This window comes from Pedococcus sp. P3_C7, from assembly GCF_056402615.1.
Genome location: NZ_JBFUHC010000010.1, coordinates 1 through 115,343, shown reverse-complemented (window position 1 = coordinate 115,343; position 115,343 = coordinate 1). Strand labels below are relative to the sequence as shown.

Genomic DNA, 115,343 nt, shown 5'->3' with positions numbered 1-115,343 from the left:
GACCAAGGAGTCGCTCCTGGACAACGTGTGGGGCTCCGCCGAGACGGTAGACCCCAACGTGGTCGAGGTCTACATCGGCTACCTGCGGCGCAAGCTGGGTCGCGACCGCATCGAGACGGTGCGTGGCGTCGGATACCGGTTGCGGGCATGACCGGGTGGTTCGGTCGGCGCAGCCTCCGATCGCGGCTCATGGTCGTCGGACTGGCTGGCGTCGCGGGAGCGCTGCTCGTGGGCGGCATCGTCCTGTATGCCGCGATGGGCGCGGCACTGGACCGGGCCACCACCGCGGAGGCCAGGGCCAGTGCGCACGACGTCGCGATCCTCGTGGACGAGGGGCGCCTGCCCGCGCCGGTGCCAGCGAGCGGTGCCCAGCTGGTCCAGGTGCTCGACCCGCAGAACCGGGTCGTCGGCGCCTCCGTGACTGCCGACCGGTTGACCCCGCTCGTCGACCCGGCCGAGCGTCGGCTCGTCGCTCGCGGCTCCGGGCKCCGGGTGCCCGGCGCKCGCGCCGGGCTGTCGGGCGAGCTCCAGGTGGCGGGACTCGAGGCCGGCCCGGCCACGGCCCGGGTGCTCGTCGTCGCAGCGGTGCCGACGGCAGACCTCGACAACAGCCGTCGGGTGCTGCGGACGCTCATGCTGGTGCTCCTCCCCCTCTTCCTCGCGCTGCTCGGTGTCGTCGCCTGGCGCGTCATCGGATCGGCCCTTCGTCCGGTGGAGTCGCTGCGACAAGGTGCCCAGCGGATCGGTGCGGCCGCCGACCCGACGGAACGGCTCCCGGTGCCCGACACCCGGGACGAGGTCAGCGCCCTGGCGACCACGCTCAACGACATGCTCGCCCGCCTCGCGTCCGCTGGTGCGCAGCAGCGCAGCTTCGTCGCCGACGCGGCGCACGAGCTCCGAAGTCCGCTGGCGAGCATGCGCACCCAGCTGGAAGTCGCCGCCCGCGTCGGCGAGGGGGGCGCCCTGCCGGGCGAGCTGCTGCCGGAGGTGGATCGCCTGTCCGCCCTCGTCGAAGACCTCTTGGTGCTGGCGCGCTCGGGCGCCGAGGGCTCGCTCTCCGAGGCGACGGAGTTGTCGGTCGCCCAGGTGGTGGCTGACACCGAGCGGCGCTACACCTCGGCTCGCGTGCCGGTGAGGGCCCAGACCTCCGGTGGTCTCGGGGAGGCGACCGTCGTGGCGCGACCTGACGACCTGACCCGGGCCGTCGGCAACCTGGTCGACAACGCCGTGCGCCACGCGGCCACCCGCGTGACCCTGTCCTGGGAGCGTCACGGCAATGCCGTGTGGCTCGTCGTGGCCGATGACGGGCACGGCATACCCGAAGCCGACCGCGAGCGGGTCTTCGACCGGTTCGCCCGGCTCGACGAGGCTCGCGACCGCGACAGCGGCGGCAGTGGCCTCGGCCTGCCCATCACGCGAGAGCTGTTGCGGCGCAACGGCGCTCGGGTGTGGCTCGAGGACGCCGCACCCGGCGTGCGGGCTGTCGTGGCGTTCGATCGGGCCAAACCGAGCGATTCCACCCGCGGTTGAGGGGAGGCATCAGCGTCTGACCGGAGTCGAGTGGCCGCAGCGGTGGCTCAACCCCGAAAGGGAGCGCTTCACCCCGGAACCGTTTCGGGGTGAAGGCCACCTTTGTCCCTACACCCGATAAAGGTGTGACCTAGGGCGCGGTGTCGTTGAGCAGTCGCAGGAGGCGGGCGAGATCGGCGACGTCCTGCGCCTCCCAGCTCGCCAAGCGCGCACGCAGCCGCTCGCGCCGACCCGACACCGAGCGCTCCAGGGCCTCGGCACCGGCCGAGGTGAGCCGCACCTGACGGGCGCGGGCGTCATCCGGGTCGGGGATCCGCTCGATCAGGCCGAGGTCCTCGAGCGTGGTGAGGTTCCGGCTGGTCGTCGACTTGTGCAGCCCGAGCAGGTCGGAGATGTCGCCGCCCCGGGCGCCGCCGCCGGTGGCGGCCAGGTCACGGATGGCGACCAGCACGGCATACCCCGCGGAGTCGAGGTCGGGGTGCACGTCCAGGGCGGTGCGCTGCTGCGCACTGCGGGCACGGCGCAGCAGCCTGCTGAGCTCGATCTCGAGTGCCCCGAGGTCCGACGTGGGAGCCATGCAGGGGAGCCTAGGGCAGCGCGCGCAGTGCACGGGGAGTTGACCATCTCGCGAGGCCACGTCTATATTCCGCGTGGAATATTTCGCACGGAACGATCGGACGCCTGGACACCGATGCCCCTCTCCCCGCTGGCCATCTCGGCGCTGGCACTGCTCAACGAGCGCGCCATGCACCCCTACGAGATGTACCAGTTGCTCCTCGAACGTCACGAGGACCGCATCGTCCGCGTCACCCCGGGCTCGCTGTACCGCACGGTCGAACGCCTCACCCACGACGGCCTGGCCGAGGCGACCGGCACCGCCCGCGCGGGCAACCGGCCGGAGCGCACCACCTATGCCATCACCGAGCTCGGCCGCACGTCGCTGGTGGAGCGGATCCGGCAGATCCTGCGCGAGCCCGTCAACGAGTTCCCCAGCTTTGCCCTGGCCCTCGCCGAGGCACACCACGCCCCGGCCAGTGCCGTCTGCGCCGACCTGCGCGACCACCTCAAGGTCATCGAGGGCGAGCTGTCCGACATCGACTGCCTCGTCGACAAGGCCAGGGCGCGTGAGATCGCCGAGGCCTACTGGATCACCGCCGACTACATCCGCCACATGACCGTGGCCCAGCAGGACTGGATCAACGGTTTCATCACCCGACTCGAGAAAGGCGACCTCTCATGGCCGCACCCGCAACCCTGAGCACCGACCTGCCCGCCGACTACCGCCCGTGGCCGGCCCTGTGGGCCATGGTGATCGGGTTCTTCATGATCCTGGTCGACTCGACCATCGTGTCCGTCGCGACGCCGGCGATCATGAAGGGCCTGGGCGCCGACGTGAACTCGGTCATCTGGGTCACCTCCGCCTACCTGCTCGCGTATGCCGTGCCGCTGCTCATCACCGGCCGCCTCGGCGACCGCATCGGGCCGAAGTACGTCTACCTGATCGGGCTGGCGCTATTCACCCTCGCCTCTCTCTGGTGCGGGCTCACCGGTTCCATCGAGATGCTGATCATCGCGCGCATCGTCCAGGGCGTCGGGGCATCGCTCATGACACCCCAGACGATGGCGGTCATCACGCGCACCTTCCCCGCCGCCTCCCGTGGCCAGGCGATGTCCCTGTGGGGCGCCACCGCGGGAGTCGCCATTCTCGTCGGACCGCTGGTCGGCGGCCTGCTCGTCGACGGCCCCGGCTGGGAGTGGATCTTCTTCATCAACGTCCCCGTCGGCGTCGCCGCCTTCGTGCTCGCGGCCCGCCTGGTGCCCACGCTGCAGACGCACAGCCACTCGTTCGACTGGATCGGTGTGGCGCTCTCCGCGGTCGGCATGTTCCTCATCGTCTTCGGCATCCAGGAGGGCGAGACCTACAACTGGGGCACCATCACCGGGATCATCTCCGTGCCGCTGCTCATCGCCGCGGGCATCGTGGTTTTCGGCCTGTTCGTCTACTGGCAGAGCCGGATCCGGACCGAACCCCTCGTGCCGCTCGGGCTGTTCCGCGACCGCAACTTCTCGCTGTCCAACATCGCCATCGCCGCAGTCGGGTTCGCCATCACGGCGATGGCCTTCCCGTTCATGCTCTATGCCCAGGTCGTCCGCGGCCTGACGCCGACCCAGTCGGCCCTGCTGCTCGTGCCCATGGCGGTGCTGGCCGGCGCGCTGTCCCCGGTCGCGGGCCGGCTCATCGACCGCATGCACCCGCGGGCCATCACGGCGTTCGGGTTGGCCCTGTGCTCGGTCGCGCTGTTCTTGCTCAGTCTGGTGACGACCACGGACAGCCCGACGTGGCTGCTGCTCGTGCCCATGGCGCTGATGGGTGTCGCGAACGCCTTCATGTGGGCCCCGCTAGCCGCCACCGCCACGCGCAACCTGCCGATGTCCTCGGCAGGCGCCGGATCCGGCATCTACAACACGACCCGGCAGATCGGCGCAGTCCTCGGCAGCGCGGCCATCGCGGCCCTCATCGAGGCGCGGCTGACGGCCAACCTGCCCGGGGTGCCCCAGGACATGTCGCAGCGCACCTCAGGCGTGAAGCTGCCTCCGCAGATCGCCGACGGCTTCGCCAGCGCGATGTCGCAGGCGCTGCTGCTGCCGGCAGCTGTGCTGCTCCTCGGGGTGGTTGCCGCCCTCGCCTTCACCAAGCCGACCCACTCCTGACCGTGGTGGCGTCCGTCCAGCGGCTGCGCTTCACGGGCGCCATCGCCGGGGTCGGCTCCACGACCGGCGTGCGGTTCGTCGTGGGACGGTGGGTCGAGTCTCCCCTCGGGCCGTTCGCCGACGTGATGGTCGAGGACGCCGCGGGCCACCGGACCCTTCTGGCCCCCAGCGAGGGGGTGGCCGAGTTCGTCCAGCAGACCTACGAGTTCGACGAGGTCTGCCTGGCGCCGGTGTCCGTGGCCGTGACCACCACCGGCTGGGACGTTCGCGCGGGCGACCACCTCACGGCATACCTGTCCGTGGGGAGGCGTATGCCGCTGGGCTGGCTGCTGCGCGCGGTGCCGCCGCGGATCGGGACCAGTCCCGCGTGGGCCACCGTCGTCGACCCCGTGGCCCGGGTCGCGCTGCATGGGGTACGGACCCGGGGAGTCGCGATGGAGGGTCGACGTGAGTGGTACGGCGCCACCGACCTGCACGCGGTGACCCGTCTCGACGGCTCCTGGCGCGGCACGGCCCTGGGCGACCTGGCCGACGTCGACCCGCCCTGCCGGTTCGGGTTCAGCTCCACGCCGACGCGCCCGGGGGTGACCACCGTCGTGTCCACGGTCGAAGTGCTGGGACACTGAGCGCGTGCGCCGAATCACGCAGTCCCGCAAGCTCCACCAGGTCCGCTACGACGTGCGTGGGCCGATCCTCGAGGAGGCCCAGAAGCTCGAGGCCGAGGGGCACAAGATCCTCAAGCTCAACATCGGCAACCCCGCGCCGTTCGGCTTCGAGGCGCCCGAGGCGATCCTGCAGGACATGGTCCACCACCTGCCGAACTCCCAGGGCTACAGCGACTCGCGCGGCATCTACTCCGCCCGCACGGCCGTCGCGCACTACTACCAGTCCCGTGGCCTGACGGACACGCACGTCGACGACGTCTACATCGGCAACGGCGTCTCGGAGCTCATCTCGATGGTGCTCACGGCCTTCGTCGACGAGGGCAACGAGATCCTCGTGCCGGCGCCGGACTACCCGCTCTGGACCGGCGCCGTGACGCTGGCCGGCGGCACCCCGGTCCACTACCGGTGCGACGAGTCCAACGGCTGGAACCCCGACCTTGCCGACATCGAGTCCAAGATCACCGAGAACACCCACGCCCTGGTCGTCATCAACCCCAACAACCCGACCGGCGCCGTCTACAGCGACGAGATCGTGCGCGGCATGGCCGACATCGCCCGCCGCCACAACCTGGTCCTGATGTCCGACGAGATCTACGAGAAGATCCTCTTCGCCGACGAGGTCAACCAGCCGGTCCACCACCACACGGCGACCTTCGCCGGCGACGACGTGCTGTGCCTGACGTTCAGCGGGCTGTCCAAGGCCTACCGCGTCTGCGGCTACCGCGCGGGCTGGGTGATGGTGTCGGGGCCCAAGGAGCTCGCGGCCGACTTCCTCGAGGGCCTGACCCTGTTGGCCAACATGCGCATGTGCGCCAACGTCCCTGGCCAGCACGCGATCCAGACGGCACTCGGCGGCTACCAGTCGATCGAGGAGTACATCCACCCCGGCGGCCGGTTCTACGAGCAGAGCAAGACGGCCTGGCGGCTGCTCAACGAGATCCCGGGCGTCAGCTGTGTCGAACCGCACGGAGCGCTCTACTGCTTCCCGCGGCTGGATCCCGACGTCTACCCCATCGAGGACGACCAGGCGTTCGTCATCGACCTGTTGCGCAGCAAGAAGATCCTGGTCACGCACGGCACCGGCTTCAACTGGTTCGAGCCCGACCACTTCCGCCTGGTGACGCTGCCCGACGTCGAGGTCCTGACCGAGGCGATCGGGCGGATCGCGGACTTCCTGGAGACCCAGCGCGCCTGATGCGCATGGTCCGGGCGGGTGACGCTGGGCTGCTCGGGGCTGTCGCCGCGGGCGGTGTGTTGGGTTCCCTCAGCCGGTATGCCGTCGGGCTGGCGCTGCCGCACGTGTCCGGCGCCTTCGCGTGGTCGACGTTCCTGGTCAACGTCACGGGGTCGCTCGCGATGGGTGTGCTGGTCGTCTGGGTGCTCTCGATGACCCAGCCGCACCCGTGGCTGCGGCCCTTCCTCGGGGTGGGCGTGCTCGGGGGCTGGACCACCTTCTCGTCCTACGCCCTGGACATCCACGCGATGGTGCAGGCGGGGCACGGACTGGTCGCCGCGGCATACCTCGTGGGGTCGTTGGTCGCGGGCCTGGTGGCGGTGGGCTTCGGGGTCACGCTCGGCGAGCGGGTTTTCGGGCGGCGACCGTGACCGGGTGGGGCGCGCTGCTGGTGCTGGCGGGCGCCGCCATCGGGGCACCGCTGCGGTTCGTCGTGGACCGGTGGGCGCGGGAGCACACCAGGGCCGGGACCATCCTCGGGACGCTCGTCGTGAACGTGGTGGGGTCTTTCGTCCTCGGGCTCGTGGCAGGGGTGCCGCATCCAGCCGAGTGGCTGATGCCGTTGGTGGGCATTGGTTTCTGCGGGGCGCTGACGACGTTCTCCACGTTGGCGTTCGAGACGTGGGTGTTCTTCGAGGAGCGCGCTTGGCGGCCGTTCGTCGCCAACCTCGCCCTCGCCAACCCACTCTCGAACCTGGTCGATGAGTGGGTTGGCGCTCACTGAGAGGTCGCCGCCGGGCGTTCAGTCCTGCGCGGGCAGGCTCGGCATCGCGGGCAGCTGCCGCGCGACCACTGCCGCCACGAGCATGAGCCCGACGAGCACCGCGAGCGCCACCTCCATCGCGGGTCGGAACGTCTCCACCGGAGACGCAGACCCGTGGGCGTCGACGACGGAGAAGAAGAGCGAGCCCAGCACTGCCACCCCGGCCGCGCCCGAGAGCTGACCCGTCGTGCTGAACAGCCCCGATGCCGACCCGGCCTTGTCGACCGGCACGTCCGCGAGCGTGAAGACGCCGATCGGCGAGACCATCAACCCGAACCCGGCACCGGCCACCACGAACCCCGGGAGGAACGTCCAGACCGAGGTCGAGGCGTCGGCGCCGTGGACCGTGGCGGCGAGGACCACGGCACCGGCCGCCCAGGTCAGTGCACCGATCTGCAGCACCCGTCGACCGATCTTGGGTGCGAGCACGGCCACCCCGACGCCGGCGAACACGGTCGTCGTCAGCGCGAACGGCACCCCCGCGAGCCCTGCCTTGAGCACCGACCAGCCGAGACCCGCCTGGAGGTAGATCGTCTGGCACAGGAAGTAGGAGGCCATCGCCATGAACAGCAACGAGTTCATCGCCGAACCGGCGGCGAAGCCCCGGCCCCGGTAGAGGCTGAGCGCCACCAGCGGCTCGCGAGCGGCGCGCTCGGCCCGGACCTGTGACCTCGCGAAGAACCCGAGCACGACCGCACCGGCGGCCATCGCGGCATACACCCAGGCGGGCCAGCCCAGCTCGCGACCCATGGTGAGGGGGTAGAGCACGGCGAGCAGACCGACGGCGAGAACACTGACACCACGCACGTCGATGCGCGGGCGTTGCGTGGCAACGGATTCCGGCACCCAGCGCAGCGCGGCCACCATCGCCAGCGCCCCGAACGGGACGTTGACGAGGAAGATCGAGCGCCATCCGAGACCGCCGAGGTCGGCCTCCGTAAGAACGGCACCGATGACCGGCCCGAGCACTGCCGACAGTCCGGCCAGCCCGGTGAAGAGCCCCATCGCCTTGGCCCGCTCGTGCGGCGCGTACATCACCTGGAGGCTCGACAGGACCTGCGGGATCATCGCCGCGGCCGCGAGTCCCTGCAGCGCGCGGAAGCCGACCAGCGCCTCGGCGTTCGGGGCGAAGCCGCACGCCGCCGACATGAGGGTGAAGCCGACGAGCCCGCCGAGGAAGACCCGCTTGCGCCCCCAGAGGTCACCCAGGCGCGATCCGGTGATCAGGCCGACGGCGAACGCCAGCGGGTACGCCGCCACCATCCACTGCAGCTGGGCGGCGCTGGCCTGGAGCCCCGCCTCGATGGTCGGCAGGGCGACGTTGACGATCGTGGTGTCGAGGAGCTCCATCGTCGAGGCGAGGAACAGGCTGAGCAGCGCGATGGTCCGTGCCCGTCCCAACGGCAGCGCGCCCCGCGCCACCACCGGGGTCCCGGGCTGCGTGGCGTCGCCACTCGTGGCCTCGTGGCTGTCGACCGGCGGGTATGCCGTGTGCTCACCCTCGCGAGGCATCTCCAGCGTGGTGGTCATGTCCTTCTCCTGACTGGTGGTCTGCGGATTCCTGTCATCACCGACGCTAGGGAGAGATCCGGCCACTTTCTGACCGCTATCTCAGGCATCCTGAAGTCATGGCCAACACCAGCTCCCGCACCCTGCGACTGCTCTCCCTGCTCCAGACCCACCGGTTCTGGGCCGGGCCCGAGCTGGCCGAACGGCTGGAGGTGTCCGAGCGCACCCTGCGTCGCGACGTCGAGCGGCTGCGCGAGCTCGGCTATCCCGTCGACTCGGTGCGCGGCGTCGAGGGCGGCTACCAGCTCGGAGCCGGCGCCACGATGCCGCCCCTGACCGTCGACGAGGACGAGGCGATCGCCATGGTGGTGGCGCTCAACGGAGCAGCGCAGCTGACGTCGGGTGCGCTGTCGGAGGCGTCGGTCAGCGCCCTGTCCAAGGTCGTGCAGGTGCTGCCGCCCAAGCTTCGTCGGCGAGCAGAGGCGCTGCGGGCGGTGACCGACGACGCGCCCTTCTCCGAGGCACCGGCAGTGCAGGCCGAGGTCCTCGCAGCCGTCGCCCAGGCCACGCGTGACACCGAGCGCATCCGGTTCACCTACCGCGCGCGGGGCGGCCAGGTGGCGGGTGAGGACGTCCGGCGCCACGTCGAGCCGCACCGCCTGGTCACGGTGGGTCGGCGCTGGTACCTGCTCGGCTACGACCTCGACCGGCAGGACTGGCGTTCGTTCCGGCTCGATCGCCTGACCGAACCATTCGGGACCCGCTCACGATTCCGGGCCCGCGAGATCCCGGGAGGCGACGCCGCGGCCTACGTGCGAAAGGGACTGTCCCGCAACGAAACCCGTGTTGTCGTGCGCGCCACGGTGAGGGCATCGGCAGAGCAGGTGGAGAGGCGCACCGGGCGCTGGGCGCGCGTCACCCCCATCGACGACACCTCCTGCCGACTGGAGATGGACGCCGTGCACCCGGGGTGGGCGGCGTTCGGGCTGGGTGTGGTCGACGCACCGTTCACCCTCGAGGAAGCCACTCCGGAGGTGCTCGAGCTGCTGCGCCTGTGGTCGTCGCGCTTCACCGAGGCAGCCGGCACAGTCCAGAGCGGCTGACGGACCTCGGTGCGAAACTGCCGACATGACCGCGAACTGGCACCTCACCGTCGACTGCGCCGACACCTCCCGACTCGTGACCTTCTGGTGCGCGGCGCTCGGCTACGTCCCCGAGCCGGCCCCTGCCGGCTGGGACTCGTGGCTCGACTACTGGCGAGCGGGCGGCATACCCGAGGAGGAGCTCGTCGGTGCCGAGAACGGCAGCGGGGCGATCGTCGACCCCGAGGGGGTGCGACCGCGCATCTGGTTCCAGGAGGTGCCCGAGCCCAAGTCGGTCAAGAACCGGCTGCACATCGACGTCCGGCACACCCCGGGACGCGAGGCGATGCCGTACGCCGCGCGGCGGGCGAGCGTGGACGCCGAAGTCGAGCGGCTGGTCGCCCTGGGCGGGAGCATCGCCTACGTCAATGCCCCCGACGGCGCCGACTACTACGCCGTGACGCTGCGCGACCCCGAGGGCAACGAGTTCTGCGTGGTGTGACAACTGTGTGGCGTGACGGCTGCGTGGTTTGACGGCAGCGTGGTGCGACCGAACCGGTCCGGCCACCTGAGAGGCTGGCCCGGTGCTGACGACCAACGACATCGCCAAGTGCGAGAACTGGTTCGAGGACCACGGCCTGCCCTACTTCGTAGAGTCCGGCCACGAGGCGATCCAGAGGGCGCTGGCCCCCCGCATCGTGGGCCTCTGGGCCCTGGCCGCCGTCGTCCCGGCCGTGGTCGTCACCGTCGTCGCGCTCAACCTCGACCTCTCGGGCGGCGCGGCTGTGGCTGCGGGCCTGCTCGTCGCGGCGGCTGTCGCGCTGGGTCGGGCCATCCGCGTCTTCCGCGTCGGGCGGATCGGCCGGTGGGCGCTGGCCCACGCCTGGGAGAACCGTTCGCTCATCGGACCCCTCGCGACGCGGGCGCTGCCGTTCCTGTTGCTGTTCATCACCTTTCTGTTCATCAACACGGAGGTGTGGCAGGTCTCCTCGGCTCTGCCGCGACCGCTGCTGTGGGTCTGCGTCGGCATCTTCGCGCTGCTCGCCGTGGCGTTCCTCGCACCGTCGTTCGCGAGTGAGATCGAGCGGGTCGGCGTCGAGGTCGAGGGTGAGCGGCTGGCGTCGACCTGCCAGGGGACACCGGTGGCCTCGGCTGCGCGGGAGATCTTGTCCGAGCCGCACCTCGCCACCGAGGTCGCCGGCATCCGGCTGCCGAAGCTCCAGCGTCGCAACCTGATGCTGATGCTCTTCATCGCCCAGGCGATCCAGATGCTGTCGCTCGTCGTGATCGTGTTCGGGTTCTTCGTGGTCTTCGGCTCGATCGCGATCCGACCGAGCGTCATCCAGGCCTGGGTGGGCGAGAAGCCGCACTACACGGGCCCGTTCCACCTCATCAGTGACGAGCTGTTCTCGGTGGCGGTGTTCCTGTCGGCGTTCGCGGGTCTCTACTTCACGGTCCAGGCCGTCATCGACCAGAACTACCGTCGCGAGTTCTTCACCCGGATCCAGGACGACCTGCAACGCGCAATCGGCGTCCGCAAGGTCTACGTGGCCTTGCGTGCACACCTCACCACACCGCGGACCGACTGACCGGGCGCACGCCACGACGTAGGCTCCAGGCTGTGAACCGTCGCGTCTCGCTCGTCATCGGTGTCGTGCTCGTCCTCATCGGAATCGTCTGGACCCTGCAGGGCCTCGACATCCTCGGCGGGAGCGGCATGAGCGGGGTGGGCATCTGGGCGGTCATCGGGCCCTTCGTCGCCCTGATCGGGGTCGTCGTCGCCCTCGGCGCCCGCCGCCAAGACTGACGCATCCGGTATGCCGGCCCGGCACCGACCTCGCGCCGGTTCAGCAGCCGGTCCCCCCGTCAGCATGGTGCCCGGGCATGCAGCGCAGGCCCGCCGGGGTTCGGCGGGCCTGCCCTGAGCGGTCGCCTCAACGGCGCAGGAGACGTATCCCGGTCCCGAGCAACCAGAGCGCCAGTCCGGCCTGGAATGGGAAGAGCACCGTGTAGGCCACGTTGCCCGTCGTGACGAGAAGGGGCGCGGACGCGGCATACCCGAGGCCGCCGATGACGCCGACGACGGCGAGGACCCAGGCCGGCCGCGTGTGCGCGGCACGAGCCACGAGCACGGCGACCACGGCGCCCGAGATCCCGACCAACGGTGCCGAGGCGACCTGCAGCAGGACGTGGAGTTCGAGCACGGGTGTGGCCTCGTGGTGCTCCAGCGCGTGCGCTTCGCCTGCGGCCAGGAGGTGTGGGAGGACCTCGAGCGCTCCGAAGACCCAGGCGACCGACGCCGCAGGAAGCCACCGTTGGACCGAGGGACCGAAGGTGTGGCGTCGCCAGGCCACGACGAGGCCTGCTGCGGCGAGGACGCTTCCGACCAGGAGAACCCAGTGCGCCGGCGCCCACGCGGGGCTCTCGAACATCGACAGCAGGTGTGCGTCGACGGTGTCGCCGTGGCCATGCGGGTGGAGCTGACCGCCCAGCGCGATCCCCAGACCGCCCGTGGCGAACAGGATTGCGACGAGGCGACGACTGGCGCGCGGGGCCTGGGGGGCGGCGCCGGTCGCTGCCGAGTGGCTCAACCGTGCTTCGTTCGCGGACGGGGCCTCGACCGGGGTTGCCATCTCAGGCCACCACGAGGGTGTTGTGGGTGGAGACGATGCGCCACGCCCCGTCGGCCTGCCGGACGATGACGCTGGTCGACATGGCCTGGTGGACGCCTGCGAGCGGGCCAGCGGGGCTGTCGAGCGTGTTGGCCGAGAGGGCGAGGACGACGTCGGCAGCGAGGGCCTCTGCCCGGACCAGCTCCATCCGGTTGACGCTGCCGGCATAGATGGTCGCGAAGATCCCGGCGTGGCCGGCACCGATGGCCTCAGCCCCGAGGAGGCGGTCGCCGCGGATCGTGACGAACGAGGCGTCAGCGGTGTAGACGGCGCCGAAGGCCGCTCCGTCCGCGGCGTTCCAGGCGGACTCGAGGCGGGCGAGCGCCTCGGTCGCCACGGTCTGAGCCTCGGTGGTCAGGGTGGATGCGTTCATGGTCGTGCTTCCTTTCGCTGAGTTGGTATTCATTCATTAGTGATGCACTCAGTGAATATAGAGCAACTCAGCGAACCTGTACAGTGGTTGTCGTGACGACTTCTCGCACCTACCGATCCGAGCTCCGGGAGCAGCAGGCAGAGCGCACCCGCGAGCTCATCGCCGCGGCGGCCCGCACGCGGTTCCTCGAGGGTGGCTGGGCCGGGACGAGCGTCCGCTCGGTGGCGCAGCTGGCAGGAGTGTCGGAGGCGACGGTCTACAACGCCTACGGGAGCAAGGCCGGGCTGGCGAGCTCGCTGATCGACGCCGCCGAGCAGAGCGCGGACGTCCGCCGAGTCGTCGCCGAGCTGGAGCAGCACGAGGGCAACCCGGTCGAGCAGCTGCGGGCGTTCGTGGCCTTCGACCGACGGCTCTTCGAGCTGGGTGGCGACGTGCTGCGGCTCCTGGCCGAAGCCCGACGCCAGCACCCCGAGCTCGGTGCGGCCTACGAAGAGGGCAGGCGCCGGGGCGAAACCGAGCGCGCCAAGCTGTTCGGCTCATGGCCCAAGTCCTTGTGGCACAAGGGGATCAGCCTCAGCGTCGCCCTCGACATCTACGCCTTGGTGGTGTCGGTCGAGAGCTTCGTCATCGCGACGGAGGAACGCGGGTGGACCGGCGACCAGGTCGAACGGTGGTGGCAGACCACCCTGGTCCAGCTCCTGTTCAAGCCCGACCGGGGCCTCCGCGCGCGGGCCGGCGCCTGACGTCGCGCGAGTGAGCGCCAACTCACTCTCGAAGGCGTGCGAAGAGTGAGTTGGCGCTCACTCAGCGCTGCGAAACATCCGCGGCGACGAGTAAGGCCCCCGCCAGCGTTTCCGCGAGCGGGGGCCCCATCGTCTGTCTCAACTCAGAACAGTCGGTCGCCATGGCAACCGCGTGCGCCCGAAGGGATTCGAACCCCTAACCTTCTGATCCGTAGTCAGATGCTCTATCCGTTGAGCTACGGGCGCGAATGTCGCCCTGAGATTCCTTGTGGGACCGCCCAGAGCAACGACGGGAAAGACTACCGGCTCGACCCCGCGCCGACGAAATCGGTATGCCGCCCGCCTGGGGCGAGCACGCGGCATACCTCGCGTCGGTGGCCGGACCGGTGGGCCGCGACGGCGCTCGGTCGCCCTGAACGCGGCCCGGCGGCCACGGGCGGCCAGGGGCGGCCGCGTCCCGAAAGGCAAGAAACGCAACGGTTTTCGCCGCCTTCTTGCAGCGGTTGCAAGAAGGCTGCAAACTCACCCGACGTACTCGCCGGTTGTGAGGCTTTTCACGAGCGATCTACGACCCTCGCGGTATCTACTGGCGCGTAGGGGGGCGTACCTTGGCCAGATCAGGAGCGTTCACCATGTGGACACGCGGTCGGATGACCCGTGTCGGCGTGGACGCATCACCTCATGATCCGGGCGGCACACACCCGGGCGAAAGGGACGGCCGATCACATGACGACCGAGGCGACGCAGACTGACCAGCGCGCAGGCGGCACCACGCACGCCGGCCTGCAGGCATGGGTCGACGAGGTGGCAGCGATGACCACCCCCGACCACATCGAGTGGGTCACCGGCTCCGCCGCCGAGTGGACCCGACTGACCGACAAGCTCGTCGAGGCCGGCACCTTCGTGCGCCTCAACGAGGAGAAGAAGCCCAACAGCTTCTATGCAGCCTCCGACCCGACCGACGTCGCCCGGGTCGAGGACCGCACCTACATCTGCTCCGTGGACGAGAAGGACTCCGGGCCCACCAACAACTGGATGGACCCGAACGAGATGAAGGACCTGATGCGCGGGCTCTATGCCGGCTGCATGAAGGGCCGCACCATGTACGTCATCCCGTTCGTGATGGGTCACGTCGAGGCCGAGAACCCGATGTTCGGCGTCGAGATCACCGACTCCGAGTACGTCGTGGTCTCCATGCGGGTGATGGCCCGCACCGGCGTCAACGTGCTGCGGCGCATCGAGGAGCTCGGCGAGCACGCCAAGTACGTCCCCGCCCTGCACTCGGTCGGCGCCCCGCTCGAGCCGGGCCAGCAGGACGTGAAGTGGCCCTGCAACCCCGAGAAGTACATCGTCCAGTTCCCCGAGGAGCGGACGATCTGGTCGTTCGGCTCCGGCTACGGCGGCAACGCGCTCCTGGGCAAGAAGTGCTACTCGCTGCGCATCGCCTCGGCGATGGCCCGCGACGAGGGCTGGCTGGCCGAGCACATGCTCATCCTCAAGCTCATCTCCCCCGAGCAGCAGGTCTACTACATCGCCGCCGCGTTCCCGAGTGCCTGTGGCAAGACCAACCTCGCCATGCTGGCCCCGACCATCCCCGGCTGGAAGGTCGAGACCCTCGGCGACGACATCGCCTGGATGCGGTTCGGTGAGGACGGTCGCCTGTATGCCGTGAACCCCGAGTTCGGGTTCTTCGGCGTCGCGCCCGGCACCAACGAGCACACCAACCCCAACGCGATGAAGACCATCAACAAGGGCAACTCGGTCTTCACGAACGTGGCGCTCACCGACGACAACGACATCTGGTGGGAGGGGCTGGAGAACACCCCCGCCCACGCCACCAGCTGGAAGGGCCAGGACTGGACGCCCGACATCGGGGAGGCAGGCGAGCTGTCCAGCCACGCCAACAGCCGCTACTGCACCCCCATCGAGCAGTGCGACATCCTCGCGGACGAGTACTACGACCCCAAGGGTGTGCCGATCTCGGCGATCTTCTTCGGTGGCCGCCGCAAGACGACCGTGCCGCTGGTGACCGAGTCCCGCGACTGGATCCACGGCACCTTCATGGGCGCCACGCTCTCCTCGGAGACGACCGCCGCCGCGACCGGTGCCGTGGGCGTCGTCCGTCGCGACCCGATGGCGATGCTGCCGTTCATCGGCTACAACGCCGGCGACTACTTCCAGCACTGGGTCAACCTCGGCAAGGACGCCGACGCCTCCAAGCTGCCGAAGATCTTCTACGTCAACTGGTTCCGTCGTGACGAGGACGGTGGCTTCCTGTGGCCGGGCTTCGGCGAGAACAGCCGCGTCCTGAAGTGGGCCATCGAGCGCATCGAGGGCAAGGCTGCCGCCGTCGAGACCCCGATCGGCCACGTGCCGACCCCGGAGTCCCTCGACACCTCCGGCCTCGACATGAGCGACGCCGACATCGCGGCCGCCCTCAAGGTCGACCCCGAGGAGTGGAAGGCCGAGATCCCGCAGATCGAGGAGTGGTTCGCCAAGTTCGGCGACACCCTCCCCACCGCGCTCCAGGTCGAGCTCGACGGCCTCAAGGCCCGCCTCGGCGTCGAGTGACCACGCACTAGCAGGTATGCCGCCCACGCGGCATAGCGACGAAAGGCCCGGAACCCCTGTGGTTCCGGGCCTTTCGCGCGCTGGCTCGCAGACGAGCGTGCACGACACGCTGGGCGTCAGGGGGCCGCGTCAGCGTGTCGTGCACTCTCGAGGGTGGTGAGGTCGCGGGTCGCGTACTGGTGGTGGTACCACTCCTCGTTGACGATGCAGCCCACCACGTCGGCGACCAGGAAGTCCGACGGCTCGGGGTAGCCCGGCTCGGTGACCGGGGTCGTCCGCCCCACGAGCTTCTCCTCCGTCAGCCCGTCCACGACGGCGCGCATGCTGGCCATCCGGTCGCGCCGCAGCTCGAGCACCTCGTCGAGCGAGGGTCGCGCCGACCGGTCGCGAGGCACCTCGGGGATGTCGCCCATGTCGTCGTGCGGCAGGTCGAGCGGACTCCAGGGGGCCGGGTCGCCCAGCAGCGCGCGACGGATCCAGGCATCCGTGGCGAAGACGAGGTGGCGCAGCGTCTCGATGAAGGACCATTCGTCGTCGACCCGATCGTGCAACAGCTCGGGGTCGAGCTGCTGGGCCCGCTCGACCGTCTCGGCCCACCGGCGCTCGAGGATGTCCCACGCCTCGCGGAACTCCGCCGGCGTGTGGGGCCGCATCTTCGCGCGGTCGGGCTCACGGCGGTCCAGCTCGGCCTCGACGAACTCGGTCACGTCGACACCGTTGACCGTGAGCCGCTCCACCTCACCGGAGATCTCGACGTCGACCAGTTGTGACCCGCTGATCTTCGCCCCCTTGAGGGCGACGTTCCTGAACCGCGCGTTGACCAGGTAGGTGTCGTCGAAGACCGCGTCGGTGAAGTCGAACCGCCGGAACGTCGTCCCGCGGTGGGCACTGTCGAAACCTGGGTGCTCGTCGTGGTCGGTCATCGCGTCTCCCAGGTCCACTCGCCCGACACCGGCTGCCAGCCGGGCGGGGGGTCCTCGCCGACGCGGCCGTCGACGGCTTCGCGCAGCAGGTCGGCGTGACCGGTGTGGCGGCCGTACTCCTCGACCAGGTCGAGCAGCAGGCGACGCAGGTTGGCGTGGTTCCCCTCGTCGTCGTGTGCCTCGACCGCCCGGTCCAGCCCGCCGTCGGCCAGCGCCTCGCCCACCCTCGCCCTTGCCCGCGACACCGCACCGTCGTAGAGCGCGTAGAGGACCTCGGGTGGGTCGGTGGCCGCCGACTCGAACTCCCAGTCGTCGTTGCCGTCCCAGCCGTTGTCGTCCCAGGCCGGGTCCATCGGCGCACCGGTCAGCTGCACCGTGAACTTGTAGTCCTCGTTGGAGGCGAGGTGTTTGAGCAGCCCGCCGAGGGTGAGGCTGGAGGCGCCGACGCGGGCGTTCAGCCCGGCGGAGTCGAGCCCGTCGGCCTTGTAGCGGAAGGTGGCCCGCAGCCGCTCGAGGGCGCCCAGCAGGGCCCCCTCCTCGGTGCCGGCCAGCGGTGGCTCCCACGGGGTCTCGGTCACGGTGTCTGTCGTAGCCATGACTGCACGGTAGAACCGGTTCCGGACGTTCGGCTACCGCATCAACCCCTACCCTGTTGTCATGTCGTCCTCCGACACCAGCCCGACCGCGCGGGCCCTGCTCGCCCTCGAGCTGGTCCAGGGCAACCCAGGCATCACCGCCGGGCGCCTCGCCGACCGTCTGGGAGTGACCGAACGCGCGGCCCGCCGCTATGTCGCGATCCTGCGGGAGGCCGGCATACCCCTGGAGTCCGAACGTGGCCCCTATGGGGGCTACCGCGTCGGCCGCGGCCTGCGGCTGCCCCCGCTGATGTTCGAGGCCAGCGAGGCCCTGGCACTGGTCATGGCGGTGCTGGACGGACACCACCAGGCGGCGGACCCCTCCGACCCCGCAGGAAGTGCGCTCGGCAAGATCGTCCGGGCCCTCCCTGAGCCCGTCGCCGCCCAGGCGGAGGCGGTCCGCCGGGCCACCGCGCCCGCGCCGGACCGGTCCGCCGCGAGGCCGAACCCCCAGACGACGACCGCCCTCGTGCAGGCCAGCATCGACCGGGTCCGGGTACGGATCGGCTACCGGACCGAAGCGGGACGCGAGTGGTCGCAGGAGGTCGACCCGTGGGCCGTCGTGGTCCGCCACGGGCGCTGGTACCTCCTGTGCTGGAGCCACGCGGCGACGGCCGTGCGCGCGTTCCGGATCGACCGGGTCACCGCAGTCGCCACGCTGGTCGAGGCGTTCGTGCCGCCCGCGGACCTCGACCCGGTCGCTGAGCTCGAGGCCCACATGGCGGCCGGGTGGGAGTACGCCACCGACGTCCTCGTGGATGCCCCACTCGAGACCGTGAGCGGCATCCTCCCCCGCGGGCTCGGCCGGCTCGAGGAGGTCCCCGAGGGCGGCACGCGGCTGGTGGGGAGCACGAGCAACCCCACCTGGTATGCCGAGCAGCTGGCCGTCCTGCCCGTCCCCTTTCGCATCGTGGGCGGCCCCGAGCTGCGCGCTGCCGCGCAGCAGCTCGCCCAGCGGATGGCAGCCGCCGCCCACGACTGACTGGGTGGGTCTGAGCCGTCCGCCCGTCGCCCGCAACACGGCATACTCGCCGCATGGCGCAGAGTGGTTCACCACGCAGTGACTCCCACCAACCGCACGGGGTCGTCTTTCCCGAGGTGGACGGCAAGCGAAGCACGTCAGCGCTCGGGCGGGCCGTCGTCGCGGACGCCTTGCGAGGGGTGGACCCGGTCGGGGCACAGGCCGCGGAGCGAGAGACCAACTGGCGCCAGGGCTACCTGACCCACTTCAAGCGCTTGGTCGAGGCCGGCCTGCTGCGCGACGGCGAGGCGGCGGTCGACGTCGCGCGCGCCGGGCTGGACTCCCTCCACTCGCGCATGCGGGCCACGACGCCCAACGGGGAGGTGCCCCTCGATCAGGCCTTCGCGACGGGACGGGATGCGGCCCTCGGCACGGCGACGGTGCGGGGCACCGGCGAGCGCGCGACCGAGCTCAGCCTCCCGATGCACGGCGAGCGGCTGCGCGGTGATGCCCTGCACAGGCAGCTCGACGACTGGACCACTCGCGGCATCATCGAGCCCTCCGCGGCCGAGGCAGTCCGCACCGTGATGGCCAACCCGGAGTGGCTCGACCTGAGCGACCAACGCGTCGTCGTGCTCGGAGCCGGTGCCGAGATGGGACCCCTGCGCTCGATCCTGTCGTGGGGAGGGGAGGTGGTCGGCGTCGACCTGCCCCGTCCCGAGATCTGGAAGCGCGTCCTGAACGTCGCGGCGTCGTCGGCCGGGACCCTGCACCTGCCGGTGCCCGCCGAGGCGCGCTGGTCGGTCGGCGACCTCGCCACCCACGCCGGAGCGGACCTGCTCCACGGCCTCCCGGCCATCGCCGACTGGCTCACCGACGTGGAAGGGCCCATGGTGCTCGGCAACTACGTCTATGCCGACGGCGCCACGAACGTCCGGGTCTCCACCGCCGTCGACGCGCTCAGCACCGAGCTGATGACCCGACGGGCCGATGTCGCCCTCGCCTTCCTGGCCACGCCGACCGATGTCTTCGCCGTGCCGGGCGAGGCCGTCGAGCACTCCACCCGGAGCTACCGCGGACCGTCCACCCCGATGCGGCTGGTCCGGCCGGCGCTCCGGACGCTGAGCGGCGGCCGGCTGTTGCGCCGCAACTACGCGCCCGGCACCAACCCGGGACTCAACGACAGCCTGGTCCCGCAACAGGGGCCGAACTACGCTCTCGCCAAACGACTTCAGCGGTGGCGGGCCACCGTGGCCCGCCGCGACGGCCGCACCGTGTCGCTCAACGTCGCGCCTCCCACCCGGACCCGCTCGGTCGTGAAGAACCGTGCCCTGGCCAGCGCCTACGCCGGTGCGCACCGGTTCGGGATCGAGGTGTTCGAACCGGCCACGAGCAACACGTTCATGGCCGCCCTCCTCGTCCACGACCTGCGGACCGAGCCCCACAGCCCGACCACCCCTTGGCGCGAGGAAGCGGCGGGTGCCGTGCACGGCGGGCTGTGGCGGACCGCCTACGACCCGCGCAGCGCCCTCGGGATCGCTGTCGTGCTCGGTCTGGGCTCAGCCAGGACCTGAAGTCACTGGCGGCGGGTCAGGTCGTGCCGGCGTTCGGGTCGGCCGGAGCCTGCTGGAGCTGGCTCCCGGGGAGCTGCGACGAGCCGCCCGGCGCCTGCTGCAGGGTCCCGGGGGCCTGCTGCCCGAACCCGCGGCCACCCTGACCCGGCTGGCCGAAGCCGGGTCGCTGGCCGCCACCCGGGCCGAAGCCGCCCTGCTGGACCTGACCGCCGCCCAGCGAGGTGCCCGGCGGCACGGCGGCGGCAGCGGCCGCCGCCCCCATCGACGAGATGCCGATGGCGAGGGCAGCGGCGATCGCCGTCTTGCGGCCGGTCCACGTAGGCGGGTTGAGCGCCGGCGCCGTGTCCGGCGCGAGCGTGACCGACGCGGCCGTATCCGCTGCGCTGGGAGGTGCAGTCGGCGCGGGAGCCGGCCGCGCGGCATACGGGATTGTCTGGGTCTGGGCCCACGGGAGCTCGGTGGTGTCGTCCGTGCGCGGGGTCGTCATCGGGTCTCCGAACGTCGAGGAGTGAGGTGGTCGACTCCGAGACTTCGCCGGTCGGCTGTGGCGATCCTGTGGGTCGCATGTCGAAGGACTGAGCATCCGCCACAGAGGGCTCACAGGATTCGCACAGGAATTACGAGGGCACCGCACATGGTTCCGGTGTTTCCTATTGGCATGAACACCAAGCAGTCCGCCTCAGCCAAGCTCCAGCGTCTCGACGGCTCCCCCGTCCGCGTTCTCGTCGTCGACGACGAGAACAACCTGACCGAGCTGCTGAGCATGGCGCTGCGCTACGAGGGCTGGGAGGTCCGCACTGCGGCCACCGGCGTCGCGGCCGTGCGGGCTGCTCGTGAGTTCCAGCCCGACGCGGTGGCCCTCGACATGATGCTGCCGGACTTCGACGGTCTCGAGGTGCTGCGCAGGATGCGCGGCGACAACCCCAACGTGCCGGTGCTCTTCCTCACCGCGAAGGACGCGGTCGAGGACAGGGTGGCAGGGCTGACCGCCGGCGGCGACGACTACGTGACAAAGCCGTTCAGCCTCGAAGAGGTCGTCGCTCGCCTGCGCGCCCTCATGCGGCGCACCGCCGTCGTGACCGACGACGCCGCTTCGGTCCTGGCCGTCGGCGACCTCACCATGGACGAGGACAGCCACGAGGTGATGCGGGCGGGAGAGCAGATCAACCTCACCGCAACGGAGTTCGAGCTGCTGCGATACCTCATGCGCAACCCCAAGCGGGTGCTGTCCAAGGCCCAGATCCTCGACCGGGTCTGGAACTACGACTTCGGCGGCCAGGCCAACGTCGTCGAGCTCTACATCTCCTACCTGCGCAAGAAGGTCGACGCCGGTCGAGAGCCGATGATCCACACGATGCGCGGCGTCGGATACGTCCTCAAGCCCGCGACATGAGCCCCGCCGCTGCCGTCGGTGCGGCCCGGTCACACCTCAACCCGGCCACCTGGACGCTCAGCCGCAAGCTGATCGCCACGGTCGTCGGGCTGTTCCTCGCCATCACTGTGGTCACGTCCTCCCTGACGGTGCTGCTGCTGCACGACTTCCTCGTCGGGCGCCTCGACCAGGACCTCCAGTCGACCCTCATCCGGGCCGGCGGACCCCGGTCCAACGACGACCACGGGCCGGGCCCCGGAGGCGCGGGCGGTCCCCTCCCCGGCGGGGGTGGCCAGTCCCTCGTCCTCGTGATCCGCAACGGCGCTGTCACCGTCAACCGGGTCGAGCACGACGAGACCACCGGCACGCTCACCGACGCGCAGGTCAGCTCGCTGCAGGCAGCCGGGATCGGCACCACCCCCAAGACCGTCGAGATCGAGGGGCTGGGCGCCTATCGCGTGGCCTCCGCTCGTGAGGCCGACGGCGACACGGTCATCTCGGGCCTGCCCACGGGTGGTGTCACCGAGACCATCAACAAGGTGGTCACCCTGATGGTGGGTGGCACGATCGTCGGATTCGTCCTCGTGACGGCCGGCGGCCTGTGGCTCGTGCGCCGCAACCTCGCGCCGTTGCAACGGGTGGCGCACACCGCGACCCAGGTGTCCAACCTCAAGCTCGACTCCGGTGCTGTCGCCCTGGCCGAACGCATCCCCGCAGCCGACACCGACCCCCACACCGAGGTGGGACAGGTGGGGCTCGCCCTCAACAACATGCTCGACAACGTCGAGGGGGCCCTCCGGTCCCGCCACGAGAGCGAGCAGCGCGTGCGGCAGTTCGTCGCCGACGCCTCGCACGAGCTGCGGACGCCGCTGGCGTCCATCCGGGGGTATGCCGAGCTGTCCCGTCGCGAGCGCGAGCCGGTGCCCGCGTCGGTCACCCACGCGTTGTCGCGGGTCGAGTCCGAGGCTCTGCGGATGCAGGGGCTGGTCGAGGACCTGCTGCTGCTGGCCCGGCTCGACGCGGGTCGGCCGCTCGACCGCGAACCGGTCGACCTGTCACTGCTCGCGATGGACGCGGTCAGCGATGCGCACGCGGCCTCACCGGACCACCGCTGGGAGCTGGACCTGCCCGACCAACCCGTCGAGGTGACCGGCGACCACGCGCGGCTCCACCAGGTCGTCGCCAACCTGCTGGCCAACGCCCGCACCCACACGCCAGCCGGCACGCGGGTCGTGACGTCGATCAAGCCGGATGGTCCGTGGATTCGGGTGAGCGTCTCGGACGACGGCCCCGGCGTGCCGAAGTCGTTGCAGGGCAACGTCTTCAACCGGTTTACCCGAGGTGACGACTCCCGCAACCGAGCCGCGGGTTCCACCGGGCTCGGCCTGTCGATCGTCGATGCCGTCGCGAAGTCGCACGGAGGCAACGTGGAGCTCTCCTCCTCTCCGGGCGACACGACCTTCACGGTCCTGCTCCCCGCCTGACCCTCCCGCCTGACCCTTCCGGCGGGCTCGTCCACTCTGGGGCCCGACCACGCGGCATACCCTCGTGCGGCGGAAACCCGGGCGAGTGGCCGAAAGTTCGTCGCCCACCCCAACGTCCACGCGCCGTCGCGATGCTCATCACCCGGGCTCAGGAGTGGCACAGGAACCGCACAGCGCGCCCCCCGACGGTAGGGACATGGACACGATGACCCTCCACCCCGACACGGTCGATGCGACCGGCGCGGCCGGCACCACCCGCGTGCCGCGCACCACGACTCCGGTGCAGGCGGATCCCGCCGCGCCCACGACGCCCAGCCGGATCCAGCGCCTCTGGCGTGGTCCGGAGGGCGACCCGACCTGGGCGCGGCCCGCACTGCTCGGCCTGCTGCTCGCCACGGCCGTCTTCTACTTCTACAACCTGACCTCGAGCGGCTACGCGAACTCCTTCTACTCCGCCGCGGTCCAGGCCGGCAGCGACAGCTGGAAGGCCTTCTTCTTCGGCTCCTCCGACGCCGGCAACTCGATCACCGTGGACAAGCCGCCCGCATCACTGTGGGCGATGGCCCTGTCGGTGCGGCTGTTCGGGCTGAGCTCGTTCAGCATCCTCATGCCCGAGGTGCTGATGGGCGTCGCGACCGTGGGTGTGGTCCACGCGACCGTCAAGCCTCACTTCGGAGCAGCAGCCGGTCTGATCGGCGGGGCCGTGATGGCGCTGACGCCGGTGGCCGTCCTGATGTTCCGGTTCAACAACCCCGACGCACTGCTCGTGCTGCTCATGGCCCTCGGCGCCTGGGCGACGATGAAGTCGATCGAGCAGGGCTCGGCCAGATGGTTCGCGATCGTGGGGGTCTTGATCGGCCTCGGTTTCCTCACCAAGGCGCTCCAGGTGCTGCTGGTCGTGCCTGCCTTCGGCCTCGCCTACGTCCTGTTCGCCGACACGACCCTGCGCAGGAGGATCACCGGCGCGCTCGTCGGCACCGCCGCCATGGTGCTGTCCGCCGGCTGGTGGGTCGCGATCGTCGAGCTGGTCCCGGCCAGCTTGCGCCCCTACATCGGCGGCTCGCAGGACAACTCGTTCCTCTCCGTCACCTTCGGCTACAACGGACTCGGCCGGATCAGCGGCAACGAGACCGGCTCCGTCGGTGGCGGGAACGGTTGGGGCGCAACGGGTCTCGGACGCATGTTCAGCTCGAGCATTGGTGGCCAGATCTCCTGGCTGATCCCCTCGGCCCTGATCCTCCTCGCCGTGGGTCTCTTCCTGCGGGGCCGTGCGCCGCGCACGGACGCCCGCCGCGCGGCATACGTGGTCTGGGGTGGCTGGCTGCTCGTCACCATGGTGACGTTCTCGCTGATGGCCGGCATCTTCCACGAGTACTACACAGTCGCCCTCGCGCCCGCCATCGCCGCCCTGGTGGGCATGGGCGCGGCCGAGGCCTGGGAGCACCGCGCCAAGGCCATCGGCTCGATCACGCTCTCGGCTGCCACGGCGGCCGCGGCCACTTGGTCGTTCGTCCTCCTCTCGCGGACCGACTGGCAGAACTGGCTGCGCATCGGCGTCCTCGTCCTCGGTCTGGCCAGCGCCCTCCTGCTCCTGGCGATCACCCAGCTGCACCGGCGCTTCGTGCCCGCCGTCGTCGCCGGCGCCCTCGTGGCTGCGCTGGCAGGGCCCGCTGCCTACAGCGTCCAGACCGTCAGCACGGCCCACTCCGGCTCGATCGTGACCGCGGGACCTGCCACGGCAGGTGGTGGTCCCGGCGGTGGCGGTATGCCGGGTGGTGCCCGCGGCACGATGGGCGCCCCTCCCCAGCAGGGCACCACTGGCGGCACAGCGGGTGGCGTCACGGGCGCCCCGGGCGGCACGCGAACTGGCGGGGGGATCGGCGGTCTGCTCAACGCCTCCACCCCGAACACGGAGGTGGTGTCGGCTCTGTCGGCCGATGCGTCGAGCTACCGCTGGGTCGCCGCTGCGATCGGGTCGCAGAACGCCGCCGGGCTGCAGCTCGGGACGGGACTGCCCGCCATGGCCATCGGTGGCTTCAACGGCAGCGACCCCAGCCCGACGCTGGCACAGTTCCAGCAGTACGTCGCCGACGGTGACATCCACTACTTCGTTGCAAGCGGGAACGGCGGCGGCGCTGGCGGACCCGGCGGCGGGATGGGCGGCTCGGGGACCGGCTCGCAGATCTCGGAGTGGGTCGCGGCCACCTTCACGCAGGTCACGATCAGCGGGTCGACGTTCTACGACCTGACGCAGCCGCTGTCGTCCGCCACCGGCACCTCGGGCTCCACCACGACCCAGACCACCTGAGGAGCGCCGCGATGAGCACCCCCGTCCTCGACGTCGTCATCCCCGTCCACAACGAGCAGCACACGGTCGCAGCCAGCGTCCGGCGGCTGCACCAGCACTTGGTCGAGACCTTTCCCTATCCGTTCCGGATCACGGTGGCCGACAACGCCAGCACCGACGCGACGGCCGCCGTCGCGTCGGGGTTGGTGGCCGAGCTGGCCGGCGTGGCGCTGGTGCGGCTGCCCGAGAAGGGCCGGGGCAGGGCGCTGAAGCAGGTCTGGTCAGCCTCGGACGCGCCGATCCTCGCCTACATGGACGTCGACCTCTCCACCGATCTCGACGCCTTGTGGCCACTCGTGGCGCCGCTCATGTCGGGCCACTCGGACGTCGCCATCGGTTCGCGACTGGCCCGCGGCGCCCGGGTCGTCCGTGGGGCCAGGCGCGAGGTCATCTCGCGCTGCTACAACCTGGTCCTGCGGGGCGCCCTGGGTGCCCGGTTCACCGACGCGCAGTGCGGCTTCAAGGCGATCCGGGCCGACGTCGCCGCCGAGCTGCTGCCGATGGTCGAGGACCACACCTGGTTCTTCGACACCGAGCTGCTCGTCCTGGCCCAGCGTTGCGGCCTGAGGATCCACGAGGTGCCGGTCGACTGGTTCGACGACCCGGACTCCCGGGTCGACGTGGTCGCCACCGCGCTGGACGACCTGCGCGGAGTCGTGCGGGTCCGCCGCGCGCTGGCCTCTGGTCGGCTCCCCGTCGACGACGTCGCCGTCCGCATCGGGCGGCGAGCTCCGGGGCTGGTGGGCACGTGGCACCAGCTGACGCGCTTCGCCACGGTCGGGGTCGCGTCCACGGTCGTGCACCTGGGGCTGTTCGCGGCGCTGGTGCCGGCCGTGGGATCGACCCAGGCGGCCAACCTGGTGGCGCTGCTCGTCGCAACCGTCGCCAACACGGCGCTGAACCGACGCTGGACCTTCGGGGTACAGGGCGCCGGCGTGGTGAGGAACCAGCTGCAGGGTCTGTCGATCTTCGCGCTCACCTGGCTGCTGACCGCGGGGGCCCTGGCGATGCTGCACGCCGTCGTCGCCGCGCCCAGCACCACCGCGGCGACCGTCGTCGTCGCGAGCGCCACGGCAGCCTCGACTGCCCTGCGTTTCGTGGCCATGCGCACCTGGATGTTTCCGCACGGGTCATCCCGTGGAGCCCAGCACGGCCGGTCCCGCTCCGGAGTCCCTCAGTACTCCGCCACGATGAACGCGCCCGCGTCGTCCTCGAACACGACCACACCCGTCCAGTCCCAGCCGTCCACCGAACCGTGGCAGACGGTGACCAGTCCCTGACCCACCTGGGAGCGCACGGGGCACTCGAGCTCGTCGACGGATCCTCCGTCGTCCTCGATGACGCGCCCGAGCGCCTCCTGAAGGGCGACGTCGGTCACCCCCTTGTCGATCGGCGTCACCTGGCCGGACAGCACCCAGGTCCCCGACCCGCCGGGTCCGAAGAACAGGAACGCGGCCATGGCCAGAACGCTCAGCAACGCCAGCCCGCTGAGCACGATGGCGGTGATGGCCAGGCCGTTGCGCTGTCGCGGGGCCGGGGTGAACGCCTGGGGCGCCCACGCCTGGCCGTGCGCGGCATACGCGTCCTGCGGCGCGGCCTGACCAGGAGCGGGCGCCGCGAACGGTCCCTGCCAGGTGGGCGGCTGTGGCCCCGGCGGGGCGAACGGGTTGGACATCCACGCTCCTTGATAGCGGTCGGCCCACAGGATCGCGCACACGCGGGTCTCCCGTACGGCAAACGGCCCACCGCCGCCCGAACTGTGGCCCACGGCATACCTCGCCAGGACCGCCGGTGATCGGATCAGCTGGGGTATGCCGCGTGGGCGGGCGAGCCACTTTGCTCCGGTCCGAGCCGTGCGGATACTCTGTGCGGGCTCGGCTGCGACAGCCGTCGGGCGTGGAGGCGTCGCCTAGTCCGGTCTATGGCGCCGCACTGCTAATGCGGTTTGGGTTTATCGCCCATCGAGGGTTCAAATCCCTCCGCCTCCGCCACGACGAAGAAGGACCCGACCAGCTTCGGTCGGGTCCTTCTCGCGTGACTGGAGGCAGCGGGTCAGGTGCAGATGTCCTGGGCCGCGGTGCGGGCCTTCACGGTCTCGGTGGAGGTTGGCGGGGTCGCGGTGACGGTCTCCTTCGGCAGGGGCTTGGTGCCCAGCCGGTTCGGGATCTCCACCGCCTTCGGCGAGCCGGTGCCCATGCTCAGCTCGATGGTCGAACCCAGCAGGGCGTCCTCGCGGATCTCGGCGCCGGGGTAGACCGCCGCGACCGTGCGGGCCGCCTCCTTCATGTTCGGGCCGTAGCGGACCACGACACCCTCCGTGGGGGCCCCGGTGCCGCTGAGGTACGACGCGACGGTGAAGCCCTGCACCTCGAGCTCGGTGGATGCCTGCTTGGCCAGGCCGGCCACGCCCGAGTTGTTGGTGACCCGCACCTTGATGTCGCCGGGGCTCACGGTCAGGGCCGGCTCGGTGGTCGGCGACGCGGTCGCCGTGGAGGTGGACGACGGCACCTTCGTGCCCGGGAGCGGCTCGTCCTTGCGGATCGCCTTCCAGATGGTCTCGGCCCCGGGGGACCACTGGACGCGGTTGGGGTCGGGCGCATACGCCTCGGTGGGGAGCTTCACGAACCGGATCTGGTCAGTGCCGATCCGGGAGACGCTTCCGGCGATGTCCTTCATCTCCCCGACATCGAGGCCCTGGTCGGTGGTCATCGCGGAGGTCGTGGCATTGAGGAAGCGGAACAGCTTGTCCGGGCGCAGCAGCAGCGAGGACTTGGTGGCTTCCTGGATCACCGACGACAGGAAGGCCTGCTGGCGGTCGATCCGGCCCAGGTCGGATCCGTCGCCGATGTTGTGACGCAGCCGGACGTAGGCGAGGGCGTTCTTGCCGTTGACCCTGCTCCGGCCTGCCGGGAGGTTGAGGTGGCTCTGGCGGTCATTGACGGCTTCGGGCAGGCAGACGGTGACCCCGCCGAGGGCGTTGACCATGTCCTGGAACCCGCGGAAGTCGATCTCCACGAAGTGGTCGACGAAGATGCCGGTCAGCCCCTCGAACGTGCGGATGGTGCAGGCAGGGCCACCCAGGGTGAAGTTCTGGTTCCACTGCCGGACGACGCCGTCCTGCACCTTGTCGGCCTTGTTCTTGCAGTCCCGCGGCGCCTTCGTCATCGAGTCGCGGGGGATCGACACGACGATCGCCGACTTCCGGTCCGCGGACAGGTGGACGACGAGGTTGGTGTCGGAGCGGCTCCCCTCCATGCCGTACTCCGTCTGCCCCTTGCCGAGGTCGGTGCCCTCCCGGCTGTCGGAACCCATCACGAAGATGTTGAGCGGCGCCAGGTTGGTCTGGGCGTCCGTCGTGGCCTCCTGCTTCGGACGATCGCCCAGCGCGCTGCTGATGTCGAGCCGCGTGATGTTGCCGTTGAGCTTGACGTAGGCCGCGATGCCGAGGACCAGGGCCACCACGAGCACCCCCGCCACGCCGTAGGTGGCGCGTCGTACCCAGGGGTGGCGGTGGGTCTTGCCGGCGTGGCGGTCGGACCGACGCTGGGACGACCTGCTGTGCTGCTGCGTGCCGTCCCCCGTGGCACCCGTGCCCTGGCCGGACGCGTCGTCCGGCGCAGAGCCGTTGGTGGGCTCGCTCACGTGTACCTCTCTGTTTCCGAAAAGCCACGCCGTGCTGGTGGCTCGGGCGACGAATCGCCTCCGTGAGTGTAAGGGCGCATCCTGAGTGTTCGGTCAGGTCCGCCTCCTCCTCCCGACGCCGCAGGCAGCCTGCTGGTTGGCTGCGGGCGACAAATGGGACGAACCTTCCGACGTGGGGTTGGATGGGCGCATGACGAGAAGAGCAGTGGTGGGGGGAGTCGTCGCCGCCGTCCTGGTCGCCGGAGCAGCCGGCGCGGGGTTGTGGTGGCGGCACGCTGAGCAGGAGAAGGCACTCGATGCCGCTGCCCGGGCCGAGGTGGCAGCGTTCGCCACGTCGTGGGCAGGACGCTCGTTCACCAAGCCCGGGACCCTGTTCACCGGCACCACCAGCGACGTCGTCCAGGCGGACTTCGCCAAGGCCACGGCGGGGCTGGGCCCCGGTCCGGTGAAGGTCACCGCAGACGCGGTGCGCCGCACGGGTGACCGGGCCACGGCCACCGCGCACGTCGCCTGGACCCTGCCCGGGGGCGTGGCCTGGTCGTACGACGTCCCCGTGACCGCCCAGCGCGCCGAGACGAACGGGAGCCGCTGGGCGATCACCCTCCCCAAGGACCACTCGCAGTGGCACCCCGACCTCAAGCCGGGCGCCACCCTGACCGCCACCCGCACCTGGGGCGACCGGGGCACCCTGCTCGACCGTGACGGCGGCGCCCTCACGCCGATCGGCAAGGTCTACCCGGTGCAGATCGACCCCTCCCGGGCCACCGCTGCCACCGTCAGCCAGCTGGAGAAGGTGGTGGACGAACCTGCCGGCTCGCTCGTGGCCAAGCTCGCCGCAGCCACCAAGGCCGGGAGCAAGGCGCCCATCCCGGTCATCACCTACCGGCAGGCCGACTTCGACGAGCGCAAGGCAGCGCTCGATGCCATCAAGGGCGTGATCTACCCGGCCCGCGAACAACCGCTGGCCAAGTCGCGCACGTTCGCCCAGCCGCTGCTCGGGTCCTTCGGCGCCGTCAGCGCCGAGCTCATCGCCAAGAGCAAGGGCAGGTATGCCGCGGGCGACTACGCCGGGGTGAGTGGACTCCAGGGGCAGTACGACAGGGTGCTCGGGGGCACGGCCGGGGTCCGGGTCACCTCCAGTGCGGCGCCGGACACCCCGTTGTTCGCCAAGGACGCGGTCGCCGGGAAGGACGTGTCCACGACGCTGTCGCCCCGCGTCCAGGATGCCGCCGAGACCGCGCTGAAGGCCACGGGTGCCGTGCCGTCCGCCCTCGTGGCGGTCGACGTCAAGACCGGTGACGTGCTTGCTTCGGCGAACTCACCCGCCCTCGGCTTCGATCGCGCGATGACCGGCCACTACCCGCCCGGGTCGGCCTTCAAGATCGCGACGACCTACGCGCTGCTCAGCTCGGGCACGGTCACACCGACCACGGCCGTCACCTGCCCGAAGAACGTCGTCGTCGACGGGCGGACCTACAAGAACTTCGAGGGCGAGTCGCTCGGCACCCCGGACTTCACCACGGACTTCGCCCACTCGTGCAACACGGCGTTCGTCCAGCTCTCGACCAAGCTCGGCGACGACGACCTCTCCAAGGCGGCCGCCGCGCTGGGGCTGACCGGCTGGGCCAAGGACCTCGGGGTGACGAACGCCTTCGACGCCAGCGTCCCCGTCAACAACGGCAAGACCGACAAGGCTGCAGCCGCGATCGGGCAGGGCCGCAACGTCACCTCACCCCTCGCCCTGGCCGTGCTCGCGGCCAACGTCGCGCGCGGCTCGGTCATTGCTCCTGCACTGGTGACCCAGCCTGCGGTGCAAGGCGCTGACCGCACGCCGAAGGCGTTGGACACCAAGGTCGTCGACCAGCTGAGGACCCTCATGGGTGAGGTGGTCAGCCAGGGCACCGCCACGGTGCTGAAGGGCACGCCGGGCGGCACGGTGCGGGGCAAGACCGGCACGGCCGAGTTCGGCCCGAAGAACCCGCCCGAGACGCACGCGTGGTTCGTCGGCTACCAGGGCGACGTCGCCTTCGCGGTGCTGGTCGAAGGCCCCCACCGCCTGCGGTGAGGGCCTCGTCGGAAGACTGTTGGTCGAGCAGTCCTCGGTCAGATCGGGCGAACGGCGTCAGCCTGGGGACCCTTGGGTCCCTGGGTGACCTCGAACTCCACGCGCTGCGCCTCGTCCAGCGAGCGGTAGCCCGAGGAGTCGATCGCCGAATAGTGGACGAACACGTCCGGGCCGCCGCCGTCCTGGGCGATGAAGCCGAAGCCCTTTTCAGCGTTGAACCACTTAACGGTTCCCTGTGCCATGGGGTAACTCTTTCTTTTGTAGCCATTGGGAATCCGCACTTTGCGAAACCCCAGGCTGCCGTACACACACCCCCACCGACGAGACATGCTCGTCCTCGGATGAGCTGCCTTCGTCGGAAAGCCTGCTTTCGTCAGAAAACAAATGCCCGCTCTGATGGTGCTAGGGCGGGCACTTCATCGAACTTGCGAGGAACTGCTTGATGCAACCGTGAGAAACGCTAGCACGCACGATGCGGATCGTGGAGGTCGAGACTGGTCAAAATTCCGGTATGTCGTGGGCTCCGGCCCCCGCGGGTCTGACCCCGCGAGGGCCGGATTCGGGGCGGCCCCGCTGCAGCCGCCCCGAGCCCCCACGCCACCCCTCAGCGCAGGGCGATGTTGACGTAGTACGTCTGCCCGTCGTCGAGGCTCACCCCGACCCTCCAGTACCAGCCCGCCTGCGACTTCTCCGTCTTCCAGTTGTACTGGTACTGCGAGGGGCTCCACGAGTACGTGCCGCCCACGCTCGGGGTGTCGGTGTAGGCCGACTCGTTGACCGCGGCGTTGGTCGCGGACCCCTTGACGGGGGTCAGCCACTTCGGCGCAGAACCGGTCTGGACGACCTGGCCGCTGGAGTTCTTGAGCTGGAACTTCATGGGGATGGTCTGCCCGGCGTTGAAGACGCTGGTCGCCACTCCGGTCTGGTGCGCCGTGTCGTTGACCGGCTGCAGGAACAGCGTGGTGCCGAACCCGTAGACCACCTGGTAGCTGACCGTCGCCGTGCCCACGTTGCCCGCCTTGTCGGTGGCTGTCGCGGTGTAGGTGAACGTGCCCACTCCGTTCGTCGTGCCGCCGGTGCGCGCCCCGCTGGCCGAGCCGTCGAGCTTGCTCGTGGCGTCGGTCGCCGAAGCCGTCGGCGTGGGCACCGCGCCCAGGGTGTAGATCGCACCGTCAGCGACCCCACCGATCGTCACCACGGGCGCCACCGTGTCGATGTTGATGCCGCTCAAGGTCGCCGACGCCGTGTTGCCCGCGTTGTCCACGGCCGTGCCCGTGACGCTGTTGGCGCCCTGGGCCGCCACCGGGGCGTCGGCCTGGCAGCTGGCGATCCCGCTCACCCCGTCGGCGCACGTGAAGTGCACGGTGACGGGAGTCCGGTACCAGCCGTTGCCGTTCGGGCTCGTCGTGGCAGCGCCGCTGATGCTCGGAGCACCCTTGTCGATGAGCACCGTGACCGTCTGGCCGGCCTCGGTGTTGCCGGCCTCGTCGACGCTCCAGTAGGCCACCTGGTGGGTGCCCTCGGTGGAGACGGTGATCTCCTTGCCGGCGTGCGATGGGCCACCGTCCAGCGCGTAGTACGTGCTGGCGACGCCCGACAGGTTGTCCGTGGCGGTGAGCTTCACCGTCACGTCCGAGTTGCGCCAGCCGCTCGGAGCGGTTGCCGCGGTGGAGGGGTCGTGGCGGTCGATCTTGATCCCGCCGACGGTGACGGCCTTGGTGTTGCCGGCCTTGTCGCTGACCGACGTGCCGGTCGAGAGGTTGTCGCCCTCACCGGTCACGGTGCTGTTCGCCGGGGCGTCACCGTCGAGCCCGGAGAGCGCGTCCCCGGCAGTCCACCCCACCGTGACGTCGCCCCGGTACCAACCACTGGTGTTGGGCGCCGTCGTGGCTGCCCCGCTCAGCGTGGGGTCGGTCTTGTCGACGTTGACGCCCGTGATGGTGAACGCGCCGCTGACGTTGTCGGCACCGTCCGTGGCCGTGCCCCCGGCGCTCTGGTCCTTGCCTTCACCGAAGGTCCTGGCCGCCGGGCAGGACAGGACACCGGACAGACCCGCCTGGTCGGCGCAGGTGAACGTCGCAGTGACGTCCGACCTGTACCAGCCCTTGGCGTTGGCAGCGGCCGAGAGGCCGCCGGTGACAGTGGGCCTGGTCCTGTCGATGCTGACCGCGGCAGTGTCGCTGGCCGTGTTGCCGGCGTTGTCCGTCGCCGTGCCGACGACCTCCTGGTTGAGGCCCTCCGTGCCGATCCCTTGCGGGGCCGTGCAGGAGTGGAGGCCTGAGCCGCTGTCGCTGCAGTGGAAGGTCACCGTGACGACGCCGTTGTTCCAGCCGCGCAGGTTGGCCGCGGGCGCCTGCGTGTGGGTGATCCCCGGAGCGGTCTTGTCGATCTTCACCTCGAGGTTCTTCTGCGCCTCGACGTTGCCGGCGAAGTCCACGCTCCACACCTGCAGCGTGTGCACGCCCTCGGTGTCGATCGTGACGCTGGTGCCGTGGGCCGCGGCGTCGCTGTCGAGCTGGTAGTACGTCTGCGCCACCCCGGAGAGGCTGTCGTCCGCCTCCAGGGAGACCGTCACGGCCGAGCTGCTCCAGTCCGAGACGTCGGACACCGTGGTGACCGGTGCGGTCTGGTCGATCTTGACCGGGTCGGTCTCCGCCGAGGTCTCGTTGCCAGCCAGGTCGCGCACTGACGCACTGGCCGTCAGTGTCCGTCCCTCGCCACTGATCGTGGCGTCGGCGGGCGCCGAGCCGTCGAGGCCGGAGAGGGCGTCGGCGGCGGTCCACTTCACCGTCACGTCGCCCCGGTACCAACCAGCCCCGTTCGGGCCGGTGGTCGGCGCCCCGCTCAGCGTCGGAGCCGTCTTGTCGACGTTGATCGGTGCCACGGTGACGTCGTCGCTGTTTCCGGCGGTGTCGGTGGCCGTGCCCTTGGCAGACTGCGCCTTGCCCTCGCCCAGCGTGACGGGCGGGCTGCAGGCCGCGACCCCGGAGAGCGCGTCGTCGCAGCTGAAGCTGACGGTGACGTTCCCGGCATACCAGTGGTTGGTGTTGGGGTCGCGGTCAGGCGCACCCGTGATCGTCGGCTTCACCATGTCGATGCTGACCTTGGCGTTGTCCGTCGCGGTGTTGCCGGCGTTGTCGACCGCCGTTCCGGGCACCGCCTGGTCCTCGCCGTCGAGGCTGACCGGTGCGTCCGCGGGGCAGCTGGCGACGCCTGACAGGGCGTCGTCACACTGGTAGGCGACGGTGACCGGGGTCTTGTTCCATCCCTTGCCATTGGGCGCCGGGGTGACGGTGTGACCGATGGTGGGCTTGGTCAGGTCGATCTTGACCGTGGTGCTCTGCTGCGCCTCGGTGTTGCCGGCCTGGTCCACGCTCCAGTAGCGCAGCGTGTGCGCGCCCTCGGTGGCGATGGTGAGGGTGGTGCCTTCGTGCTGTGCGCCGCCGTCGACGGTGTAGTAGGTGGCGTCCACGCCGGACAGACCGTCGTTCGGGTCAAGGCTGACGGTCACGGCGGTGTTGTTCCACCCACCCGGTGCGTCGGCTCCGGTCGTCGGAGCCGTCCGGTCGATCTTGACCGTCGCACTGTCGGACGTGGTGCTGTTGCCGGCCTTGTCGAAGACCGTCGCGGTCTCCTTCAGGACCTCACCTTCGCCGGTGATCGGGCTGTCGGCCGGCGTGGCCACCACGCCTGAGCGGTTGTCGTCGGCAGTCCAGCGGATGCTGACGTCGCCGTGGTACCAGCCGTTGGAGTTGGGGGCGGTGGTCGCCGCGCCCGTCAGGGTGGGGGCGATCTCGTCGACATTGATCCCACCGACCGTCGTGCTGTCGGAGTTGCCCGCCAGGTCCACGGCCGTCCCGGTCAGCGACTGGGCGGTGCCCTCGCCGAAGGTCTGGTCCGCCGTGACGTCAGCGATCCCGGACCCACCGACGTTGTCGGTCGCGCCGAAGTGCACCGTCACGTCGCTGTTGTTCCAGCCGTAGCCGTTGGCCGCCGGGGTGCGGCTGCCGCTGATGGTCGGGGCCGTCTTGTCCAGGTTCACCGTCGCGTGGTCCGTGGCGGTGTTCCCGGCGTTGTCCGTGGCCGTCCCGTTCACGACACGGCCGGTGACCTCCTCGGTGACGTCGACCGGCGACGTGCAGGACTTCAGTCCCGACAGCCCCGGCTGGTCCGCGCAGGTGAAGGTCACGGTGATGTCGGAGTTGTTCCAGCTGTTGGCGTTGGGGACCGGCGAGAGCGTGTGCGTGATGGTCGGCGCGCTCTTGTCGATCTTCACGACGAAGTTCTTCATCGCGCCGACGTTCCCTGCACGGTCGACGGAGTAGTAGGTGACGTCGTGCGTCCCCTCCGCGCTCAGTGGCACGGTGGTACCCGTCTGGTCGTCGCCACCGTCGACGCTGAAGTGCGTCACGTCGACACCCGACAGGACGTCGTGGGACACGAGGACGACGTCCACGGAGCCGTTGACCCATCCCTGCGGGACGGTGGCGTCGCTGGTCGGCGGCGTGCTGTCGATGTTGACCGGGGCGCTGGTCGCAGAGGTCACGTTGCCTGCCTTGTCGGAGATGCTGGCAGCGGCAGTCCGGCCGATCCCCTCCGTCGAGATCACCGATGGTGCAGGGACCGGACCCGCGAGTCCGGACAGTGCGTCGTCGGCCGCCCAGGTCTGGGTGACGGGTGCGTTGTACCAGCCGTAGTCGTTGGGCGCGGCCGTCGGTGCCGCACTCAGGCTGGGCGCTGTCTTGTCCACGTTGATGCCACTCACCGTCATGGACGCGGAGTTGCCGGCGTTGTCGAGGGCGTTGCCGTCTGCGTGCTGGTCGGCACCTTCACCGAGGTGCTGCGGCCCGGTCACCGTGTCGATCCCGGAGAGGGAGTCGCTGCCGGAGAAGGAGACCGTGACGTCGTCGTCGTACCAGCCCGCGGCATTCGCGGTGCGGTCGGCCGAACCGGTGATCGTCGGAGCGGCCTTGTCGATGTTGACGGTGGCGGAGCCGGTGACGCTGTTGCCGGCGTTGTCCGTCGCCGTGCCGGTGACCAGCTGAGCCAGGCCGTCCGACGTCACCGTCTTCGGCGCCGTGCAGTCCTTGAGGCCGGACAGCTCGGTCTGGTCCTCGCAGGCGAAGCTCACGACCACGTCGGTGTTGTTCCAGCCGTTGCCGTTCCGGGCCGGGGACTGGCTGGGGGTGATGCTCGGCGAGGACAGGTCGATCCTGAGCGTGAAGCTCTTGGCGTCCTCGGTGTTGCCGGCCTTGTCGACCGACCAGTACCTCACGGTGTGGACGCCTTCGGCTCCGACGGTCACCGTGCTGCCCTGGGTGCCGGTCACAGCACCGTCGACGGCGTAGTAGGTGCTGTCGATGTCCGACAGGTTGTCAGTCGCGTGCAGGCCGACCGTGACGGGGGCGTTGACCCAGCCGCCGGGGACTCCGGTCGCCGAGGTCGAGGGCTTGCTCCGGTCGATCTTGATGCCATCCACCGTCGCCGTTGCCGTGTGGCCGGCCTTGTCGGTGACGCTGGCGCTGGCCGACCGGTCGGAACCCTCCCCGGTGACCACCGAGTCCGCCGGACACGCCACGACTCCCGACAGGTTGTCGTCGCAGGTCCAGTGGACCGTGACGTCGCCGCTGAACCAGCCGTTGCCGTTGGGAGCGCTGATGACGGTGCCGGTGATGGTGGGCGCGGTCTTGTCGACGTTGATCGTCGGCGTGGTCACCGAGGCACTGTTGCCCGCCGCATCGGTGGCCGTGGCCGTGTCGGACTGGTTGGCGCCCTCACCGAAGGTGTGCGCCGTGTCCTGGGTCTTGACGCCCGACAGCGCGTCTCCAGCGGTGTAGGTCGCGGTGACGTCGTCGCCGTACCAGCCGTTCGCATTCGGTGCCGGCAGCGGGTCGACCGTGATGACCGGCTTGGTCTTGTCGATGCTCACCGTTGCCGGGTCAGTGGCGGTGTTGCCCGCGTTGTCGCGCACCGTGCCGGTCACCGACTGGGCCAGGCCCTCGGTGCTGACCGTCTGCGGGCCCGTGCAGGTCGCCACGCCGGACAACGCGTCCGAGCAGCTGAAGGTCACGGTGACGCTGGTCTTGTTCCAGCCGTCCGCGTTGGCGGCGGGCGACTGGGTGTGCCCGATGGTGGGCGACGTCTTGTCGATGCCGAACGACACGCTGTGCGGTGCCTCGACGTTGCCGGCCAGGTCGGTGCTCCAGAACGTCAGGGTGTGGTTGCCCTCCGCGGTGACCGGAACGCTGGTGCCGACGGTCTGGGTGCCACCGTCGAGCTGGTAGAAGGTCTTGTCGACACCCGACAGCCCGTCGTTGGGAACCAGCGTGAGGGTGACGTCGTTCTTGTTCCACGCCGGTGGGGCAGTCACGGTCGTGTTGGGAGCTGTGCGGTCGATCTTGACCGCGGGCGTGCTCTGCACCGAGCCGCTCGTGTTCCCCGCCCTGTCGGTGACGCTGGCCGTCGCGGTCAGCCCCGTGCCCTCCCCGCCGATGGTGCTGTTGGCAGGGGCAGTCGTGCCGGACAGGGCGTCGGAGGCGGACCAGGCGACGGTGACGTCGCTCCGGTACCAGCCCGCGCCGTTGGCGCTGGTCGTCGGCGCACCTGACAGCGTCGGCGCCACCTTGTCGATGTTCACACCGTTGACCGTCGCGCTCGACGAGTTGTCGGCATTGTCGACGGCGGTGCCGGTGACCGACTGGTTCGCCGCACTGGTCGTCAGGGTGGTCGGGCCGCTCGTCGACTTGATGCCCGAGGTCGCGTCGCTGCCCGTGAACGACACGGTGACGTCGGTGTTGTTCCACCCATTGGCGTTGGCGGCGGGCGTGCGCGCGCCGACGATCGTCGGAGCCGTCTTGTCGAGCCTGATGGTGACCGGCGCACTGGTGGCGCTGTTGCCGACGTTGTCGGTCACGGTCGTCGTCCGGGTGACGACGCCGTCGGTGGAGACGGTGTCGCTCGACGGCACCAGCGAGGCGACGCCGGACCCTCCCGCATCGGCGGCGGTCCAGGTGAGGCTCACGTTGGTCTTGTTCCACCCGGCACCGTTGGGCAGAGGGGTCAGCGTGGCGGTGGCCGTCGGAGCGGTGTTGTCGAGGGTGTAGCTGGCGGACTGGATGCCGAAGGTCTCCCCGCCGTTGGCAGTGCACTTCCCGTTGCCGTTGACGCCCTTCCACGCCTTGGTCGTGAAGGAGACCACGCCGGAACCGCTGCCGGCTGTCAGCCAGGTGTACGTGGGGCCGCTGAACACCCACAGGGTCTTCGGGTTCTTGTCCGAGGACTGGGTCGCGATGGTGGTGCCCGAGGCGTTGATGACATCGACGCACTCGGTGTTCGCGTCGGTGTTCACCGTGAGCGTCAGGGCAGCGCCCTGCTTGGCATAGACGATGCCACCCGAGGTGTACGTGCCGGCCCCTCCGGTGAAGACCGCAGTCGTCACGGAGGCCCCCCACGCGACGGGCGAGACGCCCGCCAGCACCAGTGCTGTCACCCCCGCGACAGCCACTACACGACCACGACGCCCCGTCGCGCGGAATCGCACAGAGAATTGACCAACCATCACGCACACCCCTGAGAACGCAGAACAAACCCCTTGGCGAAGAACTCGCAGGTCACGGACGGTATGGCCGCTACCAACGGGTACGGGGCCGATTGGGCGAAAGATCCTAAAGTCCTAGGGACTTGCTGACCGTTCGGCTGATGCACAAAACGGGCACGTGACAGCAGTGATGGGCCCTGACTGCGTTCGGGGGTGCTGAACACGGTCCCTCGCTGGCATCAGAATGTCCGCTTCGCTCAGCGTCGCGTTGCCTGTGACGTCGTCCACAGTCCTCTCGATGAGGACCGGAGACCGTGGTTGCTACAGCCCGCGGACGGCGCGGACCGGAGGGCGGTCCCCGCGGATGGTGGCGACCATGTCGACGACCCGCCGGGTGGCGCGCACGTCGTGGGCGCGGAACACCGTGGCACCCAGCCAGGCCGCGATCGCCGTCGAGGCGAGCGTCCCCTCGAGCCGGTCGTCGGCCTCGAGTCCGAGGGACTCACCCACGAAGTCCTTGCGCGACAGCGCCTGCAGGATGGGGAAGCCGAGCGCCGCCACGTCGGCGGTGTGCCGCAGCACCTCCAGCGAGTGGACAGTGGTCTTGCCGAAGTCCAGCGTCGGGTCGATGAGGATGCGGTCCTCGGGTATGCCGGCCTGCCGGGCCGCGCGCGCACCGTCGGCCAGCGTGCGCAGCACGTCGCGGACGACGTCGAGGGGGTGGGGTCCGTAGGTCACCTTCACCGGATCGGTGCGCGGCGGGAGACCGCCGGTGTGGGAGCAGACGACACCTGCGCCGATGCGGGCGGCGACCTGGACGAGCTCGGGGTCGTGGCCGGCCCAGGTGTCGTTGACCAGGTCCAGGCCGTGGCGTCCGGCCTCGGCGGCCACCTCCGATCGCCAGGTGTCGAGGCTGAGGGCGAGGTCGGGATAGGTCGCGCGGGCGTGCGCGAGGAAGGGGATGACCCGCTCCATCTCCTCCTCGGGGCCGACGACCTCCCCCTCCTGCCCGGCGCGGACACCACCGACGTCGACGATGTCGGCGCCCGCGGAGACCGCGGCCTCGAGGGCCCGCTTCGCCGACTCGAGGTCGGCGTGCCGGTTGCCGGCGAAGAAGGAGTCGTTGGTGCGGTTGATGATTCCCATCACCGCGGGGGTGGACGCGTCGAAGGTCCGACCTCGCAGCCGCAAGGGCGGGGTGCGTGGCAGATCGAGGGGATGCGGCTCCGGGAGGCTCACCGCGCCATCCTGTCACCCCCCGACGCACGGTGGTCGCTGGCCGGGAACCATCCGTGTGGACCATGCGACCTGGGTCAAAGTACTCAGGCGCCTGCGGCCCGGGCGGGTCAGGATGGACCATGACCACCCCCAGCACCGCACCGGTCCGCCGGTGGATCGTCCGCATCACGATCGGCTCCTTCTCCGTCGCCGCCCTGATGGGCATCGCGGCCCTGCTCGGAGGCGGCGACTTCGGCGAGACCGAGGGGCAGGTCCTGATGACCACATTGCTCGTCGGGGTCGTCAGCATCGCGGTGCTCTGCTACCTCGCGACGGCCGGGCGTGGATCCCAGCCCGTCGGCATCGCCGGCGGCGTCACAGTCCTCGTCCCCCTCGTCACCGGTCTCGTCCTCATCTGGGGGAACGTCGACAGCGGCGGGGACGAGACGGTGCTCAGGACGTTCGGCGTCGGGGCCATCGTGGCGGCGACCCTGGCCCAGGCAAGCCTGCTGCTCACCCTGGGGGACAAGGCGAAACTCCGCGCACGCCGCCTCCTGCTGGGCACAATCGTGCTCGCGGGGCTGCTGGCCGTCATGACGAGCGTCCTGGTGCTCGGCTACAACCCCTCAGGCGACGGCTACTACCGGGCCCTCGGCGTGATCGCGATCCTCGACGTCCTCGGCACGGTCGTCGGTGCCGCCCTCATGAAGTTCGGGTCCGGTGCCTCGGGCGAGCGAGTCGGGGACTCGGCGGGCGTCGTCCTGCCACCAGACCTGGCCGAGGCCCTGTCCGAGCACGCAGCCAGGACCGGCCGTTCCCGCGATGAGCTGGCGGTAGCCGCCCTGCGGGAGTACCTCGACCAGGCGGGGCGGCCCGCGAGCTCGCGACAGTTCTAGCTGTCGAAGCCGAGGCCGGCCCGGTCGAGGCCCTGGAGCCAGAGGTTGCGACGCCCAGCCCGCTGGTCGGCCCGCGCCAGCGACCACCGGGTCAGCTGGATCCCGGTGTAGGCCAACGGTTCCGGCGGGAACGGCAGCGGCTTCTCGCGCACCATCTGGAGTCGGGTGCGTTCGGTGTCGCGGCCGTCGAGCAGGTCGAGCATGACCCGCGCGCCGAAGCGAGTGGCCCCCACGCCCAGCCCGGTGAACCCGACGGCATAGGCGACCCGCCCCCGGTGGGAGGTGCCGTAGAAGGCGCAGAACCGCGTGCAGGTGTCGATCGCGCCGCCCCACTGGTGGCTGAACCGCAGGCCCTCGAGCTGGGGGAAGGTGTCGAAGAAGTGGCCGGCCAGCCGGTCGAACGTGGCAGGGCGCTGGTCGAGGCTGGGCGCGAGCCGCCGCCCGTAGTGGTAGATGGCGTCGTAGCCGCCCCACAGGATCCGGTTGTCGGCGGACAGCCGGTAGTAGTGGAACTGGTTGGCCAGGTCGCCCACGCCAGCACGACTGGCCCAGCCCAGGGAGTCGAGCTGGGCCTCGGTCAGCGGCTCGGTCATCAGGGCGTAGTCGTAGACGGGGACGGTGTGCAGCCTCGTGCGACGGACGAGGGAGGGAAAGGCGTTGGTGCCCAAGGCAACTCGGCCGGCACGGATGACGGCACCATCGGCCGTGGCGACCTCGACGCCCGAGCCTGCTGTGGACAAACCAGTCACTCGCACCCCCTCGGCGATGCGCACGCCGAGCGACTCGGCGGCTCGCGCGAGCCCCCAGGCCAGCCGAGCGGGGTCGACCATGGCCGTCTCGTCGGGCTCGTATACACCAGCCAGGTAGGTGGGCGAGGTCAGGTGGGCCCGCACCGCGTCGCGGTCGAGGAACTCCCCCGGCTCCTCCGCCAGCCAGTCCACCTGGTGCGGCTGGGTCGCCACGGTCAGCGAGCCGGATCGCCTGAAGTCACAGTCGATCCCGTATCGCCGCAACGTCGCCTCGATCTCGTCGAGGTTCTCGCGCCCGAGGCGGCGCAACGCGGCATACTCCTGCGGCCAGCGCGCCATCCCGTTGGGTTCGCCGTGGGTCAGGCTCGCCGCGCAGAACCCGCCGTTGCGTCCCGACGCGGCCCACCCGACCGAACCCGCCTCGAGCACGAGGACGTCACGCGAGGGGTCGGCCTCCTTGGCGAGCAGCGCGGTCCAGAGGCCGGAGTAGCCCGCACCGACCACCACGAGGTCGGCCGACCGCACGCCGTCCAGCCCCGGCCGACCGGCAGGTCGGTCGGGTTGGTCCAGCCAGAAGACGGCCGGCGCGGCGTCGGCGAGCGCGGGATGGCCCACCGGCGTCAGGCGTCGGTGCCGGTGTAGAACCCGTCGGCGACGGTGAGCGCCTCGTCGAGGATCGCCAGCCCCTCGCGCACCTCGTCGGCCGAGGTGGTGCAGGGCGGCACGACGTGGGTGCGGTTGAAGTGGATGAACGGCCAGAGCCCGCGCTCCTTGCAGGCCGCGGCGAAGTCGTTCATCGGCTTGGCGTCCGCGCCACCGGCGTTGAACGGCACCAACGGCTCGCGGGTATGCCGGTCGCGCACCAGCTCGAGCGCCCAGAAGACTCCCAGCCCACGCACCTCCCCGATGCTCGGGTGCCGCCCGGCCAGGTCGCGCAGGCCGGGCCCGATGACGTCCTCGCCGAGGTCGCGGGCGTGCTCGACGATGCCCTCTTCCTTGAAGATGTTGATCGAGGCGACGGCCGACGCGCAGGCGAGCGGGTGGCCCGAGTAGGTCAGGCCGCCGGGGAACGGCCGCTGGTCGAACGTCGCCGCGATGCGCTCGGAGATGATCACGCCGCCAAGGGGGACGTAGCCGCTGTTGACGCCCTTGGCGAAGGTGATGAGGTCGGGCGCCACGCCCCAGTGGTCGACCGCGAACCACTCGCCGCACCGGGCGAACCCGGCCATCACCTCGTCGGCGATCATGACGATGCCGAACTCGTCACAGAGGTCGCGCACGCCCTGGAGGTAACCCGGCGGCGGGACGAGGATCCCGTTGGTGCCGACCACGGTCTCGAGGATGATCGCGGCGATGGTCGCGGGTCCCTCGACCATGATGAGGTCGCGGAGGTGCTGCAGGGCGCGGACGCCCTCCTCCTGCTCGTTCTCGGCGTGGAAGGCCGAGCGGTAGGGATAGGGACCCCAGTAGCGCACGATGCCCGGCATGCCCGGCTCCGACGGCCACCGGCGCGGGTCACCGGTCAGGGCAATGGCTCCCGCGGTCGCGCCGTGGTAGCTGCGGTAGGCCGCCATCACCTTGTGGCGGCCCGTGTGCAGACGCGCCATGCGCAGGGCGTTCTCGGTCGCCTCGGCTCCGCCGTTGGTGAAGAACACCTTGGTGAGGTCGCCGGGAGCCAGCTCGGTGATGAGCCGCGCCGCCTCGGAACGAGCGTCGTTGGCGAAGGCCGGGCTGATGGTCGTGAGCCGGGCAGCCTGCTCCTGGATCGCGGCGACCAGCTTGGGGTGCTGGTAGCCGATGTTGACGTTGACCAGCTGGCTGGAGAAGTCGAGGTAGCGCTTGCCCGAGTAGTCGGTGAAGTACGAACCGAGCGCGTCAGCGATCGGCAGCGGGTCGATGAGGCCCTGCGCCGACCAGGAGTGGAAGACGTGGGCGCGCTCGTCGCGCCGCACCTGCTCCTCGGAGGCAGCGGTCACGTCGTCGAGCGCCATCAGCGGGTCCTGGGGAAGCCGAGGTCGACCGACGAGGTGGCCGGGTCGGGCCAGCGCTGGGTGACCACCTTGCCGCGGGTGTAGAAGTTCACGCCCTCGGGGCCGTACATGTGGGTGTCACCGAAGAGCGAGTCCTTCCAGCCGCCGAAGGAGTAGTAGGCGACGGGGACGGGGATGGGGACGTTGATCCCCACCATGCCCACCTCGACGTCGTACTGGAACTGGCGGGCCACGCCACCGTCGCGGGTGAAGATCGCGGTGCCGTTCGCGTACCGGTTGGCGTTGATCAGGGCGATGCCCGCCTCGTAGGTGTCGACGCGGACGACCGACAGGACCGGGCCGAAGATCTCGTCGGTGTAGACGGTCATCTCCGGGGTCACGTGGTCGAGCAGCGTGGTGCCGAGGAAGAAGCCCTCGCTCGGCAGCTCACCGGTTCGGCCGTCGACGACGACCGCGGCGCCCGCGGCCTCACCCGCGTCGACGTAGCCCGCGACCTTGTCACGGTGCTCGGCGGTGATCAGCGGACCCATGTCGGTGTCGGGGTCTGCACCGTTGCCGACCGTGAGCTTGGGCAGCCGGGCGGCGATGGCGTCGACGAGGGGCTGGGCCACCTCACCGACGGCGACCGCGACCGACAGGGCCATGCAGCGCTCGCCGGCCGCACCGTAGGCGGCGGAGACCACGGCGTCGGCAGCCATGTCGATGTCGGCGTCGGGGAGGACGAGGGCGTGGTTCTTGGCGCCACCGAGGGCCTGGACGCGCTTGCCGTTGGCCGTGCCGCGCTCGTAGATGTACTTCGCGATCGGCGTCGAGCCCACGAAGCTGACCGCGGCGATGTCCGGGTGGTCGAGGATCGCGTCGACGGCCACCTTGTCACCGTGCACGACGCTGAAGACGCCGTCGGGCAGGCCCGCTTCCTTCCACAGCTGCGCGAGGAACAGCGCCGCGGACGGGTCCTTCTCGCTCGGCTTGAGGATGAAGGCGTTACCGCAGGCGATGGCGTTGGCGCACATCCACAGCGGCACCATCGCCGGGAAGTTGAACGGCGTGATGCCTGCGGCGACCCCGAGGGGCTGGCGGATGTTGTAGACGTCCACGCCCGTCGAGACCTGCTCGCTGAAGCCACCCTTGAGCAGGTTGGGGACGCCGGTGGCGAACTCGACGTTCTCGAGGCCCCGCGCGATCTCGCCGGCGGCGTCGGAGAGCACCTTGCCGTGCTCTGCCGTGATGATCGCGGCGAGCTCGGGAGACCGGGTGTGCAGCAGCTCTCGGAAGGCGAAGAGCACGCCCGCTCGTTGCGACAGCGACGAGTGCCTCCACTCCCGGGCGGCCGCGGTCGCGCTGGCCACCGCGGCCTGGAGCTCCTCGACCGAGGCCAGGTCGACCTCGCCCGTCACCTGACCGGTGGCGGGGTTGTGGACGGGGGCAGAGCGTCCGGAGGTGCCCTCGCGGGGGCGGCCGTCGATCCAGTGGGAGATGCGCGTCGTCATGCCCACACCATACGATCCACCCACTAGTAACACAATATGAGTATTGCTATGGTACAAACATGTCAGCCACTCTCTCCGCCCTGGAGCAGCGCCTCGACCAGCCCACCGCGAAGGGGCTGGCCCACGCGGTCTCCGCGGCGATCCGCGACGGCGTCCTCGTCGCGGGCGACCGCCTACCCCCCATCCGCACCGTCGCGGCGCAGCTCGCGCTGTCCCCCACGACGGTCAGCGCGGCCTGGGGGCTGCTTGCCCGCTCCGGGGCGGTCAGCACGGACGGACGGCGTGGCACCACTGTCCGCGACCAGCGGGGGCCGACGGGCGGCCGCTACCGGCAGGCGCTGCGCCACGAGTCGGACTTCGCCCTCGACCTGTCCACCGGGGTGCCGGACCCCCGCCTTCTCCCCTCGCTGGGCCACGTCCTGGCCCAGCTGACCTCCGCACCGACCACAGGCAGCTATCTCGACGACCCGGTCCTGCCCGCCCTCGCCGACGTGCTCCGCGCCGACTGGCCGTATGCCGCGGGGGACCTCGCCGTCGTCGACGGCGCCATGGACGCGATGGACCTCATCGTGCGCACCTCGCTGCGGTTCGGCGACCGCGTCGTGGTCGAGGACCCGGGCTTCCCACCACTCGTCGACCTCCTCGAGTCCGTGGGCGTCCAGCTCGTGGGGGTGCCGGTGGACGCGGAGGGACTCGACCTCACCGCGCTGGAGTCCGCCCTGACCGATCCGGTCGCCGCCATCTTCCTGCAGCCCAGAGCCCAGAACCCCGTCGGCGTCACCATGACCGCGAGTCGCGCGCGAGCCATCGCCGAACTCCTCGACGGCTCCGAAACCCTTGTCGTGGAGGATGATTCGGCTGCTGGCCTGTCCTCAGCCACCCTCGCGAGCATCGGTCGGTGGCGGCCCGGCCACACGGCATACATCAGGTCGTTCTCGAAGTCGCACGGGCCCGACCTGCGGCTCGCCGCGCTCAGCGCGCCCCCGGACCTGCACCGGGCGATCACCGCCCGCCGCGAGCTCGGTCAGGGATGGTCCAGCCGGCTGCTCCAACAGGTGCTCCTGGGCCTGCTCACCAACGACGCCGCCCGGGCCCAGGTCGCCAGGGCGACCGTGACGTATGCCGCGCGGCGGGCGCACGTGGTCGACGCCCTCGCGGGGCGGGGCATCACCGTGCCGGGGACCGAGGGCATCAACATCTGGGTGCCGGTGCACGACGAGACGGCCGCGGTCGTGCGGTTGGCCAGCCAGGGGATCGGTGTCGCGCCGGGTGCTCCGTTCCGGCTTGGCCCTCCGGACGGTGCGCCGGAAGGCGGTGGACACCTCCGGGTGACAGTGGGTGCCGCGGGAGACGACCCCGACGGCCTCGACGGCCTGGCGCAGGCCCTCGCCGAGGCGGCTCTCGCGGGTGGACGACCGGCCCGGGCCCGCTGACGCCTTCCGGGACCGGGCTGCGGGATTCGGCGGCGAACGGCACGAAGGCCGGGCTGCAGGGTTGCCCGGCCTCCGGCCCGCCGCCCGAAGGCGGACGCCTCATACCCCCGACCACACACGCTAACGGCCGGTTCCACTCCTCAGGATCGTTCAATTCGCGTATGAATGCACTCGTAATGATGAGGTCGCGATGGTAATTTTCCAACTTTTCAAGGCATTTCGCATCGGGGACCCCGGTCCTACCTCGCCGGTTTCGGGCGTGTCGCCGTCAGACGGCCACCCGACGTGACCGACGACCGGCCACCACAGACGTTCCGGCGGTCGGTCCCGTCGCCGCGAGAGCCGTGCCACCTTGGTCCTCCGGGCACGCCACCGGTCGGATGGTCAGCTGCACCGTGTCGGAGACGGCCGCGTTCACGCCGTCGGACACGGTGAGGGTGGCCCAGGCGGTTCCCGCCGCCGCACACGCGACCTTGGTGGTCGGGCCGGTCGTCGCAGCCCGGAAGGTGCACCCCATCGCGCCGTCCGACCGCAGGGTCCACGCGTAGGTCAGGGGGTCACCGTCCGCGTCACTGACCCTGGCCTGAAGTCGGACCACGGTCCCGGCCGCGGCCGTCAGGTCGAGCCCGGCGTCGACCACGGGAGCCCGGTTGGCCCTGACCGGCCGCACGGTGACGCAGACCGAGTCCTTGCCCGTGGCGCCGTCGTCGTCAGTGGCCCTGACGGTCAGGTTCCGCTCGGCGGCCGTGGAGTAGGTGTGGCTCCCGGTGCACCGGCCACCGCTGACGGTCCCAGCCGTGGTGGTGCCGTCGCCCCAGCCGATCGAGCAGGTCAGCACGTCGTTGCTGCCGCGGTCGGAGACCCTGGCCGAGACCTGGACCGCCTGGCCCACGCGCAACCTCGAGTCGGAGTCCGGCGCGATGATCCGCACGGTCGGGGTGGCGTTCGCCAGCGTCACGACCGCGGAGTCGGTGACCGGTGGGTTGGTCCCGTCACTGACGGCGAGCGTGACGGTGAAGGTGCCGTCGTCGGTGCAGCTGAACGTGGTCCTCACCGCAGTGGGCGTGCCCAGGGCGCAGGTGGCGCCTGCGTCGACGTTCGGGCCGGCGGCATACGTCCAGCGGTAGGACAGCGGGGCCGCCTCGGGGTCCTTGCCCGAGCCCGTGAGGGTGAGCTTCGACCCCTCGGTGCCGGACTTGTCGGCGCCGGCGTTGGCCTTCGGCGGCAGGTTGACGCTGCTCGTCGAGACCACGATGGCGACCGTGTCGGAGCCGGTGCCCGAGTCGTCGTCGGTCGCCGTCACCGTGATGGTCCGTGCGCCGTCCGTGGCGTAGGCGTGGCTGCCCGTGCACACCCCGCCGGCCAGGCTACCGGGCGACGTCGTGCCGTCACCCCATGCGATCGAGCAGGCCCGCGTGTCGTTGCTGCCCGCGTCGGCCGTGGTCGCCGCGACGGAAACCGTTGCACCAGTGGGGAACTCGGCCCCTGTCGCGGGACTCGTCACCCGGACCGTCGGGTCCGCGTTGGTGACGACGAGAGCAGCCGAGTCGGACACTGGCGGGTTGGTCCCGTCGTCGACGGTGAGGGTGAGGGCGAACGTGCCGTCGTCGGTGCAGCTGACATCGGTCGCCGCCGAGTGTGCAGCGCTGAACGTGCAGGTCGCACCCGCGTCGGTCCCGGAGACCGGGGCGGACGTCCAGAGGTAGGTCAGCGACGCACCTTCGGGGTCGGATCCCGATCCGGACAGGTGCGCCGGGGAGCCCTCGGTGGAGGTGGCGTCGTCGCCCGCGTTGGGCCTCGGCGGCTGGTTCACCGGGGCGGCAGCCACGACGATGCCCACGCTGTCGCTGCCGGTGTCGCCGTCGTCGTCGACCACCGTGACGGTGATGGTTCGCGATCCCGACCCGCTGTAGGAGTGGGACGCGGAGCAGGTGCCGGCGGTCACCGTGCCGGTGCCGGTGCTGCCGTCACCCCAGGCGATGGAGCACGTGTGGGTGTCGTTGGCGCCCGCGTCGGACACCGCGGCCGAGACCGAGACCGTCGCGCCGATGGCGAACTCCGAGCCCGCTGTGGGGGCGCTGATCGAGGTGGTAGGCGCGGCGTTCGCCAGGGTCACCGTCGCGGAGTCGGTCACGGGGCTGTGCACGCCGTCGTCCACGCTCAGCGTGACGGTGTAGGTCCCGTCGTCGGTGCAGCGGAAGGTCGTCGCGGCCGAGCCGGCAGACCCGAACGTGCAGTCCGCACCGCTGTCCACGCCCGCGCCCGCCGCAAAGGACCAGTGGTAGGTCAGCGGGTTGCCGTCAGCCTGCGACCCAGAACCGCTGAGGTTGACCGCGGAACCCTCGGTGCCCGTCTGGTCTGCTCCGGCGTCGGCCGTCGGAGGCTGGGTCACCACGGCGCTGACCGTGACGGCGACCGAGTCGCTGCCGCTGCCCGCGTCGTCGTCGGTGACGGTCACGGTGATGGTGCGCGGGCCGGCCGCCGCGTAGGCGTGCTGCCCGGCGCAGGTCCCGCCGGCGAGCGTGCCGGCCGTCGAGGTGCTGTCGCCCCAGTCGATGGAGCAGGACTGGGTGTCGTTCGCGCCCGCGTCACCAGTCGTCGCCGAGACCGAGACGGTGTCACCGACGGTGTATGCCGCGCCGCCGGCCGGCGCGGTGACGTGCACGGTCGGGTTGGCGTTGCCGATGGCGACCGTGGCGGTGTCCGTCGCGGGCGGGTTGGCTCCGTCGCTCACGGCCAGGGTTGCGGTGTAGCTGCCGTCGTCCGTGCAGGTGAACGTCGTGCTGGCGGCCGTCGGGGAGCCGAAGGAGCACGTCGCGCCGGCGTCCACACCTGCGCCAGCGGCATAGGTCCAGGCGTAGGTGAGGGGCGCCTGCTCGGGGTCGGACCCGGAACCCGTGAGGGTGACGGCTGAGCCCTCGGTGCCGGACCGGTCCGCGCCCGCGTCGGCGGTCGGCGGCTGGTTCGGCTGGTCGGTGATCGTGATGCCGACGGTCGCGAGCGCCGAGCCCCCGTCGTCGTCGGTGATGGCCAGGGTGATGGTCTTGGCGCCGGACGTCGCGTAGGGGTGCGTCCCGGTGCACTGTCCAGCGCTCATCACGCCGGCACCGGTCGTCCCGTCACCCCAGGCGATGGAGCAGGTCAGCACGTCGTGCGAACCGGGGTCGGCCCCCGCGCCGGTGAGGGACACGCCTTGGCCGGTCGTGAAGACCGCGCCGTCGGCAGGTGCGGTGATCGAGGCCGACGGGTCCCGGTTCGCCAGCACGACGGAGGCCGTGTCGGTCGTCGTGTTGACGCCGTCACTGACGGCGAGGGTCACGACGTAGGTGCCGTCGTCGTCGCAGCTGAACTGGGTCGTGGCGGCGGACGGCGCGCTGAAGCCGCACTGTGCGCCGGCATCGACGCCGGCGCCCGCGGCATACGTCCAGGTGTAGGTCACGGACACGCCCTCGGGGTCCGACCCGGAACCGGTCAGGGACACCAGGGCCCCCTCGGAGCCGGTGCGGTCCGCGCCCGCGTCCGCCGTGGGAGCGGCGTTCGTCACGGTGAGGTCGCGGGTGGCCGTGCCGGTGCCGCCGTCATCGTCGGTCACGGTGACCGTGATGGTGCGCGTCCCTGCCACCGCGTAGGTGTGGCTGCTGTCGCAGGCCCCGCCGGTCACGGTCCCGGTCGTGGTGACCGCGTCCCCCCAGGCGATCGAGCAGGTGTGGGTGTCGTGCGAACCGGCGTCGCCGAGCACCGCGTGCAGCGGCACGGACGTGCCGATGGGGGTACTGGTGCCCACGTCAGGCGTCGTGATCGCCACGGTGGGGTCGGCATTGGCCAGCGAGACCGTCGCCGAGTCGGTCGTGGTGTTCACCCCGTCGCTCACGCTCAGCGTGACGGTGAAGCTGCCGTCGTCGGTGCAGCTGAAGGAGGACGACGCCGACGTCGCTGAGCCGAAGGAGCAGCTCGTGCCGGGGTCGACACCCGCACCGGCGAGGTAGGTCCAGGCGTAGGTCGGGGTCAGCCCTTCCGGGTCGGAGCCCGAGCCCAGCAGGGTCAGCGAGGTGCCCTCGGAGCCGGTGCGGTCGGCGCCGGCGTCCGCCGTCGGGGCCAGGTTGGGCTGCGGCGTGATGGTGGTGCCGCGCGAGGCAGAGCCGCTGCCGCCGTCGTCGTCGGTGAGGGTCATCGTGATGGTGGGGGTGCCCGTCGCGGTGTAGCTGTGCGTGCCGTCGCAGGACGCGCCGACGACCGTCCCGGGCGTCGTGGTGCCGTCACCCCAGTCGATGGAGCAGGTCTGCGTGTCGTGGGACCCCTGGTCCCCGAAGGTGGCGTGGGCCGTGACCGGTGCGCCGACCTGGTAGGACGCGCCCACGTTCGGGCTGGTGAGGGCGACGGAGGGGTTGGCGTTGGCCAGTGTCACCGTCGCCGTGTCCGTGACAGCCGGGTTCACGCCGTCGCTCACCGACAGGGTGAAGGTGAAGGTGCCGTCGTCGGTGCAGCTGACCGTCGTCGAGGCCGAGGTCGGTGAGGTGATGGAGCAGGACGTGCCGGCATCGACCCCTGCGCCCACGACATACGACCAGGCGTAGGTGAGCGTCGCGCCCTCGGGGTCGGTGCCCGAACCGGTGAGGGAGACCAGTGCGCCCTCCGAGCCCGTGCGGTCGGTCCCCGCGTTGGCCGTCGGCGGCAGGTTGACCTGGGCCTTCTGGGTGATGGTCACGCTGGCGCTGGCCGTGCCCGCGTCGTCGTCGTTGACGGACACGGTGATGGTCTTGTCGCCGGCCGTGGCGTAGGTGTGGCTGCCCGTGCAGGCCCCGGCGACGATGGCGCCCGCCGTGGTGGTGGCGTCGCCCCAGGCGATGTTGCAGCCGAACGTGTCGTTGGCGGCCGGGTCGGTGATGGGTGCCGTGACCTGGACGGCCACGCCGAAGTCGACCTGGGCGCCGGCCAGCGGCGCCGTGATCGAGACACTCGGGTTGGCGTTGGCGATGGTCAGCACGGCCGAGTCGCTCGTGCTCGAGCCGCCGTCGCTGGCCGTCAACGTCGCCGTGAAGGTGCCGTTGTCGGTGCACGTCACCGAGGTGTTCAGGGACGTCGAGGCGGTGAACGAGCAGCCTGCACCAGCGTCGACGCCTGGCCCTGGGGTGGCGGACCACTGGTAGGTCAGGGCCTGGCCGTCCGGGTCGCTCGCGGTGCCGGTCAAGGAGATCGGCGAGCCCTCGGTCTCGGTCTTGTCCGCGCCCGCGTTCACCAGCGGCGGCTGCCCGGTGACGGTGATCGTCACGGTGGCGGCCGCGGAGGTCGCCAGGTCGTCGCTCGCCTTGTAGGTGAACGAGTCGTCGCCGACGAAGGCCGCCGCCGGGGTGTAGGTGCACTGGGTGAAGGACGAGCTGACGAGCGTGCACCCGCTGAGCGAGCCGTGACTCGGACCGGACTGCACCGCATACGTCATCGCGTCACCGTCGGCGTCGGTCGCCGCAAGCGTGACGACGACCGCGGTGTTGGACGGCGTGGTCGCCGTGCGGTCCTGGGCCACGGGCGCGTGGTTGGCCTCCACGGTGATCGACACGGTCGCGGTGTTGGAGTCGGCGAAGCCGTCGTTGAGCCGCCACGTGAAGGAGTCGGCACCCGTGTAGCCGGTGGTCGGCGAGTAGGTGCAGTACGAGGAGCTCACGTCGCAGCTGACGGACCCGTGGGCCGGCGCCGACAGCACCGTGATGGAGGTGGGGTTGCCACTGAGGGAGGACCAGCTGAGCGGCACAGCAGTGGTGCGGTCCTGCCGGACGGTCGCGGTGGTGTTGATCGCCACCGGGGTCGAGATCGGCACCACGAACAGCGAGTAGGTCGCCACACCCGACTCGTCCAGTCCGTCGCTGACCTTCCAGGTGAAGGAGTCCGGACCGCGGTAGTCCAGCGTAGGCGTGTAGACGCAGCCGCCACCCCCGGTCGAGCAGTCCGTCAGGGTGCCGTGGGACGGCTGGCTGACGACGGTGAAGGTGGGGGTGTCGTAGTAGAAGTCGTCGGTCCAGCTCAGCCCGATCGACGTCGCGGTGTCCTCGTTGATCTCGGCGTACTGGCCGAAGACCCGCGGGGCGTTGTTGGGGTTCACGTGGATCGTCATGGTGGCGGTGCGCGAGGTGCCGCCGCCCGCGCTCAGCCGCCAGGTGAACGAGTCCAGCCCGACGAAGCTGCCCGTCGGGGTGTAGGTGCACTGCCCGGTGGCGCACGACGTCAGGGAGCCATGGCTCGGAGGCGTGAGGACGGCGAAGGTGCTGGTCGCGCTCTCGGGGTCGTAGCCGGGCAGCGTGAGCGGCGCGGACGTGCGCTCGCGGATCTCGACAGAGGTGTCGCTCGCGACGGGTACGGCGTTGGGCAGGACGTCGATCGAGATGGTGGCCGGGTTGGAGCTCGACGTGCCATCACTGACCCGCCAGGTGAAGCTGTCCGGACCCGAGTAGGCCGCACCCGGGGTGTAGGTGCACCCGTTCAGGGGGATGGCGCAGTCTGTCAGGGTGCCGTGGGTCGGCTGGGTGAGGATCGTGACCGCGAAGGTCCCGCTGTCGGTGTCCGTGAACGGGAAGCCCAGCGCGAGCGCATTGCCCTGGTAGGTGTTCGTCGCGTAGTTGTCCGCGACCGGGGTGCCGTCGTTGCCCACGCGAAGGGTGGTCGTGGCGACCCGCGACGAGGCGAGGTCGTCGCTCGACTGCCAGGTGAACGAGTCGAGCCCCGAGTAGCCGCCGGTCGGGGTGTAGGTGCAGTAGGAGTAGTCGAAGAAGGTGGTGGTGCAGTCGAGAGTTCCGTGCGACGGGGTGCTCACGACAGCCAGGGTGAGCTGGTCGAGGTCGGGGTCCGTGGAGTTCAGGTAGAAGTTGGTCACGCCCTGCGCGACGACCGTGCGGTCCAGGGCCGCTGGGGCGGCATTCGGGCGAACGGTGAGGCTCACGGTCGCGACCCCCGAGTCGAGGAGCCCGTCGTTGGACTGCCAGGTGAAGCTGTCGGGTCCTGTGTAGCCGGGGAATCCTTCGTAGAAGCAGACGCCGTAGTAGGTGTTGCAGCTGACGGTGCCGTGCTGGGGGTTGTCGACCACCGAGAACGTCAGGGTCTCGCCCGGCTGCTGCGCGTAGTCGACCAGGACCTGTTCCTGCTTGGACTCGCGCACGGAGTCGCTGGAGTCGGTGGCGACCGGGGCGACGTTGTCGAAGACGGACAGCGTCTGGGTGGCGACGCCCGAGGTGGCCAGGTCGTCACTGACCCGCCACGTGAAGCTGTCTGACCCGACGTACCCGGCGTCCGGCGTGTAGGTGCAGTAGGAGCTCTCGCAACCGCTGAGGGTGCCGTGGGTCGGTTGGGTCAGGACCTCGAAGGTCAACGTGGTGTAGTCGACGTCGCTCCAGTCGAGGTAGAAGAACGCCGGGGTGTTCTGTCGCACGGGCTGGTTCCGGTTCAGCGCCAAGGGCGTGACGTTCTTGGTCACCGTGACGGTGGCCGTGGCGACGTTCGAGGTCGAGGAGGCGTCGCTCGCCGTCCAGGTGAAGGAGTCGACGCCGACGAAGCCGGGGGTCGGGGTGTAGAGGCAGTAGCCCGGGCTGCACGAGTCCACCGACCCGTGGCTCGGCGGGCTGACGACGGCGTAGGTCAGCGGGTCGGTCTCGGGGTCCACGGCGTGCAGGAACACGTACGACGCCACCCCCTCGCGGGTGGTGATGGTGGACGTCCGAGCGGTCGGTGGGGAGGCGTATGCCGAGGGCGCGGCCTGGAGGGTGAAGCCGGCGACGAGGGCCATTCCGAGCAGGATCCGTCGGGCCCGGCTGAACGGAGAGTGGTCCCGGTGCTTGCCAGCTGCCCCTGCGAACATGTCGCACCTCCTGTGCCCGGCCACCACTGCGAAGGCCGTTGGTCGCGAACCTAGCGACGGACAGGGGCAGGACAGATCACCCCAAGCGCGCACCGCTCCTACGCCATATACACCGGCTGACCTGCACTTTTGTGGCTAGTCAGGCCACCCAAGTCGACGGAACCGGGCGCACCTGCGGGCAGCGGAGCACGTGGCTATCGCGCTGCGAGACTTGACGGCCCCCCGGATCGTTCGCGCGGAGGGCGTGGGATTCGAACCCACGATGGGTGTAACCCCATAGCGGTTTTCAAGACCGCCGCACTAGGCCACTATGCGAGCCCTCCTCGGCCACGCGGCATACCCGCACGACCAGGGACACGGTATCGCCCGTCCCGGCCGGGCATCGCCCGACCACTCCGCGGACCCCTCGGGCCGGTCCTCCCCCAGCAGTCGCCTCCTCGTCGATGGCGTGCTCGAATGGCCGGATGGATGCGCGGGCGCTGGCGCAACGCTTCGCCCTGGGTGGCGCAGCGAGACTCTCCGACGGCCCCGTCGCGCGCGGCAAGCAGGGCGTCGTGTGGCGGCTCGAGACGGCAGACGGCAGCTGGGCGGTGAAGGTGCCCTTCCGCCAGTCCACCGAGGACGACGTGCGTCTGGCGACGACGTTCCAGGAAGCGGCCCATGCCGAAGGCGTGCCGACTCCGCAGGTGCGCCGCACCACGGACGGAACGGTGTTCGCCACCATTCGCGGGGGTCAGGCACGGGTGTACGAGTGGGTCGACCTGGGTGCACCCGACACCCACCTCGATCCCGAGCGGGTCGGCGAGCTCGTGGCCGCCATGCACAAGGTCTCACTCGGTGACACCACCCTCTCGGTCGCGCACCCGGACCAGATCGACCCGTGGTACCGCGAGCCGGTGGGGGCCGACCGCTGGCACCGGCTCGTCGAACAGCTCCAGGACGCAGGAGCGCCGTTCGCTCGCCGACTGTCTGATCTGCGTGACGAGCTCGTCGCCCTGGAGTCCTGGATCGAACCACCGCAGACGTTCGCGACCTGCCACCGCGACCTCTGGGCCGACAACGTCCTGCCGACTTCTGACGGCGACGTGTGTGTCATCGACTGGGAGAACAGCGGGCCGGCCGATCCGAGCCAGGAGCTCGGGTGCGTGCTCTTCGAGTTTGCCCGCTCCGACCCCGGTCGGACGCGAGCGCTGGTCAACGCCTACCGGGAGGCCGGCGGGCCGGCCAGGGTGAGCCGACGCGGCCACTTCTCGATGCTGATCGCGCAGCTCGGACACATCACCGAGATGGCTGCCACCGACTGGCTGCAACCCAACCCCCGCTCGCCGCACCGCGCGGACTCGGTGGCGTGGATAGGGGAGGTGCTGGACGAGCCGCACACGCGCGACCTGCTCGAATCGTTGTTGGGGGCGGCTGATGATCCTGCTGCCGTCCACCGGGCAGGCCGCTGACCAGCACGTTCGTAGGGCCGTGGGTTAAGGTCGAAGGAACCGACCAAAGGATGCGAACCATGGCAAAGCTCACCTTCCTCGCCGGTCTCGCTGCGGGCTACGTGCTCGGGGCCAAGGCCGGTCAGAAGCGCTACCAGCAGATCAAGGCCCAGACCGACCGCGTCTGGGGCAGTGCCCCCGTGCAGTCCCGTGTCGACACGGTCAAGCAGGTCGTCAAGGACCAGGCGCCCGTCGTGGCGGCCAAGATCGGTGACGTCGCGAAGACCGCCGGCGCGAGCGCCAAGGAGCGCCTCACCGGTGAGGACCTCCCGGAGACCCTGCACCGCGGGACCGATGGGCGGCTGCACGCCGACACCACCGGCTTCGGACCGGGGCCGGGCAAGCTGCCCTGACCGCGGGCGCACCGCAACCGGCACACCAAAGGAAGCGGCACGGCATACGGAGTTCCGGTATGCCGTGCCGCTTCTGTGTTGCTGGACTCAACGGCGTCGCCGAGGAGGTCCGGCTGGGCGCGTGCTGGGAACCCCTGACCAGCACCTTCCACAACCTGACCCACCCGGCGACGCGCCCCGAAGGGCGGGTCGGCCGCACGCCCCCACGAACTGCCGACCAGCCCGCTGGCACCCCTGTGACCAGCGGTCCTTCGTCGCCGGGACCCGTCGCCCCCTGCGACAGGTCCTGCACGACATTGGCGTCCTCTCCGTTGTGTCCTCCTCGGTCCCCCGACCAGGTCTGACACTGGACAAGAGTCGGCACCACGGGCCCTGATACATCGCCGGCCAAGAATTTTTTGCGGAGAGTTTTCGGTGGCTGCCCGGTATCAAACGGGCCCGTCTGGTTCTCCTGTCAGATGACGCATTCCCTCACTACGCTGAACAACGCACGCGTGGTCGGCACGACCCTCAGGAGATCCGATGGCCGCATCAGCCCCCCCGCCGCCCCCTGGGCCGGGACCCACACCCTGGGTCGCGATCCCTCGCTCGGCGGCGCGGCGCCTGGACGTGCGGGTGCTCGACCCCGCCAAGGCGGTGCGGCTCGATGGCGACGACGCCCTCGCACCCACCTTGTATGCCGGTAACCGCCTGCTCGTGCGCGGCCTCGCCACCCAGTCGGCGCGGGGTCCGATCAGCGCGCTGAAGGGGATCGCGGAGCGGCTCGGCTACTCGGCCGACGCCCAGCGGGACGAGCGGTTCGAGGCGTTGCTGCGGCAGAACGAGCTGGAGGACCAGGTCGACGCGGCCATCTCCACGACGGTGGTGTTCACGCCGTTGCCGGACCGTCCCGTCGTGGCCCCGGACGCCTGGCTGATCCTGCAGACGCTGCGTGCCGAAGACGCGGAGTCGGCGAAGTCGGTGAGCCTCAGCCACATCGTGACGGCGTCGGGCTACGGCTCCGGCGTGGGGTACGGGTCCGGCGTCGGCTACGGCTCGGGTGTCGGCTACGGCTCCGGGGTGGGGTACGGCTCGGGCGTCGGCTACGGGTCAGGGGTCGGGTACGGCTCCGGGGTCGGCGAGGGGGACGTGCAGATGCCTGGCGGCGGGCCCTCGCCGCGGTGCCCCGTGGTCTGGGGTGGTCCGGCGCCGGCACCAGGGGGCTACACCGCAGACGGCTCGGAGAACGGGGCGGAGTGCGATGACGCGGGCGCCCCGGAAGGACCGGTCGTCGCGCTGCTCGACACGGGACTCGGGCAGCACCCCTGGTTCGGCTACGGCGTCATCCGGGACGTGACCGTCGACGGGATCCCCATCGGTGAGCGCTTCAGCACCGAAGACGACCCCGAGGGTTCCGGCTGCACCCTCGACCGGGTCAACGGCCTGCTCGACCCGTTGGCCGGGCACGGCACGTTCATCGCCGGGGTCGTGCGGCAACGCTGCCCCGAGGCCACGCTGATGGTCATTCCCGTCATGCACGGCGACGGCGTCACCGACGAGGCCTTCCTCGTCGAGACCCTCGGGCTCCTCTTCGTCCGCCAGCTGCTCGCCCACTCCGACGTCGACAAGGGACCGGCGATCGACGTCCTGTCGCTGTCGCTGGGGTACTACCACGAGACACCTGGGGCGTTCGACGACGAGCCGGCGTTCTGCGGCATCCTCAGGGCGCTGTCGAGCACCGGCGTCGCGGTGGTGGCCGCGGCCGGGAACGGCGGCACGAACCACGAGTTCTACCCCGCGGCCTTTGCGGTCGCGGGCGGTTTCGACGTGCCCCTGACGAGTGTCGGCGCGTTCAACCCGGACGGTTGCACGGTGTCGGTCTACTCCAACACCGGCCACTGGGTCCGCGCCTACCGGCGCGGGACCGCGGTCGTGAGCACCATGCCGACCACGTTCAACGGCAGCCTGCAGCCGGCCCTCGTCCAGCCTGCCGCAGCTGACCCCGCGGCAGGGCGCCCGCTGCGCGGATCGTGCGACCCCGACGACTACTCGAGCGGGTTCGCCCTCTGGAGCGGCACGTCGTTCGCAGCGCCTGCGTATGCCGGCGACCTCGCTGCCTGGCTCGTCCGCGAGGGCTGGGCAGGGTTCGACTCATCGAGGGCTCAGGGCGAGGCCACCGACCCGACGGCTCGGGCCGAGGCGCTCTCGAAGGCGCGGGTCGAGGGGCTGGCCAAGGCCATTGCGACGCTCGAGGGAGGCGAACGGTGATGCACGCCGAGGGCGGCACCCGGAGCCTGGCCGAGCTGGCGGCGCGCGCGTTCGCCGACTACCGGGACGGGCGCCCGGAGGCGATGTCGCAGCTGGTGGACAGCACCACCACGCTGCTCTGGCACACCGCCCGGGCGCAGGGGCTCAGCGGCCCGCAGGCCGAGGACGTCGTGCAGAACACGTGGTTGTCGCTGGTCCAGCACGCGTCGGGGATCACCGACCCCCAGGGCGTGCTGAAGTGGTTGCTCACCACCACCCGGCGCGAGGCCTGGGCCGTGTCCAAGCGGGCCCGGCGCGAGGACGTCCGAGAGGACATGGGGGATGCGATGCCTGAGGTAGCCACGACCAGGGACGAGCCGGCCGAAGTCGTCGTCCGCAGCCAGGAGCAGGGCCTGCTCTGGCGCCACTTCAAGGACCTGCCGGAGCGGTGCCAGCAGCTGCTGCGGGTCATCGCCCTCGCCGACCGACCCGACTACGCGCAGGTCGCCGACGCGCTCGGCATGCCCGTCGGCAGCATCGGACCCACCCGCGGTCGATGCCTGGCCAAGCTCCGAGGGGCGCTGCTCGGCGACCCGGGATGGGCGACGTCATGAGCGGCGACAGCGTGAGCGGCGGGGCCATGGGCGAGGGCTGGGAGGCCGACGCGCTCGGTGAGATCGACGACCAGGACCTCAGGGCCCTCGCGACGCTCCGGACCATCCTGCAGGCGAGTGACCCGGTGCCCAGCGGCCTGGCCGAGCGGGCCAAGTTCGCGATGTCCGTGGCCGCCCTCGAGGCCGAGATCGCCGAGATCACGACGACGACCGCCGAGCTCGCCGGGGTGCGCTCCACCCAGTACGACCGCGCCGGCACCATCACGTTCTCCAGCGACCAGCTCAGCGCGATGATCACCATCGAGATGGTGGACGGCGGGAGCGCGCGGCTGAGCGGGTGGGTCACCACGGGACCCACGCACGTCGAGCTGCGCGAGCGGTCGCGCACCCAGGAGACCACGACCGACGACGCCGGCCGGTTCACTTTCGCCTCCGTCGAGCGCGGACTCGTCCACCTCGTCATGCGCCGGCTGGACGATCCTGGGAGTCGTCCGGTCATCACCCCCGCCATCGAGATCTGAGGTACGACATCGAGGTTGCTGACCACCAGGTCGCCGAGCTCTTGGCCCGAGCTCGGAACCTCAACGAGATCGGCCGGTTCCGCGACGCCGAGCGCAGCCTGCGGCGCGCCCTCGTGCTGGCGGACCGCCTGGACGGCGAGGAGCGGGTGTCGACGCGAGCGCGGCTGCTCATCACCCTGGCCTGGCCGACCCTGGCGCTGCACGGACTGGACCAGGCCCTGGCGATGCTGGCGGAGTCCCGCGAGCAGAGCGACTCCGCCCGCCTGCGCGCCCTGAGCTGGATCCAGGAGGCCGTCGTCCACGTCTCCTGCCAGGACTGGCGGTCGGCCCTCAGCGCCCTCGGCAGGCTCGGCGACACGGACGGGCTCCTCGCCCCGGGTGAAGAGGTCGCGGCCCGGATCAACAGTGGCCTGGCCCACCTCTCCCTGCTCGAGCTCGGGCCCGCTCGTGCCGATCTGATGACCGCGCTCGAGGTCAGCGTGGAGCACGGCCTGGTGGAGCAGGAGTTCAAGGTCCGCCACAACCTCGGCTGCCTCGAGTACTACGCGGGCCGGCTCCCGGAGGCCATCCGCCTGATGCGCGAGGCCGACGAGATGGACGTGCAGGTCGGCCGGGTGAGGGCTCAGCACGACCTGGCGCTGGTCCTGCTCGAGGTCGGGCTGCTCGACCAGGCGCGAGAGACCCTGACCCGCGCGCTCGACGAGGCCAGGCGCGACGGCCACCGCCTCGAGGAGGCCGACCTTCGGCTCGACCTCGCGACGACCGCACTGCTGCGCGACGAGCTCGCGACCGCGCGCGAGCACCTCGACGCCGCCGTGGTCGCCTTTCGCGCCAGGGGAGCGATCGAGCGCCAGCGGAGCGCCGCGCTGCTGCGCGCCTGGGTCGCCGTGACGGAGGGGGTCGTGCCCCGCGGTCTCGACCGCACCCTCGCGCCCTGGTCTGGCGTCGACCGGCCGGTCATGCCCGACGAGCGCCTCGCGGCGCGGGTGCACGTCGAGGCGCTGCTGCTGCGAGGCCACGTCGACGAGGCCGGGTATGCCGTGCAGCGGCTGAGGGGGCGTGTGCGCCAGGGCTTCGCCGCCGACATGCACGACCGCCTGCTCATCGCGAAAGTGGCTGCGGCACAAGGCGACACAGCCACTTCCCGGAGAGTGGTCCGCTCGGCCATGCACCAGCTGACCGGGCGCCAGGCACCGAGCCAGAGCGTCGAGATCCGGTCGGCCCTGGCCCTGCACGGTCACCGGATCGCGGACTTCGACGTCAACGACGCCCTCGCGAGCGGATCGCCCGTGCGGGTCTTCGACGCGGTGGAGCGCTGGCGCGCGGTGTCCCACCGCCTGCCCCTGCTGTCCACACCGGAGGACGGGCGCTCCGCCGAGCTGGTCGCCGAGCTGCGCCAGGCCCGTCGTGAGGGAGCCGCCCCCGGCGAGGAGGGCGCCCGCCAGCGCGCCCGCGCCGCCGAGCTGGAGTGGGAGGTCAGCCGCCTGGACTGGTCACGGGCCGAGGCCGGCGGGGTGGCCGCTGCGGTGGCCCCGGTCGGACATGCCGTCACTCGCGACCTGCTCGGGTCCCGTGGCGAACAGGCCCTGGTCTGGGTCGCGCAGGACGGGCAGGAGTACGTCCTGGTGGTGACGCCCAGGGGGACCCGGCTGCACCACGTGGGACCGGCCGCCGAGGTCGCCGCCCTGGCGGACCGACTCACGCGGGACCTGCACGCGCACGCGTTCGCCGCCACCAACCCAGCGCTGGAGGCGGCCGTCGGCCGAGCGGTGGCGGGCTCCCTGGCCGCGCTCGACGAGCAGCTCTTCGGCGACGTCGAGCTGGCCGAGGGGCCTGTCGTCGTGGTGCCGGGGCGGACCCTGATGGCGGTGCCCTGGGGCATGCTGCCCAGCCTCGCGGGCCGTCCGGTCACGATCGCCCCGTCGGTGACCCGCTGGTCCACCCCGCTCCTCGCGGCGGACGCGGTCCCGGCGGAGCGGCTCCGGGTCACGACGCTGACGGGGCCGAGGCTCGACCGCGCCGCCGCCGAGGCGGCCGCGGTGACCACGGCTTGGGAGAGGGTCGGTGCCCTGGTGACCCGTCACGAGGGAGCGACGGCGCAGACCGTCCGTGACGCCTTGTCCGGCGCTGGCCTGGTGCACGTGGCGGCGCACGGCACCCACGAGCGTCAGAGCCCGTGGTTCTCCTCGTTGCACATGGCCGACGGCCCCGTCTTCGCGCACGAGCTCCCGCGACGGGCGACCGCACACCACGTCGTGCTGTCGGCGTGTGATGTGGGACGGCTCGACCCACGCCCCGGGGACGAGCCCCTGGGGCTCACGGCCGCGCTGATGGCGCTGGGCGTTCGCAGTGTCGTCGCCCCCGTCGCACCGGTGTCAGACGTTGCGGCTGCCGACGCCATGGGCAGCTACCACCGCCACCTGGCCGACGGCGACTCCGCGTCCGAAGCCCTGGCCGCGACGCTCACCGAGCACCCGGGCGCTGGGGCGTTCTGCCTCTACGGCACCGACTGGCGGCCGGAACCCGCTCAGATCCAGAGGGCCGGATCCTTGAACATCGCCTCATAGGGATCTTCGTGACCCTGCGGGAACCGGATGACCGCGGGGATCCCCGTGGCAATCGCGCCAGCCGGAACGTCTTTGACCACAACGGAGTTCGCGCCGACCTGCACGTCGTCGCCAATGTAGACGGGACCCAGGATGCGGGCTCCGGCCCCGATCGTGACCCGCGACCCGACGGTGGGATGCCGCTTGACACGCTGCAACGAACGACCGCCCAGCGTGACGCCGTGATAGAGCATCACGTCGTCTCCCACCTCGGCCGTCTCGCCGATCACGACGCCCATCCCGTGGTCGATGAAGAACCGGTGACCGATCACCGCACCCGGGTGGATCTCGACCCCCGTCACCGAGCGCACCACCGTCATGACGACGCGGGCCACCGGCTTCGCCCAGCCGCCGCGCAACCACAGGCGGTGGGCGAACCGGTAGGACCAGATGGCATGCAGGCCAGGCGAGTTCAGCGCGACGTCGACGCGCGACGTCGCGGCGGGGTCGCGGGCGATCGCGGCGTCGAGGTCGTCGACGATGCGGCTGCGCGCGCGCCGGGCATACAGGGCGAGGGTCACGGAAGAAGCGCCACCTTGGGTCGGGTCGGTCAGTCGAGCAGGTCGGAGAAGAGGATCGTCGAGAGGTAGCGCTCACCGAACGACGGGATGATGACGACGATCGTCTTGCCCGCGTTCTCGGGGCGCCTGGCGACCTGGTCGGCTGCCGCGAGAGCCGCGCCCGAGGAGATCCCGACGAGCAGGCCCTCCTCCTTTGCGGCGCGCTTGGCCCACTCGACCGCCGTCTCGGCGTTGATGTCGATGACCTCGTCGTAGACCGTGCGGTCGAGGATCTCGGGCACGAAGTTGGCGCCGATCCCCTGGATCTTGTGGGGACCGGGCTCGCCGCCGTTGAGGATCGGCGACTCAGCAGGCTCCACGGCGACGATCTGCACTCCCGGCTTGCGAGCCTTGAGGACCTGTCCGACCCCGGTGATGGTGCCGCCCGTGCCGATGCCCGCCACGACGATGTCGACCTGGCCGTCGGTGTCCTTCCAGATCTCCTCGGCCGTCGTCTTGCGGTGGATCTCGGGGTTGGCCTCGTTGGCGAACTGGCGAGCGAGGATCCCGCCGCGCTCGGCCGCGATCTCCTCGGACTTCGCCACGGCGCCCTTCATGCCCAGCGCACCTTCCGTGAGGACGAGCTCGGCACCATAGGCGCGCAGCAGCGCGCGGCGCTCCTTGCTCATCGTCTCGGGCATCGTGAGCACGACGTTGTAGCCGCGGGCCGCACCCACCATGGCCAGCGCGATCCCCGTGTTGCCCGACGTGGCCTCGACGATGGTGCCGCCCGGCTTGAGCTCACCGGCCGCCTCGGCCGCGTCGATGATCGAGACGCCGATGCGGTCCTTGACCGACGAGGCCGGGTTGTAGAACTCCAGCTTCGCGGCGACGGTGGCCTCACTGTCGATCAACCTGTTGATCCGCACCAGGGGCGTGTTGCCGATGAGCTGGGTGACGTCGTCATAGATGGGCATGCGCGCTTCCTTGCGTTCGTATGCCGCGTGCCTGCCGTGCGCGCGGACGTGGACGTTCGTCCTGTTCAGCGAACCAGACGTTATGCGTATTCCAACAGATCGTTATGCAATCTGGCAACGCACTCTCACCCTGCGGGCGTCGCGAACGACGCGCACGGCATACGACTCGCCTTTGAGCCCGCTCACAATCCGGTAAGCAGTCGCTTACCGGCCAGTAGAGTGACGCCATGTCTGCGCTCGAGATCGTCGCGCTCGTCGTCTGTGGAGTGGTTGCCCTCGTGGGGATCGCCCTGTTCGCACGGGTCATCCGGCAGTTCCTGTCCGTCTTCCGGCTGGGTCAGCCGGACGGCACCCGCACGGGTGACAAGGGCACGAGGACGGTGACGCTGCTGCGCGAGTTCCTGGGGCACACCCGGATGTCGCGGCTGCCGGTGGTGGCGGTGGCGCACTGGTTCACGATGATCAGCTTCGGGGTGCTGTTCTTCACCCTGCTCAACGCGTTCGGCCAGCTGGTCAAGGCTGACTTCACGCTCCCGCTGATCGGGCACTTCTTCCTGTACGAGTGGGTCACCGAGTTGTTCGCCTGGACCGGGCTGGTCGGCATCGTCACGCTCATGGTGATCCGGCAGAAGAACCACCCGCGGTCGGCCGCCGGTGAGGGTGGGCGTCGCTCGCGCTTCTTCGGGTCGACCTGGTGGCAGGCGTACTACGTCGAGCTGACCATCCTCGGCGTGACGATCTGCATCATCACCCTGCGAGCGCTGGAGTACGCGCTGGAGAAGCTCGGCGGGACGACCGGCACGACCGCGGTGGGTCACGCGAACGGACTGCACTACCCGCTGACGGGCTGGCTGGGCGGACTCTTCGACGGCGCCTCGGTGAGCACGCTGGAGAAGGTCGTCGTCGTGGTGGCGGCGGTGAAGATCCTCATCTCGTTCGCGTGGATGATCACCATCTCCCTCCAGCCGACGATGGGTGTGGCGTGGCACCGGTTCCTCGCGTTCTTCAACATCTTCCTCAAGCGGCACGCCGACGGCCGCACCTCCCTGGGTGAGCTCCAGCCGATGATGGTCAAGGGCGAGCCGGTGGACTTCGAGAACATCGAGGACATGGACGAGGACGCCGCGCTCGGGGTCGGCAAGGTCGAGGACTTCACCTGGAAGGGCCTGCTCGACTTCACCACCTGCACCGAGTGCGGCCGCTGCCAGTCCCAGTGCCCGGCCTGGAACACCGACAAGCCGCTGTCACCCAAGATGCTCGTGATGGCGATGCGGGACCACGCGCACGCCAAGGCCCCGTGGCTGCTGGCCACCGAGTCCGAGCGCGAGGGCCTGGGCGAGGATGCGGCCAAGCTTGCTGAGGTGCCGCTGGTGGGCGACACCGGCTACGACATCCGGAACCCCCTCGCCGCCTACAACCCGCACGGTCCCGATGCGGTGATCGACCAGGACGTGCTGTGGTCCTGCACCACGTGTGGTGCCTGCGTCGAGCAGTGCCCGGTCGACATCGAGCACGTCGATGCGATCGTCGACATGCGCCGCTACCAGGTGCTGATCGAGTCGGCGTTCCCCAACGAGCTCGGCGGGCTGTTCAAGAACCTCGAGAACAAGGGCAACCCGTGGGGCATGGCGGCCCGGGCGCGGCTGGACTGGGCCAAGGACCTGCCCTTCCCGGTCAAGATCCTCGGCCAGGACGTCGAGTCCGCCGACGACGTGGACTACCTGTTCTGGGTCGGCTGCGCCGGCGCCTACGAGGACCGTGCCAAGAAGACGACCCGCGCGGTGGCCGAGCTGCTCGACCAGGCCGGGGTCACCTTCGCGATCCTCGGCGACGGCGAGTCCTGCACCGGTGACTCCGCCCGACGGGCCGGCAACGAGTTCCTCTTCCAGATGCTCGCCCAGCAGAACGTCGAGACCCTCAACGAGGCCGGCGCGACCAAGATCGTCGTCACCTGCGCGCACTGCTTCAACACCATCAAGAACGAGTACCCGCAGCTCGGCGGCAAGTACGAGGTCGTCCACCACACCCAGCTGCTCAACCGGCTGGTCCGCGAGAAGAAGCTCGTCCCCGTCGCCCGTCCCGCCGACGTGCCGGGCAAGTCGTCGAACAAGGACGTCGCCTCCACCGCTGCCACCGTGACCTACCACGACCCGTGCTACCTCGGCCGGCACAACGGCGTCTACGCCCCGCCACGTGAGCTGATCGGCGCCCTGCCCGGTGTCGAGCTCAGGGAGATGGAGCGCACCAAGGAGAAGTCGTTCTGCTGCGGCGCCGGCGGTGCCCGCATGTGGATGGAGGAGAAGCTCGGCACGCGGATCAACACCAACCGCACCGAGGAGGCCATCGGCACCGGCGCGGAGCGGATCGCCATCGGCTGCCCCTTCTGCCGCGTCATGATGTCCGACGGCCTCACCGCCGCCCAGTCCGAGGGCAAGGGTGAGGACGTCGAGGTCGTCGACGTGGCCCAGATGCTGCTCGCCGCGGTCAAGCGCCGCGACGACCCCCAGTCGGCCGCGCCCGAAGCCATCGAGCCCGAGCCCACACCGGACCCCGAGCCGCAGCCGGTCGCCTGAGGTGACGTATGCCGCGGGGCCAAGCCCCGCGGCATACGCGCGTCAGCGGGGTGTGTCGGCCCTGCGCACAGCGGCTTCGTCGAGCTCCCACGCGACGGCGACGGTCGGCGCCCCGCCACCTCGTGAGGCGGGCCACCACCAGGCGCCGGCCAGATCGCTCGGCGGCTGGGGGTAGCGCGCCACGAGCTCGTCGACCATGGCGGCCAGCCGTTCGTGCAACCGCTGGGTGAGAGCCTCCGCGGTCTCCCCCACCAGCGGCACGAGCGGCTCGCCGACCAGCACGTCCACGGCCTTGCCGCGACGCAGTGAGTAGCGGCGGTCGACGGTGAAGATGCGGTGGACCCCCCAGTGCGCCACTGGGACCAGCGGCGCTCCGGTCGCCAGGGCGAGGTAGGCCGCCCCCCGCCGGAAGTCGGCTCGGTCCTTGACGACGAACGCCCGCCCGATCGTCGCCTCGGGATAGATCCCCACGACCTCACCGGCCCGCAAGGCACCGAGCGCCTGTCGGGCCGCGAGCTCCCCGTGCGCACGGTCGACCGGCAGGTGCCGCATCGCGCGCATCAGCGGACCGGACAGCCGCGACCGGAACACCGACTCCTTGGCCATGAACCGCACGAGCCTGCCCCGTCGCGCCCCGGCCAGTCCGACGAACATGAAGTCGAGGAAGCTGCTGTGGTTCGCGGCGACGACCACCGGCCCCGCGCCCGGCAGCCGATCGGCACCGGACACCGTGATCCGCAGGTCGAGCGCGCGGAACAACCCGCGGCAGAGCCCGATGACGAGGCGATAGGTGAGGTCCGGCACGGCAGGCATTCGGAGCCGCGACCGGAGGCGGATGCTCAGGCGATCTCGACCATCAGGGCCGCGAGCTTGGCGCGCGAGGCGATCTCGAGCTTGCGGAAGATGTGCGACAGGTGGGCATCGACCGTGCGTGGTGACACGAACAGCTGCTCGGCGATCTGCCGGCTGGTGAGCCCCTCAGCCACGAGCTCGGCGACGCCGCGTTCGGCCTTGGTCAACACGTGCAGCGGCGAGTTCGACGCCTCGGGCGCGACCTGACCGGCACACAGGGCTGTCACCGCGGCGACGCCCTGCGCGGTGAACTGACCGCGCTCGAGCCAGCCGGTGGGACAGTCGCGAATCGCCCCCGCGGCATACACGACGCCCGGGCGGTCGCGGCCCACGGCGCGGCGACTGACGCGCAGCGCTGCCGCGGCCCCCGCAACCGGCCGGTATGCCGCCGTGCCCGTCTCCGCGGCGATCGCCGACAGGCCGTCGAGCGCGTCCGCAGCCCGCAACGGCATCGGGACCTCGGTCGCCCGCCGCAGCACGGACAGGTAGGAGGCCTGCGCCTGCCCGGGTTCGCCGAGGGACATCAGGGCGTCGGCCACGAGCAGCCTCGCCTCGATCGCGTCGCGTCCCAGCTTGCTGCTGTCCGCGAGCACGACGATGTCGGCGGCCTTTCCCGCGGCCCGGCTGACGTCGCCGGCCGCCAACAGTTCGCGGGCGTCCTGGAGCTGGACGACCAGCCGGACAGCCCAGGGCAGCGTCTCGGCGTCCACCGGCAGGCCCCGCTCACCCGAGACCATGCGGTGCATGGTGTCGGCGAGCAGCGCGATGCGGTCCTCGCGGATCTCCTCGGCCTGGGTGCGGGCGAACAGGGCCAACGAGGCCGCCTCGACCAGGCGCCCCTGCTCCCAGGCGATCTTGGCCTGCATCGTGCGCGCGGACAGCGCGATCCACACCTCGTCGGGGGGAGGCGAGTCCACGATGACGGTCGCCAGCTTCTCGGCCTCCGCGAAGTCGCCTGCCGAGACGAAGACGTCCATGAGGGTGCGTCGCACCTGACGGATGACGTAGGGGTCGTCGCCGCCCAGGGCGAGGGTTCGCTCGGCATCGGCGCGCGCCGCCGCAAGGTCGCCGGCGTCGAGGTGCATCTCGGCGCGGATGGCCGCGGTGCGGGCCAGCTCGACGTCGCGCATCGGTCCGTCCAGGGCACTGGCGTGCTCCTCGGAGCGGTGCAGCAGGCGGAGCCCTTCGTAGGTGCCGCGCACCTCTGACGCGCAGATGCCGGCTCGGCGGGCCAGCTGCGAGCCGATGATCGGCGGCCCGTCGCCGCTGGAGAGTGCAGCGTCCATCATGTCCAGGGCTTCCCGGGCCCGCATGGCGGCCGAGAGGGACGGAAAGGCCCGGTTGGCGATGGCGTAGCCGCGCGGCCGGGTGGCTTCGACGGCACAGGCCTGTCGAACGGCGGTGTCCACGAGGGCCAGCTGGTTGAGGAACGGCGCATCGGCGGACCCCGCGTTGACGGCCTGCGGAATGACCCGGTCGGCCCAGGCGAGCAGGCCGGTCAGCGACTCCTGGGCATCGTCCGTGGCCTCGGCGAGGGCGCGACCCACCTCCCGCATCGGTGGCAGGAGGTCGAAGCTCCCGTCGGGGTTCACCTCGACGAGGCTGCGCCGAGCCAGGGCCGACGCGAGCTGGACGGCCTGGGGCCGACTGACGCCACACACGTCCGCGAGGACATCGAGCCCGAGCGGGCGGCCGATGATGGCGAGCCGCCGGAAGCACTGCTGCTGCTCGACGTCGAGCAGGTCGTAGGACCGTCTCACGGCCTCGGCGAGGGTCCCGACCGGCGGGACGTCGCTGACCCCGATGAGCGCGATCTGGACGGCCAGCTGCTCCACGAGCGAGGGCAGACCTCCACTGGCCCGCAACAACCGTCGCAGGATGGCGTCGTGCTTGTCGAGGTCGACGGAGCGCCCTCCAGCGGCGGCCACTCGGGCCAGCAGCAGCTCGAGCGCCGGACCCTCCAACGCCCCCCGAGCGGAGGGCACGGGCAGCGGTGTCAGCTTCATCACCTGCTCATGGGGCCGCCCCGCCACGGTCGTCGCGGTGCACAGGAGCTTCCAGTCCTCGGCGTCCTCGACGAGGTCGTTGAGCACCTCGCCGAGCCCCTCGATCGCGTCCACGCCGTCGAGCACCAACAACGTGTCGCGACCGTCGAGGGCTCGCTTGAGCGCCAACGTCGGCGAGTCACCGGGAGCCACCTCGGCATCGAGGGCATCGAGACACGCGGTGACGAGCGACTCCGTCGTCGAGTGTCGGTGGGCGGGGACCCAGGCCACGGCCGGAGCGCTGCTCGCAGTGTGCCGGGCCACGAGGGTCTTCCCACACCCGGGCGCGCCCGTCAGCGTCACCCACCGACTGCCGCCGAGCAGAAGTCGGAGGCGATCGAGATCCTCGTCGCGACCCACGCACGGAGTCAGCACCCGGACAGGCTATCGAAAACCTGATGGCCAATATCGGTGGTTTCACTGATGCCGACCTCGACCCTCCCCGGGCACTCTCGTGGACAACGGAGATCACTGGATCCGACGTTACGGGAGGCGCGGAGGGGCACCTCCCGAAGCGGCGGATCTGGGATTGGCGGACCGGGGGGTCACGCCGAAAGGCCGGGTGTGGCTTCCGGGGGGGAAACCACACCCGGCCTTCATCCTGTCCGGGGTCCTACGGCTGACGAGTGGTCAGCTCAGGCTGTTCTTCGTCAGGAACTCCTTGGCCACCGTGTCGGCGTCCTTCTTGTCGACCACGACCTCCTTGAGGAGGGCGGCCAGGGTGGGCGTGTCCAGCTTGGCCGACACGGCGTTGAGGGCTCCCTCGATGGTCGCGTTGCTCTTGCTCTTGGTGATGAGCGGCACGACGTTCTGGGCGGCATACATGCTCTTGGGGTCCTCGAGCGCCACGAGGTCGTTGGCCGCGATGCTCGGGTCGGTGGTGAACAGGTCACCCGCGTCGATCTGGCCGTTCTTCAGGGCGGCCAGCGTCAGCGGGCCACCCGCGTCGAGCGGACGGAAGGTCTTGAACTCCAGGCCGTAGATCGACTTGAAGCCGGGCAGACCCGTCAAGCGGGTCTTCCACTCGGGCGGGCCACCCACCGTGAGCTTGTCGGACTTGCCTGCGAGGTCCGCGATCGACTTGACCCCGAGCTCGTCGGCCTTGGACTTCTTCATCACCAAAGCGTCCTTGTCCTCGGCGGCGGACTTGTCGAGCACCGTGAGGGTGGCCGGCAGCGCAGCCTTGAGCTCGGTGTAGACGCCCTCGCTGTCCGTGGCCTTCGCGTTCTTGTTGAAGTACTGGCTCAGCACACCGGTGTACTCGGGGATGAGGTCGATCGACCCGTCCTGGAGAGCCGGGATGTAGGCCTCGCGGGCACCGATGTTGAGCTTCTTCTCGACCTTGACGCCCTTGGCCTCGAGGGCCCCGGCGTAGATCTCGGCCAACAGGGCACTCTCGGGGAAGTCGGCCGAGCCGACCTTGATGGTGTCCGAGGCTGCGCTGGAGCTGCCGCTGCTCGTCTTGGTGGCGAGCGGGTCGCCACCGGAGTTGCCGCACGCGGCGGTGGCCATGAGAGCGGCCGCCGTGGCGATCGTCAGGGTCATCTTGCTGAACTTCACGAAACCGCTCCTACCGTTGGTCAACTGGACTGGGAATCCACCGTACGCCGCGGCGCCTGAATCTCTACATCGAGGGGGGTATTTGATCGCTGGCTGGACACCGCCGACCCTCCTGTGGACCGTCGGCCCGGCCGCCCGCCGGCCCGGCCCGTGAGCCCGGGCGACACGGCATACCGCTGCACCACCGCGAGCAGGAGGTCGACGACCAGGGCGAGGACGGCCACCAGCAGTGCGCCGCCGGCCATCTGTGGGAAGTCCCTGACCTTCTGCCCGTCGATCAGGAACCGGCCGAGGCCCCCGGTGCCGGCCACGGCCGCGAGGGTGGCGGTGGCGATCACCTGGAGGGTGGCCGAGCGGAAGCCCGAGAAGATCAAGGGCAGCGCGTTGGGCACCTCGACCCTCGCCAGCACCTGGCTGCCCGTCATGCCCATGCCCTTGGCCGCATCGCGGGCGGCAGGGTCGACGCCCTCGACACCGGCATAGGCGCCCGCCATCAGCGGCGGGATCGCCAGGACGACGAGCACGATCAGGCTGGGGACGAGGAAGGCAGAGTCGCCGGCGAGCTTGGGGAAGAGCCACAGCACCATGAGGTAGAGCAGACCCAGACTGGGGATCGCCCGGGCAGCGCCGGCGAGGTTGACGACGAAGAACCGGCCGCGCCCGGTGTGGCCGATGACCAGTCCGAGCGGGATCGCGATGAGGGCCGCGACCAACAGCGCCACGCCGGAGTACCAGAGGTGCTCGACGATCCGCGCCGGGATGCCCTCGGACCCGGACCAGTTGATCGAGTCGGTGAGCCACGAGAAGGTCTGGTTGATGACGCTCGACGCGATCATGCCCGGCCCCCCGTCGCCCGCAGCCAGGGCGTGAGCACCTTGGTCAGCACGATGATGATGGCGTCGAAGGCCAGGGCGAGCACGATGCAGGCGGCGATGCCGACGAACAGCGGGTCGTAGAAGTCACGGTTGAACCCGTCGCTGAAGAACAGGCCGAGCTGGTTGATGCCCAGGACCGTCCCCACACTGACGATGCTGACGTTGCTCACCGCGGCCACGCGCATGCCCGCCGAGATGACCGGCACCGCGAGCGGCAGCTCGATCGCGAAGAACCTCTTGACGCGGGTGTAGCCCATCGCCGTCGCGGCCTGTTGGACGTGGTCGGGCACGGCGCCGAGACCGTCGGCGACTGTGCGCACGAGCAGGGCGACGGTGTAGAGGGTCATCGCGATGAGCACGTTGCCCGAGTCGAGGATCGGCAGGCCGGTGATGGCCGGCAGCAGGACGAAGAAGGCCAGGCTCGGGATCGTGTAGAGCAGCCCGAATCCGGCGGTGAAGGGCGCGTAGAGAACCTTGTAGCGCCTGGCCAACCACCCCAGTGGCAGGGCGATGAGGAGCCCGAGGAGCAGGGGCACGCCGGAGAGGTAGGCGTGCTGCACCCCGCGGCTCAGCACCTCGTCGAGGTGGTCGAAGAACCAGGTCATGCCGCCGGCGCCCCCGGCTTGCCGGGGTCTTGCAGCTCCGGCCGGTCGGTCTGCTCGATGGCGGTCAGCACCTCGTGGGCCCGGACCGTGCCGACCAGAGCGCCGGAGTCGTCGACGATCACGCCGCGACGGCTCGGGCTGGACAGGGCGGAGTCGAGGGCCGAGCGCAGCGGTCCGCTCGCTCGCGCGACGGTGCCACCGCGGTGCAGCAGCTCGGTGCGGACCTCGCCCTTGACGCGCCCCGGCTCGACCCAGCCGAGCGGGTGGTTCTGGTCGTCGACCACGAGCACCCAGTCGGCGTCAATGGTGTCGACGCGCTCGCCCATGCCGACGGTGCGCTCCGCTGCCAGCGGCAGCCGCGGCGTCGCCTGGAAGGACAGCGCGCGGTAGCCGCGGTCGCGTCCCACGAAGTCCGCCACGAAGTCGTCGACCGGGTGGGAGAGGAGGTATGCCGGTGCGGCGATCTGGGCGAGGTGTCCCCCGACCTTGAGCACGGCCACCTGGTCGCCGAGCTTGATGGCCTCGTCGATGTCGTGGGTGACGAAGATGATCGTCTTGCCGAGGTCGCCCTGGAGCCGCAGGAACTCGTCCTGGAGCTGCTCGCGCACCACCGGGTCGACGGCGCTGAACGGCTCGTCCATGAGCATGACGGGCGGGTCGGCCGCGAGGGCCCGCGCGACGCCGACGCGCTGCTGCTGGCCGCCGGACAGCTGCGCGGGATAGCGCTTGGCGAACGCCGGGTCGAGGCCGACGCGCTCGAGGAGCTCCATGGAGCGCTTCCTGGTCTCGGTCTTGTCCATGCCGAGCAGGCGCGGCACGGTCGAGACGTTGTCGAGCACGGTGCGGTGCGGGAACAGGCCGGCGTGCTGGATGACGTAGCCGATGCCGCGTCGCAGCTCGGACTCCTTCATCCGCCCGGTGTCCTTGCCGTCCAGCGTGATCGTGCCCGACGTGGGCTGGATCATCCGGTTGATCATGCGCAGGGACGTCGTCTTGCCACACCCGGAGGGGCCGACCAGCACGGTGATCTTGCCGCTGGGTGCCTCGAAACTGAGGTGGTCGACGGCGACAGTGCCGTCGGGAAACTTCTTCGTGACACCGTCGAAGGCGATCATGCGGATCAACCTAACCCAGCACACCGACAATCGTCACCGACCAGCGATACTTGGCGGCGTGACGCAACCCGTGCACCTCGACGGCCACAGCCTCGATCTCGACGCGCTGGTGCGCGCCGCCCAGGGTGCCCCCGCGTCGATCGAACCGGCGGCCATGGAGACGGCAGAGCGCTCGCACCGCCATGCGGCAGAAGTCAGTTCACGTCGGTCGGTCTACGGGCGCACCACCGGGGTCGGTGCCGCGCGTGACGAGAGCACCGACTCCAAGGTCGACCACGGGCTGCGGCTGCTGCGCTCGCACGCGGCTGGCTGGGGGGAGGAGATGCCGTCGTCGGTGGTCCGGGCGGCGTTGGCAGTGCGCGCCAACCAGCTGCTCGCGGGCGGTTCCGGCGCCAACCCCGCGCTGGCGCAGGCGCTGGCCGATCTCGTGGGCGCGCCAGCAGCGGACCTGCCAGTGGTGCACCGCTACGGCTCGCTCGGCACGGGGGACCTCACCGCCCTCGCCGAGGTGGGCCTCGCCCTCATCGGTGAGCGCGAGCGCGCCGGCGGCGGGCACCGCGCCGACCTGGAGCTCACCTCCGCCGATGCCCTGCCGCTGATGTCGTCCAATGCGTTCGCCATCGCCGAGACGGGCCTGCACGCCGCGTCCCTTCACGCCTTGGCGCGCGCAGCAGACACGGTGTGTGCGCTGAGTTTCGTTGCCCTACAAGGAAATCCTGAGGCCATCAGCGAGACGGCCGCAGCGGCAACCCCGTTCCGGGGGGCACGCGAGGTCATCCGCGTGCTTCGCGAGCTGTTGGCCGACCAGCCCGGGGAGCCCGCTCACCTCCAGGACTTCTTCGGCCTGCGCACCTGGCCTCAGGTGCATGGGCCAGTCCTGGACACGATCCTGGACCTCAAGGCAGTCGTGGAGACGGCCGCCAACACCGCCTCGGAGAACCCCCTCTTCACGGGCGTGGGGGACGTCGCGGAGGTGACGCACCACGGCGGCTTCCACGCGGCATACCTGGTGCTGGCGGTGGACACGACCCTGCTGGCGCTGACGCGCTCGGCGCAGGCCGTGCAGTCGCGGATCAGCCACACCCTCACCGACTCCGACAGCGGGCTGCCGCTGTTCCTGTCCGACTCCACGATGGGGTCATCAGGGGTGCTGATCGCGGAATACGTTGCGGCGTCGGCGTTGTCGACGATTCGCGGGGTGGCATCGACGCCGTCGAGCGTGCAGACCGCCGCGGTGTCCGCCGGCATCGAGGACGACGCGAGCTTCGCGGGACAGGCGGCTCTGCGGCTGGGCGACGCGACTGCTGCCTACCGACGCATGCTCGCCGTGGAGCTCGTGTGCACGGTGCGGGCGCTACGGATGCGCGGCGTGGCGCCGGTGGGCGAGCTGGGCGAGGCGTTCACCCGGTGCGAGAGCCTGCCCGCGGGCATCGAGGACCGTGACCTCTCCCCCGAGCTCGAGACCGCCGAGCGCATAGTGGAGCGGTATGCCCTGTCGACGCCGGAGCATCGCTAGACCTCGGCGGGGCCGCTCGGACAGGGCTGGTTCTCCTCGAGGGCGCCGCGGGCCAGCAGGTGGGTGGCGAGGAAGCTCGCGGACTCGCGGTGCCAGCGGGCGGCCTGGCGCAGCATGGCGTGGCTCTCGCCCTTGACCGCGTCGTAGGTGACGTCGGCGCCCAGCGCTCCCATCGCCGTCGCGAGGGCCCGGGAAGCTCGGGGCGAGGTCATCCGGTCGAGGGTCCCGTGCATGAACAGCACGTGCAGCCCCCGGTGCCAGCGGGCACGGTCCTTGGCTTCGACCCACGGAGCCAGGGCGACGATCGCGGTGACGCGCTCATCGTCAGCCAGGTGCAGGGCGACACGTCCACCCATCGAGTGTCCGAGCAGTCCGATCGGCACGCCGGGGTACTTCGCGGCGATCTGTTCGAGGGCGAGGCGGGTGTCCGCCAGCGGACTGGCCTGGTCGCCGTTCCAGCCGCGCACGGCATACCGGATCGAGGCCACCGCGATGGCTCCCTCGGCGGCCTCGCCGACGGCATGGGCGAACGGCGCCATCCGCAGCACGGCCCCCTGCCACGGGCGGACCGGGCGGCGGCTGCGCGACTTGCCGCCGTGCAGGACGAGCACGACGGCGCGCGGCTGGTCGACCTCGATGGGCCAGAGCAGTCGGGGGGCGCGCACGGGTTCTCCTCACGGATCGGACGGTCGCAGTATTTCGTAGCCGACGCCGCTCCGGATTTCGGACCCCGCTCGCCTGGTTGCCGAGCTCACCAGGCGTCGTCGAGGGCCGCGCGTTGGTCGGCGGTCAGAGTCAGGCGCGCCCCGTCGAGTGCCTCGGTGAGCTGGGCGGCGCGGCTGGTGGCGACGATGGGGCGGATCGAGGGGTCGCCGCCGACCATCCACGCGAGCACCACGGCGCTGCGGGACACCCCGAGGTCACCGGCCACCTCAGCCAGGGCCGCCTTGCGACGGTCGCTGCCGAGGTGGTCGAACGCCTCCTCCGGCTCGCGGTCGTCACGGTCGTAGGAGCCCTGCATCAACGGGCTGTAGGCCCAGGCCTCCCACTGCGGGTTGGCCTCGAGGTAGTCGATCGTCTCGTCGGTGATCCAGCCCATCCGGTGGTCGTGGATGCGGTTGCGGACCATCGGGCGCGGTTGGAGGTAGGAGTAACGCAGCTGCAGGGTGTCGGCGCCGGGCAGCCCCTGGCTCTCGGCGTGGGCGCGAGCCCGTTCGGCCCGCCAGACCGGCCAGTTCGACAGCCCGACCCGCCCGATCCGGCCCTCCGCCGCGTGCCCGCCCAGGGTCTCGGCGACCTCCTCGACGCTGACCTCGCGGTCGTCACGGTGGGCGAAGAAGAGGTCGACGCCGTCGAGGCCGAGTCGGCGCAGCGACGCCTCGAACTGGCGGTCGATCGCCGCTTTGGACAGCCCTGTCGTGGGACCGGGGAAGACGCCGGCCTCGACGGGTTCGCAGCCCGCCTTGGTCGCGATCTTGACCCGGTCTCTCATGCCGGGGCGCGCGACGAGCCAGCGGCCGATGAGCGCCTCACTGTCCCCGCCGGCCCCGTTGTCGCTGAGCCAGAACGCGTAGCAGTCGGCCGTGTCGATCCACACCCCACCGCCGTCCACGAACTGGTCGAGCAGGGCGAACGAGGTGGCTTCGTCGATGCGGGTGCCGAACTCCATGGCGCCCAGGGCAATTCTCAGGTCAGCGGTCATGCGTCCACTCTGGTGCGTCGACCGCACCACACGTCAAGGCGAGGTAGGCCGCGGCGGCGAGCACGCGGCATACCCCAGGGTGCGTCTCAGACGTCGGTGACGTGGAAGTTCTTGAACGAACGGCTCGCGGTGGGGCCGCGCTGGCCCTGGTAGTGGGAGCCGTACTTTGCTGAGCCATAAGGGTTTTCGACCGGGCTGGAAAGCCGGAAGAAGCAGAGCTGGCCGATCTTCATGCCCGGCCACAGCTTGATCGGAAGGGTGGCCACGTTGCTCAGCTCGAGAGTCACGTGACCGGTGAACCCCGGGTCGACGAAACCGGCCGTCGCGTGGGTCAGCAACCCGAGCCGGCCAAGGCTGGACTTGCCCTCGACGCGGGCGGCCACGTCGTCGGGGAGGGTCACCGTCTCGTAGATGGAACCGAGGACGAACTCGCCCGGGTGCAGGATGAACGGCTCGCCGGCGTCGACCTCGACCAGGCGGGTGAGGTCGGGCTGGTCCTCGGCCGGGTCGATGAACGGGTACTTGTGGTTGTCGAACAACCGGAAGTAACGGTCCAGCCGCACGTCGACGCTCGACGGCTGGACCATGTCGGGGTCCCAGGGCTCGAGGATGACTCGTCCGTTGTCGATCTCGGCCTTGATGTCGCGGTCGCTGAGCAGCACGGAGAGAGACTAACGCGAGGGGTATGCCGGCGGCCGTCAGTCTCGCGCGCGCGTTCGGTTAGACTTCCTGCCGCACCGCCCGCGGGCGGTGTTCACGTCGCTCCCGAGGGACGTGTGCCGGTGTAGCTCAATGGTAGAGCGCCAGCTTCCCAAGCTGGACACGCGAGTTCGATTCTCGTCACCGGCTCCACAGAATCACCGCAGGTCAGCGCCTTTGGAGGTAGATCCCCAGGGAGCTCCGAGGCCTTCGAACCTCCTCGCGAGCAACTAGCGAGCAACAAGGGCACCGGTTCGGGGCTCATTGGGACGCCTCGCGCTGGTTCCGGACCAGTTCGTCCAGGCGGTCGGCGATGTGCCTCGACCGTGCGTCCGTCGCGTGCTGGTAGATCATCGCGGCACGGACAGTCGAGTGCCCCATCCGCTGCATGAGTTCTCGGGTCGAGGCTCCCGTTTGGGCAGCCAGGTGGTTCCCAGTGTGGCGAAGGTCGTGGAAGCGAAATCCCTCCGCGAGCCCTGCGGCTTTGACGGCGTCCTTCCAGCTGACGTTCGCCCTCCAGTTCCCCCGGCGAGGGACGCCACCGCGCTCCCCCGTGAAAACGGATGCATCGGGGTCGTCGTCCACACGCCTGAGGTGCAGCTCCAGTTCGTCGACCAACACAGCTGGCAGAGCGACCGTGCGCGTGCGGTTGTTCTTTGGCAGGGAGATCTCCAGGCTCCCTCCGCGCTCAACCATGCTCCGGCGCACGAAGATCAGACCGGCGACGAGGTCGATGTCGCGCCGACGCAAAGCCACGAGCTCTCCCCAACGCAAGCTGGCCAGCGCGGCAGTGAGCACGAAGGCCCGATAGGTCGGCCCAATGCTGTCAGCCAACAGAAAGACCTCAGGCACGGTCGCGACTGGACGCTCAGGCGGGTTCTCCTTGTCCGCACCCTTGATGCGGCAGGGATTCCTGGTGATCCTGCCGTCGTCCAATGCGGTGTTGAGGATTGCCCTCAACAAGCGGTAGCCCTTGGCGGCGGTGGATTCAGATCTCCCTAAGTCCCTCAGCCTCGCACGCCACGATCTCACTGCTTCGGGTGTGATCTGGTCGAGAGGCAGATGGCCCAGGAATGGTTCGATGTGTAGTCGGAAGATGCTGGCGTAGAGGTCCCTGGTGCGGGGGCTGAGCCGATGCTCTGCAATCCACTGCGTGCCGTAGTCGGTCAACTTTCGGCGGCCCAATGCAGGGTCGGCCCAACTGCCGCCGCGCATCTGGGTCTGTTGCAGCGCAAGCCAGGCATGGGCATCGCCCTTTGTGGCAAACGTGCTCCCGGCAAATCGGCGCAATCCGTCAGGACCGAGATAACTCGCCGAGTACTTGCCCGAGGGGCGTTTCCGGATGCTCCCGAACTCGCGTCGAAGACGGCGGCTCATGACGCCCAGCGTCCGGTCGGGCGCAGGACGACATCCACTGTTCCGCACTGAACGAACTCCTCGATTGCGGTCTCGGGGATTCGCACGAACCGACCAACCTTGACGAACCTGATTCGTCGCTCAGCGACCAGTCGCCGTGGGAATCGTGGGGACGTACCCAAGACCTCCGCGGCCTCCTCCAGGGTCAGCAGCTTCTCCATCACCACCACTCTCCGACATCGCGGCGGGTTGCCGAATTGTTTTCCACAGGCGGACCTGCCGCCCCAACCAGTTGCCTTGCCCTGTCGTACTCAGCTCGTCGACGGCGCCGTTCAACCACGCTGCGCATGACGACCCGCGCGTAGTCGTGAGCATTGACGGGAAGTTCGTCCCATACGTAGCGGGGACTACCGGTGTCATCGAGCACCTCCGTCGACATCCGTCGGGCATCCGGGGCTTCGATACCTGCCTCTTCGAGGACCGCGCGAACTACAGCAGCCCGGTCGGCCTTGTGCTCGGACAGCGTCTTGCCGGACCAGTGCCGTGAGACCTGGACTCGGCGCCCACCAACACCCAGATGTTCGCGGTCATGTGCCTTGCTCGGGCACTGGCCGGGTGTCAGACCGGGGCTGGCCAACCGGGGTTGGGTGCCGAACCGCAGCCAGTTGGAGCACTCCGGTGAGCAAGGAAGCCAGCGCACCTCTTCCCAGAGTCGATCGATGTGGCGTTCGTATGCCGCGACTGCGTCATGTGGGTCCGCGTAGGTTTCGGCCACCGCTTTGGTTAGGTACTTGGTGAGATACCGAACGGCCCTGTCGGCATCAGGCGTCCCGCTCACGATGCCCTTGACGTCCGTCTGTGCGCCGAACCGCATGACATGCGCCGGCCGACCGTCAGGATCGTCTGCCAGCTCTCCCACCGCCTTCTCCCATGTGGGGAGCGCGAAGCCGGTGTCTGGGTCCCGATAGTCGTCGCCGTCCCAGATGGGGACCCGCTCGATATAGATGGGTTGACTCATCTGTGGCCACCACAGCTGAAGGTAGGTCGCCCGGGTGACCGCCTTGAGAGTCGCACGAGGCACAGCGCCTCGGATCGCTACATGGAAGTGCGGTGCAAGTCGGCGTTGGGCCTCCACGGCTCCGAAGTACTGCACCCGGAAGCCGGCGCACCGACGGAGGTTCTGCATCCAGCGATCGAGCAGCCTCGGAAAATGTAGGGCGTCGAGGGCAGCCCGACGGTAGTTGTACGTCCCGGAATTTGCCGGCGCACCCAGTCCTGGGACCACCTTGCCGTATGACGGAAGGGTGAGGGTGACGAACATCGAGGGCCGGTAGATGCGACCGTTCGGCGCCGAGAATGTCTGACCTATGGTGCGCGGTTCTGTGGGGCGGGTGGGAAGGTCCACCACATCCGAACGACGCCTTGTTGACCTCACCAGGCGCGAAGGATCGTCCTTGATGGAGTCGTCGCTTGCCTGCCCCGCCCCGACCTCTGCCGCGGGCGCGGGGTCGAGATCCTCCGGTTCCGACTCGAGGTGCCATCCCTCGGCACACTGCGTCATCCGGAGCCAGCGTGCCTTCGTCGCGCACGAAGGGCAGACCGACTCCCGTGTTGAGCCGCAAGGGATGGGGACGATGGTCTCGTCCTTGGTGAGCCGGTCAGTGACCACGCGCATAACGGGCCGGACGCAGACGACCTCCTTGACCGCTAGTTCGCGGATCATGTCGTTGCTGATCCGGGGGGTCGTCATGCCGCGCCCCGGACCGATGACGGCAGCGAATGGGTCGCCATTTGAACCACCTCACCAAGCGGCGCACCAGCCGCGAGCAGCCCTTCCAATGCGAGCCGCTCAAGGGGGTTAAGCCCTCCCCAGATGCCGTACTCGTCACCGCACAGGAGGGCCCAAGCCAGACACTGAGCCTTCACAGGACAGCTCGAGCAGATCTCCTGCGCACTCTTCGCGGAGGGCGCATCCCAGCGAGCAAACCACGGGCGCGCGTCCCGGCCGACGCACAGTCCGCGTCGCTGCCAAGGGACGGAGGCGAGGCGTCGCGCCGAGAACTGGCCCGAGGCATTGATCCACGTGCGGGGGACACCGGGATCGCCGTATCTCATTACCCGGCTCATGCCGACTCCCCAACCGGCGTGATCACAGAACGCACGAGTCGCTCGATGGCTTCGTCGTCCAGATAGGACGCGCGGACCCGGCGCAACTCGCGGGTTCCCTCGACCCGTACAAAAGCAACCCCGGGGGTCAGCTCACTGATCTGATCAGAGCGGGCCCCTCTGTCGCGGGCTCCCTCACCCAGGACCATGTCAACCTGGATCGGATTGTCTAGCCGCATCGCCACACGGGTTGGGAACAGGTCGCGCCAGCCGACGACGTCCTTGCCTGGGTCCTGCACTGCGGCCACCACCGTGATGCCGCAAGCCCGACCTTGTGTGAGCAGCAGTCCTAGGGCCTGGTCAATACGCCGCACAACCGTCCGCTCGGCAAAGGCTGTGAGTGTGGCCAATTCATCTATCACCAGCACGATGTGAGGAGACTCCGGCGCCGGCTCGTGAACGCGGCGCGCTTCCGAGGCCAGCTGTCTGGCTCGCTCGTCCTTGAGTCGCACCAACTCCTCTAGCAACTCACACATCGAGTCAGTGGTGCCATCTTCGAAACGTGCGAATAGAGGTAGCCCGGGCCTCAGCTCCATTCCGCCCTTCGGGTCCACAACCCACATGGCCACGCGCCCTGACTCGATGGCCGGCGCCATGGCTCTGAACAGTGACCACAGGATCGAGCCCTTCCCCGATCCGGTCGCGCCGGCAATGAGCAGATGCGTCCCCGACAACCTCATCGACCAGGCCGTGCCGTCCTCGTGCCGTCCCACGGGGAGGCGACCAAGGTCGACAGATCCGGAATTGGGAATCGGCGCGACTACACCGGCAAGGCTGTCCCTTCGATGGAGCTCGAGCCACACTCGGCCAGGGCCTGCGGGAGCTACGCGAGCGTCCGCACACCTAAAGGCGTGGGCAAGGCCGTCACACGCGCTGGCGACGTCATCCGGGGTCAGTCCTGCCGGGAGCCGGAGTAGAAGTCGCTCGATGCCCGACGACGTGACGCGAACCCTGCGGAGCTTTGGCACCTCCCCGTCGCCGCGGCCGACTCGAGGCTCGTAGGCGATCAAGCGATGCCGTCGGGCAAGGCGGGGCCAGATCAGCCGATACAGCGGCCCACGCCAACCAGTCGCCAGTGCTGGCCGCACCCAGCGCGTGAACGAGGCGGCCGCGAGGACTCGCCAGAGGGTGAGAGCAAGGACCATGCACGCTACGAGCAGAAGGGCATGCCAGGGACCCCGCCAGATGAATAGGGCGATCGGCGCACCAATCCCGATGAACACGAGTGGATTCCTGATCGCGAAGACGCAAAGGGACCAAACCACCCAGACGGCCAACCAGGCAGCCCTGACCACTGCTTCCAGTGTCACGGCGAGCGGGTCGTCGGATCCGAACATCGGCTGGGTCGTGTCGCGCACACCCATCACCCGCCCTCCTTGGCCAGGTCCGCCACGGTTCCGCCCAGGATCACGGAAACCCTCGCGAGGTGGCGTTCCGCCTGCCGCAGTGACTCGTCGAGGTCCCGGTCTGGAGCGGAATGGAGCCGATCACGAATCCGCATCTGCGCGGCATACAACTCCTCCTGGGCACGCCACAGCCCACGAAGCTCGGCGTGCAGCTCGCTGCTGCCAACTCCGAGCGATTCGCACCAACCCATTCGCTCTGAAGGACGCACGCTCAACCCACCTCCGCACGCGCCGTGATCAGAGCCGCCATGAGCAGTTCCGTAGCCGCGGCAAGGCCGATTCCGGCGAATCGCACGGCGTGACTCGCGGTGTCGTCGGGGATGTCCACGATCTGCTCCTCGATCCCGATGACGTTCGCGTGGGCAGTCTCGAGTTCTCGAACGATCCGCGAGAGGCAGCTCGTGAGGTCGTCGGGACCGACATCCAGCGCGTCTGCCCACTCCTTGACCGTCCCCTGCCACATCAGCGATCCCGCCTCACTTCGACCAAGGCCTCGTTGAGACGATCACCGGCGACGCTCAGGGCGCGGCTGGCCGAGCTGATCGATGTGAGCATCTCCTCGTCGGGCGCCTCAGAGAGTCCTGTCCGAAGCCGCGTGATCTCGGCATGAAGGTCCTCGATGGTCCGCACGCGTGCAGCGATTGCCCACGGCAGTTCCCTCGCACCCACACCGAGGGCTTCGCTCCACGCCGCAACATCACCAGGGCGCATTGCCCACCACCAAGGTCGTCCCGATCCCATACCTGCGCTCTGCCTCGGCCGGTGCGTCGATCGCGAGCTGGACGTGATGGATGGCTGCGCTCAGGCTCTGGAGCACGCAGATGGCTGAGTCGACCCGAGCGGCCTCACGCTCCCAACCATCACGCTCCAGATCCCAGGTGAAGTGGTTCAGGGCGTGGAGGATGTCGCCAAGCGCGGCTTTGCGTTCGTCGGCCTTGAGAACCGTCATGTCACGCCGCCTTGGTGGGGACACTCGGGGATGCGGACTGCTTGCCCGGTGCCGCCATCCCCCTGGCCTTGAAGGACCACGCAGCTTGGGCGCCGCATCGGTGCGACTTGTTCGACTCCGGGGGCTTGCACCGGGACGAATCGATCCACGGTGTCGCCACGAGATCCTCGAACACCACTCGGGCGAACGTCTCGGCGCCGTCCGGTGCCGGCGGAACGGGCTGCACCTTTGCCAGCAGCTTGATGGTCACGGTGCGGTTCTTCTTCGTCGCTTCAGGGTCGGCGTCCAGGACATCGATCTGCCACAGGAGCAGACCTGTGTCTGGGTCGACCTGCTGGACCTTGTTGTCCCGCGTTGACCTCTCGAAGTCGAAGACAGGAGTGACCTCGGAGACGATGAACGCCCCGCTGGGGAACACGTCGTCGTGCGAGAGCTTGAGCTTTCGAGCAATAGCCATTGCTGTGCCTTTCGTTGTGGGCCCGTGTTGGCCCACGTCCATGCCATCGCTGTCCACAGGCACGGGGTAACCGCGCTGCGGGACACCTCAGGACGTCGTACCGTGGAGGAAACGTCCCAAAAGGGAAGGTTGGGCGATGGAGACCAACGAGCGACTTCGAGCGGCCATCACAGAGGCAGCGCTGACCAGCGAAGGCCTCGGCGAAGCGCTGGGCGTGGATCCCAAGACCATCGATCGATGGATCTCGACGGGCAGAACGCCCCACCGTCGTCATCGTCAGGCTGCAGGGGTGGCACTGGGCAAGGACGAGCACTATCTCTGGCCGGCGGCCCTCTCAGATGCCCGAGCCGAAGCAGCCAGCGCCGCGGAGGTCGTCGCGGTGCACCCCAATCGCGGAAGTGTGCCACCAGGCACCTGGCAGGGGCTCCTCCGCGAGGCCCGCGAGAGCATCGACATGTTGGCCTTCGCTGCCACCTTCCTGCACGACACCATTCCCGACTTCGACGAGCTCATTGCCCAGCGAGCCAAGGCGGGAACGAGGATTCGCCTACTGTTCGGCGACCCCGACTCGGACGCCGTGGCGCTGCGTGGCGAGGAGGAGGGAATCGCAGACTCTCTTGCAGCCCGGTGCCGCATGACCTGGAGGTACCTCAAGCCACTGCTCGGGCACCCCGGGATCGAGGCGCGAGCACACGACCGCACGCTCTACAGCTCGATCTTCCGATTCGACGACCAGCTGTTCGCGAACCACCATGCCTACGGCGCACCGGCGAACCACTCGCCCGTCATGCACCTTCACCGCATCGCTGGCGGCCGCATGTTCGACCACCAGATCACAGCCTTCGAGAAGGTGTGGGACGGCGCTCGCATCGCTGACAAAGCGTGGGTCGCCTAGTCTCGAAGGGTGGCTCGCATCGACTACATCGACGACCCGAACGCCCCCAAGGCGAACAATGTTGTGCCCTCCGTGGTTGCGATTGTCCGCGACGATCACGGCCGAATCCTGATGATCCACAAGACTGACAACGACAAGTGGGCCCTTCCCGGTGGAGGTCATGAGATCGGCGAGTCGATTTCAGAGACGGTCGTGCGGGAGGTCAAGGAAGAAACCGGCTACGACGTCGAGGTCGTCGGACTCAGCGGCACCTATACGAACCCACGGCATCTGATGGCGTATGACGACGGCGAGGTCCGTCAGCAGTTCTCGATCGCCTTTCGTGCCAAGCTGATTGGGGGGTCAGCGCAGACCAGCAGCGAGAGTCGGCAAGTGCGTTGGGTTTCGCCCCAGGAACTGGCCGACCTCGATATCCACCCGTCGATGAGACTCCGCATCGAGCACGCCCTAAGCGACCGCGAAGCCCCATTCGTGGGGTGACCCGGTGGCGGCAGCTGCGCGTCCCGCGCACTCCATGAGATAGCCCTGCGACCGTGAGACGGCGCGGTGTACCGGGTCATCCTGCTCGTACCTCGTAAGGATCTCGTCGATCCGCTTCCTTGGATGCACCTGGAGGCCCAGTGGCGATACCGATAGGTCGGCCAAGATAAGGGCATCAAGCTCCGCTGGATCCGGACGAGGCAACTCCTTCAACTCGTTCGAGAGACCGCGCTCCTCAGCCTCAAACTCGGCTCCCGTGTGGTACGCCACCAGGCTGATGACATCCGAGGGCCAGCCCTCCGCGGCGAGGTAGCGAGCTCCGTCCAAGGCGTGAAAACCCGTACGGACGACGGTTCCGCCATAGCCCACATCGTGCAACCAGGCGGCGTCCAGTACCGCGTCACTGAGTCCGGGTGTCAGAGCGACGATTCGCTCGGCGATCGCGACAACGCCCTGGACATGGGTCCACCGCGGTTCAGTACGTTCGAGGATGGAGCGTGCCCAGGTCGCCGCACTCGCCGCATTCGTCATTGGTCCAGAGTACAAAGTCGGCGCTTGTCCGATCCCCGTGGAACGCGTGGCCGGGCGCTCGGAGAAGGGCGCAGGACCTGTACGGGTCTCATGACGGAGGGGGTGCACACAGGGCGAGTCTTCGAGGACCGGCGCCCAAGCTTGCCTCGCTCGACATGAGCACCACGACCCTTCGATGGCGGTTTAGCACCACCGATCTAGGTGGCTCAATTTGGTGTGCGGCCAGCCGGTGGGTGCAACGGCCACCAGGCTGTTCACGCCTTCCCGTCTGCCGATGGGACCACGGCGCTCAAGTACGCCTTTTGCGTGATTCGATGCTGCGTCTGGCTCCATAACCTTTGTTTACCTGCAAGTGCCGTGTTTGGTTCATGGCTTGAATCGCTGAGTGTTCATTTCTTCCGGACTAATACCTATCAGTTTGACCACCGAAGTTGCCGCCTTGCGGCGAGCAAGGGCCCGGCCGCTTAGTGGTCCACCCGGCTCGCCGGTGGTGACGACTCCATCCGAGCCCGGCGTCCAGGGCCGTGGCCGAGATCTGAGGTGCCGAATGGACCAGACGGAAGCGCTAGTGACACTGTTCGCCGCTGGCGTTGGCGCAGCAGCCGGTCTAGGCACGACCGCTTGGAGCTTCCGACGAGCTGCACGAGAGGCTCGACATGAGCGTCTCAGCGCGGAGAAGAACTCCCTGCGGGCCTTGGATATGGAAATCGCAGTGGTTGCGCAGCTAATCCACGAAGAGTCGCCCTCGTCGCTGCCCACCAACCTGCTCACGGCCGTGCTGGGGAGCGTCCATCACATGGCGCCGGAAGAGCAAAGTGCCCTGATCGACTACTCCCAAGCGGTATTGAGGTACAACAGTCGGGTGGTGCGTCTAATCGCCTACGGCGCCGGCAAACGAGCGGCAGGCAAGGAGCCGGGGCCCGAGGCTCCGACGAAGCACGCGGAAATTGTCAAGAAGACCATCCCGGCCGCTCGGGCGGCGCTGCAAGCGAACCTTGTCTCAGACAGGTTTGCCAGCCGGCCTGGTTGGAGGGGGACCCTCAGACAGGGACGCTCGTGATCTGCACGGCCTCCTTGGCCCGTCCGCTGCTCGGGACTCGCGACCCTGCCACTGTTACGTCCTGTGCCGGGATTGGCCACCGCAGGCGGGTTATCGTCGAACGCTGGAGGGATGAAGGCGACGAGCGGGTGGACCGCGTGGTCGTCGATCTCGGTGTGGTGCCTGTCATATCGCATCGTTGCCCGAGGCGCAGCGTCTCGAGCCAAATCGTGGACCTCGCGGATTGAGGCCCCGGACTCGAGCGTCTTCGTGATGCAGTTGTGCGGCAGCAGGTGCGGCCTAAGGTGCGCGGTTTGGGCGCCATGTGGTCCCGTCCCAGAACGCCTCATCGCCGTTATACGTAATGATGTAGCTGCCGCTCGGCCACGCCGTAGTTGGTTCAGGGACGATGTTCGAGGTTCGTAAGGCTTCAAGGCTTTCTGGCATACCGGTCGAGGGTTCGAACTTCCCGGCGTCCCCGGCCCTAGCAACCACCCGGGTCGATTCGGAAGGCTGGGTCGTCGCGCTGGACGTCGAGGCTTGACTGCGCTCCAGGGCGCCGTCCGCCGAAGTTTGCGCCGTACGGGATCCGAAGTAGAACCCAATTATGGTCGCGAAAACGCTCAGGATGCTGGCGATCAGCGTTTTTCTGAGGTCGGCCGCATCCTGAGCCGTCGAAGCCAGCACGGCCGTCAGTGACAGGAAGATGGTCACAAGGATTGACAGCACGATCAGGCTGCGAGTCAGGCCCGCGACACCGCTCGCTGGTCTGCCGATGAACATCAGCACCTGACGTCCCTGTGCTTCGTTCAGAGGCTGCGGAAACATTCTTTGAATGATGGTCAGCTGCGTGTTTTTGGTCTTGTTGGCGTAGCGAAGGTCGTACACGGTTGCGGCCACGAGAAGGCCGGCGAAGATCAGCACTGTGAGTGCGACGAACCACATCTCAGGCCCGGAGAAATCAAAGAAGCCCCCACTCGTGGACGGCGTACCCACGGTTGGCTGGTTCGTGGGGACTGAGGGGGGCGATCCCGTTGGCGACGGAGTCGGCGTGACGGAGGTTTCCGCCATGACGCGATCCGCCAGCCGCGAGAGCCGGCCCGCCGATTCGATCTGAACCGCTTGTGCAGTCGCAACAACCCCGGACATGGCTACCCCCAGCTAGCACTTCCCTCGTACACGAGCGCGTTCAACGTTCCTACGTCACTTGTGAGCCGCACAATAGTCACTTGTGACTAGAGGCGGGCATCAGGCAAGACTTGACTCGTTCCACGACGATCGTCGTCCGCCACCTCCTCGATGATCGTCAGAAGCCTTCTATAGCCCCAAAGGGCTATTTACACGCCCGGTTGCTTCTCGCAAGATGAATCCCGGTGGGATTCCTGTCTTTCGGGGGTGACCGAGATGCCCAACGTAACTGTTGACCTCTTCAAGTTCGTGACCGTCCGAGCGACGGAGGCGATAAAGCCCGACGATGCCGGCATCATTCGGGACGCGCGGTTGGGTGCACCGGCCGGAGTCGGTCAAGTACCGGACGTCGCGAGCGACGCCGTTAACTACGAGCGCAGCGCGGCGGCGAGCAAGATTCAGTCTCTGGTGGGCGAGGCGGTTCCTGCGGCCACCACCGCGCCGCAGGTCATCGACGCAAACCAGAAGATCGCCCAACGATTGGCTGCGGACCCGACCCTCACAACCGAGGTTGGCATCCCTCACGTTGACGCGATTATCCCGGTGCTCGAGCATGCCACCGTCGGCGCCTCTGCCGAGCAACTCACGGCGGCCCTGAGTGAAGCTTGGCCATGGAAGGGCGGGGAAGGGCCGACTTGGCGCGCCTACGTCGCCCGCCCACCCGATCCCGCAGGCGAGGGCGAGTATCTGAGTCTTGAGGCAGACCTGGGTGCGATCTTTGACAAACTCTATGTGGCCCTCGTTGCCAAGCGACTACTTCCCCTGAACTTGGAACACCTCATTCGAGGGCTCCGAGTCCTCACCCTGATGCGATTTCTCGCGTCTGACGGTGAGAAGAGCCCGTCTGAGGTGGCCGCCGTCCTATCAGCCAACCCGGCAATACACCGAGTCATCACGGCCCTGGTCGCCTACTACCGCCCCTTCAACCCAATCACTCCGATCGGGATCGGTGACTTGCTTGTTGTAAAGCAATTCCTGTGCCGGTACGAGCCGGGAGAAGTCGCTCACATTGAGAACGTTCTTGATGGAGAGTCAAAGGTGCGGAGGCTTCGGCGCATCGACCAGACCGACGAACTGGTTTCGGTGATCGAGGACACCACAAGTGTCGAAGAACGCGAGATCTCAACATCGCAGCGCTTCGAGTTGAAGAGCGAGTCCGAGTCAACCATCCAGAGTGACTTGTCGGCTCAACTGTCTGGACAGGTAAGCGGTCGATATGGGGTTGTAGAGTATTCAGCCAACGCGGGTGTCAGCTATTCGACGTCTAGCAGCGACTCTCGGAGAGGCGCCAACAACTTTGCCAAGGATGTGGTTGATCGTTCGTTGTCTCGCATCCAGACTAGCGTCCGAGAAGAGCGGACAACACGTCGTCTAACTCGAACCGACGAACTCGACCGCCACGAACTCACTAACGATTCTGGCTCGAACCTGGCCGGAATCTACCGTTGGGTCGACAAGGTGTACCGGGCTCAAGTTTACAACTACGGCAAACGCCTGATGTTCGAGTTCGTGATTCCGGAACCTGCAGCGTTCGCCCTCTCGGTCTTCGAACACGAGCGTCAACAGCAACGGCGACCCGATATCCCGCAGATACCGCCGCGACCGAACCTCGACATTGCCACCATAAGTGCCGCGACAGTTAGCGCCTATGGTGCGATCTACAACCTGAGTGGGCTCGACCCCGAGCCGCCAGCAAGCGACACCATCGCTGTGGCTGTACCCCTCACGGGCCTTGAGAACCAGCAGGCGTCAGCGCACGAGCGCCAGTTCCGAATTCCGGATGGCTACGCCGCGGTGACTGCCACCATCGAAGGCGACTGGGACGGTCACTCAAAGAACGAGCATGGCATTCGCGTTTCGATTGGGGGCCAAACGGCTCGCGCGACCGACGACGGCAAGATCCACATGGCCTTTCCGCCCCAGACGCTGACCTTTGATCCTCCCCTTGTGGGTGACATCACCGCCGTCGTGTTTGCATTCCGTATCAAGGCTGCGGGCCTCAGCATCGCGTTGACCATCAACCGCACCGACGAGCACTATCGAAAGTGGCAGCTGTCTGTATACGAGGCGATCATGGACGCCTACACCGAGGCGCACCGCGAATACTTGGACGCCCTCGGCGACTACGAATCGAAACTCCAAGGGTACGAGATCGCCCAAGGCGTCATCATCAAGGGTCGTAATCCGCGGGTTAACCAGGACGTGATCAGGACAGAACTGCGAAAGAGCTGCTTGAGCATGATCGCGCTCCAGTTCGACGCTGATAAGACTGACGACATCGTTTTTGACAGCATGCAGACCCGAGACGAGAGCCTCCCGGTCGAGGCTCGCGTGACCACCGAAACCGAGACCGTTACTACGACAACTCCCGCCCCCGGCACGACGGTTACGGTGACGACGACCTCGACCAAGGAGGACATCTCCGTCGTCGACACACCGGTTAAGATGCCAGCGATCAACGTCGCCGAAGCCGTCGCCGATGGCCGGACAGTGCAGTTCCTTGAGCAAGCCTTCGAGTGGCAACAGATCAGTTACGTCCTCTACCCCTACTTCTGGGGCAAGCTGCCGGGCAAGTGGTACGACGCGCAGAAGTACTACGACGAAGTCGACCCCCTGTTCGCTCGGTTCCTCCAAGCCGGGGCCGCTCGTGTCTTGGTACCGGTCCGGCCGGGCTTCGAGGGCGCGGTCCAGCACTACCTCTTCACTCGCGAGCCTTGGAACGGCGGCCCGGTGCCTGACATCGATGATCCGTTGTATCTGGCTATCCATGCCGAGCTGCGTGACCAGCAGGATGACCTTAACCACGCGAGTACCTACGGCGACTCTTGGACAGTTGTGGTGCCGACCCCGCTGGTCTGGCTGCAAAGCGAGGGGACACTGCCCACCTTCGACTGCGGTGACGACTCCGGTGAGGAGACGGACGACAAGGACAAGGACGACAAGGACAAGGACGACAAGGACGACAAGGACAAGGACAAGGACAAGGACAAGGACAGCGATCACGGCGGCGGGGACGACGAAAGAGGCGCGAAGGGGCATGCCACCGGCGGCGAACACGGACATGACGACGGCAGCAGTGGCGCTCATGGCTCCGACCGACCTGACAATCCGTCCTAACAGACACCCGGGCAGTTGTTCCGATGCCGATCGTCGCCTGGACGGTTAACTCTCCAGAGGTCGAGCAAACCCCTGTGCCCGAGTTTGTGATCGACTCGCTTCCTGGGGTGCACGAGTCCCTCCAAACCCCCTCACTGATTCAGGAGATCGCCCTCCAGCTGCCGAGTGACGACGATCATCCGGAAGCATTTCCGCAAGTAATGCTGACCTTCAATATGGAAATCCCAGAACTGGCAACAAATGTCGCCGAAAACGCTGACCTCGCCTTCATCATCTCCGGCACCAACGGACTGGTCGAGTTCAATAGGGCGCTCCACGGGACAGGGGTAGCCCTAGCAGGGACGACGGTGGAGGCGCTCGCGCCCGTCTGGACTCGAGGGGACCTGTATTACATCGATGACGTCAGGACCCCGAACCGCGGTCGCTTGATTCGGGAGTACTCCGCATACCTTTCCGCCCTGCCTCGCCGGCAGGCGCTCGCGGCAACGGCCCTGCGCGACATTGCCGTATCGGCTGCTCGTGCCAGACTCGCCGCCAGCAAACTACAGGTCGTTACCGAGGCCAGTCGGTACCTGTCCACATCCAGCGATCCTGCAGCAGTGCCTGCGATTCTCCTAGGAACGGCGCCGAATCGACTTACCGGTCCCGAGGTGCTCGGCTTGGTCCAGGACCTGATTGCGATCGCGCATGCGCGACTTCAGCTTGCTGGGGCCCAAGACGGACAGCGACGAAATGTCCAGCAGTGGGATCAGACGAAGTTGGCCATGCTTTCCGATGACCGGTCACGATCGGGGGTGTTCCGGCCTTATCTCACGGATCAGCAAGCTCGCCAGTTGGGGCAGGACCTGGCCGCGCTGCCGGACTCAGCCGAAGTACTCGCTGCGAAGCAACGCACTGCAGACCAACGCCTAGCCCTCACAAACCTGGTGATCAGCCTCGCCTCGAAGCGGCCACTGATCTTTCGCCTATGGAACACCGACGCTCCATTCATAGCTCTTCACCTGATCAGGGACTCCCGGACGAGCAACACGGTCGCCGACCGAACGATCTTGGCCGACTCCGGTCCGCTGCGTGATCTTGTTCTGAACCCGCTGCGCACCGCCTATCGGGCAGCGACTGACCTCGACAGAGAGTTCACTTCTAACCCTGAGATCGCATGGAAATTCGAACCCCTAATCGACGCCGCCCTCACTAGCGTTCACGCTGACGAGAGCGACTTCGCTTCGCGTGTTGTCCACGACCGAATACGCGAAGCTAAGCCGGCCACCGAACTCGCCGTCGTCTCCGAATGGCTCGGGTACGCGCAAATGACTGCGGTGGTGACCGGAGCCGAGCCAACCGCGGTCGCCTTCATGGTGGCCCAGATCGCCGTGGACCTAACTGGCGTAATCGCGAAGGCCTTTGCTGTTGCCCAACAGCAGCAGGGTGAGGCCGCGTTCCTGAATCCCTCCGACCGCCTTGGGGTCCCACCTTCCTACTCGGGACCCGTGATGGACGCCTTCGATATCGCCCTCGGCGTGCTCAACCCGTCCCCGGTCCCCATAGACACCAGGCTCTTGGGCCTGCGTTCCCAGTAATGGCAGCATCCCCAGCATCGCGCGCACTCGCTGAGGAGATTTCGCTCCTCAGTCGAAAGTCTCTGGCACGTATTGTCCGCCTCGCACCTAAGACGGCGAACGCCTACCTGCGGCTCCTCCAAGCGGCCGGGCATGACCCAGAAATCGTCGTCGCCGTGGAGCGGTACCTCCTCGCAGCGCGCCGGGCAGAGCGTCACGCCGACGATGCAACCATGCAGCTCTTCAAGGCCGCAGATGACATCCTCCGTGAAAGGTTGGCAGGACTGAAAGCCCGCGAGGCCGAATGGCTCAGCCGTGAACTCGCCCATCGACGACTCTCGATCCTTGGTGAGACCGTCGCATCGACGACCAAGGCTGCCCGAGCTCCTCGACGCGTGCCAGTCCCAACCAGTGGCGACCTGGGCGCGGCCATGCTGCAACGAAGATTCCTAGATCGACTTCGCACGATCGCAGCCCTCGGTCAGGCTCAGTGGACTGACGCACAGATTCTTGTCTTGAGTGGTCGCCGCAAACTGCTTCACACGCTCGGCGGTCAGTGGGCCGACGGCTGGGAACCAACGTTTAGATATCTGCGCGACCATGCTGCCAAGATCGCCGACCGAGTTCAGAACCTCCGGACTGCCCAAAGTGAACTCGAGGCTGCTCGAAAGGGTGGTTCAGTCACAGCCATCCGAGCTGCCGAGCGAGAGGTGCGTAGGGCAAGAGACTCTGCCAATGGGTTCTTGAGCAAGATAAAGGGTCTTCTGGGCGAGGCGTATGTGCCGCGCTGGGAGGCATGGAACGTACAGATGGACGGCTACTTGGAGCTCGCTGGGCGGGAAGCGAAGGCTCTGGGCCCGAAGTGGGAGGTCCGCAGGATCGTGGGTGAACTGCGCATCGATGGCGCCGAAGCATGGGATGAGGCCATCTTGCTGGTGAACAGGGAGGCGGGGCAGGCAAAGTTGTTCCTGGCGGCGCAATACAAGGTTGAGAAGCACATCTCGGCCCTCAAGCAGGTGGAGAACGACGTGCTCCGAGAGACCGCCGTGGCGTCCGGCCGGCTCCCTAGGCTTACATTCGCCGAGCCAGGCGCGCCACCATCGACCCTCGCCCTCACGCCGATGGTGGCGGGAAAGGTCGCCCATCGATTTGTCTTCAACGCGGCAGGGGGCCGTGTCAGTGCGGCTGCCATTGACAGGCTCCGCGCGGCGGGCGTCGAAGTCAACCAGTTGAACCTCGACGTGACACTTGAGGAACTGAATCAGATTGCAATGACCCTCATGGATGCTGTCGCCGACACGGTGAACTGACTATGCGCTTATGGATCGTCCTCCGTGAGAAGGCGGAGGACACGCGCGAGATGTGGCAGGGCGGCAGTTGGGCCGATGAGCCAGGTACGCCCTCCGTGGCGGAGGATTGCATCCCTCGTCGCCGAAGCCAGCCCTTCCCGGCGCCCTTGACCCGACGTCCAGCGCTGGAGGGAGGTCGCTCCGCCTACTCAACCCACACGCGGGCAGCGGGCTCCCACCTCAGCGTGGGGTGTGGCTCGGCGGGGTAGTCGCGGGCCCAGCGATACCAGTCGCGTTCGGCCATAACAGTGATGGCCGACTCGCCGTTGTCAGTCATCCGGACTGGACTTACTGCCCGAAGGTCCGTGTCGACGGCGCCGCCGACCAGAACAACTCGAGAACCAACTGGATCGGGGTGTCCCTCAGCCGGTTGAAGGGTCCGGAGCTCGGGGGAGTTTGGGTCCCTGTTGAGGTTGTCGATCCAGGACTCGCTGCCGGACTCCGTGTTGGGCGGTGGCGCTGAGATGTACTGCTCCACCCATAGGCGAGAGAGCCCTACGGCGAAGCGGTTGGTGCTCCCGGTGTCGCCGTAGTAGTCGCGCTCGTCCTGGATCCAAATAGCAGGTTCCTCGAGTCCGGCAAAGTCATGGATGACCTCCGAGACGACGCGCAGACTGTCCTTCCAGCCGTGCGCGAGCCAGTCACCCTGCGTGGAGTGGCTGGTCATCAGGAAGCGTGCCCGCTTGCCCAGCAGGGGTTCGTGGAGCTCGCGCGCCCGGCGTATGAGAAGCGTTGGTACGTCCCCGGCGTTAGCGACGGCTGAGCCCGCGGAGAGGATTGCAGAGAATTCCGAGTCGAGAGGGTCGTCGTCACTCATGATGACCTCCCGCCTCCGCCGTTGGACCGGACCCCGTGTTCGGACGGGCCACCAACGCGAGTTGGGAAGCGAAGTAGGGGTCCTTCAGGACGTCGTGCACGACCTCGACGGTCTTGCCGGTTCGAGGCGCATGCACCATGCCTCCTTGACCGTCGTAGATCCCGACGTGGTGATAGCTGCTCGGCGGGTCCGCGGGCGAGCGGAAGAAGAGCAGGTCGCCCGCGCGAAGCTTGGATCCTGGGGGGACATGCGGGAGGGCTGCCGCCTGGGCGTCGGTGACTCGGGGCAGGGTCATCCCGGTGGCTCGGTGGTAGGCGTACTGGACGAGGGACGAGCAGTCGAAGCCAACCGTTGCGCTGCCGGGGCCGAAGCCGGTGCCTGCCCCTCCGATCCCACCGCCACCCCAGCTGTAGGGCTTGCCGAGCTCCTGCAGCGCCGAGGCGACGGCGTTCGAGCCGGGCGTGCCATCTCCCACGTAGTCGGCATCGGTGTAGCAGCTCGCGGACAGCACTCTGGGACTGGCCACGATCTGTTGGGCGAGTGGTTCCCAACGCGCGTAGGCGTCCGGGAACGCGCTGGCCTGGACCGCCTGGGCGGCGCGGGTGAGCGGCATCGACTCGAAGTCCTTGACCTGGACGAGCCCCTTCTGGCCGCCCCTACCGCCCTCGTAGAACATCCGCGCGGCCTTCGCCGGGTCGAGCCGGTCCGCCGCGGGCGCCCAGCCGGAACGCTGCTGGAAAAGCCCGACGCTGTCGAGGTGGCCCGTGGGCAGATTCGTGAGGCTCGACTCCTGAAGGGCGGTAGCCACGGCCACAACCCACCCGTATGCCGGGACACCCAGCTGCCGCCCGACCGCCACGATGGTCTGGGCGTTGGCCAGCTGTTCCTGGGTCAGTCCCGCCTCTGGGGCTGCCGAGCCGCTCGCCAGGGTGGTGCAGCTGCCCGCCCCGGTCGCAGGGTTGGAATCGTTGCCACCAGAGGAGATCAGGAGGGTCAGCAGGCCGACGGACACCGCGCCTACCACGACGACGGGCAGCAGCACCAGACCGATGCGGAGGAGGCGGCGGAGCACGACCTTGCGCGCGACCTGCAGTCCTGCGGCGACGATCGGGGCGGGCATGTCAGCCTGCGGAGCCGGTCGTGGTCGGGCCGAGGGCCGGCGTGGGCGCGCCGGGTGGGGCGTCGTCGGGAGCGAGGGAGTTGGCCTTCCACGCCCCTGACTGCTGGACCAGCTCCACCGCGACCCGTCCGCCGTCGGTGGGGACGCTGACCGTCGCGGTGCTGGAGTTGATCGCGCGGAGCGCCGCGTCGCCGGTAACCCTGGTTGCCGGCACCTGGGCGGGGTCGGTGCCCGTCATCGAGGAGACCAGGTCTGCGGTGGCCCAGGGCTTCATCCCGGCCAGCCACTGTGATTCACCCTCGGCCGGCTTTGCCCATGCCGTCACGAGACCGGTGGCCACCTCCACCGGGGACCCCTTGCTGGCCGGGGTCGCTGAGGGTGCGGTCGTCGTCGGCGCGGGGGTGGTCACCGAACCCGAAGGTGGAGACGTCGCGGGCAGACTGGCTGCAGGGATGGTGGGCGCCGACGCAGGGCCGACGGCGCTCGAGGACGACGCGGAGTTCGCGCTCAGGGCGTCGGTCAGGCGACCCACCCCGGCGAGCATTGCGAGGGTGGCGATCGCGGTGATGGCGAGGTTGCGCCACGACCACAGGGGCCATCGCGCGGCTCGACTCAGCGAGGTCCCGGTCATTCCTCGGGCCGCCGCTGGACGCTGAGCACGGTGCGCTTGATGTCGGGGTCGTAGACCCGGGGGCCGACACCGTCCGGGCGGATCTCGGTCTGGGAGTCGTGGGCCAGGTTTGGTAGCTCCCGGGCATCCGGAGGCACGTTGTCAACCAGCACCCCGGTAAGCAACGGCCCGCGCGTTGGGGCGAGCGATGGTGCGTCGTCCGCCTGCGCGTCACGGACGCTCGAGGCGAGGGCGTATGCCGGGTCGTCCCGGCCGTCGGTCCCCTCACCTTCCGCTGCCGCCGCTTCTCGGGCCAAGGCCGAGCTGCGTGTCCACTCGTCCCGTGGAGACTCGACGGCGCTGAGCTGCAGGTGTTGTGGGTAGGGCAGGGCGCGCTCTGTCTCGCCGACTGCGGGGAACTGAGCAGGCCGCCCGAAGGCCTCCGCAGGAAGATGAGAGACGCGGTACCGGAAGGCCGGCCCCCGATCAGGGTCGGGGAGTGCGGACCGGGTCTCGTCCGGGGAACGCTGGGTGAGATCCTCGTTCGCATCTCGGATTCCGTGCTCGGTGGCGAACCGTCGGGATAGGTAGTTCCACCCCTCCCGGCCGCCGCGCTTGAGCCACCTCGGACCGCCGGACTGACCGAGGATGCTGGAGAAGGTGAGCAGCGGAAACAGGACCACGAACGCCGCCACCGTGGTGACGATGCAGAGGACCAGGCCGAGAATACCCATGCCTGTGTTGGTGGCGCGGGCCAGGACGGCAGAGATGACTGTGGTGTGCACCGCCGACCCGGCGGAGAAGGCGACCACGTTCACGACGGCGGCGCCGCCCATGGAGAACACCCGTCGCACGACGGATGCCATGGGGGCCATCACACCGACGACCGCGACTGCGGGGAACAGCATGACGAGCAGCCGGAGCATGACGAGACCGGCGAAGAGGAAGATGTCGGCGACCAGCCGGAACAACAGGCTGAAGGTGGACCCGAGGGCCACCATCAGGCCCGTTCCAGCGCGGCCGCCGGACTTGCCCTGCAGGTAGCTGTAGGCGACCGGGTCGTCCTGCTGGATCTGGGCTGCGGTCTTCTTCCAGTTCTCGGCCTTGGTCTCGGCGATCCGTTTGCCGGCGTCAGGGTCTTGTTCGGCCTGCTGGGCTTCGGCCCAGGTGAAGGCGCTGGCCTTGAACAGGGCCGGGCCCCACTTCTTGGCCGCTGCCGAGTCGGTCGAGCCGAGCTGGCCGCGTAGCCAGTTGTCGTACAGGACGCGGTCGACGACGAGTGCGCCCTGGGCGCGTGCCGGGTCCGAGGACGACGGCAGGTTGGTCAGGCCGCTGACTCCGGCGTTGATCGAGGCAACGCTGGAAGAGACGGCGTGGTCGAAGAAGGTGGCAACGCGGGTGGGATACTGCCCGATGCCGGCGACGACGGCCAGGACGAGGAGGGCCCAGGCGGCCGCGGAGGCGACCGAGGAGAGTCGCCCGTTCATCGAGTAGAACAGCAGCATCGCGCCAACTCCGACGAGGGCGGTCGCACCCCAGGGGCTCCAGATCGAGTCGTGCAGGCGCTGGGTGACCCCGGCGACGACGTCGTCGAGGGGTGCCATGTACTGCTCGGGGTGGGCGACCTTGTTGTGCAACCCGTTCGAGGCCGCGGTGCCCCAGGTGGCCGACGACATCAGGAAGTTGCCGGTGGCCGTGTCGATGCTGGCCTCGACATCGCGCATGCCGCCACCACAGCCGAGGTCGTAGGTGTGCCAGCCGAGTCCCGCGTAGCCGTACTGCTCGTACACGCTGGTAGACGGGTTCGCCACGAACGGGTCGAGCGGTTGCGGTGGGGTGGCCGGGCCGGGGTCGAGAAAGCCAGTGATGCCGCTGCCCGGCAGCTGCGCGGTGGGGGCGTCCTTGCAGTCCGGGACGCCCGGGATCATCGGGGAGGCGTCGGCAGTGCCGGCCAGAGCCACGAGCGCACCGGCGACGATCGCGCCGATGGCGAGTACCCGGCATACCGCGACGCGCAGCGTGTCGGTCATGTCAGGCGCTCTCGCGGTCGTGGCCCTCGGGCAACGCCTGCCGAGACGTCGCACCGGACTCGATCTCCTCGCGGACGACCCGGTTGAGCGCCTTCGCCGGTTCAGCGGTGGTGTTGAGCGCGTCGAGCAGCTGTGGGTGCGCGGACAGGTCCATCCGCATCCGCTCGATTCCGCCGGTTCCGTCGCTGAAGATGAACTCGCGCGAGCCACGGCGGCCCTCACGGGTGGGGCGCGACAGGGTGCCGAAGATCGACTCGTAGCCCATGCCTTCGCGGATGCCGGGCAGGAACCGCAGGGCGTCTCGCTGCGCGTCCTCGCCTGTGAGGCGGCCGATGAATGCCGCGGACACCAGGTTCGCGAGGTCGAGCTTGAGCAGGTCCGACGGGTTCTGCGAGGCCATCAACACACGGGTGTTGTGCTTGCGGGAGTCGCGGGCGGCGCGGTCGATGAACCGGCGACCGGTGCTGAATGTGGACAGCGCCCACGCCTCGTCGATGAAGATTCCCTTGCGGGCGTTGATGTCTCCGAAGTACATCCCGCGCTGCGTGAGCCACGCCGCGAGGTAGAGAACACACATGGACAGCCGCTCGTCGAGGTCCTCGCTGTTTGCGGTGGACTCGTCGGGCAGGGCAAGTCCGCGCAGGCTGTAGACCGTCAGCAGTGGGTCGGTGCGGTTGTAGTCCTGCAGGTAGCCGGGCGGGAAGATCAGCCGGCCGTGGCTGGTCTTGCCCGCCTCGGTGAGGAAGTCCGCCATGTAGCCCGCATGCCGCTGCAGATCGGGGTCCCCGGCCAGGACACGCAGTTCCTTGACGACATCGCTGGGGGAGGCGGTCTGCTTCGCGCTGACAGCGCCAACGGCGCGCATCAGTGCGACCTCGGTGAGGACATGCTCCTGCAGCTGCCGAGGCAGCATCGCCCGCAGGACACTCGAGGTCAGCAGGCGACGCGTCTCCTTGGCCTGGTCCTGCGCTGTCCGCCAGTCCAGGTCGGTCTCGTAATGCTCGCGCCGCGGTTCGGCGATGACGCGGTAGGTCGACAAGGCACCAGCCGGGGCGTCGAGGAGGTCGATGGCCTGGGAGACGTCGGCCAGCTCCGGCAGCCGACAGAGCGCGGTCAGCCGGCCCGAGGGATCCAGCACCGTCCACGGCACACCTTGCAGGACGGTGCGGTAGATGATGTTGCCGCCCGCGGTGGACTTGCCGCCGCCGAGGCCGGCGCACAGCACGGCCAGGCCGGACTCCTCACGTCGTTCGGTGGTCTCCCACGGCTCCCAGGTGACGACCCGGGCGCTGGTGCCCGACGTCTCGCCGAGGTGGATCCCAACGCGGTCGCCGACCTTCGCCGTCGCGGCGGGGACGGCGGCCGCGAGAGTGGTCACCGGCATACGGCGCTTGTATGCCGTGGACGCCAGCTTCTCGCCCGGGATGAACTCCCTCGCTACGGCGTACTGGTCGGCGGGCCGGGCAATCGTGATCTGCGGGGTGTAGAGCTTGCGCAGCAGGCTCGCCCGCTCCAGGGCCTCCTCCTCGGAGGCGCCGGACACGGCGAGGCGGTACCAGCCGGTGGTGCGGGTCGACAGCCCGGACAGGCCCATCGAGATCTCGTCCTCGACGCCGAGGGCCTTGTCGGCCTGGCGGTCGAGGGCTCCCGGGGCGGGTTCGTGGTGCTCGAGCTCGTAGTGGTCCTTCTGGGCGCGGATCTTCTGGATGTTGCGGCGCATCGCCTGGCCGACCTTGGCCGAGTCGTCGACGGTGACGCGGGCGGACCACTCGACGGGGAAGCCGAGCTGGTCGGTGCGCTGCATCCAGGGGATGCCGGCGGGGATCTCGAGGTCGGTCATCCTGCCGACGGACAGGATGCAGACGTGGCGCTCGACGCGCTGGTCCTCGTTCTCGCCGATGACGCGAATAGTGCGGGCGTATGGTTCGGCGAACCACTGGACGTGGTCGGTGAACTCGTGGAGGTCGTCTTCCTCCCAGCGGCCGTCGTCGACAGCGCCCAGGGTCATTGGTGCGGGAAGTCCGAGCGAGCAGGACCGGTGGAGAAGCCATTCAAGCTGCCGCGGGGTGACCGGTGCGCCGTCCATGCCGGGCGAGGCCATGATCTCGTCGGTCGCCCGGATGTGCTTGGACAGGGCCGCGACTTCACGGTCGGAGAAGGTTCCAGCCAAGCCTCCGAGGGCCTTGTGCAGGCCCTTGCGTGCCGGGATCTCCACCCCGACGTAGACCTCCTTGTCGGCCATGCTCCGGCCGGACAGGTGGTGTTGGTCGGTCATCAGGTAGTCGCGCCAGGCCGGGAGTGGAGCCGGGGCGTTCTGGTCGTGGGCCGAGGCCCACCGGCTCACCGGGTAGGGACGGGTCGTGACTCGGATGTGCAGGCTGCGCTTGACCAGCTGGGCGAACACGTCGGCGCCGTCGATGATCAGCTGCTCGCGCACGCTGTCGGGCCGGAACGACCAACCCTGGGCGTCGAGGAGGTACCAGGCGTAGATCTTGTCGGCCGTGACGGTGCAGTGGCCGCTGATCCGCCGCAGGGACAGTCCCGCCTTGGCGCTCATGCCGCCGCCTCCTGTGCCTTGTCGTCTCTGATCGCGCGTCGTGCGGCCTTGCGTTGAGCCCGGCTCAGGCGTGTGGGGACAGCACGAACCCGAGCCGGGCGGATGACACCCACGGTCGGCTTCGTGCGCTGTCGTGGCGCGCCGACCTCGTGGGCAAAACCAGCGAGAGCCGAGGCCAGCGGGCGGTCGGCGTCGACGACGTTAAGGATCAGGCGGGTCAGGCCGACGGTGGCCAGCAGGCTGTAGGCAAGGCTGAAGAAGCCCAGGCCGATGCCCAGCCGTCGCTCGATGACCTGGAGCACGACGAACACGAGCGCGCCCACGGCATACGCGACGTACCGCGCCCGGAAGGGCAGGGTCTTGTTCGGTGGGCCGAGCCAGACGGCGTTGACGTTGTAGATCTCGTCGTCGACAGGAAGTCGCATCGGATCAGCCCGTGATCAGCCCGGCCATCCACGCGCCGAGATTGTCCGCTTGGCCTGAGCTTGCGATACCGAGCACCGCGAGAGCCACGATCACGCCGGCCACGACCTTCATGGCCTTGGCGTTGTCGCCCCTCTGAGCCAGGACGAAAAGCATCACGGCGATGAGCAGAAGCAACAGCGGGACGACGTTGTCCTTGATCCATGCTTGCAGGCCGCCAGTGCTGGCGGCCGCGACCACGGAAGTGTTGAAGGTGTGCATGATTGGTCCCCAATCGGTCGCGCGAGCGGGTGCCCGCGCCACCATTGAGGCCCCAGTCGAGGCCGAAATCCACCCTAGGTCCCGATTGTGGACAGCTTCTTACTATTCGTTTACCTTGTGTTCGGCGAGGCGACTGGCCGCAAATTGGCCTGCCATCTTCGAGGGCTCAACGTCCCTGCGGGAGCAAAGGCAGCATGGTTCGTGGTTGCCTTTTCGTCGTCGGTCACCGACCGGGCTGGCCCTCTACGCTGCCCATCATCCGGGCCAGTCTGAACGCGTCAAGGGCGCCTACGGCGTCACTTCGTGATGGCCTTCGGCCACCCTTGACCCAACCCGACCGCCCCTACAGATGCTCCGCTACGAGGACGCATCCCTCATGTGAGCGTGCGTCACAAGCTCCGATAATGCGAAGAGCCCGGTCGTGCTCTCAAACGTGGCTCACGGTCGGGAAGGTCCGTCGAGTCGGCGTCGGGAATCAATGGATGCCGCGCAACAGGTCCCCAACACCGCCACTGCGCCCGAAGCCTCAGGACCGCGGGGTGGCGCTCGACACCCCGTGTGTCAGAGTCGTCGACCTCAGCGATCCATCCCCGAAGGTTCCGAACCGAGGCTTGCACGTCGTCCAGTCGAAGACCGTTTCCGTCCAAGACCAGGCGTGTCTGCTCGATCGCCTTCTCGACGACCTGGAGGCGTGTCTCGATGAGTCGCCGCGTGTTCTCGTCCCAAATCCTCGGACTCCCGTCAACGGCCCCAAGTGCGTCGTCCACTGCAATCCAGGCAACAGAACGAACTGCGACCGGAGGCGATTCGATTCGTCGACGTGCGTCGAAGTTGACCGCCAGGAAGGTCGAGAGAGGGATTTGGTCCAAAGCGCCGATCACGTACTCCCACACCGGCATCGTTGCGTCCAGGGCGCCCGATGACACAACGATGAGGGGATCATCAACCTGGCTGCTGGTCACAGAGAACGTTTCGACGGCCGGCAATAGGCGATGGGAGAGCACCAGCGCTTGGAAGCATGGGTTGATATCCGTGAAATCCAGATCCTGCACCCGCATGCACGCGTGACGCGTGTTTAGCCGCGCATTCAGCAGTTGCAGCCGGTTCGTTCCGAAGAACGCCTGGACTCGTCGCCACGAGGCCATCCGCCCCTCTTCCTCGGGAGAGGGGAGCTCGCTGCCGTCTGGATTGACGTCGAGGGCTCGCACGCACGCAAGCCCGGCTTCGCATCCTTGGACAAACGAGTCGGCCAGCGTAAGGGCGAGCGCCACCTGACCGGGTGACACACGGCCGTCTTCAGTGACGAACTCATCGGTGAATCCGTCCCAAGTCAGGGTCTCGTGAGTCTCGCTGTTACGAAGTGCCGGAATCACCACGTTGCCCGCGATTGAGCCCAGGTTTCCACCACCGGCAATTAGACGGTCGCGCAAGTTCGTAAGCATGGGCGGAGGTTCCCACGCACCGTTTCCGAGGCAGTAGACAGCCCAGCTGAACTGCCTGAAGGGCCCCTCGACGGTGCGCTTGTACGCATCAACAAGGGCAGCTGCGCGGCTCTCGGGGTCTTCCGACTCGTTTGATGCAGTGACGAGCGCTCGATTCGCAGCCTGGCGCGTTCGCCGTAGCGCCGGTTCGGCGACTCGGAGATGTGTGTTGACTTGAGCGGCAACGGTCGGATCGGCCTCGAGGTACCGATGGACGAAGGTATCCAACTCGACATACGCCGTCACGGGATCCTCGCAGTTGAGGACCCAACCTACGATCGAGACGATCGCAAGGAGGTCCGTGACACCTGGGACACCGAACGAGGCAAGGTGTGGAATGAGGTCCGAAAGCAGGTCCTGGGTCTTGTAGGCGTACTGCTGCAGCACCCAGTCCGCGCGAAACTCGCCTGCCTCATCCACAGGAGCTTCTGCCATCACGAATGCAGTCCTTAGGGCTTCTGTCCCATCAGACACTCCCCTGCGGCCGGCCCACCAGTCAGCGGCATCGCGAAGTTCTTGGGCTGGAGGAACCCATGGTCCGCTGCCGTCCACTGCCTTTGCAGCCGTGGTGGTTGCTATGTCAACGAGTCGGAGGACCTCAGCGGCACGGCCGCCATCGAAAGGAGCGAACGGCTCCAACGCCAGAAGGTGAGAGAGGACATGCCGACGCGCGCTCAGGAACCGATCCACCCAATGGCGGACGGTATCGAAGTCGCCAACTGGTGGTGCGATCGATGCGGCCAGGTCTTTGAGAGAACCGACAAGAGCGGTTGCATGCTGGCCCCAGGCCCACTGCCCGACCGGCACGCTGTGGAACTCCCGTAATGATCGGTGGAGGTCTGGGGCATTCCGGAGCGGTTCGGCGAGACGCTTCCGAGCGGAGTGCGGTAACGCCATCAGTGGACTCCTATTCACTCGGCACGCATCACAACCTTCAGCTCGTCCATTGCTGGATTCGCCTCTCAGGTATCAAGGCGGCGCTTCGCGCCTCGGCAACTGCCTGCGGGCGGCGCTGGCGCGCCGTCCTCGGCAGTTCAGTCCCCCGCTCCTCAGAACCCGTACTTCACAAACCGACGCCTGAAGGCTTCTTCGGACCCCTCCATGATCTCCTCCACAGCCAGTCGAACGTGAACTTGGTCAAGCGAGCCTTGCGCCGGAACCCCAGCCACCTGCTTCAACCGCCCCCGTCCGTCACTCGCCTCAAGGGCATAGATCATTTCGGCGTCCGCGTTCACCGGAAGGTTCGGGTCATGGGTTACGAGGATTACCTGACGACGTTCCTTCACTCGCCTTATCAGAGGCACCATCTCGCGATACGTGAACTCGTTGTCGATCTCGTCTTCTGGTTGGTCGATCACGACGGGGCTCGTGTCAACCGCGAGAAGAATGGCCAGCACGGCCGTGCACTTTTGCCCGATCGAAAGCCCAGACTCGATATCGCCGGCAACGGTTCCGTCCTGCCTGCGAAGCTGCACAGAGACTCGGTCCGGAACTCGGAGACCTATCAGCCCATACCGTTCGCTGGGTGGGAAACACGCTAGGAAGCGCTCACGGTGAGAACTTCCCCACGGGTACCCGTCGGGTTTGCGGCCGGCCTCAACCTCTTCGACCCACTCGAGCAGAACGTGTCCGGGGGACCTCTGACCAGACGCAGAAAGCACGCTGCCGACGAGGGCCGTCCAATCATCGTCCGACAGCCGTCGACGGTCGCCCCGGAACTGCGCAACCTGATCTCGGAACGCCTGGTCGTCGCCGTAGGGGTGGATCTCCATCTCAACAAATGGTGTGTCGGTGGCGGTCTTGGGCACGGCCTCGTTGAGCTTCTTTGCCGAGTCCCTTCGAAGCTTGGTCTCTTCGGCCCAATTCTTGGCGAACTCTTCCAGGTAGGCCTGTCGTTCGGACTCAGCAGCCTCCGCTTGTAGCAGCCGCCCAGTTAGCTCGCCTTCCTCGCTTGCGAGGCGATCCACTTCGGCCCGATAGTGGGCTACTAGAGACTTTCGGCAGGGCCGACGTCTGGCCAGACTCGGTCCAGGTGCTCGGCGGGACGCTCTCTATTGGGCTGCCCACCAGCCTCATCGGTGTGGCTCACTTTCGGACTGCTGCCCGCCGGGTGCCGTGACGAGGCGTGGCTCAAGAAGGGACTGCCCTGCTCGTAGTAGCACTGCCCACCTCGCCGTCCACATCGGTACGAGCACAGGCGGGAGTGGCATATGGAGCACGTTGTCATCGGGGTTGATCCCCACAAGCTGTCGGCGACGATCGAGGTCGTCGACCACCAGGAGCGGCGGCTCGGTTCGGGCCGCTTCACGACCGACCGGGCCGGCTACGCGGCGATGCGGACCTACGCGAAGGCGTGGCCGGAACGGGTGTGGGCCGTCGAAGGAGCCAACGGCGTCGGACGCCCGCTGGCTCAGCGGCTGCTGGCCTCCGGTGAGCACGTCGTCGACGTCCCGGCCAAGCTCGCCGCACGCGTCCGGCTCTTCGACACCGGGCACAACCGCAAGACCGACGCCCATGACGCGCACTCGATTGCGATGGTCGCGGTCCGCACCCGAGGCCTGCGGGTCCTGCAGGTCGACGGCGAGCTCGAGGCCCTGCGGCTGCTGGTCGAGCGTCGTGAGGCGCTAACGCGTCGCCGGGTCCAGATCGTCGACCGGTTGCAGGCGCTGTTGGCCGAACTCCTTCCAGGACAGGCGAAGAAGGACCTCACCACCGGCCAGGCCAAGCGAATGCTGGCCTCCGTGCGCCCGCGCGACATCGCCGGGAAGACCCGCCGACGGATCGCTGCCGAGGAGCTGACCGAGCTGGTCGCGGTCGAGGCGAAGATGAAGAAGGCCACCGCCGAGCTGAAGGCCATGGTCGCGGCCCGAGGTTCGCACCTGACAGACATCCACGGCGTCGGCCCGGTCGTCGCTGCGCGTGTCCTGGCTGACGTCGGCGACGTCGCCCGGTTCGCCGACCGCAACCGGTTCGCGTCCTGGACCGGCACCGCCCCACTCGACGCGTCCTCGGGGGAGCAGAACCGGCACCGGCTCTCCCGGGCCGGCAACCGACGGGTCAACCACGTCATCCACATCGCCGCCGTCACCCAACTCCGCATCGACACCGACGGCCGGGCCTACTTCCGGCGCAAGCGAGCCGAGGGCAAGAAGCCCCTGGAAGCGCTGCGGTGTCTCAAACGCCGGATCTCCGACACCATCTATCGCCAGCTGGTTGCCGACGCCGCAGTCAGCCGCAGCCATGATGTGGAGGCGGGCCCGGGAGGGCACCGCGGGGCGTCACTCCAATCCAGCGCGGCCGGCTCACACCCGCACACCGACACTTCGGATCAGCCACTTCCCGGACCCGCACCAAAGACGCTACGCCCCACCACACCGCCCCGGAAGACCGAACCCACCAAGCGCCTCCAGCCGACCGGTTGACAACAGAAGGGAGCCGAACTGCTCCACGTCTATGCCCTGGTCCTTCAGGCTTTGACGGATCTCGGTCGTTTCGTCGGCAGCATCCTTCGCAGTCTGGTGGATCTCCATGGCCGCGGCGGAGCTCCGCAAGGACTGGATCGTGTCGTCTAGTTCGTCCAAAGCGCCACGCAGCTTCCGTCCGAAGGCCTCTAAGGCAGTGGACCAGCCGGCCTTGATCTCCCGTAGCGCCACGTCATCCTGGGCATCAATCCCGTCCAAGAGTGCAGCAGCAGAATCGAGCGCGGCCGAGCAGTCGGGACGCAGCCCGTCAGAGGACGACAGCAACGCCTCAAGGGTCCGAACTCGGTCCTCTGCAGAAACCTGCGCTTCAAGCGGCTTCGCAGCCTCGCGCAAGCGATCGCGAGCAGTGATGGCTCTGGCCTTCTGGGCCTGGACCTGCGCCAACTCACGCTTCAGTGGCACCGCCTCGAGAGCGCGTTGGGCAACGGCGTTGAGGTCGGTGCGCATGGATTGCTCTTCCCTCGCGAGACGCGACAGTTCCTCGCGGTGAAGGTCATCCACAAGCGCCACAGTCGCGGATCGATCCTCGGCGATGTTGTAGATCTCGCGCTGACCGAAGAATCGGACCGGAAAAACGTCCGCCACGTGCGTCCCCTCGAGCGCCATCGAATCCGCCGTTACCGTTCCCACACTCCGACCCGTCGACGTGATCTGAAGCCGTTGGTCCTCGTACTGACCAACCACAGCAACTCTGGTCGTGGTCTTGACAGTTCGGAGGCTCTTTTCGTGGTTGCTCCTGACGTCCTGACCACGAACAGACGAAGCCTGACCCAGATTCATCCGCAGATAGTCGACGAGCGTCGACTTTCCCGTGCCCGAGCCACCGATGAAGCGTGCGTGTACCCGTCCTCAGGCCGCGTATCGCCGAAGCGGATGCGCGAGTCGTGGTCGAGGAAGGCTTGTCGGAGCCCCTCAATGCTAGGGCTCGTCATCTTGATCCAGGTGGACCGAAACCCGATGTGATTTCCCTCCGAACCTTTGATCGGCTCGAGGCTCTTACAGTCTGAGCTGCAAATGGAGGCGATCGGATGGGCCCGCCCGTATCGATCGTCAACATTTTCGAGGACGCTCTTCGTCAGGGGCTGTGTCGCCAACGAGAGGTAGTGGCCGCGGCTTTTGGGAAGTTCAAGACAGAGCAGGCGGTCATCTTTGATCACGTCCGCCGACCACCATTGAATCAACTGATTGTCGTCGAGCACGCCCTTCCCAGATGCGGCGTGGGCGAGAATGATGAGTCCGGGAGTCGTTGGGTCGTTCTGAACAGCGTTTACAAGCTTGTCACGCGTGAAACCACTTGCCTCTCGGATAGGGAGAGCGCCGTCGCTGTTGAAGCGCTCCCCAGGCGGGAGTCCGAGGTACGTAAGCTTGTCTGAGAGGGTATTAACGGAAGTTCCAGGCTCAAATAGGCAGAGCACATGTATGCCCCGGCCAAGCGGCACCTCAATTTCAAATCCAAGGAAAAATGCGGATCTCGTAGCCCCGCGAGGGCGCAATCGCCTCAGCAGCGGCGACCAACTCTGGCATCAGAGAGTCACAATCCGGCATTGCTAGGTTGTGTTCGGTAATTGCGATGGCTTCCAGACCCTCGTCATAACAGCGTCCGATGTAGGCCTCAGCGACCGCTTTTCGCTCGGAAGACGTACTCCGTGCGTTGATCCTCTCTGGCCCCCGCCAATGAATTCTGTCAGCAGGCGTTTGCATCTGGAGATCGCATTTGAAGAATCGTGCGTACGTCACTCTAATCCGCCTAGTTCAGTTCATGCCGAACGACTCTATTGGTTGCTGCCACTGACCCTCGCCGATCCCGCCCGTGATCTACGATCAATTAGATGTGCCTCGCCGGACAGCTTAGAGTATGTCCTCGAGGACGATGACGGGGCGCGAGTGGGTCCCCCACTTGAGCTCCCAGCCGTGGGCTGCATTTTGCAAGAGTGTCACCGGGACCACAGCACTGTTCGTCCCCCATGGCGCATTCTGGCTGGTTCCACTGCTCATACCGCCTAGTGTCCACACGACGACCATGTCATATGAGTTCATCGGATGCTGGTGCTTAAAAAGATTCGAGAGTTGAGTCTCGATTTCTACCAGCAGCACCTCCCCGGTTGCCTTTTCAACCAGGACGTCGGTCGAGGCGTCAATGTACTGGCCGAATTTAGCAATGGGAGCCAATTCACCACTCCAAGCGCCAGACTGAACCATCATGGCTAGGAGATGCGAAACGTCGGCCTCCTTCTTCGGCTTCTTGACGAAGGCGAGGGACGCATTTGGCTTAGTGACGAGGACATCCGCCGAGTTCGCGTAGCCAGCTTTGAGGCCGGCCGCCTGGTTTGTCTTTCTAACAGCTTCGATTGCCGCCTCTTCCGCATCCTTCATAGCGTTGTAGGCCCGAGCTTTCGCTTGGATGTTGGGCCAAACCGACGCTTGGAAATCGGCCCAGATCCAAGCTATCTCGTCAGATTCCTCGTTTGTGATTACGTTCCGGTCAGCATTAAGCTGAAAGTCCTGGCAGTTCAAGAAAACCTTGTATTCGAAGTAGTACTCCCCACCCAACAGCGTCCTCGACAGCCCTGTATCGTTGCGCAGCGGGATGAAGTCCTTGCACAAATGGACACCCATTTGAGACTTCTGCGTCCAGCCTTGCTTAAGTTCGGCGCTCAGCATCTCCGAACGCACCTTCTCACCTGCAATTATGACAGTGCCGTCGTAGTGCACGGTATGCGATTGACCCTGCACGCTTATGGTCTTGCTTCGCGAAAAGTCCAAGACGTCGCAGAACTTCTTTGAATTTTGCTGGATGCCCTCTGAGACCGGGCCCCCGGTGGGTGCCAAATCTACTGGCGGCACCTGGAAAGCTCCCGACAAAGGGCCGAGCGTAACCGTGCCAAGCGGCGAAACTACCTCGAGAGAGACCCGGGGGATTGTGCCGACGTTAACAACAGTGTCGATGATGTGCGTCTGCTGAGCATGGCGGTTCTTTACGGTGCCAGTGGCGCACATGCTTCGCAAATAATGCATGACGCGGTCGGCAATCTCCTGAGGATCAATGGACTTCTTGCCATTGAAACTCGTGAGGTGCACCCCCATCAGGGTGATACGCGTTCCCTTTGAGGAAATTCCTGGCACGTGGCCGCTTGGATCGGCGTCGATCGTGTAGGTAGGCAATGTTCCCTGCGAGAGGGATGCCATTGGGTCTGTCATGGAGCCAACGAGAAGGACGCCAGGATTCGTGTGTCGGCGTGACTCGACAAGGATCTCGCGGGCCACGAATGTCGTCTTTGAGCCGAGCCCTTTTTCCCCGATAGCGGTCTGTGGAAAGTCCTTTTCGGAGTCGCCCGCATTGAAGAACGCCTTCATGTGGCGCTCCTCCATCCCATTGCCATCGTCTTGGATGACGAGGTTCCAGATCTCGCCCCCAGCGTTTGTGAGCTGGACGTCGATGTTCTTGGCCTCAGCGTCCACGCTGTTCGACACGGCCTCCCGAAGCAGTTCGATCGATTGACTTGTGTTCAGAACGGCCTGGCGCAGCAGGGATTCCTGCGACACGTGCGAGGTATGTGAAGTCACGAGCGGCCCCTTGATTTGAGTCACGATCCGATGGCAGGGACTCTAGCCAAGGTGACAGGCGACGCGAGCGCGAAATCGGGGCAACTGCGGCAGTGGGCGTTCAGTCGGCTGTTCCTGTTTCGGGCAACTAGGCCTTGGGCGTAGGCCAAACGTAGCGAGCGACGCGAATGGTGGAGCGGGCGCGCTTCATTCGCATCTCAAGCTTGTCCGCGCGCGGGATGCCCTCACCTCCAACGACCTTCGGTGCCTGCCGGCCGATCGGCTTCACCTTGAGGGCGCCCCCCAGGATGGCGGCTTCGAGGGCTTCGGCGTTGGGAACCCAGAACGACTCGACGTCCAGCGCCGTGAAGGCCACCTTGCGCGTGCGACTCCTCCCCGAGTGGGATGGGGCGCTGGGTCGCCCTCGTTGAGCGGCTTTGAATTGTCGGTGCCACTGCACGAACTCACCGGTCTCGTCCATCTCGGCCGCGCCGTTGACGATTAGGAAGCCCAGACCCTGTTCGGCGACGCATGCACGGCTGGCGCGTTCGTCGTTGAGGAGAGTGTCGCTCTTTCCTGGGGCCACGCGATTCTCGAAGACCTGCGTCTCCGTGTGGACCTTGATATCCCAAACAAAGTTGAGGGCATAGTCGAAGGTCGTGTTGCCGTAGCGGACCCGACGCGGTCGTTCGGGGAGGGTGAAGGCGCCGGCCAGGACGACTTTGGCGCGTTCCTCACCGTAGAAGCCTTGCCATTCGTTGTCGTTCGCTCCGCGAAGTCCGCGATCCGCGAGCCATTTCACAGCACGCTTCCCCTCCCACCGCGAGGGCAGGTTGGCTAGCAACGCGGCGGCGAGCGCATCGCCTTCGTCCTCAGGGCTGGCGAGCACATCGGAGACTTCAGAACCCAGGAAACCCAGACGTCGCTCGGCTCCGGCGAGGATCATGTTGAGGCCGGTCAGCGAGATCGTTTCACCCGTGGACTCGCACTTGTCAGTCCACGGCACGTGCAGTTCACTAGCGAGCGATGCGGCCAGCTTGGTCTTACTTGAGCGGTTTAGGGCGGCATCTGGAAACGCGCGGTCCGCGAGATTGATCAATACGGACTTGTGCTCCTTGGCGCCAGGTCCGAGCCATTCTTTGTCGGCGCGAGTAAGTGCGGCGATGCGTGTTACGGCCTCGATCTTCGAGCGTGCAGGGTTGAACGCACGCCAAGCGGGGCCGGTCAATTCGGCAGGCGCAGCATCGCGAAGGCGGCGGAGGGCACCAAGGCGCCTCGCTTCGGTTGCACCCGCAAGGAGGACGTTCAGGCCTTCAAGCGTCACCTTGTTTCGCTCAGTGTGGAGGTTAGGGTCCCAATCGACTGCGAGCACCCGTGCAATCTCGCGACCAAGCACAGCGTTCGTGCGCACAAGGTCAACATCCAGATCCAAGGAGTCCCTGAGCGCGACCAAAGCTCGCTTTTCGCCCCGCGAATCGTCGGGATTCCGTCCCGTGAGGGCGTAGATGCGCTCGATAGCTTCAGGGATCGTCTCTGCAGGGAAGAAGAAGGACCAGTTCTCTGAGGCAGGCACTCGGGCAGGCTAGCCGTCAGGGATCACCCATACCTCCGGAATCTACGGATGGGCCGGCCGGTGGCTCGCCAATATCTCGTTCGGCCGTAAGGGTGCCTTCTCGACTGCTGCGACGATGGCGCGACCTCGGGCGGTTCGGCGCAGGATCTTGGCGTCGCGCTCGACATGGGCACGGAAGATGTGCCACACGGCACCGACGTTGACCCCGTTACCCATTTGCTTGTACGTCGCCGCGGCCGACTGACCAGGAAAGATGAAGGAGTCCGGAAGTCCTTGCAGGCGGGCAGTCTCGCGAGGGGACAGCCGCCGCTCTCGCGGGCCCACGATTGAGGTCTGGGTGATCGCCACTAGCGCCGGCAAGTAGGTCGCCTTCTTTGCTCGGATGCCTGAAGGGCGGAAGTGCATCACGGTATGCCATAGCGATTTGGTCTCCTGGGCCTGCCATTCCAGCTTGCGCCGTGATGCGGGGAAGACCTCCGAATAGATCCCCCAGCGATGTGCCCAAGGGATGATGGCGGCGAAGTGCCTGGCGAACATGTCGTGGTTCTTGCGCAGATGGCTCTGCTTCCAGTCAGGGAGGCCAGAATCCACCACAGGCCGCGACACTTTGCTGGGTACCCGGATCATCGCAGCCTGCCAGTCGATCCGCTTCATCTCTGGAAAGTCCAGCCACGCATCCGCCCAGATGGGATGCCCTGGAAGATGCCGGTCGTTCATGAGGGGCCTCATGATCTGCACGAACTCTTCCCAGGCATTGATCCAATGTGTCTCTGCATCCGTCAGGTCACACCCTGGGATGTTGTGCGAGTCGTCGAGGAGACCCTCCAGATGCCAATCCTTCTTGGGGTCGAAGAGGTGCAAGGCTCCCTCGGCGCGCGGGAATCGGTCGGTCATGGTCGCCACCGGGGCAGGGCCCCCAAACTCGATATCACGAGCCACCAGGTCGGGAGCCAGCGTTGCTGTGATGAAGACGCGTTCGCGGACCTGAGGCACGCCACCAAGGTGAGGCGGAAGTAGGTGGGGCGAGAATACGGCGGCCTGGTTACTGACGTGGTAGCCCTCATCCTGCAGGGTCTCGATGATTACGTCCCACTCGTGCTGGTGCTTTGGCCCTATAAGGTTGCGGACGTTCTCCAGGATCACGATCCGCGGATGACGGGCCTTGATGATGCTGGCGATGTTGAAGAAGAGCGTGCCCCTTGCTTCGTCCATGCCACGCTGGGCGCCGGACTTGGAGAAGGGCTGACACGGAAACCCGGCGCAGAGAACATCGTGCTCGGGCACCTCCATGACACCACGGTCAGCATCCGCATCAAGCGTAATGTCGCCCTGGTCATTGGCGCCTAGGGCCGAGTGGCCCCAGTTGGACTCGTAGACCTTGCGGGCTAGGGGGTCAATTTCGACGGCATAGACGCACTCTCCGCCCATCGACTTGAGCGCGGCGTGGAAGCCGCCAATCCCTGCGAAAAGGTCAATGAAGCGGAAGGCTGGGGGCGTCACGCGGGCCAGCCTAGCTCAGCTCGAGCTAATGTTCGAACTCCGTCGAGGGCATGTCCGGCTTGCCTCCTGCTTCGTCGAACAGTCGATTGGCGTCCGCATGTTCGCTGCTAGGCCTCGCCGCTTGGGACACTCCCGCCTTCTAGTTACTGGTCGTCTTCGTGATCGCCGGTGACCTCCAGGTAGCCGAGTTCTCCCGCGACCGATCGATCGTCCACGATCGCCTTCCCCAGTGCGACGAAGCGCAGCACGTCCGGCGCAAAGATGACGATCTGTCCGTTCTCAGGCACTAGGGTGCAGCCAGCCTTGAGCGCCAATGGTTGCAGGTAGGCGACATGCGCAGGCGTTGCCGCTGCCCGAACGAAGGGCTGGCTGTAACGCACATGTCCCCGGCACGAGTTGCTCGTGCGAAGGCCCGCGCATGTCAGCGCCAAGACCAAGCCTGCGACCCCGACATCCATGGCGGTGTAGTACTCAAGTGGCACGTCTAGTTGCTCGAGAAACGCTTCGAATTCTTCGTGCGTCGCCGAATCGGCGTCGGCCTGGCGGAGCGCAACTGATTCGTAGCGCAGCTGGTCGTTGGCCTCGTCCCAGTCGTACCGACACATGCAGCCGTACTCCAAGTTCCCATCCCACCCTTCCTCCCATTCCTGGACTGTCAAAGAGTCGATGAGTTGTTCCGGGTTGATTGGCTGCGAGGGGACAACCTCGAAGGTCGGAATCACGAGAGCACCTTCCTTGCGGGACGCGCGAATGCCGGCCAGCCTTGCAGAACGCTCCAAGTGCGGATGGCAAGTCGGGACGCTATCCCCCCTTTGGCCCATGGAGATCGTTGCCTCAGCTTGCCGGGTTGGGAGGACTTGCAGGTGCGAGGATCCTCGACGCAACTTCATGTGGGTCACGAAGGACCTGACATTCCCAGACCCGGACGACCCGCCAACCCTGCTCTTCCGCAAGCAGACTTGACCGACGATCACGCTCCGCATTGCGCAGCATCTTCTGCTCCCAGAGCTCCGCGTTAGGGCCAGTCCAAGCCTTCGTGCGGCCGTGCTCGGGACACCCGTGCCAGAAGCACCCGTCGACAAAGACCGCGACTTTCCGGCCCGGAAGCACGAAGTCAGGCGTGCACCCCTTTGCGAGCCTGGGATGTAGGCGGAAGCGACCCCCGGCAGCATGGACCGCGCGACGAAGAAGAACCTCCGGAGTCGTGCTCTCCTTCCGACGACCGGCAAGGTGAGCACCAGCTGCAGTTGCCACCCACTTCGCCGCCACTGGGCAAACGTACGAGGCTGCCAGCCTCCCTGTCCCGGGTGGTGCAACCGAAGCGTGGACGGGGCGCGCGCCCTGTCTCGTGCTGTCGGCGCGCCTTCGTACCGTGAGAGCGCCCGGCCGCCGAGTGGGAGACCAGAATTTGCCGTTACTCGGAGGGCTGCACGGGGAGGTCAACTACATTCCACAACGACCTCGGCACAGGCAGGAAGTAGGGTTCGTCACGCTCAGGCCACTTCATCAAGAGGCCATAGGTCCTACTCCGCGGACCCTGACGTTGTGTCCTGGCGACAAAGCGCTCCGCTTGGATCATCTCGCGCAACGTCTCGCTAGGCCTCGAGCCATCATCGAGACGGTAGCGAACCGCCAGGCGGCGCTCGACGTCAGCGAGCACCGAAGGTGAGAGCGTTGACAGATCAATCTGTGCCACTGCGACTCCTTTTTTGGTTCCTGTGAATCATGCCATCGACCCACGACGGCCCACGGGTCTTCGAGGCTCTCGAGGTGCTGGGACGAAGTCTCGCAACGCCCTCTCGACGCACGGCATGACAGGGAAGACGACCTCACCATCGACGGTGAGGCCAGCGAACACGGACGGCAGCGCACCAAGTTTGCATTGGGCTCTGGGCCACTATCGGACAACAAGTGCAGGATGCTTCGGGCCGGAAAGGGGCACTGACGGTCATCGCATCGAGCACGTCGTTGGCCGCTTCGGCCGCCCTCCTGAGATTCCCAAGCTCGATACGCGGGTTCGATTCCCGTCACCGGCTCAGAGGTCAGGGTTTCGGTTGGCAGTTGGTCGGCGCCGAGTGTGAAAGCTGGCGGTGGACAAGTCTCAGCGGCTCATCAGGGGCAGCATGAGGCGGTAGGTAACGGTCACGTAGTGTCCCGCGCGTCATTCCAGCGTTTCGGCTTCTGGATGAGAATCACCCATGTGGGCTATATCGGCCCGTCCTGTCGGGCCAATAGGTTCGGGACGCTTCGCTGTCTTCGGTCCGGCCAATGTCACCTGACCAAAAGTCGTCCAGTACTGGAAGGGGCCACGCGCACCCTTTAGGGGGTAGCACATGAGCCGTTTCGGGCGGGCACGCATCTACTGGGGACTAGCTGCCTGCCTACTGCTCGGGTTCGGGTCACCTGTCGGCCCCGCAGTGGCCGTGGCGACTACCTCTGTTTCTGCTTGGCCCACCACCTCCACCACTGGCGCCGTCGGATACACCCTGAGCTCCCCGATACGGGTCAAGACCGGGACCGGGTACACCACCCGGCGGATCAGCATCCAACGCCGCCCCTCAACCTCCACCACCTGGTCCACCATCACCACCGCCACCACGACCAGCACCGGCACGTA

At 68.4% G+C, this 115,343-nt stretch carries 91 protein-coding genes and 4 tRNA genes (1 of these 95 running past the window's edge); 39 read left to right on the top strand and 56 right to left on the bottom strand.

Going from position 1 to position 115,343, the window contains the following annotated elements; translation table 11 throughout:
• Positions 1 to 151, top strand: partial view of a response regulator transcription factor gene (locus AC1DS4_RS14705; protein ID WP_477614474.1) — the end only. Its footprint begins 506 nt before the window's first position; the window shows 151 of its 657 coding nt (coding positions 507–657); its start codon lies beyond the left edge, outside the window; its stop codon occupies positions 149 to 151.
• Positions 148 to 1,530: a sensor histidine kinase gene (locus AC1DS4_RS14700; RefSeq protein ID WP_477646061.1), complete on the top strand. Its 1,383-nt coding sequence runs from the start codon at positions 148 to 150 to the stop codon at positions 1,528 to 1,530. Before AC1DS4_RS14705 ends, AC1DS4_RS14700 begins: the two co-directional genes overlap by 4 nt.
• Positions 1,531 to 1,660: 130 nt before the next feature.
• Here the strand turns inward: AC1DS4_RS14700 and AC1DS4_RS14695 are convergent, their stop codons facing one another.
• Positions 1,661 to 2,107 carry a MarR family winged helix-turn-helix transcriptional regulator gene (locus tag AC1DS4_RS14695; RefSeq protein ID WP_477614472.1) on the bottom strand — a complete coding sequence of 149 codons (447 nt, stop codon included), beginning with the start codon at positions 2,105 to 2,107 and terminating at the stop codon, positions 1,661 to 1,663.
• Between the two features lie 114 nt (positions 2,108 to 2,221).
• Between AC1DS4_RS14695 and AC1DS4_RS14690 the strand changes: the two genes are divergently transcribed.
• From AC1DS4_RS14690 to AC1DS4_RS14665, 6 genes are read left to right on the top strand one after another with little or no spacing between them, the layout of a single operon-like run.
• A complete protein-coding gene (locus AC1DS4_RS14690; protein ID WP_477614471.1) occupies positions 2,222 to 2,788 on the top strand; it encodes a PadR family transcriptional regulator in 567 nt (188 codons plus the stop codon).
• Positions 2,767 to 4,242: a DHA2 family efflux MFS transporter permease subunit gene (locus AC1DS4_RS14685; protein ID WP_477614470.1), complete on the top strand. Its 1,476-nt coding sequence runs from the start codon at positions 2,767 to 2,769 to the stop codon at positions 4,240 to 4,242. Before AC1DS4_RS14690 ends, AC1DS4_RS14685 begins: the two co-directional genes overlap by 22 nt.
• A 2-nt stretch (positions 4,243 to 4,244) precedes the next feature.
• A complete protein-coding gene (locus tag AC1DS4_RS14680) occupies positions 4,245 to 4,868 on the top strand; it encodes a hypothetical protein (protein ID WP_477614469.1) in 624 nt (207 codons plus the stop codon).
• 4 nt (positions 4,869 to 4,872) lie between these two features.
• A complete protein-coding gene (locus tag AC1DS4_RS14675) occupies positions 4,873 to 6,102 on the top strand; it encodes a pyridoxal phosphate-dependent aminotransferase (RefSeq protein WP_477614468.1) in 1,230 nt (409 codons plus the stop codon).
• Positions 6,102 to 6,512 (top strand): fluoride efflux transporter FluC, encoded by a 411-nt coding sequence (locus AC1DS4_RS14670; RefSeq protein WP_477614467.1) that lies wholly within the window; start codon positions 6,102 to 6,104, stop codon positions 6,510 to 6,512. Before AC1DS4_RS14675 ends, AC1DS4_RS14670 begins: the two co-directional genes overlap by 1 nt.
• Positions 6,509 to 6,865, top strand: a complete 357-nt coding sequence (locus AC1DS4_RS14665; protein WP_477646060.1) for a fluoride efflux transporter FluC — start codon at positions 6,509 to 6,511, stop codon at positions 6,863 to 6,865. Before AC1DS4_RS14670 ends, AC1DS4_RS14665 begins: the two co-directional genes overlap by 4 nt.
• An 18-nt stretch (positions 6,866 to 6,883) precedes the next feature.
• On the opposite strand, the gene AC1DS4_RS14660 is transcribed toward AC1DS4_RS14665, so the two are convergent.
• The gene (locus AC1DS4_RS14660; protein ID WP_477633687.1) at positions 6,884 to 8,434 is read right to left on the bottom strand and encodes an MFS transporter; all 1,551 of its coding nucleotides are present in this window, start codon (positions 8,432 to 8,434) and stop codon (positions 6,884 to 6,886) included.
• Between the two features lie 98 nt (positions 8,435 to 8,532).
• Between AC1DS4_RS14660 and AC1DS4_RS14655 the strand changes: the two genes are divergently transcribed.
• From AC1DS4_RS14655 to AC1DS4_RS14640, 4 genes are all read left to right on the top strand, one after another.
• Positions 8,533 to 9,516, top strand: a complete 984-nt coding sequence (locus AC1DS4_RS14655) for a helix-turn-helix transcriptional regulator (protein ID WP_477633686.1) — start codon at positions 8,533 to 8,535, stop codon at positions 9,514 to 9,516.
• Between the two features lie 25 nt (positions 9,517 to 9,541).
• The gene (locus AC1DS4_RS14650; protein ID WP_477624794.1) at positions 9,542 to 9,997 is read left to right on the top strand and encodes a VOC family protein; all 456 of its coding nucleotides are present in this window, start codon (positions 9,542 to 9,544) and stop codon (positions 9,995 to 9,997) included.
• A gap of 82 nt (positions 9,998 to 10,079) precedes the next feature.
• Positions 10,080 to 11,084: a hypothetical protein gene (locus AC1DS4_RS14645; RefSeq protein ID WP_477614462.1), complete on the top strand. Its 1,005-nt coding sequence runs from the start codon at positions 10,080 to 10,082 to the stop codon at positions 11,082 to 11,084.
• Positions 11,085 to 11,116: 32 nt separating this feature from the next.
• Positions 11,117 to 11,302 (top strand): hypothetical protein, encoded by a 186-nt coding sequence (locus AC1DS4_RS14640; protein ID WP_477633685.1) that lies wholly within the window; start codon positions 11,117 to 11,119, stop codon positions 11,300 to 11,302.
• Between the two features lie 127 nt (positions 11,303 to 11,429).
• Here AC1DS4_RS14640 and AC1DS4_RS14635 read toward each other — a convergent pair whose 3' ends face one another.
• Together AC1DS4_RS14635 and AC1DS4_RS14630 are read right to left on the bottom strand one after the other, a co-directional pair.
• Positions 11,430 to 12,086, bottom strand: coding sequence for a hypothetical protein (locus AC1DS4_RS14635; protein ID WP_477633684.1), 657 nt, complete (start codon positions 12,084 to 12,086; stop codon positions 11,430 to 11,432).
• A gap of 43 nt (positions 12,087 to 12,129) precedes the next feature.
• Positions 12,130 to 12,540: an SgcJ/EcaC family oxidoreductase gene (locus AC1DS4_RS14630; RefSeq protein ID WP_477633683.1), complete on the bottom strand. Its 411-nt coding sequence runs from the start codon at positions 12,538 to 12,540 to the stop codon at positions 12,130 to 12,132.
• 92 nt (positions 12,541 to 12,632) lie between these two features.
• Here AC1DS4_RS14630 and AC1DS4_RS14625 point away from each other — a divergent pair, with 92 nt between their 5' ends.
• A complete protein-coding gene (locus AC1DS4_RS14625; protein WP_477633682.1) occupies positions 12,633 to 13,283 on the top strand; it encodes a TetR/AcrR family transcriptional regulator in 651 nt (216 codons plus the stop codon).
• 173 nt (positions 13,284 to 13,456) lie between these two features.
• On the opposite strand, the gene AC1DS4_RS14620 is transcribed toward AC1DS4_RS14625, so the two are convergent.
• A tRNA-Arg gene (locus tag AC1DS4_RS14620) sits at positions 13,457 to 13,529 on the bottom strand.
• A gap of 480 nt (positions 13,530 to 14,009) precedes the next feature.
• Between AC1DS4_RS14620 and AC1DS4_RS14615 the strand changes: the two genes are divergently transcribed.
• Positions 14,010 to 15,854, top strand: coding sequence for a phosphoenolpyruvate carboxykinase (GTP) (locus AC1DS4_RS14615; RefSeq protein WP_477633681.1), 1,845 nt, complete (start codon positions 14,010 to 14,012; stop codon positions 15,852 to 15,854).
• A gap of 116 nt (positions 15,855 to 15,970) precedes the next feature.
• On the opposite strand, the gene AC1DS4_RS14610 is transcribed toward AC1DS4_RS14615, so the two are convergent.
• The gene (locus AC1DS4_RS14610) at positions 15,971 to 16,777 is read right to left on the bottom strand and encodes a DinB family protein (protein ID WP_477633680.1); all 807 of its coding nucleotides are present in this window, start codon (positions 16,775 to 16,777) and stop codon (positions 15,971 to 15,973) included.
• Positions 16,774 to 17,373, bottom strand: coding sequence for a mycothiol transferase (locus tag AC1DS4_RS14605; RefSeq protein ID WP_477614450.1), 600 nt, complete (start codon positions 17,371 to 17,373; stop codon positions 16,774 to 16,776). Before AC1DS4_RS14605 ends, AC1DS4_RS14610 begins: the two co-directional genes overlap by 4 nt.
• A 61-nt stretch (positions 17,374 to 17,434) precedes the next feature.
• On the opposite strand from AC1DS4_RS14605, the gene AC1DS4_RS14600 reads away from it, so the two are divergent.
• Together AC1DS4_RS14600 and AC1DS4_RS14595 are read left to right on the top strand one after the other, a co-directional pair.
• Positions 17,435 to 18,394 (top strand): helix-turn-helix transcriptional regulator, encoded by a 960-nt coding sequence (locus AC1DS4_RS14600; protein WP_477614449.1) that lies wholly within the window; start codon positions 17,435 to 17,437, stop codon positions 18,392 to 18,394.
• Between the two features lie 53 nt (positions 18,395 to 18,447).
• A complete protein-coding gene (locus AC1DS4_RS14595) occupies positions 18,448 to 19,947 on the top strand; it encodes a hypothetical protein (RefSeq protein ID WP_477614448.1) in 1,500 nt (499 codons plus the stop codon).
• Between the two features lie 16 nt (positions 19,948 to 19,963).
• Here AC1DS4_RS14595 and AC1DS4_RS14590 read toward each other — a convergent pair whose 3' ends face one another.
• Entirely contained in the window at positions 19,964 to 20,434 is a 471-nt protein-coding gene (locus AC1DS4_RS14590) for a hypothetical protein (protein ID WP_477614447.1), read from the bottom strand.
• A 171-nt stretch (positions 20,435 to 20,605) separates the two neighbouring features.
• Between AC1DS4_RS14590 and AC1DS4_RS14585 the strand changes: the two genes are divergently transcribed.
• From AC1DS4_RS14585 to AC1DS4_RS14570, 4 genes are all read left to right on the top strand, one after another.
• Entirely contained in the window at positions 20,606 to 21,340 is a 735-nt protein-coding gene (locus AC1DS4_RS14585; RefSeq protein ID WP_477614446.1) for a response regulator transcription factor, read from the top strand.
• Positions 21,337 to 22,803 (top strand): sensor histidine kinase, encoded by a 1,467-nt coding sequence (locus AC1DS4_RS14580; RefSeq protein WP_477614445.1) that lies wholly within the window; start codon positions 21,337 to 21,339, stop codon positions 22,801 to 22,803. The genes AC1DS4_RS14585 and AC1DS4_RS14580 overlap by 4 nt, the downstream gene beginning before the upstream one ends.
• A 196-nt stretch (positions 22,804 to 22,999) precedes the next feature.
• The gene (locus tag AC1DS4_RS14575) at positions 23,000 to 25,111 is read left to right on the top strand and encodes an ArnT family glycosyltransferase (protein ID WP_477633555.1); all 2,112 of its coding nucleotides are present in this window, start codon (positions 23,000 to 23,002) and stop codon (positions 25,109 to 25,111) included.
• An 11-nt stretch (positions 25,112 to 25,122) separates the two neighbouring features.
• Positions 25,123 to 26,430 carry a bifunctional glycosyltransferase family 2/GtrA family protein gene (locus AC1DS4_RS14570; protein ID WP_477633554.1) on the top strand — a complete coding sequence of 436 codons (1,308 nt, stop codon included), beginning with the start codon at positions 25,123 to 25,125 and terminating at the stop codon, positions 26,428 to 26,430.
• Here the strand turns inward: AC1DS4_RS14570 and AC1DS4_RS14565 are convergent.
• Positions 26,325 to 26,825 carry a hypothetical protein gene (locus AC1DS4_RS14565; RefSeq protein ID WP_477633553.1) on the bottom strand — a complete coding sequence of 167 codons (501 nt, stop codon included), beginning with the start codon at positions 26,823 to 26,825 and terminating at the stop codon, positions 26,325 to 26,327. The two genes, AC1DS4_RS14570 and AC1DS4_RS14565, sit on opposite strands and share 106 nt — an antisense overlap.
• A gap of 223 nt (positions 26,826 to 27,048) precedes the next feature.
• Here AC1DS4_RS14565 and AC1DS4_RS14560 point away from each other — a divergent pair.
• A tRNA-Ser gene (locus AC1DS4_RS14560) sits at positions 27,049 to 27,141 on the top strand.
• Between the two features lie 61 nt (positions 27,142 to 27,202).
• On the opposite strand, the gene AC1DS4_RS14555 is transcribed toward AC1DS4_RS14560, so the two are convergent.
• On the bottom strand, positions 27,203 to 28,792 hold the full coding sequence (locus AC1DS4_RS14555; protein WP_477614441.1) for an LCP family protein: 1,590 nt from the start codon (positions 28,790 to 28,792) through the stop codon (positions 27,203 to 27,205).
• Positions 28,793 to 28,982: 190 nt separating this feature from the next.
• Between AC1DS4_RS14555 and AC1DS4_RS14550 the strand changes: the two genes are divergently transcribed.
• Positions 28,983 to 30,857 carry a penicillin-binding transpeptidase domain-containing protein gene (locus AC1DS4_RS14550; RefSeq protein WP_477646059.1) on the top strand — a complete coding sequence of 625 codons (1,875 nt, stop codon included), beginning with the start codon at positions 28,983 to 28,985 and terminating at the stop codon, positions 30,855 to 30,857.
• A 38-nt stretch (positions 30,858 to 30,895) separates the two neighbouring features.
• On the opposite strand, the gene AC1DS4_RS14545 is transcribed toward AC1DS4_RS14550, so the two are convergent.
• The 3 genes from AC1DS4_RS14545 to folP form a co-directional block, all read right to left on the bottom strand.
• Entirely contained in the window at positions 30,896 to 31,099 is a 204-nt protein-coding gene (locus AC1DS4_RS14545) for a cold-shock protein (protein WP_056915917.1), read from the bottom strand.
• A 362-nt stretch (positions 31,100 to 31,461) separates the two neighbouring features.
• Complete coding sequence (locus tag AC1DS4_RS14540) at positions 31,462 to 38,295, bottom strand: OmpL47-type beta-barrel domain-containing protein (protein WP_477633551.1); 6,834 nt, start codon at positions 38,293 to 38,295, stop codon at positions 31,462 to 31,464.
• Between the two features lie 420 nt (positions 38,296 to 38,715).
• Positions 38,716 to 39,633 carry a dihydropteroate synthase gene (gene folP, locus AC1DS4_RS14535; RefSeq protein ID WP_477614438.1) on the bottom strand — a complete coding sequence of 306 codons (918 nt, stop codon included), beginning with the start codon at positions 39,631 to 39,633 and terminating at the stop codon, positions 38,716 to 38,718.
• Positions 39,634 to 39,752: 119 nt separating this feature from the next.
• Between folP and AC1DS4_RS14530 the strand changes: the two genes are divergently transcribed.
• A complete protein-coding gene (locus AC1DS4_RS14530) occupies positions 39,753 to 40,508 on the top strand; it encodes a ribbon-helix-helix protein, CopG family (protein WP_477624805.1) in 756 nt (251 codons plus the stop codon).
• On the opposite strand, the gene AC1DS4_RS14525 is transcribed toward AC1DS4_RS14530, so the two are convergent.
• The 3 genes from AC1DS4_RS14525 to AC1DS4_RS14515 are packed head-to-tail and all read right to left on the bottom strand — an operon-like array spanning position 40,505 to position 44,738.
• Positions 40,505 to 41,872 carry an NAD(P)/FAD-dependent oxidoreductase gene (locus AC1DS4_RS14525; RefSeq protein ID WP_477633550.1) on the bottom strand — a complete coding sequence of 456 codons (1,368 nt, stop codon included), beginning with the start codon at positions 41,870 to 41,872 and terminating at the stop codon, positions 40,505 to 40,507. The two genes, AC1DS4_RS14530 and AC1DS4_RS14525, sit on opposite strands and share 4 nt — an antisense overlap.
• 5 nt (positions 41,873 to 41,877) lie before the next feature.
• Complete coding sequence (locus AC1DS4_RS14520; RefSeq protein WP_477633549.1) at positions 41,878 to 43,248, bottom strand: aminotransferase class III-fold pyridoxal phosphate-dependent enzyme; 1,371 nt, start codon at positions 43,246 to 43,248, stop codon at positions 41,878 to 41,880.
• The gene (locus AC1DS4_RS14515; RefSeq protein ID WP_477633548.1) at positions 43,248 to 44,738 is read right to left on the bottom strand and encodes a CoA-acylating methylmalonate-semialdehyde dehydrogenase; all 1,491 of its coding nucleotides are present in this window, start codon (positions 44,736 to 44,738) and stop codon (positions 43,248 to 43,250) included. Before AC1DS4_RS14515 ends, AC1DS4_RS14520 begins: the two co-directional genes overlap by 1 nt.
• A 59-nt stretch (positions 44,739 to 44,797) precedes the next feature.
• On the opposite strand from AC1DS4_RS14515, the gene AC1DS4_RS14510 reads away from it, so the two are divergent.
• Positions 44,798 to 46,171, top strand: a complete 1,374-nt coding sequence (locus tag AC1DS4_RS14510; protein WP_477633547.1) for an aminotransferase-like domain-containing protein — start codon at positions 44,798 to 44,800, stop codon at positions 46,169 to 46,171.
• Between the two features lie 268 nt (positions 46,172 to 46,439).
• Here the strand turns inward: AC1DS4_RS14510 and AC1DS4_RS14505 are convergent, their stop codons facing one another.
• Positions 46,440 to 54,011 carry an Ig-like domain-containing protein gene (locus AC1DS4_RS14505; RefSeq protein ID WP_477633546.1) on the bottom strand — a complete coding sequence of 2,524 codons (7,572 nt, stop codon included), beginning with the start codon at positions 54,009 to 54,011 and terminating at the stop codon, positions 46,440 to 46,442.
• Between the two features lie 236 nt (positions 54,012 to 54,247).
• Positions 54,248 to 54,334 (bottom strand) — tRNA-Ser (locus AC1DS4_RS14500).
• Between the two features lie 141 nt (positions 54,335 to 54,475).
• Between AC1DS4_RS14500 and AC1DS4_RS14495 the strand changes: the two genes are divergently transcribed.
• From AC1DS4_RS14495 to AC1DS4_RS14470, 6 genes are all read left to right on the top strand, one after another.
• Positions 54,476 to 55,462 carry a phosphotransferase enzyme family protein gene (locus tag AC1DS4_RS14495; RefSeq protein ID WP_477633545.1) on the top strand — a complete coding sequence of 329 codons (987 nt, stop codon included), beginning with the start codon at positions 54,476 to 54,478 and terminating at the stop codon, positions 55,460 to 55,462.
• A 59-nt stretch (positions 55,463 to 55,521) separates the two neighbouring features.
• On the top strand, positions 55,522 to 55,854 hold the full coding sequence (locus AC1DS4_RS14490; RefSeq protein WP_477614430.1) for a hypothetical protein: 333 nt from the start codon (positions 55,522 to 55,524) through the stop codon (positions 55,852 to 55,854).
• Positions 55,855 to 56,376: 522 nt separating this feature from the next.
• Positions 56,377 to 58,101, top strand: coding sequence for a S8 family serine peptidase (locus tag AC1DS4_RS14485; RefSeq protein WP_477633544.1), 1,725 nt, complete (start codon positions 56,377 to 56,379; stop codon positions 58,099 to 58,101).
• Positions 58,101 to 58,694, top strand: a complete 594-nt coding sequence (locus AC1DS4_RS14480; protein WP_477614428.1) for an RNA polymerase sigma factor — start codon at positions 58,101 to 58,103, stop codon at positions 58,692 to 58,694. The genes AC1DS4_RS14485 and AC1DS4_RS14480 overlap by 1 nt, the downstream gene beginning before the upstream one ends.
• Positions 58,691 to 59,215 (top strand): hypothetical protein, encoded by a 525-nt coding sequence (locus AC1DS4_RS14475; protein ID WP_477633543.1) that lies wholly within the window; start codon positions 58,691 to 58,693, stop codon positions 59,213 to 59,215. The genes AC1DS4_RS14480 and AC1DS4_RS14475 overlap by 4 nt, the downstream gene beginning before the upstream one ends.
• A gap of 41 nt (positions 59,216 to 59,256) precedes the next feature.
• On the top strand, positions 59,257 to 61,782 hold the full coding sequence (locus AC1DS4_RS14470) for a CHAT domain-containing protein (RefSeq protein WP_477633542.1): 2,526 nt from the start codon (positions 59,257 to 59,259) through the stop codon (positions 61,780 to 61,782).
• Here the strand turns inward: AC1DS4_RS14470 and cysE are convergent.
• Complete coding sequence (gene cysE, locus AC1DS4_RS14465; protein ID WP_477614425.1) at positions 61,743 to 62,342, bottom strand: serine O-acetyltransferase; 600 nt, start codon at positions 62,340 to 62,342, stop codon at positions 61,743 to 61,745. The two genes, AC1DS4_RS14470 and cysE, sit on opposite strands and share 40 nt — an antisense overlap.
• 29 nt (positions 62,343 to 62,371) lie before the next feature.
• Positions 62,372 to 63,298 (bottom strand): cysteine synthase A, encoded by a 927-nt coding sequence (gene cysK / locus AC1DS4_RS14460; protein WP_477614424.1) that lies wholly within the window; start codon positions 63,296 to 63,298, stop codon positions 62,372 to 62,374.
• A gap of 227 nt (positions 63,299 to 63,525) precedes the next feature.
• Between cysK and AC1DS4_RS14455 the strand changes: the two genes are divergently transcribed.
• Positions 63,526 to 65,871, top strand: a complete 2,346-nt coding sequence (locus AC1DS4_RS14455; RefSeq protein ID WP_477633541.1) for a (Fe-S)-binding protein — start codon at positions 63,526 to 63,528, stop codon at positions 65,869 to 65,871.
• Positions 65,872 to 65,913: 42 nt separating this feature from the next.
• On the opposite strand, the gene AC1DS4_RS14450 is transcribed toward AC1DS4_RS14455, so the two are convergent.
• The 6 genes from AC1DS4_RS14450 to AC1DS4_RS14425 all read right to left on the bottom strand — a co-directional run bounded on the left by AC1DS4_RS14450 (position 65,914) and on the right by AC1DS4_RS14425 (position 72,923).
• The gene (locus AC1DS4_RS14450) at positions 65,914 to 66,675 is read right to left on the bottom strand and encodes a lysophospholipid acyltransferase family protein (protein WP_477633540.1); all 762 of its coding nucleotides are present in this window, start codon (positions 66,673 to 66,675) and stop codon (positions 65,914 to 65,916) included.
• Positions 66,676 to 66,710: 35 nt separating this feature from the next.
• The gene (locus AC1DS4_RS14445; RefSeq protein ID WP_477633539.1) at positions 66,711 to 69,143 is read right to left on the bottom strand and encodes a LuxR C-terminal-related transcriptional regulator; all 2,433 of its coding nucleotides are present in this window, start codon (positions 69,141 to 69,143) and stop codon (positions 66,711 to 66,713) included.
• Between the two features lie 255 nt (positions 69,144 to 69,398).
• Entirely contained in the window at positions 69,399 to 70,328 is a 930-nt protein-coding gene (locus AC1DS4_RS14440) for an ABC transporter substrate-binding protein (protein ID WP_477633538.1), read from the bottom strand.
• 20 nt (positions 70,329 to 70,348) lie between these two features.
• On the bottom strand, positions 70,349 to 71,164 hold the full coding sequence (locus tag AC1DS4_RS14435; RefSeq protein ID WP_477633537.1) for an ABC transporter permease: 816 nt from the start codon (positions 71,162 to 71,164) through the stop codon (positions 70,349 to 70,351).
• Positions 71,161 to 71,808 (bottom strand): ABC transporter permease, encoded by a 648-nt coding sequence (locus tag AC1DS4_RS14430; protein ID WP_477614418.1) that lies wholly within the window; start codon positions 71,806 to 71,808, stop codon positions 71,161 to 71,163. The genes AC1DS4_RS14435 and AC1DS4_RS14430 overlap by 4 nt, the downstream gene beginning before the upstream one ends.
• A complete protein-coding gene (locus AC1DS4_RS14425; RefSeq protein WP_477614417.1) occupies positions 71,805 to 72,923 on the bottom strand; it encodes an ABC transporter ATP-binding protein in 1,119 nt (372 codons plus the stop codon). Before AC1DS4_RS14425 ends, AC1DS4_RS14430 begins: the two co-directional genes overlap by 4 nt.
• A gap of 58 nt (positions 72,924 to 72,981) precedes the next feature.
• Here AC1DS4_RS14425 and AC1DS4_RS14420 point away from each other — a divergent pair, with 58 nt between their 5' ends.
• Positions 72,982 to 74,439: an aromatic amino acid ammonia-lyase gene (locus AC1DS4_RS14420; RefSeq protein WP_477633536.1), complete on the top strand. Its 1,458-nt coding sequence runs from the start codon at positions 72,982 to 72,984 to the stop codon at positions 74,437 to 74,439.
• On the opposite strand, the gene AC1DS4_RS14415 is transcribed toward AC1DS4_RS14420, so the two are convergent.
• The 3 genes from AC1DS4_RS14415 to dcd all read right to left on the bottom strand — a co-directional run bounded on the left by AC1DS4_RS14415 (position 74,436) and on the right by dcd (position 76,803).
• Complete coding sequence (locus tag AC1DS4_RS14415) at positions 74,436 to 75,104, bottom strand: alpha/beta hydrolase (protein ID WP_477633535.1); 669 nt, start codon at positions 75,102 to 75,104, stop codon at positions 74,436 to 74,438. The two genes, AC1DS4_RS14420 and AC1DS4_RS14415, sit on opposite strands and share 4 nt — an antisense overlap.
• A gap of 86 nt (positions 75,105 to 75,190) precedes the next feature.
• Positions 75,191 to 76,141: an aldo/keto reductase gene (locus AC1DS4_RS14410; RefSeq protein ID WP_477633534.1), complete on the bottom strand. Its 951-nt coding sequence runs from the start codon at positions 76,139 to 76,141 to the stop codon at positions 75,191 to 75,193.
• Positions 76,142 to 76,227: 86 nt separating this feature from the next.
• Complete coding sequence (gene dcd / locus AC1DS4_RS14405; RefSeq protein ID WP_477633533.1) at positions 76,228 to 76,803, bottom strand: dCTP deaminase; 576 nt, start codon at positions 76,801 to 76,803, stop codon at positions 76,228 to 76,230.
• A gap of 116 nt (positions 76,804 to 76,919) precedes the next feature.
• Between dcd and AC1DS4_RS14400 the strand changes: the two genes are divergently transcribed.
• Positions 76,920 to 76,993 (top strand) — tRNA-Gly (locus AC1DS4_RS14400).
• Between the two features lie 108 nt (positions 76,994 to 77,101).
• On the opposite strand, the gene AC1DS4_RS14395 is transcribed toward AC1DS4_RS14400, so the two are convergent.
• The 9 genes from AC1DS4_RS14395 to AC1DS4_RS14355 all read right to left on the bottom strand — a co-directional run bounded on the left by AC1DS4_RS14395 (position 77,102) and on the right by AC1DS4_RS14355 (position 83,174).
• Complete coding sequence (locus AC1DS4_RS14395) at positions 77,102 to 78,217, bottom strand: tyrosine-type recombinase/integrase (RefSeq protein ID WP_477633532.1); 1,116 nt, start codon at positions 78,215 to 78,217, stop codon at positions 77,102 to 77,104.
• Positions 78,214 to 78,417 (bottom strand): excisionase family DNA-binding protein, encoded by a 204-nt coding sequence (locus tag AC1DS4_RS14390; protein WP_477633531.1) that lies wholly within the window; start codon positions 78,415 to 78,417, stop codon positions 78,214 to 78,216. The genes AC1DS4_RS14395 and AC1DS4_RS14390 overlap by 4 nt, the downstream gene beginning before the upstream one ends.
• Positions 78,417 to 79,946: a replication initiator gene (locus AC1DS4_RS14385; RefSeq protein ID WP_477633530.1), complete on the bottom strand. Its 1,530-nt coding sequence runs from the start codon at positions 79,944 to 79,946 to the stop codon at positions 78,417 to 78,419. The genes AC1DS4_RS14390 and AC1DS4_RS14385 overlap by 1 nt, the downstream gene beginning before the upstream one ends.
• Positions 79,943 to 80,311 (bottom strand): WhiB family transcriptional regulator, encoded by a 369-nt coding sequence (locus AC1DS4_RS14380; protein ID WP_477633558.1) that lies wholly within the window; start codon positions 80,309 to 80,311, stop codon positions 79,943 to 79,945. Before AC1DS4_RS14380 ends, AC1DS4_RS14385 begins: the two co-directional genes overlap by 4 nt.
• Positions 80,312 to 80,319: 8 nt before the next feature.
• Positions 80,320 to 81,165: an FtsK/SpoIIIE domain-containing protein gene (locus tag AC1DS4_RS14375; protein WP_477646058.1), complete on the bottom strand. Its 846-nt coding sequence runs from the start codon at positions 81,163 to 81,165 to the stop codon at positions 80,320 to 80,322.
• Positions 81,166 to 81,725: 560 nt separating this feature from the next.
• Complete coding sequence (locus AC1DS4_RS14370; RefSeq protein ID WP_477633529.1) at positions 81,726 to 81,959, bottom strand: hypothetical protein; 234 nt, start codon at positions 81,957 to 81,959, stop codon at positions 81,726 to 81,728.
• A gap of 20 nt (positions 81,960 to 81,979) precedes the next feature.
• The gene (locus tag AC1DS4_RS14365; protein WP_477633528.1) at positions 81,980 to 82,231 is read right to left on the bottom strand and encodes a hypothetical protein; all 252 of its coding nucleotides are present in this window, start codon (positions 82,229 to 82,231) and stop codon (positions 81,980 to 81,982) included.
• A gap of 234 nt (positions 82,232 to 82,465) precedes the next feature.
• Positions 82,466 to 82,717, bottom strand: a complete 252-nt coding sequence (locus AC1DS4_RS14360; protein ID WP_477633526.1) for a hypothetical protein — start codon at positions 82,715 to 82,717, stop codon at positions 82,466 to 82,468.
• A 1-nt stretch (position 82,718) separates the two neighbouring features.
• Positions 82,719 to 83,174, bottom strand: coding sequence for a plasmid replication, integration and excision activator (locus AC1DS4_RS14355; protein ID WP_477633525.1), 456 nt, complete (start codon positions 83,172 to 83,174; stop codon positions 82,719 to 82,721).
• 136 nt (positions 83,175 to 83,310) lie between these two features.
• On the opposite strand from AC1DS4_RS14355, the gene AC1DS4_RS14350 reads away from it, so the two are divergent.
• Positions 83,311 to 84,069 (top strand): helix-turn-helix domain-containing protein, encoded by a 759-nt coding sequence (locus AC1DS4_RS14350; RefSeq protein ID WP_477633524.1) that lies wholly within the window; start codon positions 83,311 to 83,313, stop codon positions 84,067 to 84,069.
• A gap of 9 nt (positions 84,070 to 84,078) precedes the next feature.
• Positions 84,079 to 84,549: an NUDIX hydrolase gene (locus AC1DS4_RS14345; protein ID WP_477633523.1), complete on the top strand. Its 471-nt coding sequence runs from the start codon at positions 84,079 to 84,081 to the stop codon at positions 84,547 to 84,549.
• Here AC1DS4_RS14345 and AC1DS4_RS14340 read toward each other — a convergent pair.
• On the bottom strand, positions 84,517 to 85,080 hold the full coding sequence (locus AC1DS4_RS14340) for an HD domain-containing protein (RefSeq protein WP_477633522.1): 564 nt from the start codon (positions 85,078 to 85,080) through the stop codon (positions 84,517 to 84,519). The genes AC1DS4_RS14345 and AC1DS4_RS14340 overlap by 33 nt on opposite strands.
• A 1,339-nt stretch (positions 85,081 to 86,419) precedes the next feature.
• A complete protein-coding gene (locus AC1DS4_RS14335; protein ID WP_477633521.1) occupies positions 86,420 to 87,115 on the bottom strand; it encodes a hypothetical protein in 696 nt (231 codons plus the stop codon).
• Between the two features lie 399 nt (positions 87,116 to 87,514).
• Here AC1DS4_RS14335 and AC1DS4_RS14330 point away from each other — a divergent pair, with 399 nt between their 5' ends.
• The 3 genes from AC1DS4_RS14330 to AC1DS4_RS14320 are packed head-to-tail and all read left to right on the top strand — an operon-like array spanning position 87,515 to position 93,290.
• Positions 87,515 to 90,424 carry a hypothetical protein gene (locus tag AC1DS4_RS14330; protein ID WP_477633520.1) on the top strand — a complete coding sequence of 970 codons (2,910 nt, stop codon included), beginning with the start codon at positions 87,515 to 87,517 and terminating at the stop codon, positions 90,422 to 90,424.
• A gap of 23 nt (positions 90,425 to 90,447) precedes the next feature.
• Entirely contained in the window at positions 90,448 to 92,001 is a 1,554-nt protein-coding gene (locus AC1DS4_RS14325; RefSeq protein ID WP_477633519.1) for a hypothetical protein, read from the top strand.
• Positions 92,001 to 93,290, top strand: a complete 1,290-nt coding sequence (locus tag AC1DS4_RS14320; RefSeq protein ID WP_477633518.1) for a hypothetical protein — start codon at positions 92,001 to 92,003, stop codon at positions 93,288 to 93,290. The genes AC1DS4_RS14325 and AC1DS4_RS14320 overlap by 1 nt, the downstream gene beginning before the upstream one ends.
• Positions 93,291 to 93,474: 184 nt before the next feature.
• On the opposite strand, the gene AC1DS4_RS14315 is transcribed toward AC1DS4_RS14320, so the two are convergent.
• From AC1DS4_RS14315 to AC1DS4_RS14275, 9 genes are all read right to left on the bottom strand, one after another.
• Entirely contained in the window at positions 93,475 to 94,146 is a 672-nt protein-coding gene (locus AC1DS4_RS14315; protein WP_477633517.1) for a hypothetical protein, read from the bottom strand.
• Positions 94,139 to 95,266, bottom strand: a complete 1,128-nt coding sequence (locus AC1DS4_RS14310) for a C40 family peptidase (RefSeq protein ID WP_477633516.1) — start codon at positions 95,264 to 95,266, stop codon at positions 94,139 to 94,141. Before AC1DS4_RS14310 ends, AC1DS4_RS14315 begins: the two co-directional genes overlap by 8 nt.
• A gap of 1 nt (position 95,267) precedes the next feature.
• Positions 95,268 to 95,897: a hypothetical protein gene (locus tag AC1DS4_RS14305; RefSeq protein WP_477633515.1), complete on the bottom strand. Its 630-nt coding sequence runs from the start codon at positions 95,895 to 95,897 to the stop codon at positions 95,268 to 95,270.
• Positions 95,894 to 97,906 (bottom strand): ACT domain-containing protein, encoded by a 2,013-nt coding sequence (locus AC1DS4_RS14300; RefSeq protein ID WP_477633514.1) that lies wholly within the window; start codon positions 97,904 to 97,906, stop codon positions 95,894 to 95,896. The genes AC1DS4_RS14305 and AC1DS4_RS14300 overlap by 4 nt, the downstream gene beginning before the upstream one ends.
• Position 97,907: 1 nt before the next feature.
• Positions 97,908 to 100,463 (bottom strand): ATP-binding protein, encoded by a 2,556-nt coding sequence (locus AC1DS4_RS14295; RefSeq protein ID WP_477633513.1) that lies wholly within the window; start codon positions 100,461 to 100,463, stop codon positions 97,908 to 97,910.
• Positions 100,460 to 100,888 carry a hypothetical protein gene (locus tag AC1DS4_RS14290; protein ID WP_477633512.1) on the bottom strand — a complete coding sequence of 143 codons (429 nt, stop codon included), beginning with the start codon at positions 100,886 to 100,888 and terminating at the stop codon, positions 100,460 to 100,462. Before AC1DS4_RS14290 ends, AC1DS4_RS14295 begins: the two co-directional genes overlap by 4 nt.
• Positions 100,889 to 100,892: 4 nt before the next feature.
• A complete protein-coding gene (locus tag AC1DS4_RS14285; RefSeq protein WP_477633511.1) occupies positions 100,893 to 101,147 on the bottom strand; it encodes a hypothetical protein in 255 nt (84 codons plus the stop codon).
• A gap of 389 nt (positions 101,148 to 101,536) precedes the next feature.
• A complete protein-coding gene (locus tag AC1DS4_RS14280) occupies positions 101,537 to 103,318 on the bottom strand; it encodes a hypothetical protein (protein WP_477633510.1) in 1,782 nt (593 codons plus the stop codon).
• Positions 103,319 to 103,677: 359 nt separating this feature from the next.
• On the bottom strand, positions 103,678 to 104,595 hold the full coding sequence (locus AC1DS4_RS14275) for a P-loop NTPase family protein (RefSeq protein ID WP_477633509.1): 918 nt from the start codon (positions 104,593 to 104,595) through the stop codon (positions 103,678 to 103,680).
• Between the two features lie 243 nt (positions 104,596 to 104,838).
• Between AC1DS4_RS14275 and AC1DS4_RS14270 the strand changes: the two genes are divergently transcribed.
• A complete protein-coding gene (locus tag AC1DS4_RS14270) occupies positions 104,839 to 106,050 on the top strand; it encodes an IS110 family RNA-guided transposase (protein ID WP_477633508.1) in 1,212 nt (403 codons plus the stop codon).
• Here AC1DS4_RS14270 and AC1DS4_RS14265 read toward each other — a convergent pair.
• From AC1DS4_RS14265 to AC1DS4_RS14235, 7 genes are all read right to left on the bottom strand, one after another.
• Positions 105,988 to 106,890: a hypothetical protein gene (locus AC1DS4_RS14265; protein ID WP_477633507.1), complete on the bottom strand. Its 903-nt coding sequence runs from the start codon at positions 106,888 to 106,890 to the stop codon at positions 105,988 to 105,990. The genes AC1DS4_RS14270 and AC1DS4_RS14265 overlap by 63 nt on opposite strands.
• Positions 106,891 to 107,958: 1,068 nt before the next feature.
• Positions 107,959 to 109,653, bottom strand: a complete 1,695-nt coding sequence (locus AC1DS4_RS14260) for an ATP-binding protein (RefSeq protein ID WP_477633506.1) — start codon at positions 109,651 to 109,653, stop codon at positions 107,959 to 107,961.
• 148 nt (positions 109,654 to 109,801) lie between these two features.
• Positions 109,802 to 111,226, bottom strand: a complete 1,425-nt coding sequence (locus tag AC1DS4_RS14255; RefSeq protein WP_477633505.1) for a hypothetical protein — start codon at positions 111,224 to 111,226, stop codon at positions 109,802 to 109,804.
• A 42-nt stretch (positions 111,227 to 111,268) separates the two neighbouring features.
• Positions 111,269 to 112,726 (bottom strand): DNA cytosine methyltransferase, encoded by a 1,458-nt coding sequence (locus tag AC1DS4_RS14250; RefSeq protein ID WP_477633504.1) that lies wholly within the window; start codon positions 112,724 to 112,726, stop codon positions 111,269 to 111,271.
• Positions 112,727 to 112,869: 143 nt separating this feature from the next.
• Positions 112,870 to 113,448, bottom strand: a complete 579-nt coding sequence (locus AC1DS4_RS14245; protein WP_477633503.1) for a hypothetical protein — start codon at positions 113,446 to 113,448, stop codon at positions 112,870 to 112,872.
• 112 nt (positions 113,449 to 113,560) lie between these two features.
• Positions 113,561 to 113,980, bottom strand: coding sequence for a very short patch repair endonuclease (locus AC1DS4_RS14240; protein WP_477633556.1), 420 nt, complete (start codon positions 113,978 to 113,980; stop codon positions 113,561 to 113,563).
• 1,105 nt (positions 113,981 to 115,085) lie between these two features.
• On the bottom strand, positions 115,086 to 115,343 hold a 258-nt coding region (locus tag AC1DS4_RS14235), incomplete at its 5' end, for a hypothetical protein (RefSeq protein WP_477646057.1).

What these genes read in the sequence shown, in the direction of transcription:
- AC1DS4_RS14695 (WP_477614472.1), bottom strand. Translation starts at nt 2,107, where the DNA reads ATGGCTCCCACGTCGGACCTCGGGGCACTCGAGATCGAGCTCAGCAGG.
- AC1DS4_RS14690 (WP_477614471.1), top strand. Translation starts at nt 2,222, where the DNA reads ATGCCCCTCTCCCCGCTGGCCATCTCGGCGCTGGCACTGCTCAACGAG.
- AC1DS4_RS14685 (WP_477614470.1), top strand. Translation starts at nt 2,767, where the DNA reads ATGGCCGCACCCGCAACCCTGAGCACCGACCTGCCCGCCGACTACCGC.
- AC1DS4_RS14670 (WP_477614467.1), top strand. Translation starts at nt 6,102, where the DNA reads ATGCGCATGGTCCGGGCGGGTGACGCTGGGCTGCTCGGGGCTGTCGCC.
- AC1DS4_RS14660 (WP_477633687.1), bottom strand. Translation starts at nt 8,434, where the DNA reads ATGACCACCACGCTGGAGATGCCTCGCGAGGGTGAGCACACGGCATAC.
- AC1DS4_RS14655 (WP_477633686.1), top strand. Translation starts at nt 8,533, where the DNA reads ATGGCCAACACCAGCTCCCGCACCCTGCGACTGCTCTCCCTGCTCCAG.
- AC1DS4_RS14650 (WP_477624794.1), top strand. Translation starts at nt 9,542, where the DNA reads ATGACCGCGAACTGGCACCTCACCGTCGACTGCGCCGACACCTCCCGA.
- AC1DS4_RS14630 (WP_477633683.1), bottom strand. Translation starts at nt 12,540, where the DNA reads ATGAACGCATCCACCCTGACCACCGAGGCTCAGACCGTGGCGACCGAG.
- AC1DS4_RS14615 (WP_477633681.1), top strand. Translation starts at nt 14,010, where the DNA reads ATGACGACCGAGGCGACGCAGACTGACCAGCGCGCAGGCGGCACCACG.
- AC1DS4_RS14610 (WP_477633680.1), bottom strand. Translation starts at nt 16,777, where the DNA reads ATGACCGACCACGACGAGCACCCAGGTTTCGACAGTGCCCACCGCGGG.
- AC1DS4_RS14605 (WP_477614450.1), bottom strand. Translation starts at nt 17,373, where the DNA reads ATGGCTACGACAGACACCGTGACCGAGACCCCGTGGGAGCCACCGCTG.
- AC1DS4_RS14600 (WP_477614449.1), top strand. Translation starts at nt 17,435, where the DNA reads ATGTCGTCCTCCGACACCAGCCCGACCGCGCGGGCCCTGCTCGCCCTC.
- AC1DS4_RS14595 (WP_477614448.1), top strand. Translation starts at nt 18,448, where the DNA reads ATGGCGCAGAGTGGTTCACCACGCAGTGACTCCCACCAACCGCACGGG.
- AC1DS4_RS14590 (WP_477614447.1), bottom strand. Translation starts at nt 20,434, where the DNA reads ATGACGACCCCGCGCACGGACGACACCACCGAGCTCCCGTGGGCCCAG.
- AC1DS4_RS14585 (WP_477614446.1), top strand. Translation starts at nt 20,606, where the DNA reads ATGAACACCAAGCAGTCCGCCTCAGCCAAGCTCCAGCGTCTCGACGGC.
- AC1DS4_RS14580 (WP_477614445.1), top strand. Translation starts at nt 21,337, where the DNA reads ATGAGCCCCGCCGCTGCCGTCGGTGCGGCCCGGTCACACCTCAACCCG.
- AC1DS4_RS14575 (WP_477633555.1), top strand. Translation starts at nt 23,000, where the DNA reads ATGGACACGATGACCCTCCACCCCGACACGGTCGATGCGACCGGCGCG.
- AC1DS4_RS14570 (WP_477633554.1), top strand. Translation starts at nt 25,123, where the DNA reads ATGAGCACCCCCGTCCTCGACGTCGTCATCCCCGTCCACAACGAGCAG.
- AC1DS4_RS14565 (WP_477633553.1), bottom strand. Translation starts at nt 26,825, where the DNA reads ATGTCCAACCCGTTCGCCCCGCCGGGGCCACAGCCGCCCACCTGGCAG.
- AC1DS4_RS14550 (WP_477646059.1), top strand. Translation starts at nt 28,983, where the DNA reads ATGACGAGAAGAGCAGTGGTGGGGGGAGTCGTCGCCGCCGTCCTGGTC.
- AC1DS4_RS14545 (WP_056915917.1), bottom strand. Translation starts at nt 31,099, where the DNA reads ATGGCACAGGGAACCGTTAAGTGGTTCAACGCTGAAAAGGGCTTCGGC.
- AC1DS4_RS14530 (WP_477624805.1), top strand. Translation starts at nt 39,753, where the DNA reads ATGACCACCCCCAGCACCGCACCGGTCCGCCGGTGGATCGTCCGCATC.
- AC1DS4_RS14520 (WP_477633549.1), bottom strand. Translation starts at nt 43,248, where the DNA reads ATGGCGCTCGACGACGTGACCGCTGCCTCCGAGGAGCAGGTGCGGCGC.
- AC1DS4_RS14515 (WP_477633548.1), bottom strand. Translation starts at nt 44,738, where the DNA reads ATGACGACGCGCATCTCCCACTGGATCGACGGCCGCCCCCGCGAGGGC.
- AC1DS4_RS14510 (WP_477633547.1), top strand. Translation starts at nt 44,798, where the DNA reads ATGTCAGCCACTCTCTCCGCCCTGGAGCAGCGCCTCGACCAGCCCACC.
- AC1DS4_RS14505 (WP_477633546.1), bottom strand. Translation starts at nt 54,011, where the DNA reads ATGTTCGCAGGGGCAGCTGGCAAGCACCGGGACCACTCTCCGTTCAGC.
- AC1DS4_RS14495 (WP_477633545.1), top strand. Translation starts at nt 54,476, where the DNA reads ATGGATGCGCGGGCGCTGGCGCAACGCTTCGCCCTGGGTGGCGCAGCG.
- AC1DS4_RS14490 (WP_477614430.1), top strand. Translation starts at nt 55,522, where the DNA reads ATGGCAAAGCTCACCTTCCTCGCCGGTCTCGCTGCGGGCTACGTGCTC.
- AC1DS4_RS14485 (WP_477633544.1), top strand. Translation starts at nt 56,377, where the DNA reads ATGGCCGCATCAGCCCCCCCGCCGCCCCCTGGGCCGGGACCCACACCC.
- AC1DS4_RS14480 (WP_477614428.1), top strand. Translation starts at nt 58,101, where the DNA reads ATGCACGCCGAGGGCGGCACCCGGAGCCTGGCCGAGCTGGCGGCGCGC.
- AC1DS4_RS14475 (WP_477633543.1), top strand. Translation starts at nt 58,691, where the DNA reads ATGAGCGGCGACAGCGTGAGCGGCGGGGCCATGGGCGAGGGCTGGGAG.
- cysK (WP_477614424.1), bottom strand. Translation starts at nt 63,298, where the DNA reads ATGCCCATCTATGACGACGTCACCCAGCTCATCGGCAACACGCCCCTG.
- AC1DS4_RS14455 (WP_477633541.1), top strand. Translation starts at nt 63,526, where the DNA reads ATGTCTGCGCTCGAGATCGTCGCGCTCGTCGTCTGTGGAGTGGTTGCC.
- AC1DS4_RS14435 (WP_477633537.1), bottom strand. Translation starts at nt 71,164, where the DNA reads ATGATCGCGTCGAGCGTCATCAACCAGACCTTCTCGTGGCTCACCGAC.
- AC1DS4_RS14430 (WP_477614418.1), bottom strand. Translation starts at nt 71,808, where the DNA reads ATGACCTGGTTCTTCGACCACCTCGACGAGGTGCTGAGCCGCGGGGTG.
- AC1DS4_RS14425 (WP_477614417.1), bottom strand. Translation starts at nt 72,923, where the DNA reads ATGATCGCCTTCGACGGTGTCACGAAGAAGTTTCCCGACGGCACTGTC.
- AC1DS4_RS14410 (WP_477633534.1), bottom strand. Translation starts at nt 76,141, where the DNA reads ATGACCGCTGACCTGAGAATTGCCCTGGGCGCCATGGAGTTCGGCACC.
- AC1DS4_RS14395 (WP_477633532.1), bottom strand. Translation starts at nt 78,217, where the DNA reads ATGAGCCGCCGTCTTCGACGCGAGTTCGGGAGCATCCGGAAACGCCCC.
- AC1DS4_RS14390 (WP_477633531.1), bottom strand. Translation starts at nt 78,417, where the DNA reads ATGGAGAAGCTGCTGACCCTGGAGGAGGCCGCGGAGGTCTTGGGTACG.
- AC1DS4_RS14385 (WP_477633530.1), bottom strand. Translation starts at nt 79,946, where the DNA reads ATGACGACCCCCCGGATCAGCAACGACATGATCCGCGAACTAGCGGTC.
- AC1DS4_RS14380 (WP_477633558.1), bottom strand. Translation starts at nt 80,311, where the DNA reads ATGAGATACGGCGATCCCGGTGTCCCCCGCACGTGGATCAATGCCTCG.
- AC1DS4_RS14370 (WP_477633529.1), bottom strand. Translation starts at nt 81,959, where the DNA reads ATGGGTTGGTGCGAATCGCTCGGAGTTGGCAGCAGCGAGCTGCACGCC.
- AC1DS4_RS14365 (WP_477633528.1), bottom strand. Translation starts at nt 82,231, where the DNA reads ATGTGGCAGGGGACGGTCAAGGAGTGGGCAGACGCGCTGGATGTCGGT.
- AC1DS4_RS14360 (WP_477633526.1), bottom strand. Translation starts at nt 82,717, where the DNA reads ATGACGGTTCTCAAGGCCGACGAACGCAAAGCCGCGCTTGGCGACATC.
- AC1DS4_RS14355 (WP_477633525.1), bottom strand. Translation starts at nt 83,174, where the DNA reads ATGGCTATTGCTCGAAAGCTCAAGCTCTCGCACGACGACGTGTTCCCC.
- AC1DS4_RS14350 (WP_477633524.1), top strand. Translation starts at nt 83,311, where the DNA reads ATGGAGACCAACGAGCGACTTCGAGCGGCCATCACAGAGGCAGCGCTG.
- AC1DS4_RS14340 (WP_477633522.1), bottom strand. Translation starts at nt 85,080, where the DNA reads ATGACGAATGCGGCGAGTGCGGCGACCTGGGCACGCTCCATCCTCGAA.
- AC1DS4_RS14325 (WP_477633519.1), top strand. Translation starts at nt 90,448, where the DNA reads ATGCCGATCGTCGCCTGGACGGTTAACTCTCCAGAGGTCGAGCAAACC.
- AC1DS4_RS14320 (WP_477633518.1), top strand. Translation starts at nt 92,001, where the DNA reads ATGGCAGCATCCCCAGCATCGCGCGCACTCGCTGAGGAGATTTCGCTC.
- AC1DS4_RS14315 (WP_477633517.1), bottom strand. Translation starts at nt 94,146, where the DNA reads ATGAGTGACGACGACCCTCTCGACTCGGAATTCTCTGCAATCCTCTCC.
- AC1DS4_RS14310 (WP_477633516.1), bottom strand. Translation starts at nt 95,266, where the DNA reads ATGCCCGCCCCGATCGTCGCCGCAGGACTGCAGGTCGCGCGCAAGGTC.
- AC1DS4_RS14305 (WP_477633515.1), bottom strand. Translation starts at nt 95,897, where the DNA reads ATGACCGGGACCTCGCTGAGTCGAGCCGCGCGATGGCCCCTGTGGTCG.
- AC1DS4_RS14300 (WP_477633514.1), bottom strand. Translation starts at nt 97,906, where the DNA reads ATGACCGACACGCTGCGCGTCGCGGTATGCCGGGTACTCGCCATCGGC.
- AC1DS4_RS14295 (WP_477633513.1), bottom strand. Translation starts at nt 100,463, where the DNA reads ATGAGCGCCAAGGCGGGACTGTCCCTGCGGCGGATCAGCGGCCACTGC.
- AC1DS4_RS14290 (WP_477633512.1), bottom strand. Translation starts at nt 100,888, where the DNA reads ATGCGACTTCCTGTCGACGACGAGATCTACAACGTCAACGCCGTCTGG.
- AC1DS4_RS14285 (WP_477633511.1), bottom strand. Translation starts at nt 101,147, where the DNA reads ATGCACACCTTCAACACTTCCGTGGTCGCGGCCGCCAGCACTGGCGGC.
- AC1DS4_RS14270 (WP_477633508.1), top strand. Translation starts at nt 104,839, where the DNA reads ATGGAGCACGTTGTCATCGGGGTTGATCCCCACAAGCTGTCGGCGACG.
- AC1DS4_RS14265 (WP_477633507.1), bottom strand. Translation starts at nt 106,890, where the DNA reads ATGAATCTGGGTCAGGCTTCGTCTGTTCGTGGTCAGGACGTCAGGAGC.